The sequence below is a fragment of the Streptomyces coeruleorubidus genome (assembly GCF_008705135.1).
GTDB lineage: Bacteria > Actinomycetota > Actinomycetes > Streptomycetales > Streptomycetaceae > Streptomyces > Streptomyces coeruleofuscus.
The window spans coordinates 1-113360 of the sequence record NZ_CP023694.1 but is presented as its reverse complement, the minus strand read 5'-3'; the positions used below and the strand labels follow the sequence as shown (position 1 = coordinate 113360).

General features: G+C 70.0%; 107 protein-coding genes and 9 pseudogenes (1 of these 116 running past the window's edge). 56 read left to right on the top strand and 60 right to left on the bottom strand.

The features are described 5' to 3' along the window. Both CP976_RS00570 and CP976_RS00565 read left to right on the top strand, forming a co-directional pair. Positions 1–59, top strand: partial view of an MFS transporter gene (locus CP976_RS00570; RefSeq protein WP_150485155.1) — the end only. It extends 1339 nt beyond the left edge of the window; 59 of the gene's 1398 nt are visible here — the last part of the coding sequence; the start codon falls outside the window, past its left edge; its stop codon occupies positions 57–59. Next, complete coding sequence (locus CP976_RS00565) at positions 56–1366, top strand: FAD-dependent monooxygenase (protein ID WP_229876494.1); 1311 nt, start codon at positions 56–58, stop codon at positions 1364–1366. Before CP976_RS00570 ends, CP976_RS00565 begins: the two co-directional genes overlap by 4 nt. On the opposite strand, the gene CP976_RS00560 is transcribed toward CP976_RS00565, so the two are convergent. The 3 genes and pseudogenes from CP976_RS00560 to CP976_RS00550 form a co-directional block, all read right to left on the bottom strand. After that, on the bottom strand, positions 1302–1994 hold the full coding sequence (locus tag CP976_RS00560) for a response regulator transcription factor (RefSeq protein WP_150478489.1): 693 nt from the start codon (positions 1992–1994) through the stop codon (positions 1302–1304). The genes CP976_RS00565 and CP976_RS00560 overlap by 65 nt on opposite strands. Next, positions 1991–3319 (bottom strand): sensor histidine kinase, encoded by a 1329-nt coding sequence (locus CP976_RS00555; protein ID WP_150478488.1) that lies wholly within the window; start codon positions 3317–3319, stop codon positions 1991–1993. The genes CP976_RS00560 and CP976_RS00555 overlap by 4 nt, the downstream gene beginning before the upstream one ends. 7 nt (positions 3320–3326) lie before the next feature. Next, a pseudogene (locus CP976_RS00550) lies at positions 3327–3584 on the bottom strand (MMPL family transporter); the annotation flags it as partial. Between CP976_RS00550 and CP976_RS00545 the strand changes: the two are divergent. Both CP976_RS00545 and CP976_RS43210 read left to right on the top strand, forming a co-directional pair. Beyond that, the gene (locus CP976_RS00545; RefSeq protein WP_229876491.1) at positions 3565–3798 is read left to right on the top strand and encodes a GPP34 family phosphoprotein; all 234 of its coding nucleotides are present in this window, start codon (positions 3565–3567) and stop codon (positions 3796–3798) included. The pseudogene CP976_RS00550 and the gene CP976_RS00545 sit on opposite strands and share 20 nt — an antisense overlap. 624 nt (positions 3799–4422) lie before the next feature. Continuing rightward, positions 4423–5766, top strand: coding sequence for a C40 family peptidase (locus CP976_RS43210; RefSeq protein WP_229876489.1), 1344 nt, complete (start codon positions 4423–4425; stop codon positions 5764–5766). Positions 5767–5864: 98 nt separating this feature from the next. Here the strand turns inward: CP976_RS43210 and folE are convergent, their stop codons facing one another. Beyond that, positions 5865–6551 carry a GTP cyclohydrolase I FolE gene (gene folE, locus CP976_RS00535; protein WP_190147045.1) on the bottom strand — a complete coding sequence of 229 codons (687 nt, stop codon included), beginning with the start codon at positions 6549–6551 and terminating at the stop codon, positions 5865–5867. 535 nt (positions 6552–7086) lie between these two features. On the opposite strand from folE, the gene tal reads away from it, so the two are divergent. Beyond that, the gene (gene tal / locus CP976_RS00525; RefSeq protein WP_150478486.1) at positions 7087–8202 is read left to right on the top strand and encodes a transaldolase; all 1116 of its coding nucleotides are present in this window, start codon (positions 7087–7089) and stop codon (positions 8200–8202) included. A 322-nt stretch (positions 8203–8524) separates the two neighbouring features. Here the strand turns inward: tal and yicI are convergent, their stop codons facing one another. The 6 genes from yicI to CP976_RS00495 form a co-directional block, all read right to left on the bottom strand. After that, positions 8525–10894 carry an alpha-xylosidase gene (yicI, locus tag CP976_RS00520; protein WP_150478485.1) on the bottom strand — a complete coding sequence of 790 codons (2370 nt, stop codon included), beginning with the start codon at positions 10892–10894 and terminating at the stop codon, positions 8525–8527. Beyond that, complete coding sequence (locus CP976_RS00515) at positions 10891–12315, bottom strand: GH1 family beta-glucosidase (protein WP_150478484.1); 1425 nt, start codon at positions 12313–12315, stop codon at positions 10891–10893. Before CP976_RS00515 ends, yicI begins: the two co-directional genes overlap by 4 nt. A gap of 13 nt (positions 12316–12328) precedes the next feature. After that, positions 12329–13156, bottom strand: coding sequence for a carbohydrate ABC transporter permease (locus CP976_RS00510; RefSeq protein ID WP_150478483.1), 828 nt, complete (start codon positions 13154–13156; stop codon positions 12329–12331). Between the two features lie 3 nt (positions 13157–13159). After that, positions 13160–14122, bottom strand: a complete 963-nt coding sequence (locus tag CP976_RS00505; RefSeq protein WP_150478482.1) for a carbohydrate ABC transporter permease — start codon at positions 14120–14122, stop codon at positions 13160–13162. 10 nt (positions 14123–14132) lie between these two features. Further along, positions 14133–15386 carry a sugar ABC transporter substrate-binding protein gene (locus CP976_RS00500; RefSeq protein WP_150478481.1) on the bottom strand — a complete coding sequence of 418 codons (1254 nt, stop codon included), beginning with the start codon at positions 15384–15386 and terminating at the stop codon, positions 14133–14135. Between the two features lie 90 nt (positions 15387–15476). Beyond that, positions 15477–16538, bottom strand: a complete 1062-nt coding sequence (locus CP976_RS00495) for a LacI family DNA-binding transcriptional regulator (RefSeq protein ID WP_150478480.1) — start codon at positions 16536–16538, stop codon at positions 15477–15479. A gap of 281 nt (positions 16539–16819) precedes the next feature. Here CP976_RS00495 and CP976_RS00490 point away from each other — a divergent pair, with 281 nt between their 5' ends. Next, entirely contained in the window at positions 16820–17413 is a 594-nt protein-coding gene (locus tag CP976_RS00490; RefSeq protein WP_150478479.1) for an isochorismatase family protein, read from the top strand. Positions 17414–17616: 203 nt separating this feature from the next. Here CP976_RS00490 and CP976_RS00485 read toward each other — a convergent pair whose 3' ends face one another. Together CP976_RS00485 and CP976_RS00480 are read right to left on the bottom strand one after the other, a co-directional pair. Next, positions 17617–18039: a DUF350 domain-containing protein gene (locus CP976_RS00485; RefSeq protein ID WP_150478478.1), complete on the bottom strand. Its 423-nt coding sequence runs from the start codon at positions 18037–18039 to the stop codon at positions 17617–17619. A 359-nt stretch (positions 18040–18398) separates the two neighbouring features. Further along, positions 18399–19550, bottom strand: coding sequence for a S1 family peptidase (locus CP976_RS00480; protein ID WP_150478477.1), 1152 nt, complete (start codon positions 19548–19550; stop codon positions 18399–18401). Positions 19551–19806: 256 nt separating this feature from the next. On the opposite strand from CP976_RS00480, the gene CP976_RS00475 reads away from it, so the two are divergent. Continuing rightward, complete coding sequence (locus CP976_RS00475) at positions 19807–21978, top strand: FG-GAP repeat domain-containing protein (protein ID WP_150478476.1); 2172 nt, start codon at positions 19807–19809, stop codon at positions 21976–21978. 119 nt (positions 21979–22097) lie between these two features. On the opposite strand, the gene CP976_RS00470 is transcribed toward CP976_RS00475, so the two are convergent. Further along, positions 22098–22334, bottom strand: coding sequence for a hypothetical protein (locus CP976_RS00470; RefSeq protein WP_150478475.1), 237 nt, complete (start codon positions 22332–22334; stop codon positions 22098–22100). A 289-nt stretch (positions 22335–22623) separates the two neighbouring features. Next, the gene (locus CP976_RS00465; protein ID WP_150478474.1) at positions 22624–26199 is read right to left on the bottom strand and encodes an nSTAND1 domain-containing NTPase; all 3576 of its coding nucleotides are present in this window, start codon (positions 26197–26199) and stop codon (positions 22624–22626) included. A gap of 164 nt (positions 26200–26363) precedes the next feature. Between CP976_RS00465 and CP976_RS00460 the strand changes: the two genes are divergently transcribed. Further along, the gene (locus tag CP976_RS00460; RefSeq protein ID WP_150478473.1) at positions 26364–27428 is read left to right on the top strand and encodes a hypothetical protein; all 1065 of its coding nucleotides are present in this window, start codon (positions 26364–26366) and stop codon (positions 27426–27428) included. A 169-nt stretch (positions 27429–27597) separates the two neighbouring features. On the opposite strand, the gene CP976_RS00455 is transcribed toward CP976_RS00460, so the two are convergent. From CP976_RS00455 to CP976_RS00425, 7 genes and pseudogenes are all read right to left on the bottom strand, one after another. Continuing rightward, complete coding sequence (locus CP976_RS00455; protein ID WP_150478472.1) at positions 27598–28128, bottom strand: hypothetical protein; 531 nt, start codon at positions 28126–28128, stop codon at positions 27598–27600. Positions 28129–28582: 454 nt separating this feature from the next. Continuing rightward, entirely contained in the window at positions 28583–30736 is a 2154-nt protein-coding gene (locus CP976_RS00450; RefSeq protein ID WP_167537523.1) for an alpha-galactosidase, read from the bottom strand. Between the two features lie 195 nt (positions 30737–30931). Next, positions 30932–31653, bottom strand: a pseudogene (locus tag CP976_RS00445) (SDR family oxidoreductase); the annotation flags it as partial. Between the two features lie 64 nt (positions 31654–31717). Then, entirely contained in the window at positions 31718–32974 is a 1257-nt protein-coding gene (locus CP976_RS00440) for an MFS transporter (protein ID WP_150478471.1), read from the bottom strand. Between the two features lie 185 nt (positions 32975–33159). Beyond that, positions 33160–33510, bottom strand: coding sequence for a cyclophilin-like fold protein (locus CP976_RS00435; RefSeq protein WP_308430095.1), 351 nt, complete (start codon positions 33508–33510; stop codon positions 33160–33162). 207 nt (positions 33511–33717) lie between these two features. Beyond that, a pseudogene (locus CP976_RS00430) lies at positions 33718–33852 on the bottom strand (SDR family NAD(P)-dependent oxidoreductase); the annotation flags it as partial. Beyond that, a pseudogene (locus CP976_RS00425) lies at positions 33849–33986 on the bottom strand (IMP dehydrogenase); the annotation flags it as partial. The pseudogenes CP976_RS00425 and CP976_RS00430, both read right to left, overlap by 4 nt. Before the next feature lie 316 nt (positions 33987–34302). Between CP976_RS00425 and CP976_RS43430 the strand changes: the two are divergent. Further along, positions 34303–34443 (top strand): annotated as a pseudogene (locus CP976_RS43430) (transcriptional regulator); the annotation flags it as partial. A 102-nt stretch (positions 34444–34545) separates the two neighbouring features. Here CP976_RS43430 and CP976_RS00410 read toward each other — a convergent pair. From CP976_RS00410 to CP976_RS43420, 4 genes and pseudogenes are all read right to left on the bottom strand, one after another. Then, entirely contained in the window at positions 34546–35802 is a 1257-nt protein-coding gene (locus tag CP976_RS00410) for an MFS transporter (RefSeq protein WP_150478469.1), read from the bottom strand. A gap of 434 nt (positions 35803–36236) precedes the next feature. Beyond that, a pseudogene (locus CP976_RS43425) lies at positions 36237–37002 on the bottom strand (XdhC family protein); the annotation flags it as partial. Positions 37003–37253: 251 nt separating this feature from the next. After that, entirely contained in the window at positions 37254–37988 is a 735-nt protein-coding gene (locus CP976_RS00400; RefSeq protein ID WP_150478468.1) for an NADPH-dependent F420 reductase, read from the bottom strand. Positions 37989–38124: 136 nt separating this feature from the next. Beyond that, positions 38125–38427, bottom strand: a complete 303-nt coding sequence (locus tag CP976_RS43420; protein ID WP_229876512.1) for an SbtR family transcriptional regulator — start codon at positions 38425–38427, stop codon at positions 38125–38127. A 525-nt stretch (positions 38428–38952) separates the two neighbouring features. On the opposite strand from CP976_RS43420, the gene CP976_RS00390 reads away from it, so the two are divergent. Beyond that, positions 38953–39138, top strand: coding sequence for a hypothetical protein (locus tag CP976_RS00390; RefSeq protein WP_229876484.1), 186 nt, complete (start codon positions 38953–38955; stop codon positions 39136–39138). Between the two features lie 119 nt (positions 39139–39257). On the opposite strand, the gene CP976_RS00385 is transcribed toward CP976_RS00390, so the two are convergent. Continuing rightward, positions 39258–39830, bottom strand: a complete 573-nt coding sequence (locus tag CP976_RS00385) for a TetR/AcrR family transcriptional regulator (protein ID WP_229876482.1) — start codon at positions 39828–39830, stop codon at positions 39258–39260. Positions 39831–39955: 125 nt separating this feature from the next. On the opposite strand from CP976_RS00385, the pseudogene CP976_RS44590 reads away from it, so the two are divergent. Continuing rightward, positions 39956–40342, top strand: a pseudogene (locus CP976_RS44590) (alcohol dehydrogenase catalytic domain-containing protein); the annotation flags it as partial. Positions 40343–41027: 685 nt separating this feature from the next. Beyond that, positions 41028–42179: a dioxygenase family protein gene (locus tag CP976_RS00375; RefSeq protein WP_150478467.1), complete on the top strand. Its 1152-nt coding sequence runs from the start codon at positions 41028–41030 to the stop codon at positions 42177–42179. A gap of 664 nt (positions 42180–42843) precedes the next feature. On the opposite strand, the gene CP976_RS00365 is transcribed toward CP976_RS00375, so the two are convergent. Further along, positions 42844–43662, bottom strand: a complete 819-nt coding sequence (locus CP976_RS00365) for an oxidoreductase (RefSeq protein ID WP_150478466.1) — start codon at positions 43660–43662, stop codon at positions 42844–42846. A 181-nt stretch (positions 43663–43843) separates the two neighbouring features. Here CP976_RS00365 and CP976_RS00360 point away from each other — a divergent pair, with 181 nt between their 5' ends. Next, entirely contained in the window at positions 43844–44158 is a 315-nt protein-coding gene (locus CP976_RS00360) for a hypothetical protein (protein WP_150478465.1), read from the top strand. Positions 44159–44493: 335 nt separating this feature from the next. Here the strand turns inward: CP976_RS00360 and CP976_RS00355 are convergent, their stop codons facing one another. Further along, positions 44494–45363 (bottom strand): alpha/beta fold hydrolase, encoded by an 870-nt coding sequence (locus CP976_RS00355; protein ID WP_150478464.1) that lies wholly within the window; start codon positions 45361–45363, stop codon positions 44494–44496. A 308-nt stretch (positions 45364–45671) separates the two neighbouring features. Between CP976_RS00355 and CP976_RS00350 the strand changes: the two genes are divergently transcribed. Then, positions 45672–46427, top strand: a complete 756-nt coding sequence (locus CP976_RS00350) for a 2-phosphosulfolactate phosphatase (protein ID WP_150478463.1) — start codon at positions 45672–45674, stop codon at positions 46425–46427. Positions 46428–46527: 100 nt separating this feature from the next. On the opposite strand, the gene CP976_RS00345 is transcribed toward CP976_RS00350, so the two are convergent. Next, complete coding sequence (locus tag CP976_RS00345) at positions 46528–47556, bottom strand: DMT family transporter (RefSeq protein ID WP_150478462.1); 1029 nt, start codon at positions 47554–47556, stop codon at positions 46528–46530. A gap of 147 nt (positions 47557–47703) precedes the next feature. Between CP976_RS00345 and CP976_RS00340 the strand changes: the two genes are divergently transcribed. Beyond that, positions 47704–48156 carry an Lrp/AsnC family transcriptional regulator gene (locus CP976_RS00340; protein ID WP_150478461.1) on the top strand — a complete coding sequence of 151 codons (453 nt, stop codon included), beginning with the start codon at positions 47704–47706 and terminating at the stop codon, positions 48154–48156. 189 nt (positions 48157–48345) lie between these two features. Here the strand turns inward: CP976_RS00340 and CP976_RS43410 are convergent, their stop codons facing one another. Both CP976_RS43410 and CP976_RS00330 read right to left on the bottom strand, forming a co-directional pair. Beyond that, positions 48346–48555 (bottom strand): ATP-dependent DNA ligase, encoded by a 210-nt coding sequence (locus CP976_RS43410; protein ID WP_229876480.1) that lies wholly within the window; start codon positions 48553–48555, stop codon positions 48346–48348. A gap of 385 nt (positions 48556–48940) precedes the next feature. Continuing rightward, entirely contained in the window at positions 48941–49615 is a 675-nt protein-coding gene (locus tag CP976_RS00330; RefSeq protein ID WP_150478460.1) for a DUF3592 domain-containing protein, read from the bottom strand. A 121-nt stretch (positions 49616–49736) separates the two neighbouring features. Here CP976_RS00330 and CP976_RS00325 point away from each other — a divergent pair, with 121 nt between their 5' ends. The 15 genes and pseudogenes from CP976_RS00325 (at position 49737) to CP976_RS00260 (ending at position 62066) form a co-directional block, all read left to right on the top strand. Further along, positions 49737–50009 (top strand): hypothetical protein, encoded by a 273-nt coding sequence (locus tag CP976_RS00325; protein ID WP_150478459.1) that lies wholly within the window; start codon positions 49737–49739, stop codon positions 50007–50009. 74 nt (positions 50010–50083) lie between these two features. Next, the gene (locus tag CP976_RS43405; protein WP_229876478.1) at positions 50084–50197 is read left to right on the top strand and encodes a DUF6207 family protein; all 114 of its coding nucleotides are present in this window, start codon (positions 50084–50086) and stop codon (positions 50195–50197) included. 284 nt (positions 50198–50481) lie between these two features. Then, a complete protein-coding gene (locus tag CP976_RS00320; RefSeq protein ID WP_150485152.1) occupies positions 50482–51132 on the top strand; it encodes a uridine kinase family protein in 651 nt (216 codons plus the stop codon). 120 nt (positions 51133–51252) lie between these two features. Continuing rightward, a pseudogene (locus CP976_RS44585) lies at positions 51253–51333 on the top strand (DUF6336 family protein); the annotation flags it as partial. Positions 51334–51645: 312 nt separating this feature from the next. Beyond that, positions 51646–51831: a hypothetical protein gene (locus tag CP976_RS00315; protein WP_150478458.1), complete on the top strand. Its 186-nt coding sequence runs from the start codon at positions 51646–51648 to the stop codon at positions 51829–51831. Then, the gene (locus CP976_RS00310; protein WP_150478457.1) at positions 51828–52679 is read left to right on the top strand and encodes a hypothetical protein; all 852 of its coding nucleotides are present in this window, start codon (positions 51828–51830) and stop codon (positions 52677–52679) included. The genes CP976_RS00315 and CP976_RS00310 overlap by 4 nt, the downstream gene beginning before the upstream one ends. Further along, a complete protein-coding gene (locus CP976_RS00305) occupies positions 52676–53638 on the top strand; it encodes a DUF6895 family protein (RefSeq protein ID WP_150478456.1) in 963 nt (320 codons plus the stop codon). The genes CP976_RS00310 and CP976_RS00305 overlap by 4 nt, the downstream gene beginning before the upstream one ends. Beyond that, the gene (locus CP976_RS00300; protein WP_229876477.1) at positions 53635–54801 is read left to right on the top strand and encodes a serine hydrolase domain-containing protein; all 1167 of its coding nucleotides are present in this window, start codon (positions 53635–53637) and stop codon (positions 54799–54801) included. Before CP976_RS00305 ends, CP976_RS00300 begins: the two co-directional genes overlap by 4 nt. Before the next feature lie 304 nt (positions 54802–55105). Beyond that, positions 55106–56725, top strand: coding sequence for an RICIN domain-containing protein (locus tag CP976_RS00295; protein ID WP_150478455.1), 1620 nt, complete (start codon positions 55106–55108; stop codon positions 56723–56725). 114 nt (positions 56726–56839) lie between these two features. Beyond that, positions 56840–57235 carry a DUF6003 family protein gene (locus tag CP976_RS43400; RefSeq protein WP_150478454.1) on the top strand — a complete coding sequence of 132 codons (396 nt, stop codon included), beginning with the start codon at positions 56840–56842 and terminating at the stop codon, positions 57233–57235. A 33-nt stretch (positions 57236–57268) separates the two neighbouring features. Continuing rightward, complete coding sequence (locus CP976_RS00285) at positions 57269–57832, top strand: VanZ family protein (protein ID WP_229876475.1); 564 nt, start codon at positions 57269–57271, stop codon at positions 57830–57832. A gap of 1094 nt (positions 57833–58926) precedes the next feature. Beyond that, positions 58927–59454: a GNAT family N-acetyltransferase gene (locus CP976_RS00280; RefSeq protein ID WP_150478453.1), complete on the top strand. Its 528-nt coding sequence runs from the start codon at positions 58927–58929 to the stop codon at positions 59452–59454. Positions 59455–59855: 401 nt separating this feature from the next. Beyond that, positions 59856–60731 (top strand): flavin reductase family protein, encoded by an 876-nt coding sequence (locus CP976_RS44580; RefSeq protein ID WP_373304930.1) that lies wholly within the window; start codon positions 59856–59858, stop codon positions 60729–60731. 108 nt (positions 60732–60839) lie between these two features. Next, positions 60840–61028, top strand: coding sequence for a PNPOx family protein (locus CP976_RS00265; protein ID WP_150478452.1), 189 nt, complete (start codon positions 60840–60842; stop codon positions 61026–61028). Between the two features lie 9 nt (positions 61029–61037). Then, positions 61038–62066, top strand: coding sequence for an aldo/keto reductase family protein (locus tag CP976_RS00260; protein ID WP_150478451.1), 1029 nt, complete (start codon positions 61038–61040; stop codon positions 62064–62066). A gap of 662 nt (positions 62067–62728) precedes the next feature. Here the strand turns inward: CP976_RS00260 and ssuE are convergent. The 11 genes from ssuE to CP976_RS42725 all read right to left on the bottom strand — a co-directional run bounded on the left by ssuE (position 62729) and on the right by CP976_RS42725 (position 72513). Further along, on the bottom strand, positions 62729–63283 hold the full coding sequence (ssuE, locus tag CP976_RS00250; RefSeq protein WP_150478450.1) for an NADPH-dependent FMN reductase: 555 nt from the start codon (positions 63281–63283) through the stop codon (positions 62729–62731). 12 nt (positions 63284–63295) lie between these two features. Beyond that, positions 63296–64681, bottom strand: a complete 1386-nt coding sequence (locus CP976_RS00245) for an FAD-binding oxidoreductase (RefSeq protein ID WP_150478449.1) — start codon at positions 64679–64681, stop codon at positions 63296–63298. Next, positions 64678–65841 (bottom strand): acyl-CoA dehydrogenase family protein, encoded by a 1164-nt coding sequence (locus tag CP976_RS00240; protein WP_229876473.1) that lies wholly within the window; start codon positions 65839–65841, stop codon positions 64678–64680. The genes CP976_RS00245 and CP976_RS00240 overlap by 4 nt, the downstream gene beginning before the upstream one ends. Continuing rightward, entirely contained in the window at positions 65838–66836 is a 999-nt protein-coding gene (locus CP976_RS00235; RefSeq protein WP_150478448.1) for an ABC transporter substrate-binding protein, read from the bottom strand. The genes CP976_RS00240 and CP976_RS00235 overlap by 4 nt, the downstream gene beginning before the upstream one ends. Then, complete coding sequence (locus tag CP976_RS00230) at positions 66833–67936, bottom strand: LLM class flavin-dependent oxidoreductase (protein ID WP_150478447.1); 1104 nt, start codon at positions 67934–67936, stop codon at positions 66833–66835. The genes CP976_RS00235 and CP976_RS00230 overlap by 4 nt, the downstream gene beginning before the upstream one ends. Positions 67937–67944: 8 nt before the next feature. After that, entirely contained in the window at positions 67945–68934 is a 990-nt protein-coding gene (locus CP976_RS00225; RefSeq protein ID WP_150478446.1) for an ABC transporter substrate-binding protein, read from the bottom strand. After that, entirely contained in the window at positions 68931–69665 is a 735-nt protein-coding gene (locus CP976_RS00220; RefSeq protein WP_150478445.1) for an ABC transporter ATP-binding protein, read from the bottom strand. Before CP976_RS00220 ends, CP976_RS00225 begins: the two co-directional genes overlap by 4 nt. 5 nt (positions 69666–69670) lie before the next feature. Further along, complete coding sequence (locus CP976_RS00215) at positions 69671–70567, bottom strand: ABC transporter permease (RefSeq protein WP_150478444.1); 897 nt, start codon at positions 70565–70567, stop codon at positions 69671–69673. A 40-nt stretch (positions 70568–70607) separates the two neighbouring features. Continuing rightward, positions 70608–71459: a sulfurtransferase gene (locus CP976_RS00210; protein ID WP_150478443.1), complete on the bottom strand. Its 852-nt coding sequence runs from the start codon at positions 71457–71459 to the stop codon at positions 70608–70610. Next, on the bottom strand, positions 71456–72187 hold the full coding sequence (locus CP976_RS00205; protein WP_229876471.1) for an alpha/beta hydrolase: 732 nt from the start codon (positions 72185–72187) through the stop codon (positions 71456–71458). The genes CP976_RS00210 and CP976_RS00205 overlap by 4 nt, the downstream gene beginning before the upstream one ends. A 164-nt stretch (positions 72188–72351) precedes the next feature. Continuing rightward, entirely contained in the window at positions 72352–72513 is a 162-nt protein-coding gene (locus CP976_RS42725) for a hypothetical protein (RefSeq protein WP_167537243.1), read from the bottom strand. 96 nt (positions 72514–72609) lie between these two features. On the opposite strand from CP976_RS42725, the gene CP976_RS00200 reads away from it, so the two are divergent. Continuing rightward, entirely contained in the window at positions 72610–73491 is an 882-nt protein-coding gene (locus tag CP976_RS00200) for a LysR family transcriptional regulator (RefSeq protein WP_150478441.1), read from the top strand. A gap of 378 nt (positions 73492–73869) precedes the next feature. Next, positions 73870–74745, top strand: coding sequence for a glutathione S-transferase C-terminal domain-containing protein (locus CP976_RS00195; RefSeq protein WP_150478440.1), 876 nt, complete (start codon positions 73870–73872; stop codon positions 74743–74745). A 43-nt stretch (positions 74746–74788) separates the two neighbouring features. Here CP976_RS00195 and CP976_RS00190 read toward each other — a convergent pair whose 3' ends face one another. After that, entirely contained in the window at positions 74789–75532 is a 744-nt protein-coding gene (locus CP976_RS00190; protein WP_229876469.1) for an NADPH-dependent F420 reductase, read from the bottom strand. Positions 75533–75606: 74 nt separating this feature from the next. Here CP976_RS00190 and CP976_RS00185 point away from each other — a divergent pair, with 74 nt between their 5' ends. Next, entirely contained in the window at positions 75607–76002 is a 396-nt protein-coding gene (locus CP976_RS00185; RefSeq protein WP_150478439.1) for a winged helix-turn-helix transcriptional regulator, read from the top strand. Here CP976_RS00185 and CP976_RS43200 read toward each other — a convergent pair. Both CP976_RS43200 and CP976_RS00175 read right to left on the bottom strand, forming a co-directional pair. Beyond that, positions 75974–76450 (bottom strand): helix-turn-helix domain-containing protein, encoded by a 477-nt coding sequence (locus CP976_RS43200; protein ID WP_229876466.1) that lies wholly within the window; start codon positions 76448–76450, stop codon positions 75974–75976. The two genes, CP976_RS00185 and CP976_RS43200, sit on opposite strands and share 29 nt — an antisense overlap. Positions 76451–76688: 238 nt before the next feature. Next, positions 76689–77066, bottom strand: a complete 378-nt coding sequence (locus CP976_RS00175) for a MerR family DNA-binding transcriptional regulator (protein ID WP_150478438.1) — start codon at positions 77064–77066, stop codon at positions 76689–76691. Positions 77067–77142: 76 nt separating this feature from the next. Here CP976_RS00175 and CP976_RS00170 point away from each other — a divergent pair, with 76 nt between their 5' ends. Further along, positions 77143–77871 carry an SDR family oxidoreductase gene (locus CP976_RS00170; protein ID WP_150478437.1) on the top strand — a complete coding sequence of 243 codons (729 nt, stop codon included), beginning with the start codon at positions 77143–77145 and terminating at the stop codon, positions 77869–77871. Between the two features lie 97 nt (positions 77872–77968). Here CP976_RS00170 and CP976_RS00165 read toward each other — a convergent pair. The 3 genes and pseudogenes from CP976_RS00165 to CP976_RS00160 all read right to left on the bottom strand — a co-directional run. Beyond that, a pseudogene (locus tag CP976_RS00165) lies at positions 77969–78412 on the bottom strand (transposase); the annotation flags it as partial. A gap of 159 nt (positions 78413–78571) precedes the next feature. Beyond that, positions 78572–79009, bottom strand: a complete 438-nt coding sequence (locus CP976_RS42710; RefSeq protein ID WP_167537225.1) for a hypothetical protein — start codon at positions 79007–79009, stop codon at positions 78572–78574. A gap of 308 nt (positions 79010–79317) precedes the next feature. Then, positions 79318–80592, bottom strand: coding sequence for an ROK family transcriptional regulator (locus tag CP976_RS00160; RefSeq protein ID WP_150478436.1), 1275 nt, complete (start codon positions 80590–80592; stop codon positions 79318–79320). A 193-nt stretch (positions 80593–80785) separates the two neighbouring features. Here CP976_RS00160 and CP976_RS00155 point away from each other — a divergent pair, with 193 nt between their 5' ends. The 7 genes from CP976_RS00155 to CP976_RS00125 all read left to right on the top strand — a co-directional run bounded on the left by CP976_RS00155 (position 80786) and on the right by CP976_RS00125 (position 89631). Continuing rightward, positions 80786–82120: an ABC transporter substrate-binding protein gene (locus CP976_RS00155; RefSeq protein ID WP_150478435.1), complete on the top strand. Its 1335-nt coding sequence runs from the start codon at positions 80786–80788 to the stop codon at positions 82118–82120. 17 nt (positions 82121–82137) lie between these two features. Next, positions 82138–83088, top strand: coding sequence for a carbohydrate ABC transporter permease (locus CP976_RS00150; RefSeq protein ID WP_150478434.1), 951 nt, complete (start codon positions 82138–82140; stop codon positions 83086–83088). Next, positions 83085–83909: a carbohydrate ABC transporter permease gene (locus CP976_RS00145; RefSeq protein WP_150478433.1), complete on the top strand. Its 825-nt coding sequence runs from the start codon at positions 83085–83087 to the stop codon at positions 83907–83909. The genes CP976_RS00150 and CP976_RS00145 overlap by 4 nt, the downstream gene beginning before the upstream one ends. Before the next feature lie 14 nt (positions 83910–83923). Continuing rightward, complete coding sequence (locus tag CP976_RS00140; RefSeq protein ID WP_150478432.1) at positions 83924–84940, top strand: Gfo/Idh/MocA family protein; 1017 nt, start codon at positions 83924–83926, stop codon at positions 84938–84940. Beyond that, the gene (locus CP976_RS00135) at positions 84937–85989 is read left to right on the top strand and encodes a Gfo/Idh/MocA family protein (RefSeq protein WP_150478431.1); all 1053 of its coding nucleotides are present in this window, start codon (positions 84937–84939) and stop codon (positions 85987–85989) included. The genes CP976_RS00140 and CP976_RS00135 overlap by 4 nt, the downstream gene beginning before the upstream one ends. A gap of 276 nt (positions 85990–86265) precedes the next feature. Next, positions 86266–87852, top strand: coding sequence for an amidohydrolase family protein (locus tag CP976_RS00130; RefSeq protein WP_229876464.1), 1587 nt, complete (start codon positions 86266–86268; stop codon positions 87850–87852). 1173 nt (positions 87853–89025) lie between these two features. Then, entirely contained in the window at positions 89026–89631 is a 606-nt protein-coding gene (locus CP976_RS00125; protein WP_150478430.1) for a dihydrofolate reductase family protein, read from the top strand. A gap of 203 nt (positions 89632–89834) precedes the next feature. Here the strand turns inward: CP976_RS00125 and CP976_RS00120 are convergent, their stop codons facing one another. After that, a complete protein-coding gene (locus CP976_RS00120; protein ID WP_150478429.1) occupies positions 89835–90254 on the bottom strand; it encodes an ester cyclase in 420 nt (139 codons plus the stop codon). Positions 90255–90345: 91 nt separating this feature from the next. Here CP976_RS00120 and CP976_RS00115 point away from each other — a divergent pair, with 91 nt between their 5' ends. Together CP976_RS00115 and CP976_RS00110 are read left to right on the top strand one after the other, a co-directional pair. Then, positions 90346–90906: a PadR family transcriptional regulator gene (locus CP976_RS00115; protein ID WP_150478428.1), complete on the top strand. Its 561-nt coding sequence runs from the start codon at positions 90346–90348 to the stop codon at positions 90904–90906. 20 nt (positions 90907–90926) lie between these two features. After that, entirely contained in the window at positions 90927–91907 is a 981-nt protein-coding gene (locus CP976_RS00110) for an NADPH:quinone reductase (protein WP_150478427.1), read from the top strand. Positions 91908–91929: 22 nt separating this feature from the next. On the opposite strand, the gene CP976_RS00105 is transcribed toward CP976_RS00110, so the two are convergent. The 3 genes from CP976_RS00105 to CP976_RS00095 all read right to left on the bottom strand — a co-directional run bounded on the left by CP976_RS00105 (position 91930) and on the right by CP976_RS00095 (position 94725). Then, positions 91930–92409 (bottom strand): hypothetical protein, encoded by a 480-nt coding sequence (locus tag CP976_RS00105; RefSeq protein WP_150478426.1) that lies wholly within the window; start codon positions 92407–92409, stop codon positions 91930–91932. 528 nt (positions 92410–92937) lie between these two features. After that, entirely contained in the window at positions 92938–93093 is a 156-nt protein-coding gene (locus CP976_RS42705) for a DUF6131 family protein (RefSeq protein WP_167537242.1), read from the bottom strand. 369 nt (positions 93094–93462) lie between these two features. Next, positions 93463–94725, bottom strand: coding sequence for a TolB family protein (locus CP976_RS00095; protein ID WP_167537241.1), 1263 nt, complete (start codon positions 94723–94725; stop codon positions 93463–93465). A 405-nt stretch (positions 94726–95130) separates the two neighbouring features. On the opposite strand from CP976_RS00095, the gene CP976_RS00090 reads away from it, so the two are divergent. Further along, entirely contained in the window at positions 95131–95457 is a 327-nt protein-coding gene (locus CP976_RS00090) for a hypothetical protein (RefSeq protein ID WP_150478424.1), read from the top strand. 231 nt (positions 95458–95688) lie between these two features. Next, entirely contained in the window at positions 95689–96465 is a 777-nt protein-coding gene (locus CP976_RS00085; protein WP_150478423.1) for a hypothetical protein, read from the top strand. 418 nt (positions 96466–96883) lie between these two features. Here CP976_RS00085 and CP976_RS44430 read toward each other — a convergent pair whose 3' ends face one another. The 5 genes from CP976_RS44430 to CP976_RS00075 form a co-directional block, all read right to left on the bottom strand. Beyond that, on the bottom strand, positions 96884–97225 hold the full coding sequence (locus tag CP976_RS44430; protein WP_308430098.1) for a DNA ligase-like domain-containing protein: 342 nt from the start codon (positions 97223–97225) through the stop codon (positions 96884–96886). Between the two features lie 27 nt (positions 97226–97252). Then, entirely contained in the window at positions 97253–97408 is a 156-nt protein-coding gene (locus CP976_RS43390; RefSeq protein ID WP_167537240.1) for a DNA ligase-like domain-containing protein, read from the bottom strand. Between the two features lie 71 nt (positions 97409–97479). Next, entirely contained in the window at positions 97480–97644 is a 165-nt protein-coding gene (locus CP976_RS43385) for a DUF6207 family protein (RefSeq protein ID WP_229876510.1), read from the bottom strand. Positions 97645–97700: 56 nt separating this feature from the next. Further along, positions 97701–98819 (bottom strand): fatty acid desaturase family protein, encoded by a 1119-nt coding sequence (locus tag CP976_RS00080; protein ID WP_150478422.1) that lies wholly within the window; start codon positions 98817–98819, stop codon positions 97701–97703. A 7-nt stretch (positions 98820–98826) separates the two neighbouring features. After that, the gene (locus CP976_RS00075; protein WP_150478421.1) at positions 98827–99882 is read right to left on the bottom strand and encodes a ferredoxin reductase; all 1056 of its coding nucleotides are present in this window, start codon (positions 99880–99882) and stop codon (positions 98827–98829) included. Between the two features lie 86 nt (positions 99883–99968). Here CP976_RS00075 and CP976_RS00070 point away from each other — a divergent pair, with 86 nt between their 5' ends. The 8 genes from CP976_RS00070 (at position 99969) to CP976_RS00035 (ending at position 106829) form a co-directional block, all read left to right on the top strand. Next, entirely contained in the window at positions 99969–101108 is a 1140-nt protein-coding gene (locus CP976_RS00070) for a PucR family transcriptional regulator (RefSeq protein ID WP_150478420.1), read from the top strand. A 489-nt stretch (positions 101109–101597) separates the two neighbouring features. Then, a complete protein-coding gene (locus CP976_RS00065) occupies positions 101598–102209 on the top strand; it encodes a type 2 periplasmic-binding domain-containing protein (RefSeq protein WP_150478419.1) in 612 nt (203 codons plus the stop codon). A 1-nt stretch (position 102210) separates the two neighbouring features. Next, on the top strand, positions 102211–102936 hold the full coding sequence (locus CP976_RS00060; RefSeq protein ID WP_150478418.1) for a cupin domain-containing protein: 726 nt from the start codon (positions 102211–102213) through the stop codon (positions 102934–102936). Positions 102937–102941: 5 nt separating this feature from the next. Further along, on the top strand, positions 102942–103700 hold the full coding sequence (locus CP976_RS00055; protein WP_167537239.1) for an SDR family oxidoreductase: 759 nt from the start codon (positions 102942–102944) through the stop codon (positions 103698–103700). A 119-nt stretch (positions 103701–103819) separates the two neighbouring features. After that, entirely contained in the window at positions 103820–105031 is a 1212-nt protein-coding gene (locus CP976_RS00050; protein ID WP_229876455.1) for an MFS transporter, read from the top strand. Then, complete coding sequence (locus tag CP976_RS00045; protein ID WP_150478415.1) at positions 105028–106218, top strand: aminotransferase class I/II-fold pyridoxal phosphate-dependent enzyme; 1191 nt, start codon at positions 105028–105030, stop codon at positions 106216–106218. Before CP976_RS00050 ends, CP976_RS00045 begins: the two co-directional genes overlap by 4 nt. Positions 106219–106245: 27 nt before the next feature. Continuing rightward, positions 106246–106539 carry a chorismate mutase gene (locus CP976_RS00040; RefSeq protein ID WP_150485143.1) on the top strand — a complete coding sequence of 98 codons (294 nt, stop codon included), beginning with the start codon at positions 106246–106248 and terminating at the stop codon, positions 106537–106539. After that, positions 106536–106829: a Dabb family protein gene (locus CP976_RS00035; protein WP_150478414.1), complete on the top strand. Its 294-nt coding sequence runs from the start codon at positions 106536–106538 to the stop codon at positions 106827–106829. Before CP976_RS00040 ends, CP976_RS00035 begins: the two co-directional genes overlap by 4 nt. A 51-nt stretch (positions 106830–106880) precedes the next feature. Here CP976_RS00035 and CP976_RS00030 read toward each other — a convergent pair whose 3' ends face one another. Continuing rightward, positions 106881–107678, bottom strand: coding sequence for an IS630 family transposase (locus tag CP976_RS00030; protein WP_229876453.1), 798 nt, complete (start codon positions 107676–107678; stop codon positions 106881–106883). A 77-nt stretch (positions 107679–107755) separates the two neighbouring features. Further along, a complete protein-coding gene (locus CP976_RS42690) occupies positions 107756–107896 on the bottom strand; it encodes a hypothetical protein (RefSeq protein WP_167537238.1) in 141 nt (46 codons plus the stop codon). Positions 107897–108375: 479 nt separating this feature from the next. Between CP976_RS42690 and CP976_RS00025 the strand changes: the two genes are divergently transcribed. The 3 genes from CP976_RS00025 (at position 108376) to CP976_RS00010 (ending at position 112732) form a co-directional block, all read left to right on the top strand. Next, positions 108376–109797, top strand: coding sequence for a serine/threonine protein kinase (locus tag CP976_RS00025; protein ID WP_150478413.1), 1422 nt, complete (start codon positions 108376–108378; stop codon positions 109795–109797). Continuing rightward, positions 109794–110357, top strand: a complete 564-nt coding sequence (locus tag CP976_RS00020; RefSeq protein WP_150478412.1) for a hypothetical protein — start codon at positions 109794–109796, stop codon at positions 110355–110357. Before CP976_RS00025 ends, CP976_RS00020 begins: the two co-directional genes overlap by 4 nt. A gap of 1715 nt (positions 110358–112072) precedes the next feature. Beyond that, complete coding sequence (locus tag CP976_RS00010) at positions 112073–112732, top strand: hypothetical protein (RefSeq protein ID WP_150478411.1); 660 nt, start codon at positions 112073–112075, stop codon at positions 112730–112732. 75 nt (positions 112733–112807) lie between these two features. Here CP976_RS00010 and CP976_RS00005 read toward each other — a convergent pair whose 3' ends face one another. Further along, positions 112808–113065, bottom strand: a complete 258-nt coding sequence (locus CP976_RS00005; RefSeq protein WP_150478410.1) for a hypothetical protein — start codon at positions 113063–113065, stop codon at positions 112808–112810. Between the last annotated feature and the right edge of the window lie 295 nt (positions 113066–113360).

Genomic DNA, 113360 nt, shown 5'->3' with positions numbered 1-113360 from the left:
TCGTCGCCGCGTTGTCACTGCTCGTTGTCCGCATCACGAAAAAAGGAGCCCAGGCATGACACCGACCGGTCTGCCGATGGACGTGACTGCAACCGCGAAGCGCAGAGTTCTGATCTCCGGGGCCAGTATCTCCGGGCCCGCGCTGGCGTACTGGCTGCACCGGTCCGGATTCGCGGTCACAGTGGTCGAGAAGGCAGGCGCACTGCGCGACGGCGGCTACCCGATCGACGTCCGCGGGACCGCGACAGAGGTGGTCCGGCGGATGGGGATACTGCCGCAATTACAGGACGCGCATGTCGGCTTGCGTCGCTGCACTTTCCTCAACGCCGATGGCAGTGAAGTCGCCTCGCTCACCCCGAGTGCCGTTGCAGGCGGTGCCGAGGGACATGACCTCGAGGTGCGTCGGGGGGATCTGGCCGCGATCCTCTACGCGATGGTCCGCGACGACGTGGAATTCCTGTTCGGCGACTCCATCGACACCCTCGACCAGTCCGGACAAGGGGTCGACGTCACTTTCCGCAGTGGGCAACGGCGCACGTTCGACCTGGTAGTCGGCGCCGACGGTATGCACTCACATACCCGGGAGTCCCTGTTCGGCCCCGAAGCCCGGTTCCACCGCTATCTCGGCTACTGCTTCGCCATATTCACCATGCCGAACACCTTCGGGCTCACCCGCGAGGTCATGATGTGGAACACCCCGGGGAAAGCCGCGGCCCTCTACGCCGTCGGGGACAACGACAACGACGAGGTGCACGCCTTCCTGAACTTCCACCAACCACAACCGCCGTTCGACGCCCTGCGGAACCCTGACGCCCAGCGGGACCTGGTCGCCACGACCTTCGCAGGAGCGGGATGGGAGGTCCCTGGCATGGTCAACGCCATGCGCGACGCGGATGACCTGTTCTTCGACACGGCCGGTCAGATCCGCATGCCCCACTGGTCCAGCGGCCGCGTCGCGCTCGTCGGTGACGCCGCGTACGCACCCTCGTTCCTCACCGGACAAGGCTCAAGCCTCGCACTGGTCGGTGCCTACATGCTCGCCAACGCCCTGGCCGCGAACCGGGACCACACTGCGGCCTTCGCCGCCTACGATCGTGACGTTCGCGAGTTCGTGGCCATGAATCAGGCACTGGTCGACAACGGTGCGGCCACGCTCTTTCCCACCACGGCGCGGGCCCTGGAGCAACGCAACACCATGCTGCGTGATCTCGTCACCATGCCCTCAACGACAGCACGACCGGCCCACTCAGCCCTTGCGCTGCCCGAATTCGCAGGGCACCGAAGGGGCTCCCGGTACCGGGCTACGACAGGCGGTCCGTGCCGCCGTCGGGGGCTGCGTGGGCCAGGCCCGTCCGGTAGGCGATGACGACGAGCTGAGCCCGGTCGCGGGCCTCCAGTTTCGTCATGGCGCGCTGTACGTGGGCGCGGACGGTGAAGGGGCTGAGGAACATCCGCTCGGCGATCTCCTGGTTGGACAGGCCGGTCGCTACCAGGGCCACCATCTCGCGTTCGCGCGGGGTGAGCATGGCGAGTTGTTCGGCGTGGTGCGGCGGGGCGTCGTCCGGTGTGGCCAGGAAACGGGCGACCAAGGAGCGGGTCGCGGCGGGGGACAGCAGCGTGTCGCCGTCGGCGATCGTACGGACGGCGTCCGCCAGGTCCTCGGCCCCGATGCCCTTGCCGATGAAGCCGCCGGCCCCCGCGCGCAGCGCCTGAGCGACGTACTCGTCGGTCTCGTACGTGGTGAGGATCAGGATGCGGCTGGCGCGCAGCTCCGGGTCCGCGCAGATCTCCGACGTGGCGGTGAGACCGTCCACCTCGGGCATACGGATGTCCATGACCACCACGTCCGGGCGCAGCTCCCGGGTGAGTCTCACCGCCTCCCTGCCGTCGCCGGCCTCGCCGACCACGGTGATGTCGTCGGCGCTGTCGAGAAGCATGCGGAAGGCACCGCGCAGCAGGGCCTGATCGTCGGCGAGGAGCACCCTGAGCGTCACGCTGTCCCCCCGGGCTCTCCGTCGCCCGTCCGTCCGTCGCCTGGCACTCCGTCGGCCATCCGTCCCTCATCGGTGGTCGTCGCTCCGTCAGTGCTCCGTGCCGTGTCCTTGGCGGGCGGGAGGGGCAGCTGGGTGGAGACGAGGAAGCCGCCCTCCGGGCGCTTGCCCGCGGAGAGGTGTCCACCGACCGCGGTGGCACGTTCACGCATTCCGATCAGACCGTAACCGGGGGGACGGTCCGCCGCCGTGGACGCACTCGGTTCCGTGGACACGGGCGGTGCCGTACGAGCGCTCTCTCCGTCGTCGGCGATGGTGATGGTCACGCGATCGCGGTTCCAGGCGAGGTGCACCCGGGCGCTGCCGGTGCCGGCATGCTTGGTCACGTTGGTCAGGGCCTCCTGGACGATGCGGTAGGCGGTGAGGTCCACCCCCGGCGGCAGCGGCCTGGCCGTGCCCTCCTGGTGCACCGACACCACCAGGCCCGCGCGGCGGAAGGAATCGAGGAGCGCGGGAAGCCGGGACAGCCCGGGCGCCGGTTCGGCGGACGCGGGCGCGTCCCCGGCCTGACGCAGCAGACCGACCGTGGCCCGCAGGTCGTCGAGCGCGTCGGCGGTGGTCCCGACGAGTTCCTCGAGGCTCTTGCGGGTCTGCTCCGGGCGCGCGTCGAAGAGGTGGGCGGCGACCGTGGCCTGTGCGTTGGCCAGGGTGATCTGATGGGCCACCAGATCGTGCAGTTCCCGGGCGATGCGCAGCCGTTCCTCGGCCACTCTCCGGCGCGCCTCGCTGTCCCGGCTCTCCTCGGCCCGCCGGGCCCGCTCCTCCACGGCCGCCAGGTAGGCCCGTCGGTTGCGCACCGAGTGACCGAGTACGCCGGCCACGAGCGGGAACACCGCCACCACTCCCATCCTGCTCGCGTCCTTCCACGACAGGTCCCCGGACAACGGGATGGAGGCGACCAGCACCGCGGAAGTGAGCAACACCGCGCCCGCCGCGCGCCGTTCGGTGCGCGCGGCGAGCGAGTAGGAGTAAGCGGTGATCACGGCGGGGGCCACGATGAGCGGGGTGAGCAGGAGGCCCAAGGGCGGCACCAGCACGCCGACCGCGGTCGTGGCAGCCAGGGCGGCGAGGGGTGCCCGGTGCCGTACCGGCAGCACGGCACAGGACACCACGGCGATGACGTAGGCGGTGGCACGCGGCGCTGACAGGGTGTCGTCGACCTGCATCACCCCGCCGAGCAGACAGAACGCGAACGCCGTCGCGGTGATCGCCGCCTCCCGCCACCACGCGTCGCGTGATCGCGGCCCACCGCCCCCCGTCTTCGTCATGGCCGACTCAATCCCGGCCGACGGGGAGCCGCCGCACCGCTGCGTCCGGTCCGGTCGCGGAGGTCGGCACTCGCCTGCTCAGTGCCTCACCCTTGATGTCGATATTCGGCAGCACACGGTTCAGGATACGAGGCAGCCACCATGCCCGGTGGCCGAGCAGTGCCAGGACCGCGGGTGCGATCGCCATCCGGACCACGAAGGCGTCGAAGGCGACGGCGGCGGCCAGAGCGACGCCCAGCGTCTGGATGGTGGACGGTGCGGAGCCCGATGCCCGCACGGCGGCGCTGATCGGTCTGCTCTCCGCGAGCGGCACCCTGCCGAGTCTGCACCACATCCCCTGGTCGGGTGCGGTCCACCAGCGCGCGAAGCGGCTGGAGCAGGCGAGTTGGGGCGCCGAAGCGGTGAACACGGCGGTGACTCGCACCCTCGCGGCGGTCTCCGCGGGAGTCGCAGGCGCCGCGGCCGCCGTCACTGACTGAGCGGGCGCCGTAGGTCTCGAAACGGCCACGTCGGCTCCCCCTTCTGTGTGCCGGTGGGGCGCGGTGACGAGCGAAAACAGCAAGGCAGTTGGGGCGCCTATGGGCGGCAGGGGTCTTGGCGGTCCGTGCGGATCCTCCCCGGTGGCGGTTGTCGGAGTTCCCGCAAGAACCGTGTCACCAGCCGCAAACGGCGTGCTCAGCCCCCCTGACCTGGACGCTCGGGGCAGTTCTGCCTGTTGGTCGTCTCGGCAAGCGCCCGCCGCTCTTGGCGCTCGCTCGGTCGCCCATGATGTCCCCATCTGGTCCGAGGTCTGTACCTGTGAGATGGATTGCGTGGGGGCTGTGATTGAAGGGGGGGAAGATCACAGAAGCATATCGGTACTTTTCGGGCTTCGATCTTCACGAGAGGCTCACAAGTTGGCTAAGTTGACCACTACGTGCACAACTTCCGCCGACAGGCAGGTGGATTCGTGCACTCTCGGACGGAAGGAGCGCCCATTTCCATGGAGTCGGAACGAATCTCGCGCCCTGAAGTGACCGACTTCGCGGGCATGGCCAACTCCCTTGTCCCGGAGGCCTTCACTGTCGAGGCCCGTCTCTCGCGGTCTGGTGGTTCCCGCGTTGGTGAATGAGAGCGAGGGGCCGAGCCCTGACGAGGTCCGGCGGTGGATCGACAGCCTCTACGACCGGGCCGAGAGCGACACGGGTACCTTCAACGCGACCCGCGCCGCTGCGATCCCGCGCCAGCGGGGCGCGTCCGCCGGCAGCCGGTCCCAGCGGGACGCGGAGCCCACGGTCGGCACCCTTGCCCGGCAGTGGTTCGACGCCGCCCGTGCCAAGCTGGGTCCGACCATGTCGGCGTCGCAGCCGGACAGGAGGGTGCCGGTCCGTCCCGACCGCGCGCCCCAGGCAGCACGCCCCGTGCGCCCGGCGGAACCTCCCGCGGAACCCCGCGCTCTCGAAGCGCCCCCAGCACCCACCGGTGTTGCGCGGGAGCTGACCGGCGGATCAGCTCAGGCACCGACCGCTGGATTCCTCCCGGAGCTCTCCGGCCAGCGTGTCGCACCGGCTGCGGCAGGCGAGTCCCGGTGGGATGACGGCGCCTGGCGTTCCGGTGCACAACCGGTCCTCGGCGACGTGGCGGCGCGGCCGCTGTACGAGCCGGCATCAGCGCCCGCCCTGGAGTCCAGCCCCCTGCCCGGCCCGGAGTCCGCCGCGGCGCTGCCCACCGTCTCGCACCCCACCGCGGATACTCACCATGCGGATCTCCCAACAGGCGGGGTGGAGATGTACGGTGCCGGTCCGGCGACCGGTGCGATCGCACCGTATGCCACGGCTCTGTCAGCCGATCCCACCGCTCACTACACCTCCGGTCCACCGGCCGACGTGACCACCGCGACCTACGGCGCCGGTCTGCCGAGCATCCCTGCATCTGCCCTGGCGGCCCCTGTTGCGGAAGTGCCCGTGGAGCCGGTCGCCGCAGCCGCCCCCGCTGCACCGACAGGGGTTGCCGCCCCGACGGAACCGGTTACGGCAAGCGAGTCTCCCTCCACCTCCTTCACGCCCGGTGCCTACGGTGGATCCTGGCTGTCGCCGGAGGCCGGCTACAGCACGCAGGGCGAGCGGGTGGTCGCCTTCGCCCGAGCGCAGATCGGTCGTCCTTGCGTTTGGGGCGCGGTCGGGCCGGGATCGTACGACGCCCCCGGTCTCACCCAGGCCGCGTGGAAGGCTGCCGGCGTCATGCTGCCCCGGACCGCCCAGGCGCAGTGGGGAGCGGGAGTGCAGGTCTCGCTCGTTGACGTCCAGGTCGGAGACTTGGTCTTCTTCCACGACGACCTCGGCCATGTCGGCATCTGGAGCGGCGACGGCATGGTGATTCACGCTCCGGGGCCGGGAGCGTTCATCCGTGAGGAGTCGGTGTTCTTCGCCGGCGAGTCCACGATCAAGGGCGCGGTCCGCCCGGCTTGATGTCGGCAACCGACAGCTGACCAGGGCCCTCGACCAGCGCGAGTGAACTGGTCCGGCCACGGTGCCCCCGCGTGCAGGGGCCGGAACGCGGTGGGGGTTCAGGTGGGCATGCCGGTGAGGGAGAGGAATTCGGCGCGTGAGCGGGCGTCGTGGCGGAGTGTGCCGAGGAGGGTGGAGGTGAGGGTGCTGGAGCCGGTGGCCTGGACTCCGCGCAGGGTCATGCAGGTGTGTTCGGCTTCGATCACGACCCCGACGCCCTTGGGCTCCAGGTGGGTGTGCAGCCAGTCGGCGACCTGCTTGGTCAGACGTTCCTGGACCTGGGGGCGGAAGGCGAAGTGTTCGACGACCCGGGCCAGTTTGGACAGGCCGAGGATGCGGCTGCCGGGCAGGTAACCGACGTGTGCGGTGCCGATGACGGGCAGCATGTGGTGCTCGCACACCGAGCGGACGGGGATCCTGCGCGCCAGCACCAGCTCGTCGTAGCCCTCGTCGTTGGGGAAGGTCGTCAGGTCGAAGGGGCGCGGGCTGAACAGTTCGGCATAGGCGCGGGCCATGCGGCCGGGGGTGCCGTTCAGGCTCTCGGTGTCGGTTTGGATGCCGAGCGCTTCAAGGAACTGGGCGGCGGCGCGTTCGGCGCCGGGCAGGTCTATGCCGCCGGTGTCGTGGACGACGCGCAGCGGGGTGATGGACGGCATCGCGGTCTGGGGTCCGGGGATGCCGGCGAAGCGTGCGGGCATACCAGCCTTTTCCGGCGATGAGGCCGTGATCGGTGCGGTGGTGTCCATGACGTACTCCTCGTGAGACGTGAAACTGCGGGGGCGGGTAGCTGTGTGCCCAGCTCGTGGACCATTCGGTGCAGGATCGAACGGACCCTGCTTGCTGGGCGCTTGTAGAGCTTTTCGGGTCGGCCCGCTCCCGGATCGGTGCATCCGCTGCGTCGCTCGTAGGCGACGTCCAGCAGTGATTCGTCGGCCAACTGGTCCAGGTGGAAGGCAACGACGTGCTCGTGGAGCCTCCTGCGGGACGGCTCGTCCAAGGCGGCGACGGGGGAGACGCCGGTGCGGGGTGCTTCCTTCGGGTGGTCCACGGACACCAGTGTAAAACCAATAGGGATTGACTAAAGAAGGTTTCCGCGATTCTATTGTTAGTGAGGATTGTCTATAGAGGGATGGGTGTCATGCCTCCGCAGCGCTGCCACAGCATGCGGGAGTCTCACTGACGGCAGGCAGCGGCCACGGAAGGTGACGACACGGGTGGCATTCATCGCCTCACCCGCCTCGTCAGAGGGCATCGCCCGGGGCGGCGCTCGAGAGGAAGATCATGAGTGAGAACCTGGACCGGCTGGCCGCCGAAGGCGTAGCGGTCTGGCTGGACGATCTGAGCCGGGAGCGGCTCGCGAGCGGCCGGCTGACCGACCTGGTGGAGGAACAGCGGGTGGTCGGCATCACCAGCAACCCGACGATCTTCGCCAAGGCGATCCGCTCGGGTGCCCTCTACGACGAGCAGGTGAAGGGTCACGCCCGGCGCGGGGTTCGGGTCGAGGAAGCCATCAGGCTGCTGACGGCGTTCGACGTGCGCTGGGCCTGCGACGTACTGCGCCCGGTGTACGAGGCAAGTGACGGTGTCGACGGGCGAGTGTCGCTCGAGGTGGATCCGCGCGTCGCCCACGACACGGCGGCGACGGTCGCCGAGGCACGGGCCCTGTGGTGGTTGGTGGACCGCCCGAACATGTTCGTGAAGATCCCCGCCACGCAGAAAGGCCTGGAGGCGATCAGCACGGCGCTTGGCGAGGGCATCAGCATCAACGTGACCCTGATCTTCTCTCTGGACCGCTACGACCAGGTGCTCCGTGCCTTCCTGGACGGCATGGGCAGGGCGCATGCGGCGGGCCACGACCTGACGTCCATCGCATCGGTGGCCTCCTTCTTCGTCAGCCGGGTGGACACCGAGGTCGACAGCCGACTGGACAAGATCGGCACGCCGGAGGCACGGGACCTGCGCGGCCGGGCGGCAATCGCCAACGCACGCCTGGCCTACCAGCACTTCGAGCAGGCGTGCGCAGGGGACCGATGGAGAGCCCTGGCGGCGGCCGGGATGCGCCCGCAACGCCCGCTGTGGGCATCCACCGGGGTGAAAGACCCCGCGTACCGCGACACCCGCTACGTCGACGAACTGGTGGCTCCCGGGGTGGTCAACACCATGCCGGAACAGACCCTGCGCGCAGTCGCGGATCACGGCCGCATCCAGGGCGACACCATCCATGGCGCTTACGGGGAAGCCCAGCAGGTACTCGATGACCTGGCGGCTGTCGGAGTGTCCTATGAGGACGTGGTGCGTGTGCTGGAGGACGAGGGCATCCGCACGTTCAGGGCCTCCGGCAACGAACTCTTCGAGCAACTAGATGGCGAGCTTCACGCCAAGCGCGCCGCGGCCTGATGCAGCCGGTCGCCGACCGGACCGTCCCGGAGCAGTAGGCAATGCGGCACAGGAGAGGGCATGGCCGCGGTCACGGGATTCGCGATCGCCGGATCTGGCCTGGCCGGTGCGGAGCAGACCCTGGGGGCTTCAATGGCGCCCATTGTGCTGCTGCGCCAGGTGAACCAGCGACATGAAGTGACGCTCGCTGATGGCAGCCGCATCGGCCACGCGAGAGCTGCCCTTGACCGCCGACTCCTCACCGCGCCGCCTACCGGTGCCCGGAGGTATCGCAGTGATCGGCGCGGTGGGCATCCTGACTGTGTTGTCCGTGAGAACCGTGTCAGCTCCCGGTGAGTAGCGCCGTGAGGCGGGCCGTGCCCGCGGATACGGCGAGAAGAGTGCCGAGCGCGGTCCGCTCGGCCGACGCCGACGCCGACGCCGACGCCGACCCCGACGATCCGGTGTCGCCGGATTCCGCCTGCGCTCCGACCAGCAGCACCTGCCACGGCCCCGGTGCCCCCTGCGCGTCGACCGTGACCGTGTCGCCGTCGCGAGTCGTCCGAAAGACGGCCACCGAGCTGTCCCGGGCGCCCGGGGCCGGGATCCGTGTCACGACCGTCGCACCGTCGACGGGCGTGTGGACCCGTAGTGTCACCCCGTGCGCCCAGTCGTACTCCGCCGCGTCGTCGCTCACGCCGTACGGGATGACCGAGCCGGGCCGGGCGAGCAGGGGCAGGCTGTCGTAGCCGTACCGATCGCGCCGCCAGCCCGGCCCCTGGATCTGTTCGCCCGACAGCAGATGTGTCCAGGTGCCGTCCGGGACGTAGTAGTCGACGACGCCGTCGGCCGAGAACACGGGGGCGACGAGCAGGTCGTCGCCGAGCATGTACTGCCGGTCGAGGGTGTGACAGGCGGGGTCGTCGGGGAACTCCAGGACCATCGCCCGCATCATCGGCGTGCCGCGCTCGGCGGCCTGCTGTGCCGCACGGAACAGGTAGGGCATGAGCCGGTGCTTGAGGCGGGTGAAGTCGCGGGTGACCGCGACCGCCTCCTCGTCGTAGTCCCACGGCACCCGGTACGACTTGCTGCCGTGCAGCCGGCTGTGCGACGACAGCAGCCCGAACTGCACCCACCGCTTGAACACCTCGGGCGTCGGCGTGCCCTCGAAGCCGCCGATGTCATGGCTCCAGAAGCCGAACCCGGACAGGCCGAGGGACAACCCGCCGCGCAGCGACTCGGCCATCGCGCCGAAGTGCGACTCGCAGTCGCCGCCCCAGTGCACCGGGAACCGCTGTCCGCCCGCCGTCGCCGAGCGGGCGAAGAGCACGGCCTCACCGGCGCCCCGGGCCTCGCTCAGCACCTCGAAGACCGTCTCGTTGTAGAGCTGTGTGTAGTAGTTGTGCATGCGCTCCGGGTCGGAGCCGTCGTGCCAGACCACATCGGTCGGGATCCGCTCGCCGAAGTCGGTCTTGAAGCAGTCGACGCCCTGCGCGGTGAGCGCGCGCAGCTTGCCCGCGTACCACTGGCGTGCGTCCGGATCGGTGAAGTCGACCAGGGCCATGCCGGCCTGCCACAGGTCCCACTGCCACACATCGCCGTTGGCCTTGCGGACCAGATGGCCGTGCCGCTTGGCCTCCGCGAACAGCGCGGACTTCTGCGCGATGTACGGGTTGATCCACACCGACACGCGCAGGTCGTGCTCCTCCTTCAACCGGCGCAGCATGCCCTCCGGGTCCGGGAACACCTCCGGGTCCCAGGTGAAGTCGCACCACTGGTACTCGCGCATCCAGAAGCAGTCGAAGTGGAAGACGCCCAGCGGGATGTCGCGCTCGGCCATCCCGCGCACGAACCGGTTCACCGTCTCCTCGTCGTACGAGGTCGTGAACGACGTCGACAGCCACAGCCCGAACGACCAGGCCGGCGGCAGCGCCGGGCGGCCGGTCAGCGCCGTGTAGCGGTCCAGGACGTCCTTGGGCGTCGGACCGTACACGACGAAGTACTCCAGCGACTGGCCCTCGACGCTGAACTGCACCTGTCCGACGGCCTCCGAGTCGACCTCGTAGCTCACCTTGCCGGGGTGGTTCACGAAGACGCCGTAGCCACGGTTGGTGAGGTGGAAAGGGACGTTCTTGTACGCCTGCTCGCTCGCGGTGCCGCCGTCGGCCTGCCAGATGTCCACGCTCTGGCCGTTCTTCACGAACGGCGTGAACCGCTCACCGAGCCCGTACACCAACTCGCCCACATCGAGCGTGAGTTGCGCCAGCGAGTAGTGGCTGCCGTCGCCCTTGACAGCGAAGCCGGTGCCGCGCGCCTTCGCCGAGGTGAGGACGCGACCCTCCGCGGTGAAGTCCAGCCGCCACGGGGCCGCGGTGTCCACGCGCAAGGACAGCTTTCCGGCCGTGAGTTCCAGCAGCGAACACTCCCGGGTGACCCTTGCCGCGTGCCCGGGCCCGGTGCGCAGCGCGAACTCCGGGCCGCGCTCGGCAGCGCCCGCGTGGTGGGTGGAGCGGATGCCGATCACGCCCTCGGCGGGGGACCAGCACTCGACAGTCAGCAGCGGGCTGTTGAGGGTCTGGCCGCGGCGCGTGACGTGCCGCACGGGCGCGTAGAGCGTGAACCGGTCCTCGTCGACGCGGACGTCGGCGACCTCCGCGGCGTACGACGCCTGGACGCCTTCACGCATCATCCAGTAGCCGTCGGTGAACTTCATCGGAGGTCCTCACCAGGGGTGGTGCGGGCGCGGTGGGCGGCGATCAGCCGCTGGTACCAGCGGTAGCTGTCCTTGGGTGTGCGTGTCTGCGTGTCGTAGTCGACCCGGACGATGCCGAAGCGCTGGCCGTAGCCACGGGCCCACTCGAAGTTGTCCAGCAGCGACCACACGTAGTAGCCGCGCACGTCGACGCCCGCGCGCAGGGCGGCGGCGAGCGCGTCAAGATGGCTGTGGAGGTAGTCGACCCGTTCCACGTCGTGCACCCGGCCGTCGGCGTCGACGGTGTCCGCCTCCGCCGAGCCGTTCTCGGTGATCAGGAGCGGCGGCAGCCCGGGATAGCGCTCGGCCAAATCCACCAGCAGGTCCGTGAAGGTGTGCGGGACGACGGGCCAGCCCATGGTGGTGTGGCGGACGTCGTCGCGCCAGGTCTCCTCGGCCCGGACGTCGACCGCGGTGCGGGTGGCCGGGTCGGCGTCACGGTACGGGGCGTCGGAGACGGTGATCGGCCGGTAGTAGTTGATGCCGACGAAGTCGAGCGGTGCTCCGATGAGACCGAGGTCGCCGTCGAGGCGGTACGAGCCGTCGCCGCCGGGCAGCAGCTGGCCCCAGGTCTCGGCTTCGTGCTCCGGGTAGCGCCCGGCGAACAGCGGCTCGAACCACACGTCGTTGTGGAGCGTCTCGACCCGGCGTACGGCGGCCAGGTCGGCGGGGGAGTCCGTGGCCGGCAGCAGCCGGTCGGGGTTGAGCGTGATCCCGACCTCCCGTGCCCCCGCCGCGCGCAGGGCGTGCACGGCCAGCCCGTGGCCGACGAGCAGATGGTGGGCGGCGGCGAGCGCGCCGCGGCCCTCACGGGCGCCCGGGGCGTGGGCGCCCGCCGCGTAGCCGACGAAGGCGCTGCAGAAGGGTTCGTTTAGTGTGATCCAGCGATCCACCCGGTCGCCGAGCCGGGCGGCGACCACCCCGGCGTACTCGGCGAACCGCTCCGCCGTCTCGCGTACGCGCCAGCCGCCCCGGTCCTCCAGGGCCTGGGGGAGGTCCCAGTGGTAGAGGGTGGCGGCGGGGGAGATGCCGGAGGCCAGCAGCTCGTCGACGAGCCGGTCGTAGAAGTCGAGCCCGGCCGCGTTGACGGGGCCGGAGCCGGCCGGCTGGACACGCGGCCAGGCGACGGAGAAGCGGTAGCTGTCCACGCCCAGCTCGCGCAGCAGCGCGACGTCCTCGCGGTAGCGGTGATAGTGGTCGCAGGCGACGTCACCGGTGGCGCCGTCCGCGACGCGCCCGGGCTCGCGGCAGAAGGTGTCCCAGATGGACGGACCCCTGCCGTCCTCGTCGTACGCGCCCTCGATCTGGTAACTGGCCGTGGCGGCACCGAAGAAGAAGCCGGCGGGGAACTCGGGAAACTCGACGGACTCGGAGAAACTCACGGAAGGCACCTGCCTACTTGACCGACCCGCCGGTGATCCCGGCGGCGATGTACTTCTGGGCGACGACGAGCAGGATCGCGGCCGGTACGGCGGAGAGCACGGCGGTGGCCATGACCGCGCCCCAGTCGCTGACATGCGCGCCGACGAACTGGTAGATGCCGAGCGTGATGGGCTTGACGTCGTCCGTGGTGTTGAGGGTGAGCGCGAACATGAAGTCCGACCAGGCGAAGAGGAAGGTGAACAGTCCTGCCGTGATCAGGGCGTTGCGGCTCATGGGCAGCACGATCCGAACGAACGCGGTGAAGCGGTTCGCCCCGTCCACCATCGCGGCCTCGACGACCTCGCTCGGGATCGACACCATGAACGCCCGCAGCAGTACGACCGCGAACGGCAGACCGAGTGAGGCGTCCGCCAGGATCAGCCCCAGGTAGGAGTTGACAAGGTCGAGCTGCGCGTAGGCGCTGTAGAGGGCGTTGGCGATGACGATGCCCGGGACCATCTGCGTGATGAGCGTCGCGAAGACGATGCCCTGCCCGCCCCGGAGCCCGAACTGGGCGAGCCCGTACGCGGCGGGCGCGGCGAGCGCGAGGCAGACGACGACGGCGCCGAGTGCGACGACGAAGCTGGTGAGCAGCGAGCCGCCCTGGGTGCTGATCGCCGTGTCGAAGTTCTTCAGGGACGGTGAGAGGGGGAACCACTCGGTGGCGGCGATGCTCGACTCGGGCTGGAGGGCGGTGTTGAGCATCCAGTACACCGGGAAGAGCAGCACGGCGAGGATCAGCAGCGCGGCCGCGGTGTTCCACACCGAACGAACGCGCAGCAGGCTGGTCGGTCGTCTCATCAGTCACTTCCCCTTGCCGAAGTCGGCGCGGTTGGCCCGCAGGTACAGCACGGCGAAGACCGCGCTGATGAGGATCAGGACGTTGCCCACCACGGCGCCCTGGCCGAAGTCGAGCTGAAGGAAGGAGAGCTGGTACGTGACCGTGCCCAGCGTCTGGGTGGAGTCCGCGGGCCCGCCCGAGGTCAGCGCCAGGATCAGGTCGAGGATCTTCACCGTCGACATGAAGCCCAGCACGAGCACGACGGTGATCACCGGGCGCAGCATCGGCAGCGTGATGCTGCGGAACGTCCGCCAGGGGCCGGAGCCGTCGAGCGAGGCGGCCTCGTACAGGTCGCGCGGGATCTCCTGGAGACCGCCGTAGAGGATGACCATGTTGAACGGGATGCCGATCCAGATGTTGACCAGGATCGCCGACAGCAGGGCCACACCGGGGCTGCTCAGCCACGGCACACCGTCCTGCGGGGCCAGGCCGACCGCGTGGAGGGCGGTGTTCAGCATGCCGTGGTCCTGGTCGAGGATGCGCCGCCAGACGACGGCGGAGACGACCATGGGCACGAGCCACGGCAGCAGCAGGATGGCGCGCACGAAGCCGGAGAGCCGGAAGCGGCGGGAGAAGAACACGGCTAGGGCCAGGCCGAGGGTGAACTGGCCGAGCAGCGAGCCGACGGTGAACAGGGCCGTGTGCCACAGGGCGTCGGTGAACAGCTCATTGGCGAAGACGGCCCGCCAGTTGTCGAGGCCGTTGAACGGGGCCTCGCCGGTGAAGTACGTCTTCGGCGTGTAGTGCTGGAAGCTCATCACGATGTTGCGGACGAGCGGGTAGCCGAAGAAGAGCGCCATGTAGGCGAGCGCGGGAGCGACGAAGAGCCAGCGCAGCAGCCCGCGGCGCAGCGGAGCGCGGCCGGCGGCGGACTTCGTTTCGGCGGCGCCCGAGGCGGGTGCCGGGGAGGTGACGGTGGTGGTCATGGCCGGTTCCTCACTTCCCCGCCGAAGCCTGCTGCTGGGCCCGGTGCAGGGCCTGTTCGGGACTGGTCCGGCCCGTCAGCACGGACTGGAAGGCGCCCGCGAGCGCGTCGCCGACCACCGGCCAGCCGGTGCCGACCTTCGCGGTACGGGAGCGGGCGGTGGTGACGAGTTCGGCGAAGGCGGCGAGCTTCGGGTTCTGCTTCGCGTACGCCTGCGCGGCCGTGGCGCGGGTGGGCACGTTGTTGACCGATTCGCCCCACTGGAGTTGGTTCTTCTCGGAGTTGAGGCAGTTCAGGACCTTGCCGGCGTTCTTCTCGCGGGCCGGGTCCTCGTCGTTCTTCGGTACGGCCATGACGGTGCCGCCGATGGGAGGCACCGCCGGCTTGCCCGCCTCGGGCACCGGAATGCTCGCGACCGCCCAGTCCACCTTCTTCTGGGCGCTGAGGACCGGCACCTGCCACGGCCCGTTGATCATCATGGCGGCGCGGCCCGCGACGAACTGGTCGTTGACGTCCTGCTGGTTCCAGTTGACGACGGACCTGGAGGCGGAGCCGTCCGCGACCAGGTCCTTCCAGAGCTGCAGCGCGGCCTCGCCCTTGCCGTTGTCGATCCTGGCCTCGTCACCGCCGGCGGACCAGAAGAACGGAAGGAACTGGTAGACGCCGTCCGCGTTCGGGCTCGCGCTGAAAGCCATTCCGTAGTTGTCGCCCGCGGTCAGCTTCTTCGCGGCGGCCCGTAACTCCTTCCAGGTCGTGGGCGGGGTGACGCCCGCGTCCTTGAGGAGCTTGGTGTTGTAGATCAGCGCGAGGGAGTTGACGGAGCGGGCGATGCCGTACTGGGTGCCGTCGTACGAGCCGAGGGACTTCGCGCTCGCGGAGAGGCCGGAGGTGTCGACCCCGACGTCGTCGAGCGGCCGCAGGCCCTCGGTCTGCGCGAACTGGGGCAGTTCCGAGCCGTCGAGCTCCAGGATGTCGGTGAGCGAGTCGGACGACGCCATCCGAAGCGCCTTGGAGGCGATCTGGTCGGCGGGCACGCTGATCTGCTCGACCTTCAAGCCGAGCGGCTTGCCGCAGCGGTCGAAGAACCGCTGGTTCGCGGTGTGCTCGGCGGTGTCGGTCGCCGAGTTGAGCACGGTGACGGTGCCCGGGTCGGGCTCCGCGGCACAGCCGGTCAGCCCTGGCGCGACGAGGGCACAGGCAAGGGTGGCGGCGAGCGCGGGAACGCGTCCGCGTCTTGTTCTGATGCGTCCTGCTAAGAACGGCAAGGTTGATCCTCCGTTACATGTGCGGCTCTGGACATGCGGTGGTCCGGCGATGGAGCGTCGCCGGCCGTGCCGTACGGGCGGTCCGAGTGGTCAGCCGGGCGACGGCGGGGCGATGACGGGCCCGGCCATCCGCGGCTGGATCAGGTGGTGCGGCGCGCCGGAGAACATGCTCGAGGCAGGTGTCGCGACGGGCTCCCGCGAAGTCGGTGACCGGTCGGCGCGGCCGGGGCCGATCGCGTCGATGGCGAGCCGGGCCACGGCCGTGGACATCTCGGCGACGGGCAGATCGATCCGCGGCAGATGCCGGACGCCCAACTCGTCCGGAAGACTGCCCACGAGCACGACGGTCAGATCGTGGGGTACCCGCAACCCGGCCGCCGCCACCGCGTCCAGCAGGCGGGGGAGGAGGATCAGGTGCTGGACGACCAGCGCGGTCGGGACGGGCCGCGCGGCCAGCGCCTGGCTCAGCCGCCGCGCGAGGACGTCCGGGTCGCGGTGGGACGGGATCACGCGTACATCGGCTGCGGTCCCGACGGCCGCTCGCCGGGCGCCGTCGAGGCCGTGCAGGGCATAGCCGCGGCGTGCGGCGACCTCGTGCTCGGCCGACGAGAGGAAGAGGATCCGCCGGTGGCCGGCAGCGGCGGTCTCGCGCACGGCGAGGGCGACGGCGGCCTCCCAGTCGAGGTCGGTCCAGGGCAGCGCCGCGTGATCGTCGTGACCGAGCAGCGCCCCGGGGAAGCCCAGTTCGCGCAAGACCTCGACACGGGGGTCGCGGTCCTCGACCGCCATCAGCACCGCGGCGTCCGCGAGTCTGCTGCGGGCCACCCGGCGCAGGCCGCCGACGCCGTCGCTGTCCGTCATCAGCAGCACGTCGTACCCGTGCACACGGGCGGCGTCGGTGACGTCGATCGCGAACCGCCCGTCGATCGCCCGGTACGCCCCGGGCACGCGCGGCGCGGCCAGCGCGAGCACCCGGGTCCGTGCGCTGCGCAGCGTACGGGCACTCGCGCGCGGGTGGTACCCGAGCTCGTCGATCGCGGCCTGCACCGCGCGCCGGGTGTCCTCGGAAATCTTGCGCGATCCGCTCAGGACGTACGAGACGGTGCTCGGTGCGACGCCTGCCCGCTCGGCGACGTCCTTGATCGTCGTCATCCCCACCTCCACCCGGCCCGTCGTGGACCCGCCGGTTTCTTCGAATCAATCGAATCGATTCGACAAACGGGGTGACCTTAAGCACGACGGGTCGGGAAGGGCAATACCTTGAGCGGTACCTCCGGCTTGCGAACTGCACGGCATGGTCTTCAGCGGGTGCGAATCGTTCCTGCGGTGAAAATGCTCGTCCGTGTGGGTGAGCTCACCCGCTTATGTCTCCGGGGCTCCGTGAGGGCCGGTACAACGCGAGGGGTGTTCCGTCATCTTGAAGGGTGGTCATGGTGAGCCGAGGCTTGATCGTCGTGGATGTGCAGAACGACTTCTGTGAAGGAGGCAGTATCCCCGTGGCGGGTGGCGCGCGGATCGCGACCAAGATCGCCGAACTGGTGGAGCAGACCGCAGGCCGTGACTACCAGTACGTGGTCGCCACCCGCGACCACCACATCGACCCGGGAGGTCACTTCTCCGAGACCCCGGACTTCAAGGACAGCTTCCCCGTCCACTGCGTGGCAGGAAACGAAGGCAGCGAATTCCACCCCCACTTCGCCCCCGCCGTCATCGGCGGAAAGGTCGACGCCGTCTTCTACAAGGGGGCTCACAGCGCGTCCAAGAGCGGCTTCGAAGGAGCCGACGAAGCAGGAACCCCTCTCGCGGACTGGCTGCGCGCCCGCGGCGTCGAGGACGTCGACGTGGTGGGTATCGCCACGGACCACTGCGTGCGTGCCACCGCGCTGGATGCCGTGAAGGCCGGCTTCCGCGCACGGGTGCGCCTGGACTACTCGGTCGGAGTCGCCCCGGACACGACAGCCGCGGCTGTGGACGACTTCCACCAGGCAGGTATCGCCGTATCCGGCGAGGCACCCCTACCGCAGTAGTCCCCGCACAGGGACCGGGGTGAACTGTGGCCCGCCCTGCCGCCGAGCACGCGACAGGGCGGGCCATCTGCTCGGCGTATTCACGCCCCTCCATCCGCCACCAGCCTGCCTCATACGCATCTGAGGGACGGAGCACCCGCGACCGATGGAGCAGGGACTTCCACGGCTCGTGTGCCGGTGGGCCATCTCCCAGGGGCGGCGGTTCAGGCGATGGAGGCCGAGATGACGGCGGACACAGCGAGGTTGCAGGACGCCGTCACCCAGACCGCGGGATGAGGCTCTGCCTCGACCAGCGTCGCACCCAGGCGCCCCGGCGTGATCAGGTCCACCACCAGGAACGCCACGGCCATCATCACCAGCCCCAGCAGCCCGAATGCCGCGGTCGAGACCAGCCCCTTGCCGAAGTCCTCGTACGTCGTCCAGATGGACGTGAAGACGATGCCACCGATACCGAGCAGTGCCGAGCTGAGCACCATGGCGGCGTTGCGATTGCGCTGCTCCCAGATCTGTCGGCCGAGCTTTCCGGGCGTCAGCAGGTCGACCAGGACGATGCCGAGGACCAACAGGACCAGTCCCAGGCCGCCGTATGCGGTGGCCCGCCCGAGTCCGTTGACGATGTCGCTCATGGGGTTGCCGACTCCGAAGGGTAGAGATCGTGAGTGATCGCGGTCAAAGAGAGGCAAAATCTAGCGCATACGTCCCGCCTGCTGATCGGCCCCCCACATCCTCCTCCGCTTCCGGGACGTCGGAGCGGAACGCCGGTCGGGATGGAGAGACCCACTCAGTCCGCGCCGCTGTGCCCGTCGCCGGAGTCTGCGGTGTGAAGCTGGGCCTGCTCATGGTCGTTCACGTGGATGCCCGCGCTCAGCGGACAGCGGTGTGGCCCTGCCGTATCGAGCCGGTCAGGTCCGTGAAGGAGGCGAAGTTCGAGCGGACTCCGCCGGCAGTTCCGTGACGGAGTCCGCTCGGCCGTGCTGATGAGGGATCAGGTCGTGTGCAGTGTCAGCCCGTAGCGGTTGAGGATCTCGTTGACGGGCTGGTGCCAGGTCTGGCCGCCGCCGCTGCAGTTGCCCCAGCCGCCGGAGGTGACGCCTTGAGCCTGGTCGCCGCTGATGAACGAGCCCCCTGAGTCGCCGGGTTCGGCGCAGACGCTCGTCTTCGTCATCTGGTGGACGGCGCCCTGGCTGTAGTTCACCGTCTCGTTCTTCGCCAGCACGGTGCCGCAATGCCAGTGAGTGGTGGAGCCGGAACGGCAGACGGAGGCACCCACCGGGGCCTCGGCGGAGCCGCGGACGAGCTGGTCGGGAACCGTGCCCCAGCCGAGCACCACCGGTACGGTCCACCAGCCGCTGCCCACGTTCACCCAGGCGTAGTCGTCACCCGGGAACGACGACCCCTGGAAATTGCCGATGTAGGACCGGTCCCAGCCGTACACGGCCGCACTCGGCCGGCCGCAGTGCCCGGCGGTGACGAAGCCGCCGTGCACGGAGAAGCCGATGGAGCAGCGGACGTTGCCGGTGTAGTAGGGGTCACCGCCCACGGTGCCGGCGGCGAAGGTACGCGGTGCGGTGGGTATCTGGCGCACCGTCACGGGGCCCGCTTCGCGGGCTCGGGCGAGGAAGGCCCGGACATCGTTGTCGTCCCGGTGTGCGGCGACGATGTTGACGACGACCTTGTTGGCTTTCGGGTCCACGTGCCAACTGGCGACTCCAGTGGGCGCGGACAGCGCGTCGATGCTGTTTTTCGCTGCGTCGAGCTGCCGCGCGTCGTACCGCACGAGGCGTGCGGCCGCTCCGGTCGCGCGTACGGCGTCGGCCTGCGCGGCACGGGTGACGGCCACGGTGAGCCGGCCACTGTCGGCGTCGAACCAGGAGCCGCCGTAGGCCGAACCGGCCGCGCCACGCGCCTTGCGTTCGACGGCCGTCGCGGTCTTCTCAGCGGCCAGGCGCGCCTCGGCCTCGTTCCGCGTCAGCGCCAGGTCGCGCTGCATCGCGGAGAGGAGCTCGGGGGAGGCCGGTGCCTCGGTGGAGCGCGCGGGAGCATCCGCGGCGGAGGCGGGCAGGGCGCTCGCGGTCGCCCAGGTGCCGAGCAGGAGGAGTGCGGACAGTGCGGTGCGCAGTGTTGTGGTGCGTCTCAAGGGAGTGACCCTTCGTTGTTCCAACAGGGTGGGGGTGGAACAGCAGTGCTTGAGAGCGCTCTCGTGATGTGCGCGGCAGAGCCTAGCCCGTGACCGGGATAAAGGTCTACGCCAATTCCGGCCGCGGTTGCGGGGTGGCGCCAGAGGGAATTCCCCCACGCGGGGCGATCTTGGGTGATATACGCTGCGCCTGACTTGTTCGAACAGTTCGGCGAATCCATGCCAACCGATTCGTCCTGCCCGGGGGGGCATTCCCATGACTTCGCAGTCCGGCGCGGTGCTCGGCATCGCGCTCACTCCCGTCTTCGCTCTGGCGGCCGCCGACCCGGCCGCCGCCCACACCACCGCCACGGCCACTGGCACCGCCACAGCCACCGCCACCACCGCCACGGCCTCCGGAACCGCTGTGGCCGCTGTCGAGACGCGTGCGCCGGGCCCGTGGGGCACCCGCGCCCTCCACGCCCCGGCCCCCAACCCAGGTGAAGCCTCGGGCGGGTTGAGCGCCCTGGTGTCGGCCGGGGACGGCGCCCTCGTCTCCCTCACCCACGACGGGCGTTCCACCCGGATCCGGCCCGCCGGCAGCACCCGCTGGCTCACCCCGCAGACCTGGCCGGACGCCGGCGGATACAACACCGAGCTGGTCTCGCTCGGCGACGGCTCGGTGCGCCTGGCCTGGCGGGCCAAGCGCGCCGACGATCACGGCAACCACTGGCTGAAGGTCGCCACCCTCACGCCCGGCGCGACCGCCTTCTCCGAGCCCGAATACGTCGCGGCCGTCCCCGAGAAGGGCTACCACCACCTGGCGGCGGCCCCCGACGGCCACTTGGTCGCCGTGTGGTCGGTCTCCGGTGTCGTGAGGGCCGTCGAGAAGACCGGCCCGCAGGCCGCGTGGACCGCTCCGGCCGACCTCAACGAGCAGCCGCCGTCCGGCAGCCGCGACATCGCCAACATGGACCTCGCGGTCGCCAAGGACGGCACCGCCCTGCTGGTGTGGCAGTGGCAGGCGAGCAAGGCCGTCGTCGCCCTGGAGAAGGCCCCCGGCGTGTCCACCTGGACCGCGGTCCAGGGCTTCCCGGTCCCGGACAAGGATCTCGCGCGCCCGAAGGTGTTCGCCGACCCGCAGGGCGGCTTCGAAATCTTCTACGACGACCTCCCGCACCTCATGAACTCCCGCCGACCCGCCGGCGCCACGCAGTGGAGCACCCCGCAGTCCGCCGACAGCCATGGCAGCACGTACAGGATGACGGCGCCCGTCTACCTGCCCAACGGCGACCTCTTCGTGGCCGGCGGGGCCACCACCCCCTGGTACGCGGTGCGTTCGGCGGCCACCGGCCGCTGGCTGCCGTACTCGCAGCGCTTCTCCACCCACCAGAAGGTGCGACATGTCGCCGCGGCCGCCACCTCGGGCGGCACGGTCACGATGACGTGGCGGGAGGGCTACTCGTACGAGGAGTACACGATGGCCGCCGTCTTCAAGGGCGGCACCTGGTCCACCCCGCGGCGGCTGAGCGCGAAGAGCGCCCAGTTCACCGGGGCGCCGCAGTTGGCCGCCGACGCGCTCGGCCGGCCCGTCGTGCTGTGGGACGAGTACCTGCGGAGCGAGACGAACAGCACCGTCCTGGACGGCGTGTACCAGGCCACCACCACCGGCCGCGCGCTGCCCAAGTGGCGTGACTACACGGACGACGGCAAGGCCGACCTGTTCGGCCGGGGCAGCGCCGGGCTCAAGGTGTACGCGGGTGACGCGACGAAGCTGACCGCGGGGCAGCGCGCGAGCGGCTGGCCGACGGGCACGCTCGTACTGCCCTTCGGCGACCTCGACGGCGACCGCTGCAACGACGTGTTCGTCCGCTCCCCGAAGGGCGAGGCCCGCGTCCACCCGACGATGTGCGGCGGCGGGCTGCCCGACCAGCAGACGTTCTCCGTGAAGGTCTCCTCGGACTGGAGCGCGTACAACGCGGTCGTCTCGCCCGGCGACGTGACGGGCGACGGCAGGGCAGACCTGCTGACCCGGTCCGCCTCGACCGGGAAGCTGTACCTGTACGCGAACAACGGCGCGGGCGGCTTCAAGGCCCGAGCGCTCGCCGGATCCGGCTTCGGCGGCTACAAGAGGCTGATCGCCGCGGGCGACCTCAACGGCGACGGCAAGAACGACCTGCTGGCCATCGACGCGTCGAACGAGCTGTGGCGCTTCAACGGGACCGGCGCCGGCACCTTCAAGCCGCGGTCGCTGGTCTTCAAGGACTGGGGCACGTCCTACAAGGACGTGGTCGGCGGACTCGACCTGTCCGGCGACGGCCGGGCTGACCTGGTCTCACTCGACAAGGACGGTCGAGCCTGGCTGAACCGGGGCAACGGCAAGGGCGGTTTCGACAGCCGGTCGCAGGCCGGCAAGACCACGAACTGGTCGGACATCCGCATCTCCTGACGGCACGGATCCGGGGGCGGTCGGTGCCATTCGGCGGTCACCAACGGGACCGTCGGTACTCCAGCCGGCCCGCGGCGATCAAGAGTGTCACCGGGCTGCCGAACACTGCCCCGGCAGCATCACCCGCCCAGCGCGCACCAGCGGCCCGATGCCGGCCGCCTGGTCGAAACAGCCTGCTCGAACAGGACATTGCCTTGGAAGGTCGCCGAGTCGAACCGCGTGTCCGCCGCATCGTCGCTCCCGCTCCTCCTCGCCGCCGCCGTCTCCGTCGCCGCCGCGGTCCACTCGACATGCTGCCTCGGCATGCGAAGGCGCCCCTCGCGCTCGTAGAACTGCCTGGCGGCGGCGATGTTCATCGCCCACTTGCCGGCCTTTCAAGCCAGCCGAGCGTCGACCCTCCATCGGACGAATGCTGGTCGACTGCACGATCCAGCAGGTGCTCAATTGATCCGCACAGGGTAGAAACCGTCGAGTTTCCTGCGCGACAGATAGATCAACTCCCGTGTACGCGTTACGTTGGTCGAGCACAGCATCGGACGGAGGCCGTGCTCGTAACCCCAGAATCCTCGTACGAGATCATGTTCGGGGCATCGTTCGAGTTCGGACCCGCCCTCGCCCGTGACGCAGTCGGTCAGGGGCTGACGGCTATGAGGTTCGGCAAGAGATGGCTTCCAACACCTCTGCGCGGTTCACGTCGGGGATGAGGCGTTGCCACTCCCGCGGCTCCGGTGCCGAGGCGGTCTGGCAGGCACGGCTCTGGGCCCAGTCCGCCCTGAGTGTCCACCAGCGCGCAGATCCTGGTTCTCCGACAACGGCGATGCGGTCACCTGCCGGCGCGAAGTGCAAGGCCCGCACTGGGCCTTGGTGGGTGGTCAGAGCGAGTGTCCGTCTGTGGGTGCGGACATCCCAGAGTTCCAGGGTTCCGTCCTTGGTTCCGACGGCCAGTGTCCGGCCCTTGTCCCCGTATGCGAGCGCGGTGACCGGGGCGGAGAGGGCCGCGAACCGTTGCACGCCCCCGGTGCCGTCAAGACGGGCGAGCTCGACCACGCGGTCGGCGCCGATGGCGAGCGTGCGGTGGTCGGGACTGAAGGCGAGTGCCCAGACCGTCCCGGTCGCCTGCCAGGACCGCAGGAGGGCGGGACCGCCAGCGGTCATGGCCCATGCCCGGATCGTGTTGCTGTAACCGCCAGCGGCAAGCAGGGTGCCGCCCGGGCTCACGGCGACCCCGTATTGGTACCGATAGCCCTTGGGGTCCTTGGCCGGATCGAGCTCGTACGGTTTCCCGGGCCTGCGTTCCATGTCCCAGACCCGGAAAGCGCCGGCGTCCTCGCCTGCGGCGATGAGCTGTCCTTCGCGGGCCAGGCCGCGCACCGGCCCTGGTTCCATGTGCAGCGTGTGGCACCGGCCGTTGCTGCGGAAGGTGATGGCGTCGCCGTGGGCGACGGCCAGGCCGCTGGAGCCGTAGGCCGCTGCCTGTGGTAGCTGGCCGCCGGTCCCGCAGCCGTCGCTCAGCCAGCCCGTCGTGTCCCACAGGACCGAGGTATGGTCGCTTCCGCCGCTGGCCAGCAGGCCGTCACGGGAGAAGGACACCGAGTGGACGGATGCGGTGTGGCCGCCCAGTGAGACGAGCCGCCGACGGGCGTGCACGTCCCACAGGAGGACCTGCTCGTCCTCCCCGGCCGAGGCGAGCACCTTGCCGTCGGCCCGGAAGGCGAGCCGCCAGACCTCGCCGCTGTGTCCCTTCAGATCTCCTGCCGGCTGCCAGTCGGACGTGCGCCAGAGCCGGACGGTGCCATCCCGGCCCGCGGCGGCCAGCAGCGCGCCGTCTGGGCTGAAGTCGACGTCGAACACGTCCTCCGAGCCGGCATCGAGCTTGAGTGGGGCGCTGGTGAAACCATCGGCCGATCGCTTCCACACATGGATTTTTCCGTCCCAACCGGCGCCGGCCACGGTCTTGCCGTCGAGGTGAAGGGCCAGCCCGGCCAGCTTCGTGGTCGAGGCTGGGGAATCGGTCTCCTGCAGCCTGTCCACCAGCCGTAGCTGAACTCCAGCCCCGGCCACGGCCACGACCTTGCCGTCCCTGCTGAACTCCAGTGCGCCCAGAGCCGGGGTACCGGGGGGCGCGGCGACTGTGCGTGCCAGCTGTCGTCCGGACCGGACGTCCCACAGCCGCAGAGTGCCCTCTTCGTCGATTCCAGCGACCCGGTTGCCGTTCGGGCTCACGGCGACAGCGCGCAGCTTCTTCGGGAGATCGTCGATCAGGTGCAGCAGCTTGCGGTGGCGGACGTCCCAGACCAGCGCCCGTCCGCTGTTGTCGCTGCTGGCGAGGACGCGGCCGTCGTCGCTGAGGCCGGCCGACCACAGCATGTCCTGTTTCCGGGGATGGGACAGGCGCCCCACGAATCCCTGGGCCTGCGTGCTGAGCAGGGCCCCAAGTGACTGCGCGGTATGTTCGTGCTCGTACGCTGCCGTCGCGAGCAGGGCGGACAGCTCCGGTCGGGCGTGGGCTAGCCGTCGTGCCTCGCTGGACAGGAGTGCGGCCATCGCCCGGTGCTCCTGTTTCCCGGCCTCCTCGGCGTGCCGTTCGGCCTCGCCGGATTTCTGGACTGCGAGCAGCCCGCTCGTCAGCGCGATGACCAGGAACACGGCGAGCACTCCGACCAGCTGCCGCAGTCTGCGGTTGCGGCGGCGCTCCGCTGCGCGCTCGGTCTCCTCGTACGCCCGGCAGGCTCGCAGGAACTCACTCTCCACCGGACGCAGCACGGGGTGCGCGCCTGCCTGCTCATCCAGCCAGTCCGACACCGTGGCGAGACGAGCTCCGCGCAGCAGCAGGGAGGCGTCTCTGCCCTCCTCGTGCCAGGTGCGGGCCGCCTCCGCGAGTCGCTGCTGGAGCCTGAGCCGGGCACGGTCGCCGTCGATCCACTCGCACAGTCTCGGCCACGCCCACAGCAGGGCCTCGTGGCTGATCGTTACATGGTCGGCGTCGGCCGTCAGCAGACGGGCACTGGTGAAGGCTTCCACGACGGCGCGGACGTCCTCGGTCTGCGCGCCCGCCACGTCGGCCGCGGTCAGCTCGATCAATTCCTCCCGGCCGGCCCTGTGGCGTGTGGTGTCCGTACCGTCCCCGACCTGCACCAGGTTCAACAGCATCCTGCGCACGATGCCCTGTTGGTTCGGGGGCTGTTGTCCGTAGACACGCTCGGCCGTCGTGGCCACCGCGCCGTGCACGCCCCCGGTCCGTTCGTACCCCGCCACGGTGAGGGTGTCCTCGACCCGCTGCTGCCAGGTCACACGCAGGGCGTGGGACAGCAGGGGCAGCGCTCCGGCTTCGCACGTCCCTGTGCCGCCGACGGCCCCGAGATCACGCAGCAGCACCTCCATCAGGCCGGGCTCCAACGTGAGTCCCGCGGCAGCGGCCGGTTCGATGATCGCCTCCCGGAGGTCTTCGGGCCGCATCGGGCCAAGAGGCAGCGCGCGAGCCCGCAGCGCGGCGAGAAGCGGCGGATGGGGGAGACAGTGGCCGTAGAAGTCGGCCCGCAGACCGATGGCGACGGGCAGTCCGTCGGAGGCCCGCGCACACAGTTCTCCGATAAACCGGACGCGTTCGGCTTCGTCGAGGCAGAGGGCGAACAGCTCCTCGAACTGGTCGACGATCAGCAGGGCGTACGAGCCCAGTGGCAGCCGTTCCTCCTGCGAGCGCAGTTCCCCCAGGGGCAGTGCAGTGGGCGTCATGTACAGCACCGTCGGCGTACCCGGTTGCCGCTCGGGCAGCGCGCCACGGGCAACCGCTGCAGCCAGCCCTGCCCGCAGCAGCGACGACTTGCCGATGCCGGAGGGGCCGATCACCACCGCCGGGTGCCCGGCGCTACGAGGATCAGCCAGCAGCCCGAGCAGATCGGCGACTGCACGTTCCCGTCCGAAGAACCAGCGCGCGTCCTCCGTACCGAACGAGGTCAGCCCCGGATAAGGGCACTGGCCACTGCCCGGTCCAACCGCCAGCGCGAGCAAGGCACCCCCTGCGCCGAGCGCCTGGTCACATGCCCGCGCGAAAGCCTCGCTCGGCTGCTGCAACCCGCGTTCCAGGCGGCTCAGGTATCCCTTGCTCGTCTTCACCCTCTCTGCGAGTGCGGCCAGGGTCAGGCCCTGCCGTTGACGCAGTCGGCGCAACTCCGTACCGAACGTGACGTCACCGGGCGGGACACCGATGCCCTCGGATTCCACCGCACACCCCCTGGCCGACTGTGGTACGGCGAGCGCCCCGCCTCCGTCTCTTCTTCTACAACACGGAACTGCGAATTCTCCTTACGTGGCAGACCAATCACCGAAAGTGATGAATCGCAGGTCAGCGCGGTACGCTGATGCGCCTGCACAGGCATGGTCGACAGGTGATCAGAAAGCTGCATACGTTGTTGCTGCCGCTCGTGCTGGCACTCGCCGCCGTGGCGCCGGTAGAGGCCGCGCCCGCCGACCTGCCGGGCCAGAAGTCGAACTTCGTCGTCTCCACGGGATACCTCAAGGGCGCGTCCCCCAGGAACTGGGTACGGCTCGGCTGGTACCGGTTCGATGCCGCATCCGGTACGGTCTCGGCGCGCACCTACTTCTGGAACCAGCGGAAGCCGGCCAAGCGGGTCCCCTCGGGCACCACTCCGGGCGCCGACTGCGCTCCCGGCGAGAAGGCGACCCCTCCAGGGGTACGCAGGTGCCCAGTCATGACCGTCGAGGGATTCCACGACACCGCCTCCGAGAGGCGAGCAGGCGTTTACCGCCTGGCCACGGAGCAGATCGACGGCGAGCAGGTGCCGACCGTGTTGATCAAGTGGAACACGGCTACGCCTTGGTCGGAGAAATGGAAGGTGCGGGCGCAGCCGGGAATCACGCGCCTGGAGTTCGTGTACTCGACCAAGGCCACGTCGGGCTACGGATACGGCAGCAACGCTCCGCTCACCGAGCGCCGGGGGGCGAAAACGATCCGAGACCACAAGCAGCGGATCAATCTGGAGATGGACTCCTGGGCACACGGTAAGTTCGAGCGGAAGACGGGCCCGTTCCATCCGCGGCCGTTCCATGTATGCGGAGGCAGGGCCACGTATTGCATGACCTACCTGCAGCCGTCTGGCCCGTGCGGGAAGGGGTGCCAGCAGGGGACGACGGACACCTCCGTCCAGTACTACCTCACGCGGATCGGCGTGCACGACCGCCGCGATACCTACTGGCACTGGTGCACGTGCCTGGCTCCGACGGACCCCTCCGCCTGCTATCGGGGCAACTCACATGTGAAACCGATGCTGCAGGTCCTTGACGACTCCGGAGGCTTCCGGGGATGGGTCGGCGTAGAAGCGTCCTTCTCACCAGCCGGTAAGCGGAATGACGACATGCTGGCTGTCTTCAGCATGACGGACGTTGCAGGAGGCCGGGCAGCCACCGCTCCCAGAGCGGTGGCTGCCCGGTAACTGCGAGTCACTCGACGAACCAGCCGCCCGGCAGCGGAGTCGAATTCGCGGGCGCCTCGCGCCCGCGAAGCCAACCGGACGCGGTTGCCCCGTGAGCCCGCCGGCACGATCGCCTGAAGGACATCTGGGGGCCGCCGCGGAGGGCGGACCCCAGAGGCAGGGGGTGGTGTCAGAGCCGGACCGTCGTCCAGCCCCTCAGGGCGTTGTCGTAGTAGGCATTGGGGCGGGTGGACTTCCCGCTGGGCAGGTACCTGAACTCTGACGAGTACGCCTTGAAGGCTTCCACCGACCGGGTCAGGCAGTTGTCGCGCGTCACGGAGTAGGCACGGTAGGTGCTGAGGTTGAAGACCTTGACCGCATTCACCGCGTCGCCGTGTCGGGAGTACCGGCACCGCATCTTTTCGTAGCCGGCCCGCTTGCCCTTGAACGCGTTGACGACGGCGCGGTAGGTGCCGCTGGCGGACCAGCTGCCGGCCGCTGCGTGGTTGGGGTTCGCCCCGGGCTGTGCCCCGCGTCGGTCTTCGGTAGCCCCGCCTGCCCAGCGGTTGCGGACTGTGTCCTGAACCATCCAGCCGACGTGCCCCACCTTGGCGGCGAAGCTCGGGTCGATGACCAGACAGACCCGGGCCCTGGGCGCCGCGGCCCTGATCTCGCTGCTGTTCGTGGCCTGCGGTGCCGACGCTTCCGTCTGACCGGCCATGGCGCTGCCGCCGCCTACGACGAGCAGTGCCAGTGTTGCCGCACTTGTACTCAGAGTGGTGCGAAGGGCGCTGTGACGCATCCCGTTGTCTCCTCACATCCGTGGTGAGGCGGGCCGTGATGCCCGCCGCGACAGATGATTCGGCCGGCTGCTCCAAAGGCGGAAGGGGTTACCGGTTTCCTGCTGGAGCAAGAATCGGGAAACCCCTGTGAACTGGGGGTTCGACACGGCGCGCGCAAATGAGGATGGCTCGATGGGTGCGCTACGGGCAGAGGTGGTTCCGCCACCGCCGACAGCCCGCTGGACCCCACGAGCCCTGGCCCTGCGAATCCTGGTCCGAGACGGAGCTTCCTCTGGTGCGATTTGAATGGCACCTCGGCCACTGGGCGCGCTTCCGATGGACATGCTCGGCGGCGGCGGGCAGTCAGCCGGCTTCGAGCCAGATGGTGGAGGCTCAGCGGCGCGCGAGGTGGAGCAGGATGAGTTGTTCGGGGTGCAGGGTGGGGATCTGGATGCCGACGCGTTCCAGGACGTTGCCGGGCAGGGTGATGCCGTCCTTGGTGCACCATGCCGGGGTTCCGCGTTCCATGCCCGGGGCGTGGTCGGCCGGGGGCAGCGGGCGCAGGTGGTAGGTGGTGTTCGGGTCGAGGTAGGGCAGTCGTAGCGTGCCGGGATGGGCGGAGACGGACGTGGCCACGGCGGTCAACGCGAACACGGCTTCTGTCCGGTCGTGGGAGATGACGCCGTGCGCCCACAGGGCCGGGTCGGGATGGTCGAGTCGGACTACACGGCCGGTGTGCAGCAGGCCGCGGAGTTGTTTGTGGAGGGTGACCCAGCGGGCGAGTTCGGCGCGTTCGGTCTCGCTCGCGCGGGTGAGGTCCCATTCGACGCCGAGGTGGCCGAAGAGCGCGGTGCCGGCCCGGAAGGCGAGGCCGTGGGTGCGGCCGGTGGTGTGGGAGCGGGCGGCGCCGATGTGGGAGCCGACGAGTTCGGGCGGCAGGAGCAGACCGGTCCAGCGGTTGATGGACTGGCGTTCCGTGGCGTCGTTGCAGTCGCTGGCCCAGACGCGGTCGGTGCGCTCCAGGATGGCGAGGTCGACCCGTCCGCCGCCGCTGGAGCATGATTCGATCTCCAGGTCCGGGTGGCGTGCGCGCAGTTCGTCGAGCAGGGCGTAGACGGCGAGGGTCTGGGCGTGGACGGCGGGTTCGCCGCCCGGTGAGTGGCCGGCATCGACCAGTTCGCGGTTGTGGTCCCACTTGAGGTAGGCGATGTCGTACTCGGTGAGCAGGGCGTCGAGTCGCTCAAGGATGTACGTGTACGCCTCGGGGTGGGTGAGGTCCAGGACCTGCTGGAAGCGGCGGTCGGCGGGGGTGCGGCCGCCGGTGGCCAGGATCCACTCGGGGTGGGCGCGGGCCAGGTCGGAGTCGAGGTTGACCATTTCCGGTTCGACCCACAGGCCGAACTCCATCCCGAGCGCGCGGACGTGGTCGATGAGGGGGTGGAGACCGCGGGGCCAGACGGTCTGGTCGACGTACCAGTCGCCGAGCCCCGCCCGGTCGTCGCGGCGGTGGCGGAACCAGCCGTCGTCCAGGACGAAGCGTTCCACGCCGACCTCCGCGCCGAGGTCGGCGAGGTGGGTGAGCTTGTCGAGGTCGTGGTCGAAGTAGACGGCCTCCCAGGTGTTGAGCACCACCGGGCGGGGACGATGCGGATGTCCGGGACGCGCGCGCAGGTGGTCGTGGAAGCGGGCGGACAGACCGTCCAGGCCCTGGTCGCTGTGGGAGCCGTAGAGCCACGGACCGGTGTACTGCTCGCCGGGGCCGAGGATCACCTCGCCCGGAAGCAGCAGTTCACCGGCGGCGACGACCGGGCGACCGGTGGGAAGCCGCTCGGCCAGGATTCGGTGGTTGCCGCTCCAGGCGATGTGCAGGCCCCACACCTCACCGCCGCCGAAGCCGAAGCCCGGCGTGCCGGCCGCTAGGACCAGGGTGGCGTCGTGGCCGGTGCGCCCGCTGCGGGTCTCACGCAACCAGGTGCCGGCGTTGAACGGATGGCGCTGCGGGGCGCGTTCACGGCACCAGCGGCCGGTGAGGTCGAGCAGCTCGGTGGCAGCATCGGGTACCGGCAGCGCGAGCATCAACCCGTCGAGGTTGTACGGCCTTACCGTGTCGTCGTTGCGGACGGCGGCCCGCATCCGCACCAGCCCGGAGGGGGTGAGTCCGGCCTCCAGGACGAGACCGAGGCGGGCGTTGCGGTCGGTGGCCCGGATGCGCACCGAAGGGCCCTCGGCCTGCACCGAGTCGAGGGCAAACAGGGGTGACCAGTCAGCGCCTTGGCGGTGCCCGGTCAATGCCGGCTGCCCGGGCCATCCGGCGCCGTGCTCGGGCAGCAACGCGACCCGCGGCACGGCGTCGTCGAACCCCGGCATGTTCGGCATGGTGATGGCCCCGGCCAACTGCGACAGGGCTTCCTGGGTGAGGTCGCCGAGATCGGCGCCCCAGTGGAGCACCGCGGGCAGGCCGCTGCCCCGTGAGTCGATCACCAGGCTCACACCTGCTGCCCGGAGATGGATGAGTCTTTCGGCCGCGGCATCGGTGGGGGTCTTCATGGCACAGATCGTCCTCAGCGTGTCAGGGTCGGGATCAGGAGGTGGCGTGCGGCAGTTCGCGGGTGTGCGGGTCGTTGTACTGCTCGTCGGTGACCGGCTCGGCACAGGTGGTTTCCGTGCCGCCGTCGCCCTTGGTTTCCCACAGGGCGAGGTGCCCCATGAACCGGTCGGGGGCGGCTCCTCGTGGCGCCTTTCAAAGCCGGCCCCGGGCCTGCACAGCCACAGGACGGCCTGGGCGATCTCGTCGGCGGTTCCGAGGCGGTTGATGGGCTGGTTGGCTTCGGCCTCGGCGCGGTCGAGTTCGCCCTTTCGATCATGTCGCTGACCATGGCGGTGTCGACGATGCCGGGGCAGACGGCGTTGATGCGGATGCCCGACGCCGCGTAGTCGCGGGCGGCCGACCGGGTCAGGCCGATGACGCCGTGCTTGGCCGCGGCGTAGGCCGCCTGGCCTTTGAGGCCCTTGACGCCTGCGCCCGAGGAGGCGTTGACGATGGCGCCGGACTGCTGCTGTCGCATCAGGCGGATCTGGTGCTTCATACAGAGGAACGCGCCGGTGAGACTGACGTCGAGGACGCGGTCCCCTTCGTCCTTGGTGACATCGACGGCGGGTTTGACCGGTTGCTCGATCCCGGCGCTGTTGAAGGCGGCATCGAGGCGGCCGAATGCCCGTACGGTCTCGTCCAGGACTGCCTTCACTGCCGCCTCGTCGGTGACGTCACACGCCAGTGCCAGGGCCTGGCCGCCCTCTTCCCGGATGAGCCGTGCGGTCTCCTTGGGCCCTTCTGCGGACGGATCGGCGAGTGCGACGCGGGCGCCCGCGCGGGCGAAGGCGAGGGCCGTGGCACGGCCGATGCCGGATGCGGCTCCGGTCACGAAGGACGCCTTGCCGGTGAAGGCATCGTCGTTGACGCTCATGTTGGATCCTCTCGTTCGGTACGGCGAGGACACGGCGTCGGCTCGTGGCGGACGCCGGCCGGACTCAGTGATGCGACGGCGTCCGTGCGGGTTGGTCACTCGGCGCGTGGACCGGAGCGGTGCGCTGAGCCACGATGCGGCTCTTGCCGGAGGCGTCACGGACGGCGAGGGCGATGAGCGGGAGCAAGGTGAGGGTGGCGATGACCGTGCCGACCAAGGGCGGACCGGTCACGCCGAGGGAAGAGTCCAGGGCCGCACCCGCGATGAAGGATCCGCCGGCCACACCGACGTTGAAGGCGGAGGTGGTCAGCGCGGACGTGAGAGTCGGAGCGTCGCCGGCGAACCGCATGGCGAGCGCCGTGACGACCGGGTTCACCGCGAAACCGGTCAGACCCATGAAGAAGACCAGGACAGTGGCCGTGACCGCGTTGGTGGACAGCGGGATCATCAGGAACAGGACCAGGGCGGTGGCCGCGGCGGCGGTGATGGTGGTGCCCATCGGACGGCGCTCACCCAGACGGCCACCGGTGGCGGTCCCGCCCAGGGCGCCGACACCGAACGCGATGAGGACGAACGGCACGGCGCCCGCCGGGATGCCGGCGCGGTCGGTCAGCAGCGGTGTGACGTAGCTGTAGGTCGCCAGCACCCCGCCCATGATGAACACGGCGGCGCTCAGCGCCAGCCACAGCCGGCCCTGGCGCAGGGCGCCGAACTCGGCGCGCGGCGAGACGGTCGCGCGTTGTTCCCGGGTGGGGATGAAGCGGCCGACGAAGACGGCGGCGAGCGCGGAGAGGGCGGCCAGGGCCCAGAACGGGCCGCGCCAGCCGACGAACTGTCCGGCGAAGGAGCCGATGGGCACGCCGACGACGTTGGCCAGGGTCAGCCCACCGATCATGACGCCGGTCGCGCGGGTGGCCCTCTGTGGGCCCGAGGCGGCGGTGGCGACGACGAAACCGACGGACCAGAACGCTCCGGTGGCCAGCGCGGTGACGACGCGGGCGGCGAGGACGACGGTGAAGGAGGTGCTGAGGGCCGCCACCAAATGACCGAGGCTGAACACGGACAGGGCCAGGATCAGCGTCTGACGCTGGGGCAGGCGCAGGGTGGCCATCGCCATCGTCGGCGCCCCGATGATCATGCCGACGGCGAAGGCGGTGATCAGCAGCCCGGCCCGGGAGGTGCTCACACCGAGGCCGGTGGACAGCTCGGGCAGCAGTCCGGCGATGACGAACTCAGTGGTGCCCATCAGGAACGTACCTGCGGCGAGCACCCAGACGACGAAGGGGAGCTTGCCGGGGGTGGTCCCGGATGTGGAAGGCATACGTGTGGTCTCTCCTTGAACGGAAGGCAGGAAGCGGAATACGGGCAGGCCAGGGTGGGCAACGGGGAAGGCCGCCGGAGCGGACGGCAGTCACCTCTTTCACGGTTCCAAGCGGAAGAGGGACGAAGAGGGAGGAGGTTTCCCCTGGGGCGCCGGCCGGATGCTTGCGGTGGCTGCCGGCGGGGTCAGGGGGCGGGCTCGATGGTGATGTGTTCGGCGTTGGCGAGCCGTTCGGTGTCGCGGTCGTCGACGTGGCCGAGGATGATCAGGTCGGCGGAGGCGGAGTCGCCGTCGCGGTAGAACAGGGCCAGGTTGCCCCAGGGTGCGTAGTAGGCCAGATCGCCGGCCCTGGGTGCGGCCGGGTCCGGAGCGCCGGAGATGTCCAGCTTGCGCGGCGGGTAGGCGATCCGCTCCGTCTGGTGGAAGTCCTCCAGATCGAGGCTGAGCGGGAGCAGGGAGGCGAAGTCGCGGGCTACGGCGTTGTCGTTCAGCCTGGCGTCGACCGGTTGGCCGTCGATGGTGACCTGGATGTTCATGGCGGTGCTCCTGTCGGACGATGCAGTGGATGCAGGGCGTGTCGGCGTCTGTTGCCGTCCGGAAGAGGACGACGCCGAGGACGCGGAAGAGGCGGCGGTAGGCGAGTTGTCGGTGCAGGCGGTGACGGCAAGCAGCAGGGCCGCGGCTACGGCACCACGGGCCGCCAGGGCGGGACGGGCGGTCGGCATCACGGGGCGTCCAGGGATTCAGTCGGGCAAGGGCTCGGAGTAGTGACGGAAGCCGTAACGCTCGACGTGGATGTCGTACAAGCGCCGGGCCAGGGCGTCGGGGCTGCTGTGTTCGGCGTCGGGCCGGATGGCGCCCGGCACGATCAGCTGCGCGAGGGCCACAGGTCCGAGCCGCACACGCAGGTGGCGACCGTGCGGATGATCGCGTCGGTCGGCCGGCTGATCTTCGGGTCGTCCAGGGTCTCGAAGCGCACGTCGCCGGGGGCGTGAATGACTGCTCCGCGCATGATGGGGTGCTTTCCTTCGGTACGAGGGTCTGGAACGGCAACCTGGAATCCGGGACGGCTGCTCGAAAACGAGCCTCACACGCGAGGGCGGGCGCGAAAAGCGGACGAATCTATCCAGGGAGAGGAACATCCAGGGAGGAAAATCTCCCCCCTTCCCCGGGTGCGATCGATGCAATGCCGGGAAGCATGATCAGCGATGTCACCCTGAATGAACTCGGAGAATTCGTCAAGAAACGCCGCTCAAAGCCGAGCCCGCGCACGGTCGGACTTCCGCCGACCAGCAGGCCCCGCCGGGTCGAAGGACTGCGCCGCGACGACTCTCACCGCGAACACCGACCCCGACCAGCACCTGACCGTCTGGACCGCCGCCCCCGGCTCTCCCACCCACGAGCGGCTGCGCAGCCTCGCCTCCTGGGCCACCGAGCAGAACCTTTCCCCCTCTTCGTCCCTCCGCTGACCGGTGACGCGCTCACACCGACGGTAGCCCCGACGGGCTGTCCAGCACGCTCCGTTGCTCCGTGAGCGTGAGGTACAGCTCGCGCGTGGGACGAGCGCCGCGTCAGCCGATGTCGATGTCCTGAGTGCCGCACCCGATCGCCTGGTCTGAGGCTGTTCCTGGCTGAGGCGGGGGCGTATCGGAGCGGGTGGCTCGCATCAACGCGAGTGCGGTCAGCGGTACGAGGGTGAGGGCGGCCGCCATCGTGCCGACCAGCGGGGGCCCTGCCTGCCCCAGCGGTGAGGTCAGGGCGATGCCCGCCGTCCAGGAACCGGTGGCGATGCCCACGTTGGGCGCCGAGCCGCTGAGGCCGGAGACAAGGGTGGGCGCGGAACTGGAGAAGCGCAGGGCCAGTGCGCCGAGCACCGGTGTCGCGGCGAAGCCGGTCATCCCCATGAGCATCACCAGGACGACGGCCGCCACGGGACTCGGGGAGAGCAAGGTCAACAACACCAGCACCAGCGTGGTCGTGGCAGCTGAGGTGATGAGCGTGGCAAGGGGGCGACGGTCGCCCAGGCGCCCGCCGACCGTGGTGCCCAGCAGGGCGCCCAGGCCATATCCGGTCAGAACCATGGGCACGGCTCCATTGGGGAGGCCGGCACGCTCGGTGAGCAGGGGCGAGATGTAGGTGTACGTCGCCAGGACACCGCCCATCAGCAGCGTCATGGAACTCAGCGTCAGCCAGACCCGGACATCCCGCAGTGCGGCGAACTCGGCCCGGACTGAAGGCGCTTCGCGCCTCTCGTCGGCAGGGACGTACCGGCCGATGACCGCCGCCGCGCCTGCCGACAGCGCGGCCAGCACCCAGAACGGCCCGCGCCAGCCCGACAGCTGCCCGAGCCACGCGCCCAGAGGCACGCCGGCCACGTTGGCCACGGTCAGACCCCCCAGGAGCATGCCCAGGGCCCGTGACGTCGCTGCCGGGCCTGCCGCGGTCGTGGCCACGAGTGCGCCGACACACCAGAAGGTACCTGTGGCCAGTGCGGTCACCAGGCGGGCCACCAGGACGAGCGCGAAGGACGAGCTGAGCGCGGCGACCAGGTGGCCCAGAGCGAAGACGACGAGCGCGAGGATCAGCGTGGAGCGCCGGGGCAGGCGCAGCGTCGCGATAGCCATCGCCGGCGCGCCGACGATCATGCCTGCCGCAAACGCCGTGATCAGCAGGCCCGCGTGAGACACGCTGACATTCAGATCGTCGGCGATCTCGGGCAGCAGGCCCGCGATGACGAATTCGGTGGTGCCCATGAGGAATGTTCCGGCGGACAGCACCAGGACGACGAAGGGCAGTTTGTGGGGGCGGCCGTCGGTCGTGGGTGGCATTCGGTGGCATTCTCTTTTCAGGGCGAAGTGCGACCGCTGCGGGGTGAGTACGCCGTAGAGCATCGCACCGCACAGGCGTTCTGTGAGGGGGAGGATTTCCTCCCTGCCTTGTGGTGGATCGGCGAGTGATATTTATCTTCAACAGCTGCCGCTTCACCGATGACGAACTCACTTGTCCTGGACAAGACGTTGGCAGGCGGCGCGCTGGCTGCCGCAGGTGTTGGAGGGGCCACAGACCAGCGGCACCGCCTGCGTCCTGGGCCGTGCCCTACCGCTGCGCCTATGAAATCGCCGCCTCCACAGGCCGTACGTTCCCGTAGCGCCCTGTCGGCCGTCGGCCGGGATCCGCCGCTTCTTCCCGCAGGCGGCCGTGGTCGGACTTCATTGAGGGAAGCGGCCGGTGGATCGGTCCGGTGGCCCGGGACAGGGGTGCTCAGCAGGCGGAGGCGTTCGTCGTGGGTGCGCCTGGAACCCATGGCGCCGACATGGCCCACCGGCAAGTCGAGGGCGAGTTGCAGCAGCGGGTTGTCGAACTTGGCGTCGTGGTGCGAAGACGGGGCGGGCATCGCACACGGTGACCCGGTAGCCGAGGAAGTGGCCGGCCTGGATGAGTGCGGCGGCGAAGTCGACGGCACCGAAGATCAGCATGCGGGGGCGGGACGCGTGGACGTGGACGAGGACGGTCAGCGGTTCGGGGCAGCCGTCCCCGTTCCCACCGACCGTGACACGGCTCGTACGTCCGGCCCGCATCCGGGCCCGCGCCTCCGCGGCCACCAGCTTGCCCGTCGGACCGCCGTCCAGGCTGCCGTAGGTGACGCCGCCGTCGGCGAGGGCGCTCAGGGCGGAGCCGATGAGGTCGGGGCCGGCCGCGCCCTGGGCCACGGCAGCGGGCCGGCCGTCCACGATGTCGGCGAGGGCGGAGGCGACGTGCGAATTGACCGCAGGTTCGATGCGTTGCACGAGGACGTCGAGTTCACCGCCGCAGGTCAGTCCTACGGCGAAGGCGTCGTCGTCGGAGTACCCGAACCAGGCCCGCTGCGGGGCGCCCCGATCGTTAAGCACCTGTCGGCACAGTCCGTAGACAGCGCCCTCGACGCAGCCGCCGGAGATGCTGCCGACCGCGTTGCCGTCGGCGTCCACCGTGACCGACGTACCGACCGGCAGGGGTGCGCTGCCGGTGACGTCGACGACGGTGACCAGGGCGAAGGGGCGCCGTGAGGGCTACAGATCCAACGCCACACCACCCGGTCACGACCGGATGCAGCGGTGCGCAGCAAACAGGTCGTACCTGGTGAGGGACCACACCAGGTGCCCTGCGGGGCCCCGGCGAGCATTCCGACGACAAACGCAGGAAGGTCCAGCCGGTGTGAACATTCCACTCACACGGGCGGCGCTGGCGGAGACCACGGTTGCGTCTCACGGGGTTGGACGCGGTGGCAGCGCACGGTATGTCAGCGGTGGAGGGAGCGGTTGAGCTCGACGAGCTGCTCCCGCGTGGGCGTGGAGGTGTACTCGAAGTAGCGCTCCGTCATGCGGTCCCGGTTGCGCGGGGCCTCGTCCCGGTCGGCCGAGTGAAGGGCATTCTCCAGGTCTTGCAGGCCCAGTTCGGTGCAGTAGGCGGGCGTCATCGGCTGCTGGCGCCAGGAGTCGGCCAGAGTGCCGGCGTCGAAGGGGTCGAAGCCTGTTTCGTCCACCAGGCGCATGCCCACACGCCGCGCCTCCTCGGAATCGGCCGCGACCGGCAGCGCGATGCGGCCGGGGGTGCCCGCCGGAGCGTCCTTGGCCTGGAGCGTTTGTGACAGCACGGCGTTCCACGCCTTGACCACGGGCCGCCCCAGCTGCTCGGTTACCCACAGGCTTTCCACCTGGCCGTTGTCCACCGCTTCGATGGCGCCGTCCCGGTGGGGCATGTAGTTGGAGGTGTCGATGACTACGGTCTGGCCGGGTACGGAGGCGAACAGCGGCGCCACCGCCGGGATCCGCCCGAACGGGATGGACAGAACGATGACGTCCTTGCCCTGGACGGCGTCGGCCGCGGTCACCGCGTGCGCCCCGAATTCCAGGGCCTCGGCATCGATCGTCTCGGGTCCCCGGGAGTTGGCCACCGCAACGTCGTGTCCTCCGGCGCTGAGCCTGCGCGCCAGCGTCGTTCCGATCGGCCCCGTGCCGATAACGCCAATTAGCATGATTCGTCCCTCTCGAGGTTGCGCCACCCCCTTGAAGGGGTGGCCAAGGTGTGATGGATAACTGCGCGCGGGCATGCGACACCGCGGGAATGACCGACAGCGCTGGCGTCCGGCTGTAAGGAGAGCGGCCGGTGGCCTACTCCTCGTCGTCCTGTTCTCGGTAACCGCTCTCGATGAGAGCGTGCAGACGGCCGAGTGGTTCTTCGTCAGTGGCGCCGGTGCCGCTGATCCAGGCAACAGAGACAGCCGCGAGCAACAGGTCGTACCCCTTCACGGACTGCCGTGCGTGGCCCGCACGTTGTGCGGCCCGCAGGCACTCGTCGGTGGTGGCGATGAGGTCATCGCAGGGAAGGGTGAGCGGGTTGTCCGGCTCTCGCGCCCTGGCTGCGGCCATGAGCGGTTCCGGCAGCCCGCTGAAGGCGCTGAAGTACTCCTCCATCGCCCGCGGCCACTGCCGCAGTGCCTCGGAGGCATCGCCGAGCCGCGCGATCTCCGCCCGGCGGCGACCAGCTCCTCGGAGCGCCTCTGCAGCACGGCCGCCGGCAGTGCCTCCCGGGTGGGGAAGTGCGCCGGTACAGCGTGGCGGGCCCGACACCCGCCTCCTTGGCCACCGCCTCCGGCGAGGCGCCGACGCCCTCCTTCAGGAAGTGCCGCTGCGCCGCTTCCAGGAGAGCCGCACGATTGCGCTGGACGTCCGCACGGGGCTTACGCCCCTGCTGTCCCTTATCGCCCATACGCCCGCCTGTCTCCTACGTTCCGCCGGCCACAAAAAACGGAGGCTGACTCCGTATGAGTTCCAGAGTAAAACGGAGGCAGCATCCGGTCAACTCGTGACGGCTGCTGGACCAAGCGGGAGCCCCGTGAGCTGCCCGCGAGGCACCCTGCTGTTCACCACCGGCGCAGGCTCCATCGACCCCGTGCTGCCGGTCGGCACGTCAACGCCGCCGCAGCCCTGCGCAACTGGGTGATCAACCTTCATAAGGAACTGGACGGCACCGGCGTTCAGGCCGCACACGTCGGCATCGGCGTGTCGATCGGCATGTCGGACGGCCCCGGGTTCCCCGCGGCAAAGCCCGAGGAGATCTCCCCCGTCCACTGGGAGTTGCACACCACCCGCCGCGGCCAGGCCGAGGTCGTCTTCAGCCGATGACGCCTACCGGCCACCCGGCCACCCGGCCGTTCGCCCCTCGAACCCGATCGTGCCGCGACGTGCTCCGTCGCGGCACTATCGCTGGGGTGGGCGTCGTGCCTTCAGAGTCTTCGCCGCGTTCACGGCGCGTGCGGCCGGAGGTCAGGACGTGCGGGGTCGGCTGAGGCGGACCATCGCCCTGTACAGGGCGATGGGCGGAGGTGCGTCGGGCAGCGGGGGAGCGGGGTGTCGGGGACGGCGTAGGAGCGGGGCATGTGGGCGACGAGGCGCTGCCAGGTGTCGGGGGCGGCGTCACCGGCGGCGTTGATCACGCCCGCGCTGGCCATGAGCAGGACGACGAGGTCCTGGCTGGTGAAGTCCTCGCGCAGGTGACCAGTGGCCTTCGCACGGTCGATGAGGCCGAGGAAGCCCTTGTGCGCCTCGGTGCGCCGGGCTTCCAGGGTCTTGGCGGCGGGGAAGGTCATGGTCAGCACGTCGGCGAAACCACGGTCGGCGGCCTGCATGGCGCACACGGCGTGGATGCAGCCGGTGAAGCCGTGCCAAGGGTCAGGGTCGGCGAGTGCCTGCGTGGCGGCCGTGGCGTAGGCGTCCATGCGGTCGGCGAAGACGGCGTTGATCAGGTCGTCGCGGGTGGCGAAGCGGCGGGAGAGGGTGGCCTTGCCGACGCCTGCTTGGCGGGCGACGGCGGCCATGGAGACGCCGGGCCCTTCGGTGGCGGGTGACGGCCAGGACGCGGTCGCGATTGCGCTCGGCGTCGGAGCGCAGCCCCGTTCCGGGTTGCTCGTCCGGGGTTTGGTCAGGTGCTGCGGTGTCAGTCATGAGGGTCGATCTATCGAAGTGGAACAGGCGGTCCACTTGTGTTGTACGCTGGGCGGAGCGAAGCGGGAAGGCCGTTCCAATTTCCTGGTGGGTGTATGTGATGCGTGCTGTCGTACTGAATGAGATCCCCTCCGCCCCGGCCGTCGCCGAGGTCGCTGCTCCTCACCTGGAGGCGGGCGAGGTGCTGGTGAAGGTGGCCGCTTCGTCAGTGAACGGCTTCGACGCCGCGACGGCGGCCGGCTGGCTGCAGGGGATGATGGAGCACCGGTACCCGCTGGTGGTCGGCAAGGACTTCGCGGGCACCGTGGAGGCGCTCGGTGAGGGCGTGGAGGGCTTCGCCGTCGGGGACGCGGTCTTCGGGGTGGTCATGAAGCCGTTCCTGGGCAGCGGGTCGCTGGCCGAGTACGTGACCGTGTCGGCTGCCCGCGGTCTCGCCCGGATTCCCGAGGGCCTGGGCGTGCAGGACGCCGGCGCGCTGGGTCTTGCCGGGACCGCGGCCTTCGACAGCCTGGTCGCCCTGGATGTGGCCGGCGGCGAGACGGTGCTGGTCTCCGGCGCCACCGGCGGGGTCGGCGCGTTGGACGTACAGCTGGCCGTGGCCCGGGGCGCCCGGGTGATCGCCACCGCCCGCCCCGGTGCGGAAGCCGACTTCGTCACCGGCCTGACCGATGCCGACGTCCAGGTCGTGGACTTCACCGGCGACCTCGCCGCGCAGGTCCGCGCGCTCGCCCCTGAGGGTGTGGATGCGGTTGTGCACCTGGCCGGGGACGGCGCGGCGCTGGCGGGCATGCTGCGGCCGGGCGGGCGGATCGCCTCCACCCTCGGCCTGTCGAAGGACGCCGTCGCGGGCAAGGACGTCACCGTCCACTCGATCATGGCCGACCCGGCCGCCCGCACTCTGGACGCGCTGGCCGGGCCGCCTCCGGCGCGCTGCGCGTACCGGTCACCGCGACCTACCCGCTGGCTCAGGCCCCCGAAGCGTTCGCCGCCTTCGGCGCCGGGGCGCTCGGCAAGCTCGCCGTCGCCACCTCCTGACACCCCGTACCTGTACGCAAGAGAAGAGATCGATCATGCCTGCTCTCGCCATCGTCGGTGCCGGCCCCGGCAAACAAGCCCTCATGCGCCTGCGCGACGAGGAAGGGCTGACCTTCGACGACCTCAAGGCCGCTGCCGACCTGCTCCAGCGCGTTCAGACGGCCACCGGCGCACCCCTCGCGCTGGTCGCCATGCCGCTGTACAGCGAGCTCTTCCAGGGCGGACAGGACGGTTACACCCCCAGCGACGACGTCGAGAGCCCCACCTACTTCCCCGGCTCCCAACGCATGGACAACCCCGGCATCCTGCCGATGCGCGAGGACGAACCCGGCACCCCGCTGATCGCCTCCGGCCGCATCCTGGACGGCCACGGCCAGCCGCTCGCCGGCGCCAAGCTGGAGATCTACCACGCGGCCGACAACGGCAACTACTCTGGCCTGTACGACGATGGCGTCCCCAAGAGCAACCTGCGCGGTCACCTGTTCACCGACGCTGACGGACGCTACGCCTTCACCACCATCAGCCCCGTCGCCTACATCGACCCCGTCACCGCAGCGGTCGAGGGAGTTGCCGAGGCGGCCGCGGCCATCGGGCGCAGCAGCTACCGCCCGGCGCACATCCACTACGAGGTCCACCACCCGGACCTGATCCGACCCTGGCGGGGTGAGGTCTACTTCACCGGGGACCCCGTGATCCCCGTCGACTTCGTCGGACCGAACATCGCAGACCGCCACCGTGAAGAAGAGGCCGGCATGACTCTCGAGGACGCCGCGGCCTGGGCGCTGACCCGGCTCAACACAGCCTTCTTCCACCACTACGACCGCCGCGAGTACGACGCGGTACTCGATCTGTTCGCCCCCGACGCCCGGTACGAGGTGCACGGCCGCACGCTGCGCGGTCACGCCGAGATCCTGGGCGTCCTCAACGCCCGCTCCGGCCCCGAGCAGACCATCCGCCACCTGGTGGCCGGCCAGCACTTCCACACCATCACCGACACCACCGCACAGGGGGCCATCACCCTGATGGCCTACAGCGGACCGACCCCCGCTGGTGAAGGCCCCGCCCTCTACCCGGCCGCGACCGCCGGACACATCGTGGAACTGACCGACCACTATCGCGCTGAGCGCGGGCGCTGGAAGATCGCAAAGCGTTCCGTTGACATGATCCTCGCCCCGGCCACCGACTGACCGCTCCTCACTGTGTCGTCGGCGGGGGACGCCTCACGCATCCCCCGCCGACGACCTACCAGCGCGGACGGCCTCGCCTCACCCCCGGCGACCGCGGTCCGTGGCGACGGGCTCCAGGGCATGCCGTTGGGCAGGACGTTTCCGTCTGCAGGCCGATGTCCTTCGGTGCTGATGCCGCCCATCTCGCCACCGGCACCAGGTGCGGGAAACCGCGCGGGAATGCTTCCTGGGGACCGAACTCGAAGGGGCCGCCCAGGGCGTCACCCACCGCTGAGCCGACGACCGCAGCAGCGGCCAGCTGAATCCGTTTCATTCGCGCACGTCATCTGTGCCGCGCCGACGGCAGCGCGGCCTGTTTCCTTCTTCGGCTCCCCGAACCATCGGCAGCGAACGCGTGTCGTCTACGGAGGGTGCGCCGCCTGAGACATCTTGGGTCTGAGACACCCGTACAGGTCACATAACGCCGTCCAGCGCGGTCGCGTCCGGCAGCGGCACGGCCCTGGTGTCAATCTCCGGAAACGCCGGAAGCATGTCGGTGCCGCGCCTGGAGCGCAGCACCACCCGGCCCGCGTCCACGGAGAGCAGGGCCCTGGATGCGCTGGAGCCCCAACCGGCGGCGCACAGAGCCTCCACCGATCCCGGAGCTGTTCACAGTCTGCAATTCTCAGCCGGCGAGCTTGTTGGTCTTGCGGACCTGTCCGTCGAAGACCGCGGCGGGAAGGATACGGTGCGCCGCGTTGAGGAGCCGGGCGCTCCGGCCGGCGGCGTACCGCACCTTCGGCTTGGAGTCGGTGGCGGCCGCGACGATCACCTTCGCGACGGTGGCGGGGTCGTCGCCGTCCTCGTTGACCGCCAACGCCAGCTGGTCGGCGATGCGCCGCTGCTCCGCGTAGATTTGCATGGGCATGTCGGGCTCGACGGTGTTCGCCTCGAACGAGGATTTGGTACCGCCCGGCTGGACGATAAGGGCCCGGACCCCGTGTTCGCGGATCTCGTGGTCCAGGGACTCGGTGTACCCCTCGAGCGCGTGCTTGGACGCCGAGTAGGTGGCCATGTAGGGCGCGGGGAGGAACCCGAGGACGGACGAGATGTTGATGATGCGCCCGCTTCCCTGAGCGCGCATGTGCGGGAGAACGGCCTTCGTCATGCGCATCACACCGAAAACATTGATGTCGAAGAGGCGCTGGGCCTGTGCGACAGAGTTCTCCTCGGCGGCGCCCGAGGAGCCGATGCCCGCGTTGTTGACCAGGACGTCGATCCGCCCGAACCGCTCGATCACCTGCTCGACCGCGGCAGCGACCGAATCTTCGCTGCCCACGTCGAGGGCGAGGAACGTCACGCCGTCGCGACGGTCGGCTCCCGACGTCTTCCGGCTCGTTCCCACCGTCTCGAAACCCGCTGCGGCGAGCGCGAGGGCTGCCGCCTTTCCGATACCGGTGGACGCGCCTGTCACGAGTGCCACCGGTCGGGTTGTTGTAGTCATTGTGACCTCCAGAGCCATTAGATTATGATCGTAATACTAAATGTGAGGGCGGGAGGTTGGCAAGTGGTCTTCGGTAGTGAGAGCAAGAGTTGCGGGGGGAAGTGCAAGCGGGGAGCGGTGGATCATCGAGGTGGCCGGGTGCCGCTCCAAGAGGTGCGGCATTGGCGGCCGGCGGATCTCCATGCGCATGGCACCCGCGGGGCTGACCGCCGGGCCTTCGGCCGGGGATGAGGAGACCGGCTGGGCCTACGCCAAGCTCAGCTCCAGCATCACCGACGTGCTCCTCGAAGCCCCCATCGCTCCGCTCCACCGCGTCTTCGCCGATCCGGACGACGTCGCCGACGTGGCCGACGGGCTGGTGCACCACTGGCACACGCCGCACGGCGAGACGGCGCAGAGTGGGATAGGCACCCGAGATGCGGACCGCGTGCGATGCCTTCCACCACTACCGCGTGCCGACCGGCCGGAGCTACTTCTTGTCGACCCAGGGCCGTAGGGTCGCACTCGTCAGCCGCGCGCCTTCCCCCGCACGTTCGACTGGAACAGGAGCATCAGGTGCCGCGGCGGGCGGTTCGCGCGCGGCAGGTCGGGCCGGGCGCCGGCGGGGACGAAAGCCTGCTGAAGCCCTTCCAATCGCGGCCTGGCCAAGGCGCGGCTACAGCATCAGCTCACCGCCACCGCTATGAACTTCCACCGCCTCAACGCCTGGGGGACCGGCACTCCAGGGCCTGCACCCGCACTTCCCATCTGGCGGCCCTGCGGCCGGCTGGGTAAAGCTCGTGCACTGAGCACTCGCCTACGTTCTTCCGCGGGAGGCAGCCCAGAAGTGACTTACTCATGCCGCCCGGCGAAGAATCCCGCGAGGGAAGACGCGAGCGCTTCTGGGGCCTCTTCGGCGACGTGGTGTCCGGAGTCGATGCCGTGGCCGCGTACGTCCGGTGCCCACTGCCGCCAGATCTTCAACGGGTCGCCGTACAGCTCCTCGATGTCGTCCCGGAGCGACCAGAGGATCAGTGCCGGGCACTGGATCCGTGTCCCGGCGGCGCGGTCGTCCTCCTCGTGCCGCCGGTCGATGGTGAGGCCGGCCCGGTAGTCCTCCAGCATCGCCCGCACCACGTCGGGGTTTCTCGTGGCCGAACGCCACTCCTCGTAATTCTCCTGCCCCATGTTCTGGGGATCGCCGCGGTACCAGCTGTCCGGATCGGCGTTGATGACCCGCTCGGGGATGTCCGGCTGGGCGAAGAAGAACCAGTGCCACCACTGCGTGGCGAACTCGGTCGTGATGCGGGACAGGTGCTCGGTGAGGGGCAGACAGTCGATCAGCGCCACCCGCGAGACCGCGTCGGGATGATCGAGCGCGAGACGCAGCGCGACATAGCCTCCACGGTCATGTCCGGCGAGTGCGAACCGGGCATGGCCAAGGGAGCGCATCACCGTGACCACGTCACCGGCGACGGCCCGCTTGGAGTATCCCGAGTGGTCCGCGGTAGGCGCCGGGCCTCTGGAACGGCCGTACCCCCGCAGATCGGGACAGACCACGGAGAAACCGCGCCGGATAAGGAGCGGGGCGACGCGATGCCAGGTCGCAGATGTCCGGGGGTGGCCGTGCAGCAGCACGACCGGCGGCCCTTCCCCGCCGTAGCGAACGAAAACCGATGCTTCATCGACCTGAACCCGCTTGGTCTCAAAGCCCTCGAACAAGGCCCGAACCTCCCGCCCTCGTCGGTACACCGTCCACGGCACCTGTCGGCCCAGAACACGCCCTCACTCGCGCACGAGGGCCACCGGGCCAACAGGCTGCGCAAGCTGCCCCTTCGCCGATGAGTGCTGGACCGACACAGTCTTCCTCTTGCCCCGCGGGTGCCGTGGACACAACTGCCTGATTCGCCAACCGTGTCTTCCGGCTGACCGGCAGCGACTCCTACCGCCTCGCCCACACCAACGCCGGCCAGCAAGCCACCGCAAACTCCTGACCACACCCGGGCCTTGCGCTGGCATGATCATTGGTCATGGACGACTGGTATCTGCAGACAGGCCACGGGATTCGATTCGAGTGGGGCCCCACGGGCGCGGATCGGCTGGCAGCGGATGCCGCCTGCATCGTGGTCGTCGATGTGTTGTCGTTTACTACCTCGGTGACGGTCGCGGTGGAGTCCGGGACACGAGTCTTCCCCTATCGCTGGCGTGATGCGACTGCTTCCGCCTTCGCCGATCAAAAGGGCGCAGCCCTGGCAGTCGGACGCCGGATGGCCACCGCGTCATCACCCTGGTCGCTGTCTCCTGCGGCACTGCGACGCGCCCCCTTCACCCCCAGCCTCGTCCTTCCCTCACCCAACGGCTCCGCCATCGCCGCCTCTGCCGGCGAGTCACCTGTGGTCGCCGGGGCTCTCCGCAACGCGACGGCCGTGGGGCACTGGCTCGTCCGCCAGGGCTACGGGACCGCCGACCGGCCCGTCGCGGTGATTGCCTCGGGCGAGCGCTGGCCCGACGGGAGTCTGCGGCCAGCCATGGAAGACCTGCTCGGCGCGGGAGCCATCATCGCGGCACTGGACGAACGGCTCTGCGGCATGCTCTCGCCGGAAGCCGCGGTGGCAGCGGCCAGCTTCCAAGCGACGCCCGACGTCAGTGCCGCAGTGGCCGCCAGTTCATCCGGGCGGGAGCTCATCGGCGGGGGATTTGCCGAGGACGTCGCTGTCGCCACCGAACTGGACGCCTGCACCGCGGTTCCCGTCCTCATCGAAGGGGCATTCACCGTCGCTCAATGACAACGGATCGCTCGGCCTGACACCACACGGAACCTCAGCAGGCTTGGAGGGTGGGGCCAACAGACGCGGTCGAAGCCAACGTTGCGGCCGCTTCTAGCGGCTATCGAGCCCCGTCGATCACTCCACGCGCGGTCGGTACAGCCGCTTCGGGCTCGTCCGGCACGGGCCCCGCCTCTGTCGTAGTCCGAGCGGTCGCAGTCCCGGAAGGCTCGCTTCCCGTTGTGCCCGGATTCGCCGTGGCCTCCTGTCCCCGCTCGATCATGCCCAGCGCCACCCCGACGATGATGATCACGCCGCCCGTCACCTGGGCGAGCCGGATCGACTCCCCGTTGATCACGACGGCGCCGATGACGCCGAAGACCGGTACCAGGTTGAGGATGTTGACCGCGACGCTCGACGCCATCCTGCGCAGGCCGTAGTTGTAGAGCAGGAAGCCGCCGACCGAGCACGCCACGGCCAGGTAGACCAGCAGTGATGAGGCGGTCGCGCCCGGCATCCGCCAGTCGTCGGCCTCCAGCAGGGACGCGAGCAGGAAGCCGGCCGCGCCCGCCAGGGTCTGGTAGTAGGTGACGCTCGCGGCGTCCTGGCCGGCGCTCGCGCGCTTGCCGAGCACGTTGTAGCCGGCCCAGGCCAGCCCGCCGAGCAGCAGCAGGATGTCGCCCAGCCAGCGCGAACTGCCGCCGACCTCGGCCCCGTTGCGTACGACGAGGAAGGCGCCGACGGTGGCCAGCAGCACGCCCGTCACACGCGGCAGCGGCATCCGGGTGCGGAAGACGACCAGCTCCACCAGCATCGTCATCAGCGGGTACGTGGCCACGATCAGCGACGCGTCGGATGCCGTGGACAGGTCGACGCCGACGTTCTCCAGGATGAAGTACACGGTGATGCCGAGGAACCCGCTCAGGTAGAGCTGTCGCCGCTGCCGGGGGTCCGGGCGGGCCGGGCGGTGCCTGCTCAGCCGTACCATCACGCCCAGGAGTAACGCCGCGAGGGTGAACCTGATGGCGCCGATACTGAGCGGGCCGACATCCTCCAGCACTTGCTTGGTCACCGCGTACGAACTGCTCCAGAACAGCGCGGCCGCCATGACCGCACACACCGCCCACACCGTGGGTCCTCGTTTGCCCATAGCAAGTCGCCCCTCTCTGCTACCTACTGCCGCCCACCGCGCTGTGCCCGAACAAACATCGGTCAACTAGGCTGGAGGTTAACAAGATCATCGAAGGTGATGCGGAGAGTCCGAATTACCTTCGGAATCCGGCGGGGTGAGGCAAGCGTGGACGAACTAGATTCGGCGTTGGTGCGGATGCTCCAGGAGGACGGTCGGCGCACCAACCGGGACATGGCCCAGGAACTCGGTATCGCCCCGTCCACGTGTCTGGAGCGAATCCGGTCGCTGCGCAGGAGCGGCGTCCTGACGGGATTTCACGCGGAGGCAGACCTCGCGGCGATCGGCCGCGGGTTGCAGGCGGTGATCGCCGTACGGGTCCGCCCGCCGACACGTGCTGTGATCGAGGCCTTCCAGACCTTCTTGGAGGGGATGCCCGAGGTCATCTCGATCTTCGTCCTCACCGGGAACGACGACTTCCTCGTGCACGTCGCCGTCCGGGACACCGACCATCTGCACGCAGTGGTCCTGGAGAAGCTGGCGAAGCGCCCGGAACTCGCCGACGTACGGACGTCGGTGGTTTATGGGCACATGCGCAAGAAGGTCATCGGTCCGGCGTGACTCCGGCGCGGCCCCCGCTCGCGGCGGGCCACCGGGCCCGCGGTGCGGTCTCCTTGGCCGCCACAACCAGCAGGTCGTTCGCCTCAGGGCGGCTCACCGTGTCCGGGCCCGTGGCCGACGGGCACAGCGCCACGGGGCCGACAACCTTCGCGCGGCGAACAGCGACTCCCGACGGGCCCGGCGTCGCCGCTAGGGCCAGAGGGTCGTGTCCGTCCCGGACAACCGGAGCAGGTCGAAGACCACGAAGTGGACCGGCCACTCGGTAGCCGCCCGTGCCGCCCCGGCACCACGCCGGGCAAGCCGGTCCTGCAACCGCTCGAAAGCGAGCCGCCCCTCCTCCCACATGACCAGCTCGCCATCCAGTGCGGTCGCGTCCGGCAGCTGGGCTGCGTCGGCCACCACCTCCTGAAACGCCCGTCCCAGCTCGGTGCCGCGCCTTGACCGCAGCACCACCTACCCCGCGTCGACGGAGACCAGAGCCCGGAACCCGTCCCACTTAGGTTCTGCGGCCCAGCCGGGCCGCAGACCGGGATCGGGCACGGGGGAGCTGAGCATCGGCTCCGGCAGCGTCCGTGTCACGCACCACGCCTTCCACGCTGGTCGGTCGCCGTTCGAGTGCGCTGACCCAAGCGACTTCCTCAGCCGGGCGGGGCTGTCTTCCAGCTCGAACGCACCCCGTTGAGGCGGACGAGCCGGCCAACACACCAGCCGATACGCACCCCGGATTGCAGCCACCCACGATCCGCCTTGCCGCCCACCGCCATGTCCAGGGAGTGTCCCCCGTCTACTTTTCCTCCCGGCTCACCCGTACGCAGCCCCACGTGCCTGTCACGACGATCAGCGCTGCCAGGCCGCCGATGATCCCTTTGTATGCGCCGGGGTCCAGATCCACTTCCGTGTCCTCGAACGGACCAGCTGCTCCCTTGGGGTCGTAAAGCACGCGAAGTCTGTCCCCTGGCTCCACCCTTTCCGGGTCGCAGCCGTCCGTCATCTGAGGTGAGATCTCCCGGCCGTCGCGGGTGCGGAGCGTGCACTTGTCGGTCTTGCCGTTGTCGACGTCGACCACGACGGCCTCGGTCCACCGGCCCCGTTTCTCCAGGCCCCGCTCTTCGCCGGCCTCTCGGGTGATGACCGCCAGCACGACTGTGGCGGTGAGGGCAACGGTGAGCGCCCCGATGGCCACTTTCGGCGGCTTCTTATGAGTGAGGTGGCGGAGCAAGAGGGCCGGTACCAGGACGAGCGCCAGGGGTATCGCCAGCGCGGAGGTGATGAAGGCCGGGCCGCGCAGGAAGCCCGGCAGGGGCACCACCGGAGCGAACCACATCAGGGCCACCGAGGCCGCTACGCACGCGCTGTTGAACAGGAACCAGCGAATCGGACCCGTATGGGGTGGGCGTCGGGGAGGGGCGTTCTCGGCCGGCCGGGCCGCTCGGTCGGCTCCTGCCGCGAGCCCGCGCATGTCCCTGTCCGTTGCCATTCGCTCCCTCTCCGTCTGCATCGGCCTGCCGACGGATGAGCGTACGGGGCACCAGGGTCGCCTGGGCGCCCGCGCTGTCAGTGGCGGCTGCAAGGCTGAACGGATGGACAGCGACGATGAGCAGCTGCTGCGCGGCCGGATCTACGGAGCCGACCACGAACACCCGGGCCCCAAGCCGGGACGGCGCTACGCCGAACTGGTGGGCGGGCCGCTGGACGGATTGCTGCTCGATATCACCGGCTGGAGGCCGGAGGAGATCGACGACGGTGTCTCCCTCCCGACTGAGCTCGGCCAGTTCGGGCCTGGGGGCCGGGCGCTGTACGACCCACGCCCCGGAGATCCGTCCCTCTGGGACTGGGGCGGCGACAGCCCCTGACGGCCCGAAACTCAGGCGGGTGAAGGCACGGCAGCGGCGGAACTCTCCCCGGGGGCCCGGCCGTAGTGCCGTACATGGACCCGATCAACGAGACGCACGTCAGCAGGCCTGGCCTGGTCGTCGTCGACGTGGCGGCCGCCGGCCACGCTACCGCGCTCGCCTTCCAGCAGCTGCTCGCCAAACGGTGAGCGAACGGCGACAGCGGAGCACACGAGTTCGGGAGCCACCTGGGACGCACCTGCATGATCAAAGTCAGTGAGAAGTGACGTTCACTCAGTGACCTCTTTTCGACCTGCCTGATCGCTTGGGGTTCCCCCAGTCCGCGGCCGATACCGGGGCTGGCGAAACGGATCGAGTGTCGCCGCCCGACTCCGACGTGGCCGCTCGACCATGACCTCGATAAGGTCAGTCGACCGGTGGACCGTCCGGGCAGGCCGGAAGCGTGTCCTCACCTCCGGAGACAGGTTTGTCGATGCGTCTGCATCCAGGCGAGACCGAAGCCGTTGGCTGGCGGGTGGTGACCGTGCTCGACGCCGTCCGGCAGCTGCGCGATGCATCACCCGACGTCACCGGACGTCCGAGGGTGATCGCGATCGACGGCAGGGGCGGCGCCGGCAAGACGACCCTGGCCGAGCGGCTACGCAAGGTGGTGCCCAACTCCGCCATCATGCACACCGACGACATCGCCTGGAACCACGCCTGCTTCGACTGGGGTGCCGTGCTCGTCGAGAACATCCTGCAACCCCTGCATCGAGGTGAGGCGGTGCAATTCCGCCCTGATGCCTGGATCACCCACGATCGGCCCGGATCGATCACCATCCCCGCCGGTGCCGACTTCGTCTGGGTCGAGGGCACCGGCGTCATTCGCGCAGAGCTTGCCCCGTGGTTGGACGCCTCGGTGTGGATGCAGGGCGATCTCGATGAGCAAGAGCGCTTGTTGGTCGCCCGCGACGGTGACTCCCCGGAGCAGCTGGAGCACGTGGCGAACTGGCTGCTGGAGGAACTGCCGTTCACGTTGCGAGAACAGCCGTGGTCCCGAGCCACTGCGATCGTCGCCGGCCCTCCGAAGATCGACCACGACCCGGACACCGAGTTGGTCATCGCCCCACCGACCAGCCCTTAGCTCGGCCGACTCAGTTCCCCGCATGGCTCCCATCGGGAGAAGCACGTCTCACGCTCCCAGCGCTCCTATCCGCGCTTCGCGGCCGACCCGGGACGTCCGCTCGTCACTGTCTTCTGGTGGACCTGCGGGGGAGACATCCGGCGCTGCCGCGACTGGCACACCGTCACGGGTCAGGCCCGGCCCTTGTTGGTCGCCGCCCCGGTCCTGCCGCGACAGACGACGGGCGAAGAACGGCCGCACGAGATTCGATTACGGCCCCGCGGCCAGTTCCCTCTTCCCGGGCAAGAGCCGGCATGGCGGTTCGTCGTCTGTGGTGAGAGTCAGAGGGGTTCGGTGCGTGGACTGGGCGAGCATGCCCGAGTCGCACACATCTGCGAACACTCACCCACACGGTCGGGTGAATTGTGTGTTTTTTCCACTCACTCGGGTGGTGCAGGGCTGACCCCTCGTGTGGGCCGGTGCGGCCCGGCAACAGTGCAGGTACGAAGCGGCTTTTCTCTCCGAGGAGTTGTCATGCTGACCGAAGTTCTGTCGCCCGACACAATGACGCTGGATGCGGAGGTCCTGGAGGACCTGCTGACGCATCCCGAGGCGCCGGTGAGCGCCGCCCCGTCTCCCGGCCCGGAGGCAGGGATCCCAGTTCTGGTTCTCGCGCTGGCTCTCGCGCCGAAGGAGCCGAAGGAGTCTCGGCGTCGATGATCACTCATCGGTCCCGGGCGGTTCACAGCGCCTCGGTGGAGGTGCTGGCACGGCGGGTCCGTGAGGGGCTCGGCGGTGCGGGCAGTGGGACCCCCGTGGCCGACCATCTGCGGGCGGCCGCCGAAGGGGGCGGTTCGACCGCGGCCGGGCATGCGGGCGCCCGTGAAGGGGCGCCCGGCCCGGTGGTCGCGGCAGGCGCCGTGCGCCTGTTGTCCGCCGATGTAGTGGCGGGGCACCTGCTGGCCGGGCGGCCGCTGCCGGCGCCGGAGTCGCAGGCCGTCCGCCTCGCTCTTTCGGCGCTGCCGCCCGCACCACGCGCGTCCGTGGCAGTGCTGCACGGCGGTGAGGGGGCGTGGCTGCGGGCCTGGACGGACTGGGGTCTGGTCACGGCCTTGGCCGGGGCGGATGCCACGCAACCGCCGGTGCCCGCGCCGGTGCCGCCCGGCCCGCCGGTCTGCGAGGACCGGCTGCCTCGCCGTCACCGGACCGGCGGCGCTGCCGAAGGCGGGAGTGTGAGGGAGGGCTGGGTGGCGTGGTCGCTGCGTATGGGGCAGTTGGCGTCACTGGCCCTGCCTCATCTGGATGGTCCGGTCCACGATGCCGCCCGCGGTGGCGTCCTGGGTCTGGCGCGGGGGGCGACCCGCGCGCTGCTCAGGGGTGACTTCGCCACGGCGGCGCGCTTGAACCGCTGGCTGGCCTGGCTGGCCGCCGACGGCAGCACGCTCCCGGTGGACGCGGGCGTGCTCGGCGCGGAGATCGCGCTGCGCGGGGGCGGTGAACGGTGCCTGCTGGACGTGGCGATCGCCAACCGGATGCTGGAGGGGGAGCGGGCGTGGACCCGGAAATGACCACAGTGGCCGGCATCGCGCAGGACATGGCCGCCCGGGCCCTGACGTGGCTGCACGCCAACCGCCGCCGGGGTGCACTGGGTGACGGCGGGATCGCAGGGGACCCGGATGCCTACAAGGCGCTGACCGAGACGGCGCTGGCCGCCTGCCTGGTCCTGCGTGACGGCGCCGCAGGCAGCCGTGAGGCCGCCCTGGCCCGCAACCTGCTCGACTTCTGCTGGGACCAGTTGCAGGAAGGCGCACTGCTCTACGACCGCCTTCTGCGCCACCCCCTCCTCACCGACGCCCTGGAGGGGTACGCCCACTTCGCGCGTGCCGGCTACCGCCACCCGGGAGTGGAACGGCTCATCCCCCACCTCGCCGCCACGGGCATCGTCACGCTCGTCGAACATGTGCCCAACCGGCGCCTCGCCGTGGCCAACGCCCTGCGCATCACCGGCCACGGTCAAGCCCTGGAGGCGGCCCAGTGGGAGACGCTGGCGCGAGCCACCTGGCTGGGCAGCACCCCAGCGCCCTGGCACATCGACTGGATGACGGGCTATCACCTCACCCACACCGTCTTCCATCTCACCGACTGGGGGGCCCGGCCCGACGGCCTGCCCGAGGACGTGGCCGCCCATCTCACCCGCTGGCTGCCGGTGTGGATCGACATCTGGACCGAGACCTGCCAGTTCGACCTGGTCGGCGAACTCCTCCTGGTCGACAGCTGCCTGCTCCACCCGCACGCTGATCCGGCCGACTGGCAGTGCCTGGCCCAACGCCAGCACCCCGACGGCCTGATGCCCCGCGACGGGAACCCCGTCGACGACGATCCCGTCATTCGCTTCCAGGAGCACCAGCACACCACGATCGTGGCCGCCGTCGCCGGCACCGTCGCCCTCACCCGTGCTCTGGACCGCGCCGGTGACGGATCCGGCACCGGCCTTCTGGCCCCCGCGCACGGGGACCGCCCGCAGTGACCCCCACCCCGGCCCATCCCGGCGCCGACGGCCTGCCCGTACCTGCGGGCCCCACACCTCGCCTCCCGCACCTGGCAGAAGACGACGCGCAGCGCCGGCACCACGGCGAAGCCGGGCCCATCCTCGACTCGGCCGGTGTGCGACAGGCGGTGACGTCGCTGCTGTCGGCCGCGCCCGGCGCCAGCACCGTCGTCGGTCTGCACCGCGCCGGACACCGGGCGCTGATCGCGCGCGGCCGCACCACCACCCACCACGACGCAGCCCCCTCCACACCGGCCACGCGGTTCGAGATCGGGTCCCTGACCAAGCCGTTCACCGCCCTGCTCCTGGCCGAACAAGCCGCCAGCGGCGTGCTGGAGCTGAACGACCCGCTCTGCCGCCACCTGCCCGCACACGTGCTCCTGCCCCCGGGTGGACATGCGATCACCCTCACCCACCTGGCCACCCACACCTCCGGCCTGCCCCGCCTGCCCCCCGGCCTGCTGCGCCAAGCCCTTCCGGCACTGTTCACCAACCCCTACGCCGGCTTCACCACCGACCACGTATTGCGCGCACTGGCCCGCACCCGCCTGCACGCCCCTCCCGGCACCCGCGTGCGCTACTCCAACTTCGGCGTGGGCCTGCTGGGCCACGCACTCCTAGACGCGGCCGGCGCCACCGACTACGCCGCACTCCTCCACGACCGGGTACTCGCCCCGCTGGGCCTGCACGACATCGACTGCGAGCCGACACCCCCCGCCGGGACCACGCAGGCCACCGGCTACTGGCACCGCCGACCGAGGCCCCCCTTCCACGTCCCGGGCCTGCCGGCCGCCGGTGCTCTGCGCGCCAGCGCCCGCGACCTGCTCACCCTCACCGAAGCCCTCCTCGACCCCCGCACGACCAGCGTGCCCCCCACGCTGCGGACCGCGCTCAGGGAGGTCCGCCGCCCCCGCCTGCGGCTCCGGGACAACCGGGGGATGGCGTTGGTCTGGAACATCCGCACCCGCCCCGACGGGACCAGCCTCTATCACCACGCTGGCGCCACCCGCGGCTGCACCGCCTTCGCCGGCTTCAACCTCCAACACGGCACAGCCCTGGTAGCTCTGGCGAACACCGCACCCGCCCTGGGCAACGCCTTCATCCAGGCCGCCTACACCGCCCTGATCGCCCTCCAGCCTTGACACCGAGCCCCCTGCTGGCGCCGGCTGGGGCGGTGGCATGAGACCGGTGTCTTCGACCGGTTGCATCGCCTCTGCTCGGCGAGCTGCACGACGGCAGCAGGCTTGGGGCGCCTAACACCCCGGCGACCGCAGACAGTCGTCCCGCAGGGAAGGGCCTCTGTGTCATCGAGACCCTTTGCCGCCGGCTCATGGGTTACCCACAGAAACCCTTTCCCCATGACCTCTCTTGCTCCACTATGAGCCGTCATACCCGCCGGTAGGTCAGGTCTGCGCGCGGGTCGCAAGGTTGCGAGGAGGCGGCGGGATGGCTCGTGCCGACGACGACAGGGATCGTGGCGGTGCGGAGCCCGGTCACGGGATCCACGAGGGCGCGTCCGACGCGCGGCTTACCGAGCTGCTGCGCGCTGATACGGTCACGGCGTATCCGGCGCTCCAGGAACTGCGCGCTCGTCATCATCCGCACGTCCTCGCCTACGCCAGGCTGTGCACTCCCAATGAGTCCACGGCACGACAGCTGGCGGCCCAGGCGTTCATGCTGGCGGCCCGTCAGACCGCCCGCGGGATCGACTCGGGACTGCCCTGGCGCCACCAACTCCTCCTGCTGGTCGCCCGGTCGGCCGGGTCCTGGGCAGGGGACGGGCGGGCGGCCGCCCTGGACGCGGGGCTGTTGCTCGTCCTGAACACGGCCGGCCCCTCCGGCCCCCTGCCCTCCATGCTCACGGCGTTTCAGTCCCTGCCTTCCCGTACTCAGGGCCTGATCTGGTACGGGATCGTGGAGCGGGAGCCCACGGAAAACACGGCCGCCCTCCTCGGCCTGACCCGGGAGGACGTCACCTACGGCACAGACGCGGCGCTGCAGCAGCTGGCCCGTGCCTGCCTGCGCACCCGCCTCACCGCCTCCGAGGACCCGGACTGCCCCGACTTCGGCCGCCTCATCGAGGAGTCCATACGGCCTGACAGCCCCCGCGACAGCTCCGATCTGCACGCCCATATGGCGCGCTGCCCGCACTGCACGACGGCCTACGAGGAGCTGTCAGCCCTGCGGGACGCACCGCGCGCGGCGCTGGCGGAGGGGCTGCTGCCGTGGGGCGGCACGGCGTACGCGGCGGGTGACCCGGGCGAGCGGGCGGCCGGTGGCACCGCCGTGTGGCGGAGCGGGTCCGGCCCTGCCGGGTCCGGGCGGGATCTGGAGGAGGGGGAAGGGACACCGGATCGCCGGCGCACCGTGCTGGTGTCGGCAGTGCTGGGGGTGGCCTTGCTGCCGGTGGCGGTGTTCCTGATGGCGCAGGGCGGATCGCCGTCGCACGACCCGGTGGGCTCGGATAACGCTCGGGTGAGTGCGCCGCCGGTGGCGGTGACGGTGACGGCCACTGTGTCGGCGACGCCGTCGCCGGCCTCGCCCTCGCCCTCGCCGCCGCCCTCGCCGTCGCGGACCTCGAAGTCGCCCTCCCCGACGAGGAGTCCGTCACCGACGAAGACGGCGAGCCCGAAGCCGCCGCCCTCCTCCACGCGCCCGCTCTCCGGCTCGTTCGCGCAGGTTGTGAACGTCGCGTCTGGCCTGTGCCTGGACGTGAGCGGCGCTTTCTCCAACGGGACCGATGTGATCACGGCCCCCTGCTCCTCATCACGCACCCAGCGCTGGCGCGTCGACGACGACCGCAGGGTGCTCCAGTCGGCCGCCGATCCCGACTTCTGCCTGGACAGCCGGGGAGCGACGCACCGGGGCGTCGGGATCTGGGGTTGCGACTCGGTGGACGGCCGCAACGGCCGGAACCTGATGTTCGTGGTGGACGAGGACGGGCTGATCCGCCCCGCCATCGCCTTCGGTACGGCCGTCACGCCGGACGGCGGCGCCGGGGACGGGCTGTCGCTGGAGTCGGCGGGTGCAGGCACCGAGCAGCGGTGGCGGGCGGGGGCCGCTTGATCAGACCTCACGCACGTTGCGCTGCTGGGCCAGCCCGGTCGGCAGGTCGTTTGGACGTGATCTGGGGCAGCGAGGAGTAGCAGGTCCGCGCGGGCGCCGGGGGTGAGACGGCCGATGTCGTCTCGGCGCAGAACCGCCGCGCTGCTCGGCTTCCGGGACGCCACCGAGGACTGGGAAGTCCTGGTGCAGCGCGCGGCCACCACGGGGATTCCCGCACCGCGCATCGTGCAGCTCACGGGTCTGGATCCTCTGGACGTCACGCGAGCCCTCGCCGAGAACCCCTGGCACCTTTCGGTTTTGTCGATGCAGTCGCCGCCGGGGACGCGGCGGATGTGCCCGCCGCTCGCCGCAGCTGTCACCAGGTCGCAGCGCTCGTCACACTCGCGGAGGTGGGCCGGCGAGGCACTGCTGCGCCGCTTTCTCAGTCAACTGCCGCCGGGGCACGCCGACGTCTTCGCCGTACGGATTCGTGTGCACCGCCGAGTGCGTGCCGTTTCTCTTCGAGGGTAACGGAACGGCAACCAACCCTGACTGGGGGCCGTGATGGCGCGCACAGTTCTGTACGACAAAGCCGCGAAGAAGGCAGAGGGCCGGGCCGGCCCTGGCAAGCCCGTTCTCTCCTGGTGGGGGCGTGCTGTGGTCATGCTGGTGGCCTTTGCGGCGACGGTGGCTTTCGCGGTGTTGCTGGCCCGGCTGACTTTGGAACCGTCTCCTGCCTCCGAGTCGTTGACGCACAGTAATCTGCGCCCTGGGGACTCCATACGCAGCTACCTCGCGCAGCCTGCCTTCCGTGACACGGCCAAGCAGCTCGGCGGCAACATCGTGCTGGGCATCCCGTTCGGCGTGCTGTTGCCGGTGCTGGTTCCCAGAGCCCGCGGGCTGCTGCGCCTGACAGCACTCACGGCGCTGGTGATGCTGCTGGTCGAACTCGTCCAAGGTGCCCTGATCACCGGGCGGGCCTTCGACATCGATGATGTCCTGCTCAACACGTCGGGTGCCTTGCTGGGCTACCTGCTGATCGGTCGTCGGCTCGGCCGCACGGTGCACCCCAGGCGGCGCCACTGGTGGCAGCGCTTCACCAAACGGCCGGGCACTGGCGCCGGCTGAGGCCCCGGCCGGCAGGGGAGTGAGCCACCTGTCACGACGCATCCGGCCGGAGTGCCGGTCCGAGCACTGACGGCCCGAGCAGAACAGCGCCATGTCCATCGCCGTAGGCCCGGGCCTTCTTCCTGCGCGAAGGAGATGAGTCCGAGCTGTACGCCCCGGCGTGGGCAGGCCCTATGGCCGGGGTGCCACGTCCACGACCTCCAGCGACCCCGAGCAGGAGACGCGGGCGTCCCGAACAGCTCGGTCCGCTCGGTCGGGTCATGCCGCCACGGAATACCTTTGCCAGTCAGCGGCTCCGTCGCGGCGTAGCAGGACGAAGTTGGCGCCAAGAGGCGGGCGAGGGGTCACGTCGCTGCGGGGTCACGGGGTAGCTTGCCGGCATGTCCGACGTGATGCGGAGGCGCAGGCGCGGCTGGGTGACGGCGAGCCGTCCGAGGAGCAGGTGCGGCATGCGGTGCTGGCGTTCCGCGTCGGCGGTGCGCGGGCGACGATGGCCGCGGGTGGAGGCGCCATCTTGGGGGCGGCGGTCGGCTCGGGCCCGTCGCCGGTGCCGCTGAGGCTGCCGCAGCGGTTCGTCGTGGCGTTGTCCACACATCGGTTGCTGCTGTTCGGCGTGGGCGGATTCTGTCGTCGGAGGGGTGGCCAGAGTGTTGCGGGTCGGCGTTGAGTTCACCGATGGCGACATGTTGAGCTGGGAGTCTCCTCGCTTTCAGATCGCCGACGGCCGGGTGCTGCTGACGGAACTGCGGGAACGGGTAGACGGCTGAGGTCGTCGCCGAGCGGTGAAGGCAGTCGATCTCACCGGCCGCCACCAGCACGGTGATCTACTCCATCGCTAGCCTCGCCGTTTCGGTCGAGATGAGGCCGGAAGCCGGGAGGAAATGCGAAAGTGCCTTCTGAGCTGGGGACGATCGATGAACCTTGTCGAGGAGTTCTGTCGGTCCGAGCGGAAGGCACGTTCTGCGTGCAGGGGATCGAAAACACGAGCTGCGCGATCGACTCGATCCTCCGGCGGGCGTAGGGTGTTCGGCGGCGCGGGCACCCTTGCATAGGCTGGACGTCTTATTCGACGCACCGCGAGGATCAGCCCGCCCATGCGCAGCAGCACTAGGATTCGCCTGATCGAGCCCACCGACGCCGCCCCGATATCCGCGCATCGGGTGCGGGACTTCGAGGCTTTCCGGCCGTGGGAACCGGCCCAGCCGGCCGACTTCTTCACCCCGGAGGGCCAGGCGGAGCGGATCGACAAGCTGCTGGCCGGATACCGAGCCGGCACGGTCTGGCCGGGCGTGGTACTCGCCGACGACCAGGTGATCGGGCAGGTCACCGTCGGAGGCATCCTGCCGCAGCCGCACCTGCGCCGCGCCTCCGTCGGATACTGGATCGCCAGCGTCGCCCAGAACCAAGGGCACGCCGGGCACGCCGTCGGGCTTGTACTTCGGGTGATGACGGACGAACTCGGGTTGCACCGCGCCGAGGCGTCCACGAATCTGGAGAATCTGCCGTCGCAGCGGGTGCTGCGCCGCAACGGGTTCAGCCCGTACGGCGTCGCGCACTCCTCGATCTTTCTCAACGGGAGCTGGCGGGACGGGCTGCTGTGGGAGCGGATCCTCGGCGAATGATCTCGTCGTTTCGGTTGAGATGAGGCCGTAAGCGGGGAGGAAATACGAAAGTGCCTTCTGAGCTAGGGCGATGAACCTTGTCGAGGGGGTCTGTCCGTCCAAGCGGAAGGCACTTTCAGCGCGCGCAGGGTATCCGTTCTCGTCCCAATCTCCACGTCTCCACTGACGGTTCGGGGGTGGTGGGCCCGCGGGCGCACGTTTGCTGGCGGATCTTGCCGATGCCACCGGTCTGACTCGACGGCGGTGAGGCGATAGCGGATCTGGCCGTGCTGCGGGACCAAGGCGAGGTATTCGGACCGGTCGTCTCCACGCCCACCGCCTGGCGGTTGCTCGCCGACACCGGCGGGGCAGCACTCGCCTCGCTGCGAGCGGCCCGTGCCTCAGCCCGGGAAGTCGCCTGGATGCAGGCCGCCGAAACCGGCGGCCGCGCCCACTTGCAAAGGCGGCTTCGGCTTTCATCCGCTGCTCTGCTTCCTCGCGAAAAACGGGCGAGGCCATGTCTGGCCGACTGCGACTCGGCAACTCCGGAGCCAACACCGCCGCCGATCACATCGCGGTGCTGGACGATGCCCCCGCACAGATCCCCGACGCTCGCCGGTACGGCACCCAGATCCTGGTCCGCGCCGACAGCGCCGGATCCGCGAAGGCCTTCCTCACGCATATCCGGGCCTTGCGCGAGCAGCAAATTGAACCTGCGGTTCTCGGTCGGATACGCGGTCACCGAGCAAGGCCGTGGTGCGATCCGCTCACTGCCCGAAACTCTCTGGCATCCCGCCTTGGACCAGAACGGGACACTGCGAGACGGTGCCGAGGTCGCCGAACTGACCGGCATGGTCGACTTTGCCGGTTACCCGGTCGGCACCCGCATCACCGTGCGGCGCGAACGACCGCACCCCGGGCGCCCAACTGTCCCTGTTCGACCACGACGAGGGCCTGCGGCACCAGGTATTCCTTACTCGGCGACCTGGTCCTGGAGACACGAACCGGGCGGTCGAGCTGGTCCTTCGGCCCTTCACGTCCTGAAACGAGCACGCGTGGTCTCGGCCAATAAGTTTTGGACCGTGCTCGCACGGTTTCCCAGCGGGGTCACTCTCGGCACGGCACGAGGAGACCGCGGAGGCGCTCGCGGACTCACCGCGAGCGCCTTCTGTTCTGTGTCCTGGGACCCACCGCTCGTTCTGGCCGGTGTGGCACGGTCGGCGCGGACGCTGACCGCCATCCAGGAGGCGGGGCGCTTCGAAATCAGCCATCTTGGCGACCACATCGCGCGGTGGTAAGCCTGTTCGCTACAAAGGGGACCGACAAGTTCAACGGGGAATGGACGGTGCTGGTGCCGCACGTTTCCCCAGTGCTGCCGGACGCGCTGTTTGCCATGGAATGTCATCGTGCACCGGACAGTCCCGGTCGGTGACCACGAGGTGGTCACCGGGGCGGTCGAGATGGTCCGCATCGGCGAAGGAGTACCGCTGGTGCATCACGACAGGACCATGCGTCTCCTCGCCGACTGTCACCCTGGCGGCGCCTTGGTGCCGGTCGACGCGGCTGCGGCGCGCCACCATGAGGAGAGAGGCTAGACAAGGTCAATGGAACATCGTCAGCTCGGTCGCAGCGGCCTGATGGTCAGCGAGGTCACGTACGGCAACTGGCTCACCCACGGCGAGCTGACCGACCGCGAGCAGGCTTTGTCCTGTATTCGGACGGCACTCGACGCGGGGATCACCGCGTTCGACACCGCCGACGTGTACGCGCAAGGGGCCGCGGAGGAGCTGCTCGGAGACGGCCTGCAAGGCGTCAGGCGCTCCTCCCTGGTGATCATGAGCAAGGTGTGCCTGCCGACCGGGGACGGCCCGAACGACCGCGGACTGTCCCGCAAGCACATCATGGAGTCCTGCGAGGCCTCCCTGCGCCGGCTGCGGACCGACTACATCGACGTCTACCAGGCCCACCGCTTCGACGAGCGGACGCCCGTCGAGGAAACACTGGTCGCCTTCGACGACCTGGTGCGGCAGGGAAAGGTCCTCTACCTCGGTGTCTCGGAGTGGACCGCCCCGCAGATCGAATCGGCCCTCACCATGGCGGGCGAGCTCGGGTTGCGCAGCCGGATCGTGTCCAACCAGCCGCAGTACAGCATGCTGTGGCGGATCATCGAGCCGGAGATCGTCCCGCTCTGTCTGCGTGAGGGCATCGGTCAGCTGGCCTTCCAGCCTCTCGCGCAGGGCGTGCTCACCGGCAAGTACGGGCCCGGACAGGACTGGCCCGAGGACTCACGGGCGAACGCCGGTGGCCGGGCGCCCAGCTTCATCAACCGGGTCCTCGGCCGGGAGCTGCTCAGCGGTGTCGAGAGTCTGCGCCCGATCGCCGCGGCGTCCGGTCTCTCACTCGCTCAGCTTGCCATCGCCTGGGTGCTGAGCAGGCCGGGAGTCACCTCCGTCGTCGTGGGCGCCACCAGGCCCGAGCAGGTCAAAGAGAACGCGACGGGGGCGGGCAAGCCCCTCGATGAGGACGTACTCGGGCGGATCGACGAGGCTTTGGGCGATCTCATTGACCGCGATCCGGCGAAGACGGCCCAGATGATGGCGGTGAAACCGGCCTGGGCCAGGTCGCGAACCTGACCCACGCGGACGTGTGATGCCCGGTCGGATGGGCGAAGGCCCTCCGACCGGGCAGCTCTGTTTGTCCTGCGCCGCGCCGGCCGCCTGGGCATCACCGTGGACGACCAGGCGCCCGGGCGGGACAGCGCGGCGTCGGTACCCGTGGCGGGTGGCCCTGGGCGAAGGCCACCCAAGCGGCGCGGGCTCGGTCCAGGCTTCCGGGGCATCCGTACGGACCGCTGAAGGTGCTCGTCAGGAGCGCGTGTTGATGTACCGCACACCCGGGCCCCACTTCTCCATGGCCGGCGCCATGCACCACTGGCACAGCGGGCAGCCGCCGAGGCCGTACTCACTTGTGGGTCTTGCGCTGGCATGTGGCGCACGGCCGACCTGGGCGCCCGGGCAGGTCAGGGCGGAGGGGTCGGGCTCGGAGACCGCGGCACGGGAGTCGTCATCGCCCACGACTTCTGGGCGCACACCAGGAGGCTGCCGCCCACCGTGAGCCGGGTTCAAGGGAAAGAGCCCACGATGACCCACGTGATCACCGACGACGAACTCGCCGTCTCCGCCCGCTCGGTGCGAAGGTCGCCTCCACCAAGGACACCCTCGACATCACCGCCCGCATCCTCGAGGTCACCGGCGCCCGGTCCACCGTGAGCGATACGGCCCGCGTCGGCCATCGTTCACGCCGCCGCCCGCAGCGGCCGGCGTTCGCTGAGGGCGGTGGAGAACTGGTCGGTGACCTGGTCCAGTGCCTCCCTCGTACCCGGCTCGACGCTGATGCCGCCGTCCTGCCGCACTTCGATGTCCTTGTGCAGGACGAACCAGCCGGGGGTGATGTGGGCGGCGCCCAGTGAGCTCAGCACCGGGCGCAGGGCGTAGTCGATGGCCAGGACGTGGGCGGTGCTGCCGCCGGTGGCCAGCGGCAGGACGGTCTTGCCCGCCAGTGCGTACTGCGGGAGCAGGTCCAGCAGCGACTTCAGCAGGCCTGAGTAGGCGGCCTTGTAGACGGGGGTGCCGATCACGACGCCGTCCGCCCGCTCGAACAGGGCGGTGGCCTCGATGATCGCCGGATGACCGAAGTCGGCGCGCAGCAGAGCCTCGGGCGGGAGGGAGCGGACGTCCAGAGGGATCACCTCGTGCCCCTGGTCCGTGAGCCGGGCGTCCAGGTGACGCAGGAGACGGGCGGTGCGGGAGGTGGCGGACGGGCTGCCGGAAACGGAGAGAACGGTGGCCATGGAGAATCTCCTTCAGAGGGCTTTGCCTGGGTTGAGGATGTGATGCGGGTCGAAGGCCGCCTTGATGCGTTGCTGCAACGCGTGCTGCTCCGGGCCGAGTTCGTCCACGAGCCACCGCCGCTTGAGGGTGCCCACGCCGTGCTCCCCGGTGAGGGTGCCGCCCAGGCGGAGCGCGGCGGTGAAGATGTCGCCCGCCGCCTGCCACGCCGCGTCAGGGATACCGGGCGTGTCGGGGTCGAGGACGAGAATGGGATGGAGGTTGCCGTCCGCGGCATGGGCCAAGGTGAAGATCCGTACGTCGTGGCGCTCGGCGATGGCGGTGATCTCCCGTGCCACGGTGGCCAATTGGGCCCTTGGCACCGCGATGTCCTCGATCAGCACCCGCCCCAGCCGCTCCAGGGCGGGCAGAGCGAGCCTGCGGGCCGTGAGCAGCCGGTCCGCCTCCGCTGGGTCGTCGGTCGTCTCGACCGACGTCGCGCGCCCGCGCAGCACCTGCGCTCCCAGCTCCGCCTCGGTCCCGGCCGCGCGTCCGTCGCACTGCAGAAGCAGCAGCGCACCGCCACGTGAGCGCAGGTCCGTGCCCTGCGCGTCGTCCACGGCAGCCAGCACCGGTCCGTCCAGCAGCTCGGCCATGGAAGGCTCCAGCCGGGCGGCGGTCAGCGCCGACACGGCCTCGGCCCCTTCGGCGAAGGTGTCGAAGTAGGCGGCGACGGTGGCTGTCGTCTCCGGCACCGGCCGCAGTCGCAGCGTGGCCGCGGTGATCACGCCCAGGGTGCCCTCGGAGCCGGTGAGCAGGGCCGTCAGGTCGTAGCCGGTGACTCCCTTGACGGTGCGCCGGCCGGTCCGCATCGGTGTGCCGTCCGCGAGGACCACGTCGAGGCCCAGCACCGCGTCCCGGGTCACCCCGTACTTGGCGCAGCGCAGCCCGCCCGCGTTGGTGGCGATGTTGCCGCCCACGGTGGAGATCGCCGCACTCGCCGGGTCGGGGGCGTAGCGCAGCCCGAACTCACCCGCCGCGCGATCCAGTTCGGCGGTGACGACGCCCGGTTCGACGACGGCGATCTGGTCGTGCGGGTCCAGGTCGAGGATGCGGTTCATCCGCGACAGGTCCAGAACGACCGTGCCCGTGCCGGCGTTCGCGCCGCCGGACAGTCCGGTCCCGGCCCCGCGCGGCACCACCGGCACCCGCAGCGCGTGCGCATGCCGCAGTGTCGTCCGCACCTGCTCGGCGTTCACCGCGTGCACGACGGCCCACGGCTCACCGTCCGGGCGGCTGCCGGAGCGGTCGGCGGCGTACGGGGCGGTGGCCTCGGGGCCGGTGCTGAGGGCGTCTCCCGGCAGGTCACGGCTCAGGGCGGTCAACAGGGCCTCGACGGTGCGGCGCTGGGTGACGGTCATCGGGTGCCCTCCAGCACGCGGCTGCCGACGGCGAGCAGCGCGACGTCCTCCTGCGGGGCGTGCACCGGCGCGCACTGGACGTCGCGGAAGTGACGCTCCAGCGGGTTGTCGCGGCTCAGCCCCGGGTTGCCCAGCAGCCGTACCGCCAGCCCGACCGCATCGACGGAGTGCCGGTCGGCCAGGACCCGGGCGCCCAGGGCCAGTTCGGGGGTGTACGTCTCGTCGGCCGCGTCCACGCGCTCGGCGCCGCCGAACACCAACTGTTCGGCGGAGTCCAGCCGCAGGGCGATCTCGCCGGCGGCCCGCCGGAAGCGTTCCGTACGGGCGACCGGGTGGCCGAGGTTGGCGGGGATCCGTTCGTGTGCGAAGCGGTGGAAGTACCGCTGGGCCGCGCGGGCCACACCCAGGTAGAGGGCGGCGAGCGGGAGATGGAGGGCAGCGGCTGCCCGGTTGTCCTGCTCGGCGCCCGGGCCGTGTGCGGCGATGTCGACCAGGTTCCCGGCGGGGATCTCGACCTCGTGCAGTGCGATGTCGTGGCTCCCGCTGGCCCGCAGACCCAGGTGGTTCCAGCGGTGGGTGATCTCGATGCCGGGGGAGGCGCCGGGGACGGCGAACGTGCCGACCCGCGGTGTGGGTTCGTCCGTGGTGGCCCACACGAGCAGCCAGTCGAGCCCCTCGACGCCGGTGGCGAACCGCTTGCGGCCGGTGAGGGTCCAGCCGGTCGCCGTGCGCCGGGCCACCGTCGCGGGCAGCCCGCCGCGCGCCGGTGAGCCCAGCTCGGGCTCCACCCGAACATGGTTGAGCAGCACCGGCCGCCCGGACGCGGCTGCCACTATCCGCCCGTACAACTCCTCGGGCCAGTGCGGCCGTACGGCCTGGCGGTGGTGGATCGTCAGGCTCATCGCCGCGATGAGCGCGACCGAGGGATCTCCTTCGCCCAGTGCGTGCAGGATGCGCGCGGTGGCGGCGACCCCGAGGCCCGGACCGCCGTAGCGCTCGCTGACGGTGGCGGTCAGCAGCCCTGCCTCGTGCGCGGCGCGGATGCCGTCGGAGGGAAAGGCGCCCGTGCGGTCGTACGTGGCAGCCGTGGCGGCGAGGCGGTCCGCCACCGAGGTGAGGTCAGCGAGATCGGGGACGGGCGGCCGGAGCGCGGTGGTCATGAGGAAAGTGCCTTCCGCAGCGGGGAGTTGAGACGGTCGGTCCAGAACGCGGAGACCGTCAGCGGCTGCTTCAGCGCGCCGAGACCCCGGAAGGCGTCGGCGACCTCCTGCTGGGACGCGGTGGCCTGCGCGGTCACCGCCCGCACCTCGGTCTTCCGCTGTGCCTCGCCCTCCTCGAACTCCTCCAGCGCCTGCTCCACCGGCTGGTGCGTGGCGGTGGCGACGACCTTCGCGTACTCCTGCTCGTGCCCGTCGCGGACGTACGTGTACGCCTTGTCGATACGGCCGAGCAGATCGGCCAGCGCCTCGCGCTCGGCCGCGCTGCCGAGCGTGTCGTCGGAGGCGGACCACAGGAAGTTGCCCGAGAGGATGTCCTTGCCGGAGCCGATGGTGCGGGCGCCCTGCTGACGGGCCGTGATGATCGCGTTGCCGTATCCGGCGAAGGCGTCGATCGAGCCGCCGTTCAGCGCGGCCAGCGCCTTGTCGGGTTCCAGCGGGGCGGCGGTGATGTCGTCCCAGCCGAGTCCGGCCTGCTTGAGCAGCTCGTAGAGGAAGTAGTGGGCGGTGGTGTTCTTGACGTAGCCCACCTTCTTGCCCTTGAGCTGCGCGATCGAGGTGATGTCCGAGCCCTTGGGGGCGATGACCTCCTGGTTGAGCGTGGTGCCGCGCTGCACGGCGACGACCTTGAAGTTGGGCCTGCCGTCGGCGGCGGCGAACACCGGCGGGATCTCGCTGGAGCTCGCCACGTCGAGAGCCCCGGCCCGGACCGCCTCCAGCTGCTTGTCGCCACCCTGGAAGAGACTCCACCGCACCTGGTACGGCGTGTCGTCGAGGTGGGCGAGCTTCAGCAGGGCCTCCTCGCGCTTCCAGCCCGTCGCGCCCACGCGCAGCGTGACGGTGTCGCCGCCGTCCTCCGCGCCCGCGGGGCCACCGCAGGCGCTGAGGACCACGACGAGGAGCCCGGCGAGTGCGAGAGCGCCCCCGGCCCGCCTCACGCGGCCGCTCCCGAGGCGGCGCGGTGTGCCAGCTCCTGGCGGACCAGCGGGAGGACGTGACGGGCGTAGTCGATCGCGTCGTTGAGCGGGTCGTAGCCGCGGACGGACAGCAGCTCGCAGCCGATGTCGACGTAGTCGAGCAGTGCCTTGGCGACCGTCTCGGGTGAGCCGACGAGCGCGGTGGAGGCGCCGGCGGCGTTGGTGGCGGAGGCGGGCGCGGTCCACAGGCAGCGGTCGTGGACCTCGCCGCGTTCGGCGACGGCCAGCAGCCGCTGCGAGCCGACGTTGGCGGGGGTGCCCTGGCCGAGCGCCGGGTAGTGGCGTTGCTTGGCGCGCTCGGCGTGGTTGGTCTTGATCGAGCCGAGGATGCGGTGCGCCTTTTCCCAGGCCAGTTCGTCGGTGGGCGCGATGATCGGGCGGAACGACACCCAGATCCGGGGGCGGGGCCGGCCGGCGGCGTCCGCGTGGGCGTTGACCGCGGCGATCTGCTCGGCGGTCTCCTTCAGCGGCTCGCCCCACAGCCCGAAGATGTCGCCCTGCTGCCCGCCCACCCGGTAGGCGTCCTGCGAGGAGCCGCCCACCGAGATCGGGATCGTGCCGTGGTACGGGGTGACGTCGGAGCGGAAGCCCTCGAAGCGGTAGTACGCGCCCTCGTGCGAGAGTGGCCCGTCGGCCGCCCACACGTCCCGCAGGATCCGGATGTACTCGTCCGAACGCGCGTACCGCTCGCTCTTGCTCAGGTAGTCGCCCTCGCGGCGCTGCTCCTCGTCGCTTCCGCCGGAGATGATGTGGACCACCAGGCGCCCCTTGCTGATCCGGTCCAGGGTCGCCAGGGCACGGGCCGCGTGGGTCGGGAAGATCACGCCGGGGCGGTGGGCGAGGACGGGTTTGATGCGCTCGGTGTGGTGGGCCACGAACTGGGCCAGCTGAAGTGCGTCGGGGGAGGCGGAGTGGTAGGTGACGAGGGTGTAGTCGAAGCCGCCGTCGTCCAGGGCGCGGGCGTAGCGGCGGGCGTAGTCGACGTCGATGCCCGTGCCCGCGGTGGGGTCGCCCTCGGTGGCGGGGTTGGGATGGACGGCGCTGATGAACTCGACCGGCATGGCGGGGCTCACTCCTTGACGAGGCTGGTGTCGACGTGGTCGGCGACGGTCGGGTTGGGGTTGAGGACGCCGATGCCGTGCATGGTGTCGCCGACCTTCTGCACGGCCTGGACGACCTGCGGACTCACCGGCTCCAGCTCGCTGTTGGCCTGGCTCACCAGGGCCTTCGCGATCTCGGGGGAGGCACCGCTGGTCTGCTGGATGGCCTTGGCGTAGTCGCCCGGATGTTCCCGCGACCAGGCGAGAGCCTTGTCCAGGCGGCGAAGGTAGTCGGAGATGGCGGCCTTCTTGCCCTGGTCGGCCAGTGCCTTCTCGGAGGCGCCGATGAAGCCGTAGCCGCTCACGCGACCGTCGGCGCCGTTGACGAGGAGCCGGCCGCCCTGCTGCTCGGCGACGGACTTGTAGACCCCGAAGGTGGCCCACGCCTCGATCTTGCCCGAGGTGAACGCGGCCTGCGCGTCGGTCGGTAGCAGATACTGGACCTTGACGTCGTCGTAGCTCAGCCCCGCCTGCTGAAGCGCGTGCGCGAGCAGGTACTCGGCGATGGACCCCTTCGCCGAGGAGACCACGACCTTCTTGCCCTTGAGGTCCTTCACGCTCCTCACCGACGAGTCGTCACGGACCACGATCCCGGTGTGCGTGCCGTCGTTGTGCAGGGCGCCCACCGCCTTGACCGGCACACGCCCGGAAAGGGCCTGGAGCGTGGGGAGGTCGGCGGCGTACGAGGTGTCCGCGGCACCCGCCTGCACGGCCTGGAAGAGCGGGGCCGCGCCCTCGAACTCGGCCCACTTCACGTCGTACGACGTGCCTTCGAGGGCGCCGGAGGCGTTGAGCAGGGTCTGCAGGTTCTTCGCCTGGTCGCCGATGGTGAGGGTCACCCGCGACGAGGAGTCACCGGACGCGGCCTCGCTGTTCCCGCCGCAGGCCGCGGTGGCGAGGAGCGCGGTGAGGGCGAGTGCGGAGCTCAGCGCACGGCTGATGCGGTTGACGGGGTTCATGCGGGTGCCTCTTCCAGGGGATGCGCCGAGGCGTCGTGGACGCCCAGGCGGTGCAGCAGTTCGCCGCGGAGTCGTACGAAGTCGGGGGAGCCGAGGTCGCGCGGCCGCTCCAGGCCGACTTCGGCCTCGTACGCGATCCGCCCGTCGTCCATCACCAGGACCCGGTCGGCCAGCAGCAGCGCCTCCTCCACGTCGTGGGTGACCAGCAGCACCGAGCAGCCGTGCCGCTGCCAGAGATCCGCTACCAGCCGCTGTGCCTTGCCTCGGGTGAGGGCGTCCAGGGCGCCGAACGGCTCGTCGAGGAGAAGCAGTTCGGGTTCGCGCACCAGAGCGCGGGCCAGGGAGACGCGCTGGGCCTGGCCGCCGGACAGGGTCTTGGGCCAGCGGCCGGCGTACTCCTCGATGCCCACCTCGGCCAGATACCGCTCGGCGAGTGCCCGGTCCGGGGACCCGGGCAGGCCGAGCACGACGTTGCGCCAAACCCGCAGCCAGGGCATCAGCCGCGGCGACTGGAAGGCCACCGACCGGCGCTCCGGCACGCTCACCTCGCCCTCGGTCTCGTCGTCGAGCCCGGCGAGGATCTTCAGCAGCGTCGACTTGCCGCAGCCGCTGTGGCCGAGCAGCGCGACGAACTCGCCCCGGCGCAGGGTGAGATCCAGCCCGTCGATGACCGTCTTGTCGTCGAAGGCCCGGGTCAGCCCGCGGACCTTCACGTTCGCCGTCTCCGTCATGTCGGTCACGCTCCTTCGCCGTCGAACGAGGCACGCCAGGCCAGCAGCCGTCGCGACAGCAGCCGTACGGCGAAGTCGCACAGCAGGCCGAGGACCGCGTAGACGGCCAGGCACAGGACGATGACGTCGGTCTGGAAGTACTGCTGGGCATTGCTCATCAGGTAGCCGATGCCGGCGTCCGCGTTGACCTGCTCGGCGAAGACCAGGGCGAGCCAGGCGGTGGACAGCGCGTACCGCAGACCCACCAGCGCTCCGGGCAGTGCGGACGGCAGGATCACGTACCGGATGAGACCGATGCGGCCGAGCCCCGCCATCCGTCCCGCTTCGATGAGCTGGGCGTCGGCGGAGCGGATTCCGCCGTAGATGTTGAAGTACAGCGGGTACGTCACACCGAGGGCGACCAGAGCGATCTTCGGGGTCTCGTCGATGCCGAACCAGACGATGAACAGCGGGATCAGGCCCACCCAGGGGATGGCCCGGAACATGCCCATCGACGCGTCGATCACGTCCTCGCCCAGCCGGAACAGTCCCGCCGTGAGCGACAGGGCGAGGGCGACGGCCGCACCGATGAGGAACCCGATCGCGGCGCGGCGGCCGGACGCGGCGATCGCCTGCGGCAGTTCACCGGTCCCGGTCAGATCGACGGCCCGCTGGACGACGTCGACGGGGGAGGCGAGGACGGACTCGGGCAGCACACCGGTGGTGCTTCCCAGGAACCACACCACCAGCAGCCCGAGGGGCCCGGCGGCACGGCGCACACCGCGCGGCACGCGGAGGGCGGGGCGCCGGCGTGGGCGTGCAGGGGGGTCGCTCTTCGTGGGGGTCGGGGCCGGTGGCGTCGGCCGTGCCGGTGCGTGCGTCGGCGGAGACGTTCCGGAGACGGCGGTGTTCGGGGAGGGCATGGGCGGCCTCTCGGGGAGGAGTCGGGAGAGTGTCGGGGATTCAGTACGGCTGTTCGCCCAGCACGGCCGGGCGGCCGGGGTCGGCGGACCAGGCGGACCAGGAGCCGGGGTACAGCGCGGCGGGGATGCCGGCGTGGGCGAGCGCCGCGATCTGGTGGGCGGCCGTGACGCCGGAGCCGCAGTAGACCCCCACCTCGGTCGCGTCGTCGGCACCCAGCGCCGTGAACCGCACGGCGAGTTCCTCCACGTCGCGGAAAGTCCCGTCGGGATCGAGGTTGTCGCCCGTGGGGGCGGACAGCGCACCGGGGATGTGCCCGGCACGCGGATCGACCGGTTCGCTCTCGCCCCGGTACCGCTCGGCGGCGCGGGCGTCCAGCAGCACACCGTCACGGGCGAGTTCGGCCGCCGCGTCCGCGTCCAGCACGGGCAACCGCCCCGGGCTGAGCACGATGTCGCCCGGCGCGGGAGCCTCGGACTCGCCGGTCTCCGTGGGGAGTCCGGCCGCGCGCCAGGCGCCCAGCGCCCCGTCGAGCAGAGTCACCCGCTCGACTCCCGCCCAGCGCAGCAGCCACCAGGCGCGGGCGGCGGCGGTGTTGCCGTTGTCGTCGTAGACGACCACCGGGCGGCCCGTGGTGAGGCCCCAGCGACGCGCCGCCGCCTGGAGGTCCGCTGGGTCGGGGAGGGGATGGCGACCGCCCTCGGGCGTGGGCGGGGCGGCCAGTTCGGTGTCGAGGTCCACATAGACGGCGCCCGGGATGTGCTCCTTGAGGTAGTGCTCGCGGCCGTGCGGGTCGCCGAGCCGCCACCGCACGTCGAGGACGACGGGGCTCGGATCACCGCTGTGCAGCAGGGAGCGCAGCTCGGCCACGCCGGTCAGCACCGGGGCGGTCATACGAGGTCCTCCCGTACGGCGATGGGCGCGAGGCCCGGGGAGAGCCGCAGCCGCTCCAGGAACAGCACGATCGTGGCGGCGGCCGTGCGGTGGGTGACGTCGTTGAGGGCGTCGTGCCGGGTCCCGGCCAGGCTCACCAGCTCCACACCGGGCAGTGCGCGGTAGGTGAGGCCGGCCGCCGGGAGCGGGCTGACCGTGTCGTCGGCGCCGTGCAGGGCGAGGACGGGGACGGAGATGCCCTCCAGGGTGGGCAGGTCGGCAGCGGCCGTGTCCGTGAGCGCACCGCGCCGGAACGCGTCGTCGGAGGCGAGCCTGCCCCGGTGCGTGGGGCAGGCGGTGCGCTGGTCGAGTTCGGCCTCCCAGTCGGGCGTCGCCGCGAGGGCGCGCGGCGCGGTGGGCAGCCCGGCAAGGATCAGCGCGTCCAGGCCCGGTGTGCCCCGCGCCGCGAGCCACGCCGCGTACAGGGCCCCGGTGTCGGAGCCGGCCAGTACCCGGGGGCCGGGCAGTGTCTCGTCGCGCAGCAGTTTGGCGGCCTGGTCGGTGACCGTCTCCGGCGCGGGGGAGGGGTCGGGCAAGGCGCGGACGCGGTAGCCGTCGGCGGCGATGCGGCTGCCGAACCGCTCGTACACGCCGCCGTGTTCACCGCGGCCGGGCAGGAGGACGAGGGTGCCGCGCGGCGCGATCCCCTCTGGTTCGTCCCAGGCGTGGACAGGCTGAGGAGAGCTCATGGTGACTCGATTCATCGGAGGGCTCAGGGGGAGGGCGGGGCGCACCTGTGCCGTGGGCGGGGGAGAGCGTGACGCGTACCTGCGTCGAGGGGCCGCACAGCCACCTGGCGTGCGGGATCAGCCGGGCCGGTTCCGGCTCAACGGAGCGTCGAAGCGTGCGCGGATCAGCGACAGCGCATGGTGACGGCGCGGCCGAGGTCGACCACCCGCCGCCGCGTCAGCCAGGTGCCCGCACCGCAGCACACCGCCGACCCGACGGCCGACGGCCGGGGTCCGGTGCTGTGGGGGCGCGGCCCGCAGGCCGACGCGTTGGCTGTACGCGGCATGCGCCCAGCATGCAGGAGGCGAAAGCCGTACGTCCAACGACGATTCGCCATCAAAACCGATCACGATCCCTGATCAATGGGTGCTAGCCTGCGCCCATGCGACCGGTCCTGGACATCGTGGCACTGCGCAGCCTGATCGCCGTAGCCGACTACGGCGGCTTCCACCGCGCCGCCGGCGTGCTCGCCCTCAGCCAGTCCGCGGTCAGCCAGCACGTACGGCGGCTGGAGAAGACGCTGGGCCTTCCCGTCGTCGAACGCGACGGCCGCAAGACCCGGTTCACCGCGCGCGGTGCCCAGCTCCTGGAGGAGGCGCGGCTGATCGTGGGAGCGCACGACGCGGCCGTACGCAGGCTGCTGGGTGAGGGTGACCCTGGAACCGCCACCGTCGTCGTCGGCGCCACCGAGCACGGCGCCGACCAGATCCTCCCGGTGCTCACCGAGGCCGTACGGGAGGTGCGTCCGGGTGCCGAGGTCCGCGTGCGGATCGACCGCTCGGCACGACTGACGGACGCGGTCGACCGCGGCGAACTCGACCTCGCCGTCTACGTCACCGAGGCGACCGCAGCGGCGGGCGACCCCGTGGGCGGACTGCCGCTGCGCTGGTACGCCGCCCCTGGCTGGACGCCGCCCGTCGCTCCCGCCCCGCTGCCGCTGGTCGCCGTCAACGAACCGTGCGTCATACGCCGCCGCGCCCTCACCGCGCTGGCCGCCCACCGCACACCGGCCACCGTCGTCGCCGAGGCCGGATATCTCGCGGGCGTCCTGGACGCGGCCCGCGCGGGACTGGGCACTGCGCTGCTCGCCGTTCCAGGCGGCCAGCACCCCGAGGGACTGATCCCGGTCCAGGGCTTGCCCGCCGTGTCCCCGGTGCGGCTCAGCGCGCGACCCCGGCACGGCGCTGACCCCTCCGTGACCGGCGCCGCCGTCGAGGCGGTCCGCGCGCTGCTCGCCGCCCGCGAGACCGGCCGCGCGGCCTGACCGCACCGGAGCCCGGGTCCTCTCACGTGGTGAGACGCCGTGGTGTCGGACGAACGGCCCTCTTGACGCGGTGTGGACGCGGCCTGACACTCACTACAGGAATCCTAGTGAACTGGTAGGGAAGATGGGCTGTGTCGCACTGAATCTCGGCAGTGACGCCGTCCGTGTCGCCGTCCGGCCGCTGCCCTTGCTGACGTCCCGCCGCCACATCGATCTCGTGCGTGTGTGCAGTGCGGCAAGTCCCCTGCGCGACGGCGGGCCAGTCCCCGCTCACGCCTGACCATCCGCACAAGTACCGCATCCCGGCCGCGCCGGAGCTGCCGCGTGCCGTCGCCATCGCCGCCGTAGGCCCACGAACGAGCATTTCCAGGGAGACGCATGTCCGCGACACCCTCGACAGCCGTGCCGTCCTTCCGGAGCAGGATCGGCTCTGACGCGCGCAGCGGTTACTACGCCGCGCCGCGCCGCTACCGGCTCCATCTCGCCCTCTCCTGTCCGCACTGCCTGCGGATCGCCGTGACGCACGGCCTGCTCGGTCTCGGCGACACGCTCCCGGTGACGCTGCTGCCTGCCGTGCCCGACGCACCCGGTGGCGGACACCGGGCACTGGGCCCGCTGTACGAGGCCAGTTCGCACCAGCACCCGGGTCCGGCCGTGGCGCCGGTGCTCAGCGACGGCTGGACCGGGCGGATCGTGAGCACGCACGCCCCGGACATCCTGCGGGACCTGACCCGGTGGTTCGGCGGTACTGGTCCTGATCTCCACCCGCGTGGTGCCGAGGAGGCGATCGAGGGCGTAACCCGGCTCTGTGAACAGGGCATCACCGCGACCGCCCAGCGCGCCGGGCAGTCCGGTGGCGACCCGGCGGCACGCGACACCGCGCTGGCCACCCTGCTGCGCGCCCTGGACATGCTGGAGTGGCGGCTCGCCGCCCAGGAGCACGTCCTGGGCGGCGAACTCACCCTCGCAGACGTGCATGTGTGGGTGACGCTGGTACAGCTGGACACCGTCCACCGCTACCACCTGGACGCCGCTGCCGTGCACCGCATCACCGGCCACCCCCGGCTGTGGGCGTACGCACGACGGCTGGCGGCGCATCCCGCCTTCGGCTCCCGCCTCGACCTGGACGGCATCGCCCGCAGGCACCACGCCCACTGCCGGGGCAGCGAGGCCGCCGGCGCGGCGGTACAGATCGTGGACTGGGCGGCGTACGCGAGACGGGAGGCGTCGGAGCCGGCGTGGCAGCCCCGCTGACCGGGGAGCGGGGCGGACGACCGGTCTCCGGCGGTGACAGTGGTCAGCCGGCGGCCGACCAGTCCGCTCGGGCGGTGACGAGCCGGCTGTGCGCTGCGCGCAGCTCGTCCGGCCCACGGCCGGCCGGGGTCCCGGCCTGGTGGCTCGGTCCGGCCGCGTATGCCAGCGGAGGTGCGATCGCTTGCGCATCCGCTCCCTCGCCGACCCACAGGGCGATGAAGAGCGCGGCGGTCGCTTCCAGGAGTCCCGCACGGTCGAGACCGCCGCCGGTCACGGGGTCGCAGCCCACGTCCTGCACCAACTCGCGTACACGCGCGAGGGCCGTCTCGTCGTCCCCGCAGACCGGAACGGCCAGTGGTCGCCCATCGAAGACAGGCGGCCGCATGCGCCACACATCCTCGTGGCAGAGGTTGAAAGCCCTGACCACGTGGGCTCCTGGTGCCGCCGCGGCCAGTTGCTGCGCGGCTGAGGGGCTTCCTTCCGTCAGCAGCCGGAAGCCCGGCCCGACCGGGTTGGAGCAGTCGAGCAGCACCTTGTCCACCAGGGCCGCGTGCAGGTCCCGCACCACGTCTGCTCCCGCCGCGAAGGGGAGCGCGGCCAACACCACCTGACCGGACTCGGCCGCCGTGCGCAGACTGGCGGGCTTCGCGCTGCCTCCGATGCGCGTCGCGAGCCGCTCCGCCTTGTGTGCGTCCCGTCCCCCGATCATCACCTCGTGCCCGGCCCGCACCCAGTGGGTGGCGAGCGCGTCGGCCATGTTGCCCGTGCCCAATACACCGATTCTCATCACGTGGTCCCTCTCCGTGCCTGCTTCGACCGTTTACCCCAACGCTAGAAGGCCGTTCGGGCACCATTTGGTACGTGACGACCGACGCCTACCTCGCCGACTGCCGCGCCCGCCTCGCCTTCGACCTGCTCTCCAACACCTGGAACGCCGTGGTGCTCTGGGCACTGCGCGACGGACCCAGGCGCCCGGTCGAATTACGGGAGCGGATCGGGGGCATCAGCTCCAAGGTCCTCACCGAGACTCTGCGTCGGCTGCAGTTCAACGGACTGGTCGACCGGCAGGCGGACCCCGACGCACTATCTCGGGTCGAGTACCAACTCACCGCTCTGGGCCGGACCTTGCTGGCGCCCATCGACGCCGTCGGCGCATGGGCCTTCGAGTACGGCGATGAGGTCATGGCCGCCCAGGAAGCAGCATGCACTCCCGAACCGCGCGGTCCCCTCAACCAACTTGGCGGGCTGGACGGGTGAACAGCGGCTTCACACCGAGATCCCAGACAATGTGGCGGTACTTGTCATGGTCGTAGCCGCGGTCGCCCAGCACCATGTCCGGGCGTCGCCGGGGTCGGCCCTCTCGGAGATCATTTCGTCGAAGGTTCTCATTGTTAAGACTCGCGTACCCGTTGAAACTAGTCATGCCGCGTCGGCCTGAAGTCGTTCCGGCGTCGCGCCGAACTCGCGTACGGTGCCGGGAGGTGCCTATGGACGCGGTGAAGTCGCGGGTGAAGTGTGCTCGGTCGGCGTAGCCGAGTTCGGCAGCGAGAGCGGACCAGTCCTGCGGTTCCGCGGCCGCGCGTGCGGCGGCCTCCTGAATGCGGGCTCGCCGGATCACCCACTTGGGTCCGATGCCGACGTACTCGGCGAACATTCTCTGCAGTTGGCGCGCGCTCATGTCGGCGAACGCGGCGAGTTGGGACACCCGTAGAACAGCAAGGCCGGTGCTGATCGCTTCGACCAGCCTGGCACGGCCCCCGAGGCAGCCTCCCACATGGCTAGACCGCGATGTGCCGATCTGGTGTCAGTGGGTTGGCGTCAGTGACGGCAGGTCAGGCCTGGGTCGTTTTCGCTCCCACAACAGTTCCCCCCTCAACGACTCCTCATCGCCCCAACCAAGACAGCGAGGTTAGATCGCTGATGAGACGTCTCGCCGACCACGCCTACGGGTGCGTGTCCGTGATCGCGATGACCTCGTCGAGGTGGTCCAGGGCGGCCTGCAGGTCGTCGATCTTGGCCTGGATGCGCTCGCGCTCGGCTCGCAGCATGGTTCGTTGCTCGGCGTCGGTGTGCCCGGAGTCCCAGCACGGCAGGAGTTCGGCGATCCTTCGGCTGGTGAGGCCGGCGGCGAACATCTCCTGGAAGAAGCGGACCAAGGGGATGGCGTCCTGCCGGTACAGGCGCTGGCCGGACGGGCTGCGCTCCGCGATGAGCAGCCCTTGCTGCTCGTAGTAGCGCACGGCGCGCACCGAGACGCCGGCACCTCGTGCCACCTCGCCGATGCGGATCAACCGCTCGGCTGCGGCCACTGTGACAGTCATGGTGATTCCTCTCCCCCCTGGCCCTGACGACCAGCGCTTGCCTCTGACGCTAGCGTCAGGTTTTAGCGTACCGGCCATGGATATCAACAACTCCGTCGCCCTTGTCACCGGAGCCAACCGCGGCCTGGGCCGCGCCTTCGCCCAGCGCCTGCTCGAACGGGGCGCCCGCAAGGTCTACGCGACGGCCCGCCGACCGGAGACCGTGGACCTGCCCGGGGTCGAGGTGCTGCCCCTCGACATCGCCGATCCCGCATCCGTGAGGGCCGCCGCCGAGGCCGCCCCGGATGTCTCGCTACTCATCAACAACGCGGGAATCAGTACGGGGACCGACCTGGTGACCGGTTCGCTGGACGCGGTGCGGCACGAGCTGGAGACCAACATGTTCGGCCACCTGGGAATGATCCGGGAGTTCGCGCCGGCGCTCGCCAGGAACGGCGGGGGCGCGATCGTCAACGTTCTCTCAGCCATGTCGTGGTTCGGGGGCAAGGGCGCCAATGCCTACCACCTGACCAAGGCCGCCGCCTGGGCCATGACCAACGGCGTCCGCCTGGAGCTCGCCGAGCAGGGCACGCTCGTCACAGCGGTACACCTCGGCCTCGCCGACACCGACATGGCGGCGGGCTGGCCCGTGGACAAGATCGCTCCGACGGACCTGGCCGACGCGGCGCTCGACGGTGTTGAGGCGGGCTCCACCGAGGTCCTCGCCGACCAGTGGAGTCGGGACGTCAAGTCCCGTCTGGCGCTGACCCCGGAAGAGCTCAACGCCGCAATGGACCGCGCCCTGGCGGCGCTGATGGCAGCCTGAGGGGCCCTCGGGCCGCACGGGACTTCGGTCGGCTGCTTCTCCATCGGCCCCTCGAACTCCTCTACTTGAGGTTGAACTCGTGGTGTCGTGTCGCTGATCAGGCGGGTCCGATGGTCAGGCCGGTCTCGGCGAGGCAGCCGCCTATGAGGTGACTGCGGTACTGGATGAGGCGTAAGCCGCGTCGGATGCGCTGGTCAAGGTGTTCGGGGGTACTGAGGGCGACGTTGGAGAGCCATCCGCGTCGCAGGAGAGACCAGATGCCTTCGACGGGGTTGAGGTCGGGTGCGTAGGGCGGCAGGTAGTAGATGGTCAGCCACTCCCGGGCTGCCGCCCACTGCCGCAGGTCGGCGGCTTTGTGGACGTTGAGGTTGTCCCAGACCAGGACGATCGGGTCGCCGAACTGCTGGTGGGCGGCGATCAGCAGGTCCCGGTAGTCGCGCAAGGAGAAGCTCTTGCGCCCGTCGCGTCGGCCGTCGTCTCTGCGTGGCCGGTAGATCAGCCTAGAGCGGTGGCCGGGTTTGTAGCAGGTCAGTGCGGCAATGAGCGGTGTGCATCGTGAAGTCGCAGGTCGCGGGTCTGGTGTGAATGACGAGTGGGGTACTCGCGCCGGTCGGCGGCCGATGACCTTGGTGTAGATCATTGGGTATTCCGGTTCCGGTGGGATGCCTGGTTCGGCTGCGCTCGCGAGTTGCCCCCCGGCCTACGATCCATCGGCAGGTCGGCACGCCACGAGACCGCGGGAGGACCCGGGATGCAGGACCGGCAATGGATCACCGCTCGCCGGAGCGAACTGGACGCCCTCGCCGATGAGTTGACCAAGCAGCTTCAGGAGGTCCAGGTCGAGTGAAACGAACTGGCGGTCGCCCGACCGCATCAGGCGCAGGCCCAGCCAGCCGACTCGTGCCCCTGCGAAGATCGCAATCGTCGGGGTGAGGTCGCCGTTCTGGTAGGTGATCAGCAAGGCGTCGTAGTTGGTGAAGAACGCCAAGAGCGTTGCGTAGAGCACCGCGATGACCGCGCACGCTCTTTCCAGCAGGCGCAATGCGCGTCGGTCTCCACTCATGCCGTCCATCCCGTGGCACCTGGTCCCCGGCGCCAGCTCGGTCAGGCCGGCCTCGTCGCGCAGCAGCTCACGCACGGCCGCGTAGTGCCGCTGCCAGACCGTCGGCCTGCGGCCTCTTGGTTTGGGGTCGGTAGTGGTGAGAGTGGGTGTCGGTGGTCGGGTGGTGTGCTGTGTCGATGCTGGTCAGCGGGGTGTTGGGGCAGGACCGGCACTGTCATGAGGTGAGAGGTTGGGGATGGCTATTGCTGTCGTGGGGCTTCATCACGCGGAGGACCGTATCCAGGCGTAGTCATGTGCGGCCACCGAAGTCAGGCACGACCGTGTGGCCCGCCACCACTGACAAGGGCCCGTGCAGGCTTTGCGCGGGTACGGAGGTCCTGTCCTCACCGTCGCCCAGACGCGAACCCTGGGGAGTTGAGGCTGGTCGGACGGGTCCGGAGCACGACCTCGACCGATGACAGCGCGAAACGCACTGCGCCGGTGAGGACGGCGTCGTCGCCCAGGGCGGAAAGGTGCCAGCGCGGCGGGTCCACGAGCAGGCCGTCGGCGTGGTCCTGGGCCGCGGTCAGCAGGGTCTTCGCCGCGGGAAGCAGGGCGGGGTCGGGGAAGAGCCCGGTGCCGAGGACGACCAGGGCCGGGTCGAGGGCGAGAAAGACCGGGGCCAGGCCCTCGGCCAGCCGTCGCCCGTACGCCTCGACGGTGGCGACCGCGTCGGGGTCGGCCGCGGCCGCGTCACGGATGGTGCCGGCGGGCAGCGGATCCAGGCCGGGGCGGTCGGCCGGGCCGCCACCGGAGAAGCGGATGAAGCCGATCTCGCCGGCCGCGCCGTGGTGCCCGCGCAGCAGGCGGCCACCGGTGATGACGCCGGAGCCGAGGCGTTCGCCGAGCAGGACGAAGACCATCTCCCCGGCTGCGGGGTCGGCCCCCGTCCTTTCGGCCGTTCCCTCGGCCGTCGCCCCGACCCCGCGCCACTGTTCGCCGAGCGCGGCCAGGTTGGCGTCGTTCTCGACGGCCACCGGACAGCCGAGAAGGTCGCGGAGGACGCCCGCGATGTCCACCTCGGTCCACGTGTGAAGGTTGTCCGCCTGGCGGACGCGGGTGTTGTTCCGGTCGACCAGACCGGGGGTGCCGAGCGCGGCCGCCCACACCCGGGAAACGTGCACGTCCGCCCGGTCCAGGGCGGCCCGGATCGCCGAGGTCACCACCCGCGCGCGGGCCGGGCCCGGGACGTCGGCGCGGACCGCGCGGCGCTCGACGGCGACCGGTTCGCCGTCGAGGTCGGCCAGGCAGGCGGTGACGGACCGCGGCCGCACGTCGACGCCGACGACGAACCCCGCATGGGGCTGGAAGCGGAAACGGCGGGCCGGGCGGCCGGGGGAGCGCTGGCCCCGGGCGGACGGAGCGGAGGCGACATCGATCAGGCCGCGGGCGACGAGTTCCTCCACGATCGCCTCAACGGTCGGGCGGGACAGGCTGGTTGCTCCGACCAGCTCGGACAGCCGGGGGTGTGGGTCGGCAGAGCGGACGACGGCGAGCACGGCCGCCGCATTCGTGGCACGCAGGTCGGCCACACCCACGACCGAGGGGGCCGCCGTCGGCGGACCCGGCTCCATGGCACCGCTGAGCGGCCAGAGGGCGTCCGGCTCCGATCTGGTCAATGGTCGACCTCCTGCTGTCGGCAACAGCCTTCACTCTGCTCTTGACGCGCCATGGCCTGAACTCGATTATGAAACGCAACTGCTTTATTAAAACACTCGGCGCCCGCACCTGGCCACACCTGCCCGCGCCGCCCGCACCTCCATGGCACTCGCCCGCGCAGCACTCCCTCTCCCGCCGTTCCAGGAGCCCGCCATGAGTCACGTTCCCGCTCCGCCGTCCAGACGCTCGTTCCTCGCTGCCGCCGCAGGCTCCTCCCTGCTCGTCGCGTGCGGCAGCTCCCTCACCCCCGGCGCCGAGTCCACCGATGCGGCCAGCGCGTCTCCCGTCTCCACGGCCGTACCCACCGGCAAGATCACTCTGGTGGTCGCCGACGCGGACGACACCACCATGACCCCCGGCCTGCTCGCGGCGTTCCGGGAGAAGTACCCCAACGTCACCTTCAAGCGTCAATACACCGGTTGGGACGACTACCTCAAGAGCATCAACACCACGATGTCGGCCGACTCCGCCCCCGACATAGCCCAGTTCGTCTCCGGCATGAACAACCTGGTCAAGGGACGCCTGCTGCTCGACGTCGGCGGCTACGGCAAGGCGTACGGCTGGTCGCGCAGGTTCCCCGGCCTGGACCAGATCACCTTCAGCGCCGACGGCAGGACGGCCGGCACCGGTGCCCTGTACGGCGTGCCCGGCGGGCTGTCGTTCGAGGGCGTCTACTGCAACAAGGCCAAGGTGCGGAAACTGGGCCTGGCCGTGCCGCCGGCCACGCTGGCCGAGTTGGAGGCCCTGTTCGCCAAGGCCAAGGCCGCCGGGGAGACCGCGCTCGTCGCGGGCAACCTCGACGGCGGCCTCAACCACCCGTTCAACGTGCTGCTGTCGGTCCATCTGAAGCCGGAGGACCGCGAGGCGTGGGCGTTCGGCCGCAAGGGCGCCAAGATCACCGGGCCCGAGGCTGTGACGGCGGCGACGACCCTCAAACGCTGGGTCGACCAGGGCTACGTCACCCCCAAGGTCAACGGCACCAGCGACAACGACGCCACCGCCGCGTTCGCCAGGGGCGAGGGCGTCTTCCGGATCAGCGGCAACTGGGCCGCCGCCGCGGTCGACAAGGGCCTCGGCGAGGACGCCGGGCTGTTCAACATGCCGCCGATCACCAAGGGCGGCCCCCTGCGCACCACCGGAGCCGGTGTCTACTACTGCGTCTCCAGCAAGTCGAAGAACGCGGCCGCCGCAGCAGCCTTCCTCGACTTCTGCGCCACCCGACAGGCCTCCGCCGTCACCGCCAAGGCCGGCTTCATGGCACCCGACGCCGGCGCGATGCCGCAGCAGAGCGGCCTCCTCGGGGACGTACGGACCGGCTGGCAGGGAATCGTGAAGGACTCCGGGCTCCAGCCGTTCATCCAGAACGCCTCCACCCCCACGATGCCCGACACCCTCACCACACAGCTCCAGTTGCTCGCCGGCGGCAAGGCCGGCGTCGAGAAGTTCCTCGCTGCCCTCCAAGCCGACTTCGACCAGTTCCACTCCTGATCAGGGCGGCCCGCGACATGGCGACAACCACCACGCCCCGACGGGCAGCGCGCCCCGTCCGCAAGGACACCGGCCCGCCGCCCCACTCGCCGAGCACGACCCGCAGGCGCCGCCGCGCCGTGGCGTTGCTGTACGTCCTGCCGGCGCTGCTGCCGTACACCCTGTTCGCGGTCCTCCCGGCCCTGCACACCGCCTACCTGTCGCTGTTCGACTGGGACGGGGTGACCCTGCCGTCTTTCATCGGCCTCGACAACTACCGCCGTGTGGCCACCGATCCACAACTGCGGGCGGCGGCCTGGCACGCCGGGGCGCTCATCGTCTTCTTTTCCGTCCTGCCCATTGCCATCGGCCTGGTGTCGGCGGCCCTGGTCGCCCGCCGGTCGGGCCGCCGCGGCACCTCCCTGATCCGTACGCTGCTCTTCCTTCCGCAGGTCGTCCCACTGGTCGCGGTCGCCGTCATATGGCGCTGGGTGTACGCCGAGAACGGCACCCTCAACCAGGCCCTGCGCGCGATCGGCCTCGGCCGGCTGACCGACTCGTGGCTGGGCAGCTTCACGTGGGCGCTGCCGGCCGTCGGGCTCGTCGGAACCTGGGTGGTGGCCGGGCTGTGCATGGTGCTGTTCCTGTCCGGGACACAGCGCATCGACCAGGAGATCTACGAGGCCGCACGCATGGACGGGGCCGGCCCGGTCCGCGAGTTCTGGTCGATCACCGTCCCCCTGCTGCGGCCGGAGATGGCGGTCGCCCTGTCGATCACCGTGATCGCCGCCCTGTCCAGCTTCGACCTGATCTACATCACCACCGGTGGCGGCCCCGGAAACAGCACCGTGGTGCCCGGCATCCTCATCTACCGGCTGGCCTTCGGCGGCGGTGCCGTGGGCCTGGCCAGCGCGTTGGCGGTGGTCCTGACACTGGTCATCTCGGTGGCCGTCGTCCTCATCAACCATCTGGCCAGGGAGCGTTCATGACAGTGCGTCAGCGACGTGACGTCGCCGCGCCCGTCGTACTGACGGTCTTCGTGGCCGCCGTACTCGTCCCGTTCCTCTCCCTGCTCCTGGCATCCCTCCAGCCCGCGGGGACACCGCTGACCGGGCTGGCCCGGCCGGACGGCATCCACCTGGAGAACTTCGTCCACGCCTGGTCCGCCGCGGGGTTCGGCCCGCTGCTGCGCTCCAGCGCCGTGATCGCGCTCGCCGTCGTCCCCGCGGCCGTGGTGTGCGCCACCCTGGCCGGGTACGCGCTGGCCACCATGGACGTCCCCGGCGGCGGGAAGCTCTACGGCTACCTCCTGCTGGGGCTGTCCATCCCGACCGAGGTCACCGTCATCCCGCTCTACTACGACCTGCGAGCCCTCGGCCTCACCAACACGGTGCCGGGGCTGGCCCTCGCCGAGATCGCCGCCTTCATGCCGTTCGGCGTGTTCTGGATGCGGGCCCACTTCGCCACCGTGCCGCGCAGCCTCATCGAGGCCGCCCGGCTGGACGGGGCCTCCTCCTGGACGACGCTGTGGCGCGTGCTCATGCCCAGCTCCCGCCCGGCCGTGACCACCCTCGGCGTCCTGTACTTCGTGTGGAGCTGGAACCAGTTCCTGCTCCCGCTGATCTTGATCCAGGACCCGGCGAAACGCACCGCCCCGGCCGGACTGGGCTTCTTCACCGGCCAGTACAACGTCGACGTCCCCCTGCTCGCCGCGGCCACGCTGATCGTGATCGCCCCGGTCGTCCTCGTCTACCTGTTCTTCCAGCGGCACTTCATCAACGGCGTGCTCAGCGGCGCCCTCAAGGGCTAGGAGACCCCAACCCGATGGCACAACTCGACGTCGCGCTGATCGGCGCGGGCGGCATAGCGCGGGCCCACCTGCCGGCCTGGACCACGCTCGGCGCCCGCGTACGCGTCTACGCCCCCGACGGACAGGCCCCCACCCTCGCAAGCGAGTTCGGCCAGGCCGCGGTCGCCTCCCGCGAGGAGGCGATGGACGGAGCGGACGTCGTCGACGTCTGCACCCCCACCGACACCCACCGCGAGATCACCCTGGCCGCCGTGGCCGCCGGGGCACACGTCCTGTGCGAGAAGCCGCTGGCACTGAGGGCCGCCGACGCCGAGGAGATGGCCGCCGCGGCAGCCGCCGCCGGGGTCCGGCTCTACCCGGGGCACGTCGTGCGCTTCTTCCCCGCCTACGCCCGGCTGCACCCCCTGATCACCGGCGGCGGACTCGGCCGGGTCGCGGTGGCCCGGTTCACCCGCACCGGCCGCTACCCGACATGGAGCAGCTGGTTCGCCGACCCCACGCGATCCGGGGGGATCCTGGTCGACCAGATGATCCACGACATGGACATCGCCCGCTGGCTGTTCGGTGAGGTCGTACGCGTCCACGCCCACCAGAGCGGCCACCTCACCGCCCCGGCACCCGAGGGCGCGGTCGCCACCGGGACCGCGGTGCTCACCCACGCCACGGGCGTCATCAGCCAGATCGTGGGGGTGTGGGCGCCGCCGGCCACACCGTTCCGCACGACCTTCCACATCGCCGGCACCGGCGGAACGGTACGGCACGACTCGCTCGCCTCGCCCGGCCTCAGGATCGTCGGCACGGTGGGCACGGGGGCGGCGGACGGCATCCCGGCGGGCGACTTCGGCGAGTCGCCGTACACCACCCAGATACGGGAACTCGCCGACGCATTCGCCGGCGGGCCCGAGCCACGGGTGGGCGCGGCCGACGGTGTCGCGGCCGTCCGTATCGCCGCGGCCGCCGCCGATTCGGCCAGGACCGGGCGAGCGGTCGAGCTCCTCCCGCCACTCGCACCCGAAGGAGCAGCCGCATGAGGATCGCCGTACTGTCCTTCGCCCACGTCCACGCCCCGACCTACATCGAGCTGCTGCGCGGCCGCGACGACGTGGAACTGCTCACCGCCGACCCCGACGCCCCGCCGGACGATCCGGACCGGGGAGCGGCGCTGGCCGAGCGGCTGGGCGTGCCGTATCTCGCCGGCTGGGACGAGGTGTTCGCGCTGCGGCCCGACGCGGTCATCGTGACCAGTGAGAACTCCCGGCACGGGCACCTGGTCGAGCGGTCCGCGGCGGTCGGCGCGCACGTGCTGTGCGAGAAGCCGCTCGCCACCACGGAGACGGACGCCCGGGCGATGATCGACGCGTGCGCCCGCGCCGGAGTCGGCCTCATGACCGCCTACCCGGTCCGGTTCGGCGCGGCCTTTGCCGCCCTGCACCGCGCGGTGGAGGACGGCTCGCTCGGCCCACTCGTCAGTGTCCACGCCTCCAACAACGGCTGGAACCCCGCCGCGTCCCGGCCGTGGTTCGGTGACCCGGAGCTGGCGGGCGGCGGCGCGGTGATGGACCACACCGTGCACATCGCCGACCTGATGGACGTGCTGCTCGGCGGGGAACAGGCCGTGGAGGTCTACGCCCAGGCCAACGACGTCCTGGGTCCGGACGTCGGTGCCGGGGTCGAGACGGCGGGGCTCGTCACCGTCCGCTACCCGGGCGGTGTCGTCGCTGCCATCGACTGCAGCTGGAGCCAGCCGAAGGACCACCCGACCTGGGGCGGCCTGGCCCTGACCTGCGTGGCCGAGAAGGGGATCGTCGAGTTCGACGCCTTCCCCCGGCTGCTCGGCGGCTTCGACTCCACCGCCGCCCGCCCCCGCTGGGAACCAGGCGGTGACGACCTCGACGCGGCCATGCTGGAGGAATTCCTCGACGCCGCCCGCACCGGCCGCCGCCCCCGACCGGACGGCGAGGCCGGACTGCGGAGCCTGCGGATCGTTCTGGCGGCCTACGCGTCACTGCGGAGCGGCCAGCCTGTTCCCCTGCCCGACAAGAGGGAGGACAATCCCGGACGGATCCACCCGTCTGAGTGACCTGGTGCGATGTGTCGGCCTCGCGTCGGTGAGAGTGTGGCAGTGCTTCTGGGGGTCGTACTCAGGGTGCTGCGCCGGCTCCGCCTGAAGCTGGCCACGGCTGTATCGCATCCGCACGACGCCGGGCTCGTCGGCCCCGCAGTGGAGGCCCCCGGTGGCCCCAGCAACACCCTCATACACACCGTCTGGCCGCACTGTCCTATCGCCCTGTGTCCGCCAGAGTCGTGGGGGTCGGCGGACACGGCCGACGGAGTCACAAGCAGGAGGGGAAACAGCATGTCCGAAGCAACAGTTGGGGCACATCGCGGCCTGGACCGACGAGGGTTCCTGGCCGGGGCCGCCGTCGTGACGGGTACGGCACTGACGAGCACGGCGCCCGCCGGCACGGCACGCGCGGCCGCGACGAGGGCCGGAAACGGCGCCGACACCGGCCCGTTGGCGCTCACCCACGTCACCGTGATCGACGGATCGGGAGCACCCCCGGCCCCCGGCATGACGGTCGTCGTCGAGGGTGGCCGCATCACCGGCCTCGCCCCGAGCGCACGCACCCGGCTTCACCCGGACACCCGCACGGTCGACCTGACCGGCAAGTACCTGATCCCGGGACTGATCGAGGCGCACACCCACAGCGACGGCCCGGAGACAGTGATCCCGGCGCTGTACGCCCTCGCCGGCGTCACCACGGTCCGGGAGATGCGGGGCCAGCCGGTCCACCACGAGTGGCGCGAGAAGATCCGCAGCGGTGCACTGCTCGGCCCCCGCTGGGTGGTCGGCAGCCCCATCGTCGACGGCGCGCCCTCACTGTGGGCGGCCGACGTGGGCCCGACCATCGAGGTGCGCGACGCGGCCGAGGCCCGGCGCGCCGTACGGCGGGTCAAGCGCGAGGGCGCGGACTTCGTCAAGGTGTACTCCCGCCTGTCCCGCGAGGCGTACTTCGCTATCGCGGACGAGGCCCGGCGCCAGGGCATCCCTCACCTCGGGCACTGCCCCGACACCGTACGGATCGCGGAGGCGAGCGCCACCGGCCACCGCACCATCGAACACCTGCACGCGCTGCTCCTGGCCACCTCACGGCACGAGAAAGAGATACGGCGACGCCTGGCCGCCGTACGGATCGACCCGCGCGACCCCAGCAGCCTGTCCCGCTACCACAGCTGGTTCCAGCAGGTTCATCCCCTCGAATGGCGGGCGGTGCAGGGCTACGACCGGGACCGGGCGGACGCCCTCTTCCGGAGTCTGGCGGCTGACGGGACAGCTGTCGTCCCCACGCTCAGCGTGCACCGCACGCTGGAGCTGCCCGACGACGTTCCGTCCCGGGTCGAGGAGTGGAAGTACCTGCCCGCCTGGCAGGTGGAGAGCTGGCCGGACCAGCTGGCGGCCCTGACCGGTGGGCGCACCCCCGAGCAGGACCGGCAGATCCGCCGGATCTTCGCGCACCGGCTCCGGCTGGTGAGCGAGCTGCACGGCGCGGGTGTGCGGCTGGCGGCGGGCACCGACACCGGCACGGGATACCTCGTCCCGGGCTTCGCCCTCCACGACGAGCTGGCGCTGCTCGTGGCGGCCGGCCTCACCCCGGCTGAGGCCCTGCGCGCGGCCACGCGGGACGCGGCCCGCACCCTCGGCCTGCCCGCCGTCGGCACCGTGGCCCGCGGACAGGCCGCCGATCTACTCGTCCTCGACGCCGACCCGCTGCGTGACATCCGCAACACCCGCCGCATCCACGGCGTGGTCGTCGACGGCAGGTGGATCCCGCCGGAGGAACGCCGCCGACTGCTCGCGGCGGTGGAAGAGGCCGCCGCACAGACCCCGCCGCCCCGTGAGGGGGCGACCATGACGGGCTGCGGCTGCGGCGGACACCCCTGACAGCCCTCCGGCGGCGGCCTCGCCGACAAGTGGTGCCAGCCGCAGCTCAGAGACGCGCTGCTGCGGCGCCTGTCCGTCGGGGTGCCCTAATACAGCCGGCCGAGATCCGAAGGCGTCCGGGGCGCTGGTGACCCTGCTCAATAGCCGGAACATCGGGGAAGGACGATGAGTCCCGTCTGCATGACGACCCTGCCCTCGCCCGACGTCACTGTGCGCTCAACACAGCACGCCGGGCGCGTGCTTCACCAATTGCCCGATCCCCGCATCCTGAGGCCCACACCTGCGACTCCCGCCACAGGTGGTGCAGATCCCGCACCGGCTGCGCGAACGGATCCCCCTGGGGGCCGGGCAACGGCCCCCGTCGGTGCGCAGCTTGGCCAGCCGGCGCCTCGTCTGCTTGATCCGCACCCCAGGCGCGATCTCCCGGCCATGCCCAGGCAGACACTGGCCAACTCGGGCGACCGACCTCAACGGGACAAGGTCAGAACCAGCGGCTGGACTGGGCACGCTGATGGCGCTCTTTGAAATTGGCCGCCCCCTGCTCATGGGTGTCCCCACACCTGCTCGCGATTCCCCAGCTGTGGAATGACCTCCTGGGGCAGGGGCCCGTTTGTCCTCGGCCAATGATTAGGTCTGGTTAGCGATCCGGCGGCCGAGCTGTTCGAGGAACTCCTGCAAGCTGGACACGGTGACCTCGAAGTCGTCAAACCAGGAGGCCGTGGTGGACTTCCAGACTTGTCCGCTGGCTCCGATCGCGAACAGATGACCCCCGCCGTCGCTGGCGAAGACCAGCGCGATCGGTTCGCCGTCGATCGGAGCAGGGCCGTACTCACGGAAGTGCTCCGCCGCCGTCGCAGGTGAGTGGATGAAGTACCCGCTGTCGACGTCGGGCAGCGAAGCCGATCACCCAGTAGAGGGTGGTGGGCCGTTCGCGGGTGGGGCTGAGCTGGGGCTTTGACGGAACGCAAAGCGCCGTTCTCCATCGCGTGGAGATCATTATCCGACTGCGTGCATAGCGCAATCATGTGGGCCTCCGGCCCTCCGAATCAGTGCCGCTCCGTCGACCTGATCGGCTGCAGCGTCATGGGATTTCTCGCTACTCCACAGCGCGGCCGATGAGTTTGTGGCTCCCGGCCGGTCCAAGCTCGTGACACCCTAGGAAAGGACACCGCCATGTCGGAGCTTCTTGTCGACTTCATCACCTCCCTCGACGGCCACGCATCGGGAGAGGGATGGCCCGGGTTCTGGGGCCTCGAGGGCCCGGAGTACCTCGCATGGCTCGGCGAGCAGCCCAAGGCCACCTACCTGATGGGAGCGAACACCTACCGCCTGATGTCGGGCTTCGCCGCAGGCGAGGTCCCGAATGGCCAAGAAGATTTCAGGCCCGAAGAAGAGGCGTCCGTCGACGAGCTCACGCAAGCGTCCAAGGTGGTGTTCTCCTCCTCACTCGAGGAGCCACTGACGTGGTCCAACTCCACACTCGTCCGCGACGACGCCGTCGAGGCGGTCCGCGCCATGAAGTCGAGTGGCTCGGGGCTCCTCAGCACCATCGGCAGCCTCAGCCTGTGCCGGTCCTTGCTACGAGCCGGACTCGTCGACCGCTTCCGGGTCGTGATGTTCCCGGTGATCACCGGGGCCACGGGCGAAGAACGCATCTACGACGGCTATCCGGACGTTGCCCTCGAGATGATCGACCACCGCACGTTCGACGGCCGCATCCAGCTGGTCGAGTACAAGCCCCGCGTGCTCGAGCACCCGCCGCTCGGCGTCCCCGCGTGACGTCACCCCGTCCGCCGGTCTGGACGGCCGCAAGGCCGGCGCCGGCGGGCGCGGAGCCGTCCGGAACTGCCCGCACTGCGATCAGCCCGTCACCATCGTCGCCCTGCTGGCCACCCCGGAAGCGGCCCGTCCCACTGGTCCTCGGTAGCGCTGGCCACGGTGATCGGCACGGTGACCTTTTCTGTATGCGCTCCCTGCCTGCTTCATGGTGCCGGTACGGCACCGATCTGCTGCATGACTCCAAGGAGGTCGGGCTGACCTCGTTCGCCGACAATCCGGCCGTCGGCCAGGTAGTAGAAGTTCATGGCCTGTACCGAGACCCTGTTGCCGCTTGCGGGGATGCCGAAGAACTCACCGGCGTGCGTGCCGCGCATCGTGAACCGTGCAGCCACCGTGTCGCCTTCCCCGATCATCTCCTCCAGGGTCCACTGCACGTCCGGGAATCCACTGCGCATCATGCCGATGACCTCGATGTAGCCCTCGGGACCTCGAAGCGGCTCCGGATGACTCGGTGCGTGGAACACCGCGTCGGGAGAGATGACCTCGCGGCCAAGATCCTCATCGGCTGTGTTGATGAACTCGACGAAGCGGTTCATCACTGACTTCACGGCTTCGAGCGGCATGTTTCTCTCCTCATGGCGGTGGCATTCCGACTCAAGGTAACATCGATTCGATGTGTACATCGTTTCGATGTGATGGTGGGATGCTGAGGGCATGCTGGAACTAGCGATACTGGGCTTCCTGGCCGGGGGTGCTCTGCCCGGGCACGAGCTGCGCCGACGGGTTTCGCAGCTGACTGGCTACACGCGGCCGGTCAGCGACGGCAGTCTGTATCCGGCGATCAACCGTCTCACCAAGGCGGGCCTGCTGGAGCGGCGCGCCGACCCGGGTGCGGGCCCAGCGCGGTACGTACTGAGCCTGACCGGCGCCGGGCGCACCGAATTGCTGAAGCGGCTGCGCAAGCCGGCCGACCACGAGATCACCGACTTCACCCGCTTCTTCACTGTCCTGGCGTTCCTCTCGCACCTGCCCGAGGTGTCCGAGCAGCACGCGGTGCTGCGCAGACGGCTTGAGTTCCTGGAGGAGCCGGCGAGCTTCTTCTACGACGGTGACAGGCCGCTGCGGGCCGAGGAGGTGGCCGACCCCTACCGGCGCGGCATGCTGCTCACCGCCCGTGCCATCAGCAGCGCCGAACGCGCCTGGCTACACGCTGTTCTGGACGGTGACGAGCCCACCAAGAGCACTTCCTTTCCGCTCGACGAACCCGCGAGCTGACCGGCCCTGGAGGTACGTCCATGCTTGCATCCTGGTACGACGAACAAGGCCCTGCCGCCGATGTCCTGCACGTCGGCGAACTACCCGACCCCACCGCCGGCCCCGGCGAGGTCCGCGTCCGCGTCACCGTTTCGGGCGTCAACCCCGGCGACACCAAGAAGCGGCGCGGCTGGCTCGGCTCCTCGATGCCCTACCCGCGGGTGATCCCGCACAGCGATGCCGCCGGAGTCATCGACGCGGTGGGCGACGGAGTCGACGCCCACCGCGTGGGACAGCGGGTATGGGTGTACGGCGCCCAGTCCTACCGCCCCTTCGGCACCGCAGCCCAGTACACCGTCGTGCCTGCGGATCTGGCCGTTCCGCTCCCCGACCACCTCAGCGACGAACTCGGCGCCGGCCTGGGCATCCCTGGGATCACTGCCCACCGCACCGTGTTCAGCGACGGCCCCGTCGATGGACAGCTCGTGCTCGTGCATGGGGTGCTCGGCGGCGTCGGCTCCCTGGCCGCGCAGCTCGCCCGGTGGGGCGGCGCGACGGTGATCGGGACCGTGCGCCATGGCAGCGACCTGAACCGCCTCGACCCCGCCGTGGTCTCCCACGCCGTGGCGCTCGACGGGGACGACCCCGCCGCCGCGATCCGCGCGCATGCTCCCGACGGCGTGCACCGAATCATCGAGGTGGCCCTGTCCGATAATGCGGACCTGGACAACCTCGTCGCCGCGAACGGCGCGGTGATCGCCGCCTACGCCACCCGGGACGACCGACCCCGACTTCCATTTTGGCCCATGCTGTTCAACAACGTCACGGTGCGCATGTTCGGCAGCGACGACTTCGCCGAAACGGCGAAACGGCAGGCGGCCCGCGACCTCACCGCCGCAGCCGCGGTCGGCATGCTGACCGTCGCCATCGGCGACCTGTACCCGCTGGAGAAGATCGCCCAAGCCCAAGACCGTGTTGATACCGGCGGCCGAGGTCGCGTCCTGGTGACCATTCCCAACTGAACTGTGCCGGCACGAGGGCTGATCACTCGGGCCGCAGGAGTGGGGTGCCGTTCCGGCCGGCGATGTCGCGGAAGGTCGGGATGCCTAGCTCCACAACGGTGTTTCGGCGGACTTGTTGGGCGTCCAACTGGGCGAACTTGTCCTGGGCTCCGGCAAGACTGACCTCAAGCCCTTCCAGCTCGCCCAGCCAGCCCTCGCATTCGGCTTCGATGATGCGGGCCAGGAGGTTGTCGCGGACCTCGACCAGGCGGCCGCGGTGGTCGGGCTCGGGACGGAGCATCGAGCAGCGGACGCAGGCGTGTTCGTGGATGCACGAGGTACCGAACGCGCGAGCGCAGATGCCGACGGAGAGCTTGCGGCGCTCGAAGTGCCCAAGGAAGGCATCCCACTCCTCCGCGGTGGGGGTGTGGTATTCCTCGCTGGGGCGCAGCGAGCGGCGGCGGGCGATGAACGCGCGGTGGGCTTCGATGGCTTCGGCCGGGTAGATCGCGTTGTAGCCCATGGTGGTGTTGATGTCGGCGTGTCCGGAGATGACCTGGGCGATGTGGGGTGGCAGCCCCTGCGGATCGCGTCGGTGATGAAGATCCGCCGGAAGTCGTGCGGGTCGAAGTCCAGGGGGAGTCCGCTGGCGTCGGTCAGGCCGGTCGCTTCCAGGACGTCGTTGAGACATGCGCGCAGGAACTCGCCTCCCGTGCGGCGCGGGACGCACCGAGCCAGGAACTGCTCAAGGCCGTCGAGGAGGATCGCCCTTCCCCCGACTTCACAGGCGACTACGGCACCGGCACCCACATCCAGCGCTCGAAGGAGCACGGCGCCCTCGTCTACGGGGGCCCGGGGCATAGGCCGCTCGGACCACCAAGGCCGGCCATCGAACCCGTGCAATCCGGCGCCGACTGTCCCAGCGATGTCGCCACAGGCGCGGCGATCTGTCTGGCCAGTTCCTGGCTTACCCGGCACGCCCCGCACCCGATCCTGCGCCGCTGGACCAGCGACGCGGGGACGTCGGTTCGGTGTCGGGTATGGAGGCAGGTCACCAGTAGTGTCGGCGGCCGGCGACTGCGTGTCCCACGGATCCCATGATCCACAGGATGGCGCCGATGACCGCGAGGATGATCCCGATCGTCCACAGGATCGATATGCCGGTAACGAAGCCGACAACCAGCAGAATGATGCCGAGCAGGAGCATGATCGCCTCCGTTGCACAGTAGTGCTGGTTTCACTGTGGACCTCGCCACGGCATTAGGGAAGCCCTGGCCTCTTCTGAGCTCGCTGCGTGGTGTGACACCCCCAGCTCCTACGCATCCAGCGCGGCTGCGGTTGGTATCGAGCCTGGGGGTCGGCCTGCGACGGCCGGAGTACGGCGGCCAGTTTCTGGGCGCGAGTGTGCACAGCCGCGTCGCCGGGCTCTTCGCTACGTCCAGGCGTGTTCCAGATCGAGCACGGTACGCCGGCTTCCTCGTTGTTCGTCACACGATCATGGTGCCGAACGAGCCCTCCGGGGACGAGCTTCCATACGGCCAAACTCCAAGGTTCGGCCGGACCTTGAAGAACAAGCTCAGCGCAGCCGTCGCACATAGGCGTCCGCTTTCGGGCTGCGCGGGCCCGGCGCCAGGTTGTCTGCCGTGGAGGAGAAGGCCACCGTCCGAGCCCGGGCGTCGAGCGGCCGGTCCCCGGTGTCGGCCTGGACCGGGGTGCCGGCCGCGTCGGTGATCGCCACTCTGGTGCGGCCGTTGCGCAGGTCGCGCAGGTACCAGGTGCCAGGGTCCGACGTGCCCGCGAACGCCTGGAAGAGCAGGTACCGGCCGTTGCGGCTCAGCGCCCCGTCGGCGGTCGACAGGGCGGGGTCGGGCGCCTCGACGATGCGCAGGGCGTCGGTGCGCAGGTCGCGGACGAAGACGTTGGAACCGTCGCCGTTGGTGTCCTCGGGGCCGAGGTCGGTGGACGTCGAGGTGAAGGAGGCGTAGCGGCCGTTGCCGCTGATGCCGGCCTGGGACGCCCTGCCGTTGCCACGGGCGCCGTCGGGCGTGGTGTGCAGCGACCGGTGGGTCCCGGTGAGCGGGTCGGCCACCTTGACGTCGGAGGCCGGATTGTCGTACGGCCAGTAGCTGCTGTTCGTGTACACCATGACGCTGCCGTCGTCGCTGAGCAGCGGCCTGGTGGCCCGGTGCAGGGTGAACGGGTGCTTCGTCAGCTCCCCGGTGCGCATGTCGCGTACGGCGACCGACGCGCCCGGCCGGGGGACCGTCTCGCTCACGGCGAACGCGACATACCGACCGTCGGCGCTGACGGACGCGTGCAGCGCCCGCGTCAGGTAATTGCCGAGGTCGTTGCCGACGTACCTCACTTCCCCGGTCCGCAGGTCGCGCCAGTAGACCGACTGCTTGTCGTGGACTTCGCCCGGAATCAGGTCGGTCGAGGCCGACACGAAGACCACGTACCGTCCGTTCGCGCTGATGGCTCCCTCGGTGCCGCCGAGCCCGGACTGGCCTCCGGCGGCGTCGGTGCTGACACGCTGGGTGCGGCCGGTCCTCAAGTCCCGCAAGAAGACGTCCGGGGCGCCGTTCGTGTCATCGGGGACCAGGTTGGAGGCCGACGACGTGAAGACCGCGTAGCGGCCGTCGGCGCTGAGCGACGGGGCGTCCGACGCGCCGTCGGCGCCCTGGCTGAGGCGGACGGTGTGCCGGGCGCCCGGCTTCTTCCCGTGGTGCTCGCGGTGCGGGTCGTGCGGTGCCGCCTGTGCCCCCGTTGGCGCCAGCAGCGCCGCCGCGCACACGCAGGCGGTGACGGCCACGGCTGTGGCTCCGAGTCTGCTTCGCATGGATGTGTTCCCCCTTGACTCGTGCGGACGTGGACACCGCCGGGGGCTCGGCATGCCCGGCGCGCCAGGCATCGGCGGCGGCCGTCAGCGTCGACCGGGCGGTCACCGGACGTCGCGGCGGCAGGCGGCGCGCCTCCGATAAAACCCCAACTGCCGCCCCAGGACAATCCGATGAATGTGGTACAACCAGGCGGCGAGATCAGCGGTCCGTACGCGTGCTCAGTCCCGGCAGACTGCACGAGGACTGAGAAGCCGCGCAGTCGGCCATGCAGTGACGGGTGGCCGACCACGGCCCGGGACGTACCGACCATGGCCCTGATCATTGCAGGAGCCGCGCCGGGGCCCGCCACGAGGAAGGCGTACTCGCTCTGTCAGCAGACGAGGCCACGGCCCCTGAGTAGCCTTGTGCACCATGGTGTTGCTTGTGATCATCGCCACTATCAGCTTGGGCACGTTCGTCTGGCTCACGTTGATGGGGGCCGTGATGAGCCATGCGTTGGCCTCGTCAGCTTCCTGCTGTACCTCGTTGGAGCCGGAATCATCTTCGCTATCGGCTACTTCACCGTCCGCCAGGTTTTCGACCTGTCTGAGCAGCGGAGCCTGGTCGTCGGCGCGGCGCTCCCGGTGGTCTATGGAGCCAGTCGCCTCATCTGGCTGAAGTTGGGGCTGCCCACGCCGCACAGCGACTACGACCGCTGGCGCAGACAGGACCACCGGGACTACTGGAGCTGACGGGCACCGAACCGGGCGGCTCCCCGCAGCCCGTCCCGGTCGGTGAGTCCGCCAGGCCCGAACGGTGACGGCGACTTCCACGCCGGGGACCCCGCCAACCAGGCCCCGCGCCTGCCCTGGCCCGGCGAGAACGTCTGTGCCAGCCTGGAGTCGTTTCACCCGAAGAATGCCGACCACCCTCGCTCGGGTCATGGACCAGGCACTGGCCGACATGGGGTACAAGGGAAGTTAGTGGCAGCTGACGAGACGGGCAGCGCGGTGGTCACGAGGCGGGCGAACCGTCTCGTGACCACCGGCTGCCTGACCATCCTGATCGCGCTGATCACCGTTCTCGGCGTCCTCGTCTCCTGGTTGTGGTATCGCCACTGGCACGACGGGAACGTCAACGGTGAGCGCAGGGACAGGGCGTTCGCATCGATCCTGAAGCAGGCCCGTGCCACGGCGGACGACACGGCCCGCGCACTCGACACGAGCGGCGCCACCGGCACCGACGCCCTCATCGGCGTGATCTGGCGGCACACAGAAGCTCCCGTGATCGCCTATGACGCGTCCCGTCGCGAGTTCACCGCCACGGCCGCGAGATCCACCCGGTACGACCAAGAGGTTGTGCTCCCCGGTGGCGGGTCCGTACAAGTGACCCGGTGTTTCGTCGTCACCTACACCCACCGCCCCGGTCAGGCGTGGACGTCGCGGGTTTCCGAGCGGGACGACGACGTGTGTCGTCCGGGCACCGCGATCGGCGGTCTGGTACGCCTCGCGCGGACGCGCATCTCCAGCATGTATGCCGAGGACCTGACGCGAGCCGGAGTGCAGAAGGCCCTGGATCCCACGGGACGGCTGCGTTCCTACGACGTCAAGAGCGCGGTGCGCAGGGCAGACACGGTGACCGTCTCCATCCTGCTCTCCAGCCCGGGCACAACGGTCGGTCAGTGCTACCGCTTCACCCGGCACGTCCCCGGCGGCGCCGGCCAGGGCTCCGCCACAGCGGTTCCGGTTTCTTCGTGCTGACCCTGCGGCCCTGACACCTGAACAACGAGGCGGGAGCGCGCCCCGGCGAGACTCTGAGCGCGGTCCCGCTCGCCGTACCGGCGATTCGGTTGTTTCCTTGACCGCCTTTCTCCACCTCGCCGCCGACTGGGGGAAGGGGCACTGGCCGCCCCGGGAGCCCGGCGACGCAGCCTGTTTCTCCACCGCCCGCTGGGAGGCGCCGAACAGGAACTGGTCAACGCTGTTCCGCATCCCGCATCCCGCATCCCGCATCGCGGTCAGCGGCCAGCCGCTCACCAGCACCAGCTACCACCCGGACGATGCCGGTGAAGCGCACCCGGTGCAGTGCCGCGGCCGACGTACTGCAGGCGGCCCGCCGGGCCGTAGCGGCCCAGCAGCAGCGTGCGGGGCGCGGTACGCGGCCCGGTGACCGCGCCGATCACGGCTTCAGTGGTGACCCGCACCTTGTACTTCCGCCACGACCGCACGCCCCGCGAGAGGAATCCACCAGCCGCTTGAAGCACAGCCCCTCCACCCCGGCCGCCGTCCACGCAAGCCACTCCTGTGCCAGGGCCGGGGCGGTCGTCGACGGGCACAGCACCCATGGCGCCGTCAGGCCGTGGTCCACGAACAGCTCTTCCAACGCCGCACGGCGTCGCGCGTACGGCCAGACAGTCAGATCGCCGCCTCGCTGGACCAGGTCGAAGGCCACGAAGTGCGCCGGCCACTCCCGCGCCGCCTGAGCGGCAGCTGCCCCGCGCCGGGCGAGCCGCTGCTGCAGCCGCTCGAACGCCAGCTTGTCCCGCTCTCACAGCACCAGCTCGCCGTCGATTCCGGTGTCCGCCGGCAGCTGCGCCAGGGCCGCCGCCCGGATCTCGGGGAACGAGGCCGTCATGTCCGTGCCGCGCCGTGAGCGCAGCAGCACCCGCCCGCCCGCGCACGGCGAGCTGAGCACGGTAGCCATCCCATTTCGCCTCACCCGCCTACCCCGCAGCAGCGCAGGGGCGGGCAGACCGAGTGCGCGCACGCACCCAACTACCAACCCGACCACGGCAGGTCAGCGCACCACAACACCTCGCCGCGCGCTGTGCGCTGAGCTCCTGGATGGCGCACGTCCAGGCAGCGCAGGCGGACACTGAGCTGCCCCGGATCCCGTGTCGTACGGTCCGACGTCGCGGTCGCCCACCGTCCGCAACGGATGTCACCGAACCCGGCAGTGCCGCCGGTACGGCCGAAAGATTAACCGATACCGGGAATCAGGCCGCGACGAGCTCCTGCTCGCGGTCCGGCGCCTTGACCTTGGGCTTCTTGTTCGGCAGCGAGAGCCGGAAGACCTTGCGCCACGCGGAGAACACCTGCTTGGGCAGCGGCCCGGTGACGTACTCCAGCTCGTACTTCTCGAACAGCGCGCGCACCTTCACCGCGACCTCGGCGTACCGGTTGCTCGGCAGGTCCGGGAACAGGTGGTGCTCGATCTGGTGCGACAGGTTGCCGGTCATGAAGTGCATGGCCTTGCTGCCGCTGATGTTCGCCGAGCCCATCATCTGGCGCAGGTACCACTGGCCGCGCGTCTCGCCCTTGATCGACCGGCGCTCGAAGACCTGTACGCCCTCGGGGAAGTGCCCGCACATGATCACCGAGTGGGTCCAGATGTTGCGGACCAGGTTCGCAGTGAACGTGGCGGCGAGCGTGGGGAGGAACGACGGGCCCGACAGCAGCGGATGGATCACGTAGTCCTTGAGCACCTGCTTGCGGATCTTGCGGCCGACGGCCTTGGCCCGCGCGCGGAACTCCGGGTTCTTGCGGCGGCGCTTGTTCAGGTTCTTGCCGAGCTCCAGGTCGTACGCTGCGATGCCGTACTCGAAGAAGCAGGCGTTGAGGAAGTTCCACAGCGGCTGGCCGAGGTGGAACGGGTGCCACTTCTGGTCCTCGTCGACGCGCATGATGCCGTAGCCGAGGTCGTTGTCCTTGCCGATCACGTTGGTGTACGTGTGGTGCAGCTCGTTGTGCGAGTGCTTCCACTGGTCGGCCGGCGAGACGTGATCCCATTCCCAGGTGGTGGAGTGAATCTTCGGGTCCCGCATCCAGTCCCACTGGCCGTGCAGGATGTTGTGGCCGATCTCCATGTTGTCCATGATCTTTGCGACGGACAGACCGGCGGTGCCGAGCAGCCACGCGGGCGGGAAGATCGAGAACAGCAGCACGCCTCTGCTGACCAGCTCGAGCTTGCGCTGCGCCGAGATGACCTTACGGATGTAGGCGGCGTCTTTCTCGCCGCGGTCGGCGATCACCTCGTCGCGGATCGCGTCCAGCTCGCGGCCGAGCTCCTCGATCTGTTCCGCGGTCAGATGGGCGGTGGGGTCGATGGCGGTCAAGGTGCTCCTACCGTTCGATGTCGCAGGGGCCCGCCGCGGCGGACACGCAGGTCTGGATGAGGACGCCGGGCTCGGCCTCGGTGATCTCGCCGGTGCGCAGGTCGCGGACGGCGCCCGCCTTGAGCGGCGTGACGCAGCCGAAGCAGATGCCCATGCGGCACCCGGAGGGCATGAGCACGCCGGCCTCCTCGCCGATGTCCAGCAACGGTGTGGCGCCGTCCGCGTCGACGGTCTTGCCGGTGGCGCTGAATGTGACCTCGCCGCCGTCGCCGGTGACGACGGTGCTGGGGCGGAAGCGTTCGGTGTGCAGGCGCTCTTGGACGCCGTGCCCGGCCCAGTGCTCTTCGGCGGCGTCGAGCAGGCCCGCGGGCCCGCAGGCCCAGGTCTCGCGCTCGGCCCAGTCGGGCACGAGTTCGTCGAGACGGGCGACGTCGAGCATGCCGTCTGTGTCGGTGTGCACCTCGGTGAGCCGCAGTTTCTTGTGCGCGACCAGGTCGTGCAGTTCGTTGCGGAAGATCACGTCTTGCGGCTGTGGCGCGCAGTGGACCATGACGACGTCGTCGAACTCGGTGTCGCGCAGCATGCCCATCACGGGCGTGATGCCGCTGCCGGCCGTCAGGTAGAGCACCTTGGCGGGCTTTGCCTGTGGCAGCACGAAGTCACCGGTCGGCTGGTCGAGCTGGATCAGCGTGCCCGGTTTCGCCCTGCGGACCAGGTGGTTGCTGACCTTGCCGTCCGGGATCGCCTTCACGGTGATCGTGACGCGGCCGTCCTGGCGGTTTGTCGGGGAGGTGAGGGAGTAGGCACGCCACAGGCGCACCCCGTCGACGTCGACCCCGATCCGCACGTACTGACCGGCTGTGTGGCCGCGCCAGCCCCGTCCCGGCCTGATCACGATGGTCGCGGCGTCATTCGTCTCGGGGTGCACGGCCTCGATGCGCCCACGCAGGTCAGCGCCCGCACGCAGCGGGCTGACCAGGTCGAGGTAGTCCGACGGCAGCAGGGGCGTCGTGACCATCTCGAGCAGTTTCCACGCCCTGCTGCGCAGGGCAGTACTCGTCATGACTCCAGCTTGCTGCGCCTCAAGGCGTAAAGTCCTGACCGCAGGACGTGAATCTGGTCGGCTGAATTGTCTGCAGGGAACAAAACGTGAGCCATGCAATCCGGAGGGCCAGCGAACTGGCCCTGGATGAGACGACGGTCACCGCACTTCGGGCCGCGCTGAAGACCACCGCCGACGAGGTCGTCCAGGCGATCATCGACGAGGTCCCTTCCTACGCCAACGCCCTTTCGGGCAGCATGGGCGGAACCATCCGCCGAGCCGTCCGCACCGCACTGGGGCACTACCTGGACCTCGCGAGCGGGAACGCCACAGGCGGCGACGCCGGTGACGCAGCCTACGAGCTGGGCCGCGGCGAGGTGCGCGACGGTCGCTCGATGGACGCCCTGCTCAGCGCATACCGCGTCGGCGCCCGCGTGGCCTGGCGATGCCTGGCAGCGGGTGCCGTACCCGCAGGTCTGCCCGCCGCCGAGGTCGCCAAGTTCGCCGAGCTGACCTTCGCCTACATCGACGAGCTCTCCGCCGCGAGCGCCGCGGGCCACGCCGACGAACTGGCCGCCCGGGGCAGGGCCCACGAGCGCCACCTGGAACACCTGGCCCGCGACCTCCTCGCCGGCGCGAGCCCGGACGTGCTGCTGGCCTCTGCTCAACGAGCCGGGTGGCAGCCTCCGGTTTCGCTGACCGCGGTCCTGCTGCCCGCCGACCAGGCCCGGCCTGCCTACCGCGCGCTCGACCCGAGCACCCTCGTCCTCGACGATCTGCCGGATGCCACCGGTGTGCTGCTCGTCCCCGATGCCGACCGATCACATCTCTTGCGGCAGCTGACCGACCGCACCGCCGTGGTCGGCCCGGCCCGGCCATGGACTCGTGCGTTCGCCTCGTACGCACGAGCCGTACGCGCGCGCTCCCTCTCCTCTGACATCCGCGACACCGAGGACCACCTGCCCGAGCTGGTGCTGAGCGCCGACGCGGACGCGTTCGCAGACCTGCGTGCCCGAGCCCTGGCACCGTTGCGGACCTTGCCTGTCGCGACCGCACAGCGACTGGAGGAGACGTTGCGGGCGTGGCTGCTGCACCAGGGCAGGCGGAACGAGGTGGCGGCGGCGTTGTTCGTCCATCCTCAGACAGTCCGGTACCGGATGTCGCAGCTGCGGGAGCTGTTTCCGGATCTCGCCTCGCCACACCGGGTCCTTGAACTGACGCTGGCGGTCGGTCTTCGGGTCAGCTGACGCGTACTTCGACCGTCCACAACCGCGTCCGCGAGCGGTCCAGGAATCGTGCCTCGTTCTCGGTGCCATCAGTGTGGGATACCCGGACAGGTGCCTTCACCGAGGCGCTGTAGATCGCTGGAAAGCGACTGCCAACCCGGAGCTTTCTGAGGTCCCTCTTTGGTCAACCACACATCTCGTGCCGGTCTGTGCGTCTGGTGAAAAACGGCGCGGATACACAGTACCGCCGACGGCGGTGAGTACCCGTGTGGTTCGGGGGCAAACAACCTAACTGTGCGTTTGTGTTGCGCAACCGGAGGCGCCAGGTCAGTGAAGTGAGATGGGTGCCTGTCACGTTGGGTGACAGGCGCGGCGGCAGGGGGGTGGGTGGCCGGAAAGAAGCGACGGCTTTTGACGGTCTCAGGAAGTAGACGGTTACCGTGTTGAACATCTGGTTGGGCACCGGCGATGTGAGCTGCGACTTCCCGTCGCCTGAAGGGGGAGTGGAGTATGGAAATACTCCGGATTCCGGATGTCGAAAGGCAAGAGCTGATCGCACGCATTCCCGACGACGAATCAGGTTCCTTACAACTGGGGACGCTGGGGCCAGCCGGGACCAGCAGTGAGTACGTGGCCCAGATGATGTCGCACTGTGTCGCGGACGGCGCGCGATTACGGATCGTTCTGGAGGACACGTACGAGCGATGCGTGGACGCGCTCACAGAAGGCCGGGTCGATCTGGTCCTGGTTGCGCACGCTTATCCCGGCATCAACGCCTTCTACATGCACCCCGGGTTGGAACCGGCGATCGTCTTCCGTGGGAGCACCCCGGAGTACGGCCTGGCCATCCGGGACGACTTCGTCTTCCGCGAGGAACTGCTCGAGAGTGAAACCGTCGTTTCGCACCCCGCGCCCATTCCGCTGGTGCGCTACCACCTCGGCCGGCCCCTGCAGATGGCCACCGCCGACTCCACGAGCCAGGCGGCCTGTGATGTGGCCGACGGCCGGTACAACGTCGCCATCACGAACGAGGAGGCGGCCCGGCAGCACCACCTGAAGTTCGTCTACAAGTTCTCGCGGATTCCGATGACATGGACTGTCTTCGCGAGGAGGAAGGACTGACATGACCACCCACGTACAGGAACGACGCTACTTCCCCGCCGCCGACGTGGCTCTCCACGATGACGGGGTGCGGGTGGAGTCCTACTGGCGCGACGACACGGAGGTGAGGGTTTCCGTCTTACCGCCCGGCGCCCGTGTCCCGGGCCGACCCATCGGGCAGGCGCAGGTCGCGATGGTCGTACAGGGCCGGATCTCCACGACGGTCGGGGAGGTCACCCGGCTGATGGAACCCGAGCGTCACGTCTGCGTGGCCCCTCCGGGCGTCAGCTTCTCGGCTGTGAACCCCACCGAGTCCGAAGCCGTCTTACTGGAGCTCCGACGCAGCAAGCCGGGCGAGATCTATCCCGCGCCGAGCGACTACTTCCTCGAGCCCTTCGAATCGCGCAAGTTCGTCGGGATGGACGTCACCTTCTTCGTCGCCGACTGGATCGAGCTGATGATCGCGGACATCCCGGGCGGCGGCGAGATGCCCTATCACCGGCATTCCCACGAACAGATAGGGGTGTGCCTGGAAGGGCGCTACGACATGACGGTCGAGGAATCCAGCCACGAGCTGCGGTTCGGCGGCACGTACTTCTGTGCGAGCCAGGAGGGACACGGCGCCGTGAATCCTCACGCCGACGTGGCGCGCTCGGTCAACATTTTCATCCCGCCTCGCTACCATCGGGTTCCCGGACAGAAAACCAGGCGGAAAAACGAACAGGACACCGATCGGGAAACCCAGTGACACGTGTGGCGCTCGTTCTGGGGGCCAGCCAGGGCATCGGGCGGGCCACCGCGTTGCACCTGAACGCGAAAGGATATGTGACGGTCCTGTGTGCCCGCAGTCGCACGGCGCTGGAGGAGGTCGTCGAGGAGGCGGGCGCCGAAAAGACGGCCCACGTGATTTCCGGTGACGTCACCGAGCCGTCCTTCTGCGAGGAACTGGCGGGCGAGGTGGACCGTCGGTTCGGCAGGATCGACGTGCTCGTCAACAATGCGCCCGGCCCGTCACCAGGATCCCTCGACGACATCAGAGCCGACGACGTGAGGGCCGCGATGCAGCAGAAATTGGTGCCGTATCTGGCAACCGTCAAAACCGCTGCGCCGGTCATGATCCGAAACGGCTTCGGGCGGATCGTCAACATCGTCGGCAACGCCGGGAAGGAGCCCGCCCACGGCCTGTTCCTCTCCGGTCTGGTCAACGCGGCCGTCGCCAATGCCAGCAAGTATCTGGCGAGCTGGTACGCACCGCACGCCGTTACGGTGAACTGCGTCCACCCCGGCACCGTCCGGACGCGGCGGTACGACCGGGCCATGGACCACCTGGTCCGGACCGCTGGTATCCCGCGGGCGGACGCGGAGGACCGGATGAGACAGCCGATCCCCATGGACCGCCCCGGCGAGGCACACGAGGTCGCCGCCGTCATCGGGTTCCTGGCTTCGGACGAGGCGTCCTACCTGACCGGGCAGCAGATCTCGGTCGACGGCGGGCAGTTGACGTGCCTGTGAGAGCGGACCCGATCCGCTGAACAGCCGCATCGGCGTGGGAAGGGCTTGCTGGAGTGTCGCACCAACAAGGCAGCGGAGGGAACCCGCCCGGCTTCCCCCTGCTGACGGTCTCAGGACTGATGGCGGGAATCTTTGCGGTCGGCTCGGAGGAACTGGTCGTCTCACCGCTGCTGATGCGCATGGCCACGTCGTTCGACACGACGGTCGGCGTCATGGCGCTGTCAGTGAGTGTCTACGGTGCCGCGACGGCGGTCGGCGCGCTGCTCTTCGCGCCCCTCGGCGACCGGGTGTCGCGCCGGCTCAGCCTGGCGATCGGGATGGCGGTGTTCATCCTGGGCACGGTGCTCTGCGCGTTTGCCACGGGGACGGGCGTGTTCTTCGCGGGCAGGGCGCTGGCCGGCCTGGCGGCGGGTGCTTTCGTGCCCACTGCCTACGCCTTCGTCGGTGACCAGATCCCCTACGAGCACCGCGCCAAGGCCATGGGCATCCTTGTGTCGAGCTGGTCGCTCGCGCTGGTGCTGGGCGTGCCGATAGGGGCCTTCGTCGGGCAGTGGGCGGGCTGGCGGTGGACCTTCGGCCTGTTGTCACTGCTTGGTGTCCTCGTCCTGTCGGTGATGCCCCGTATGGGCGGCGGTCGGCGGCCCGGCACCGGAGGTCACACCGTGCCGGAGGAGAGCCCCGAGCCGTCGGTGGGATGGGCCCGGTCGGTGACCCGGGCCTTCCTGGCGCCGAGAGTGCCGGCGTACGTGCTGGCAACGTTCCTGGTGATGCTCGGCTGGTACGGCTTGTACACGTTTCTCGGCACCGCCCTGGAGTACCGGTACGGCTCCAGCAGCTCCCTGACCGGCGTCATGATCCTTCTCTACGGACTGGGGTTCGCCTCGAGCTTCGTCACGGGCAGGTTCGCCGACCAGTGGGGCAAGGAGCGCGTCCTGACCTTCTCGCTGGCGGGGCTGGTGCCGGCGCTGGTGGGTGTGCCGCTGCTCATCCACTGGACGGCACCACTGGCGGTGTGCCTCTTCGGCTGGGGCATTCTGCAGAGTCTGGTCGTCACCCTGCTCAGCACGCTGCTCAGCGAAAGCTCACAGCGCCACCGAGGAACCATCCTGGCCTTCTACAGCCTCGCGACCAATGTCGCAGTGGCCGCGGGGGCCGCCGCGCTCGCCCCCTTGTTCACGGCGCACGGCTTCCTCGCCGTGGGGTGCGCCTGCGCCGGCATCACAGCCGTCGCCGCCGGCCTGAGCGGTTGGGCGTCCAACGCGGCAACAAGCAGCCCCGAGCCTGCGGCGGTGTCCCGGGCGAAGGGAGGAAGCGAAGGGGAGGACACGTGAGGACCAAGTGGGCAAACCGGCTCCGAAGCCTGCCGAGGAGTTCGTTCGCGACGACCGGAGCCAGGGTCGACGACCTGGTCAGATCGGGCGAGGACGTCATCAACCTGTGCCAGGGCAATCCCGACCTGCCCACGCCACAGCACATTGTCGAGGCGCTCCGCACGGAAGTGCTCGACCCCGTCACCCACCGCTACCCGGCCTTCTCCGGGCTGCTCGAACTCAAGGACGCCATCAGCGCCTGGTACGCGACGCGGCACGGCGTGCGGTTGGATCCGGAGACCGAGGTGGCGATCCTGTTCGGCGCGAAGGCCGGCCTCGTCGAGATCAGCCAGTGCATCCTCAACCCAGGCGACGTGTGCCTGATGCCCGATCCCGCCTTCCCCGACTACTGGGCGGGCGTGCTCCTCGCCCAGGCCCGCATGCATCCCCTCCCACTCCTGCGGGAAAACGGCTTCCTGCCCGACTACGCCGCCCTCGACCCGGCCACGTGCGAACGGGCCAAGCTGATGTTCCTCAACTATCCCAACAATCCGACCTCGGTAACGGTCCCACACGGGTTCTACGAAGACACCGTCCGCTTCGCCGCCGAGCACGGCGTGATCGTGGCATCCGACTTCGCCTACGGGGCGTTGGACATCGGCGGGCAGACCCCCGTCTCCTTTCTGGAGACGGCCGGCGCCAAGGATGTGGGCGTCGAGTTCATCTCCCTGTCGAAGACCTACAACATGGCCGGCTGGCGGATCGGTGCCGTGGTCGGACACCGAGACGTCATCGCCGCGATCAATCTCCTCCAGGAGCACTACTACGTCTCGCTCCCCCCGTTCATCCAGCGGGCGGCGGTCGCGGCCCTGACCGGACCCCAGGACAGTGTCCGGCGCCTGGTGAAGACGTACGAACGGCGCCGGAACGTTTTCCTGGACGGACTCCAAGGCTCCGAATGGTCCGTCGACCCACCCCGCTCGATCTTCGCCTGGTTGCCGGTACCACCCGGCAGCGGGGGATCCGTCGCCTTCGCCGACGAGCTGCTGTCCCGCGCCCACCTGGCGGTGGCACCCGGCCGCTGGTTCGGCGAGCACGGCGAAGGATACGTCCGCGTGAGCCTGCTCGCCCCGGAGGAACGGCTCCGCGAGGCGGCCCGGCGACTGACCGACTTCCCGGCCTGTACACCCATGACACCGAGCAAGTGAACCGAAAGGAGCCCCATCGTGACCGAGATGGTCGACAGCACCTCCCGCATCCGACAGGAGCGCGACGCGATCGATGCGCTCGACGCACACATCATCGAACTGCTCACCCAGCGCGCCCGGGTGTCCTCGGGCATCCAGAAGCTCCGCACCGATGCCGGTGGCCCGCGCACGGTGTTCACCCGGGAGATGGAGATTCTCGCCCGCTACCGCGACGGCCTCGGCGAGTGCGGGACACAGATCGCGATGAGCGTCCTCAAACTGTGCCGGGGCGCCGGCACGTTACAGCCCGCCGCCGCGCAATCTGGAGGGGCCGCGTCGTGATACGGCACGTCGTCCTGTTCAAGTTCAAATCCGGGGTGGACTGGGCCGACCCGCGGGCCATGGGAGCGGAACGCACCGCCGCCCAGGTGGGAGGCGAGGTGCCGGACCTGCGCGAATGGCGCTACGGGCGCAACGTGTCCACCCGGGACATCGCCTACGACTTCCTGGTCGAAGGACTCCTGGACGACATGGAGGCGGTCGACCGCTATCTCGTCCACCCCTTCCACCAGCAGGCGATCCGCCAGTGGAAGGAAATCAGCGACTGGGTCGTGGTCGACGTCGAGGAGTGAGGTCCCTCTCCGCGCTCGCACCACAGCGTCTGGCCGGCTCCAAACCTATGACTACGTCGCTTCGCTCCGGTCACTCCAAGAGAGTGCCTGACGGGTTGTCACCTGCGGATGCAGGGAGGCGCCAATGCGCTCACCGGCACCGCGGGCGGCTGGGAGCACCCAGCAGCCGACGCCGGCGATGCCGTCGTCGCAGTCCATACCGCCCAGCGCGATCCAGCCAAGCGCCTCGCCGCCGTCACGGGTGATCGTCCAGTGGCCGCCCTTCCTGCGTTCCCAGTCCTGGTGAGCCGGTTCGGAGATGCGTGAGCAGTAGCGGCAGATGCGGTCGAGGATCTGATCGGCGGTCTTGGTCCATGTGAAGGGCCTGGCCTGGTCGTTCCAGACCTTGATCCGGTCCTCGAGTGCGGACTTGAGGTCGTCCAGTGAGCAGAACACTCCTCGCTCCAGGCAGCGCCGTTCCAGCTCGGCGAACCACCGCTCGACCTGGTTGATCCACGACGAGTAGGTGGGGGTGAAGTGCAGGTGGAAGCGGGGATGCGCGAGCAGCCACGTGTGCACCACCGGCGCCTTGTGGGCGGAGAGGTTGTCGCAGATCACGTGGACCGCCAGGCCGGGCTCGGTCTGGCGGTCGATCTCGTCGAGGAAGTCCCGGAAGTCCACGGCGCGGTGCTGTGCGGACAGCTTCGCGATCACCTTGCCCGTCGCGGTGCCCAGGGCGGCGAACAGATCGACCGTGCCGTGCCGGACGTAGTCGAAGCTGCGCCGCTCGGGCACTGCGGGCAGCATCGGCAGCGCCGGTGCGGTCCGTTCCAGAGCCTGGATCTGCGGCTTCTCGTCCACCGCGAACATCGACGACATTCGTCGCCTGAGGGGGCTCTTCGGCGCCGCGTCTCCTGGCCCTCGGCTTTCGCCAACTGTCGCACCTTCTACTGGTAGGTGTCGTGGTAGCGGGAGGGGTCCCACGGGCCGCTGAGAGGGTCGATCAGCTCGAGCGCCACGTCCAGCTCCTTACCCTTGCCCGTGCGGCCCGCCCGCCTCGCCTTGCTGGACGACCCCGGTAGTGACATCGCCGGGCGCATCCCTGTGTAGCGCCTGCCAGGGAACCTGGTGGCGGTCAGGGGATAGCGGCGGCGGGCACGTCGGCCGGAGCGACGTACTCCGTCCATCTGACTGCCGTGTGGAAGTGAGAGGCCCGTGTCGCTCAGCCGCCACTTCACAGCGTCATCGCCAGCCCGGACGACGTCGCCGCTGTGGCGTTGAGGCTGGTGTGTCACTTCTATGCCGGATTACGGCACGAGGTTGGCATCAGTGGCGGTGTGTCAGATTGGTGTTCATCCACCTGCGCGAACCGCACCACGGTCCTCCGTGGGCCGCGTCCTCGCCCGTAGCGCTGTCCCACCCGGTGCTCGCCGTCCGGCCCGACGGTCGGTCAGGCGGGCCACCACCCATTGTTGTGCAAGCGGCGGATGGACGGGTACCTGCGTTCGGCGGCCCGTCGACGACGGGCGTCCGAGCGGTGCGAGTGCGCGGAGTGGGGAGATCGAAGGTGGGATTGCGCGAGGTGCGGGGCGTCCGGGCCTTTCAAGGCTGCACCCGGGTTCTGGCGGGCCGCTACCGTCTGGATGCGCTGATCGGTTCGGGTGGCGCCGCTGACGTACACCGCGGATTCGACCTGCGGCTGCGGCGGCCGGTTGCTGTGAAGGTCTTCCGCGCCGGTACCGGCTTCGACACGGAGGATGCTTTCCGCAGCGAGGCTGTGATCCTGGCGCGCTTGCAGCATCCGGGACTGGTGACCGCCTTCGACGCCGGGCACCATGACGGCGATGCCTTCCTGGTCATGCAGCTGATCGACGGGCCCACCCTGAAATCTCGCATCGCCGAGGCTCCCCTGTCGTGCGAGGCTGCTGCAGCGCTCGGCGCGGCATTGGCCGATGCCCTGGCTCACGCCCACGAGGCGGGGATCGTCCACCGGGATGTCAAACCGTCCAACATCCTCCTGGACTCCTCCGGCTATCCCCATTTGACGGACTTCGGCATTTCCCGGCTGCTGGATGCGACCACCCGCACTGCCACAGGCACCCTGACCGGCACGGCGGCCTATCTCTCTCCTGAACAGGTCTTGGGCCGCTCCGTCGGCCGGCCCGCTGACATCTATGCCCTCGGCTTGGTCCTCCTCGAGAGCCTCACCGGTCGACTTGAGTACGACGGCGGTCCCCTCGAGTCCGCCATAGCGCGCCTGCACCGCCGGCCGGCCCTCCCGGACTTCCTGTCCGACGGTTTTGCCACCCTCCTGCGGGACATGACGAGTCTGGAAGAACAAGATCGCCCCACGGCGCGCCACTGCGCTCAAGTCCTGACCCGTCTCGCCGGAACGAACACGGCAAACCCTGCCGTGCCCGGTGCCCGGCCCGCGCTCAGCGTCACACCGCCCGCAGCCGAGGACCAGGCCGACACCACACACCGGAGCTCGTCCCCCGCCGCGAAAGCGCCCTGGAGTCCGAGCGCCTCAACAGGTCTCCATGAGGAAGGGAGTCGGTCCGGGACCGTCCGCGGCCGCCTCCGAACGCGTGGGGCGGCAGCTGCCCTCGCCGCGCTCGTCGCCGCAGGCCTGATCGTCACCGACGGCCTCTCACATCCCGACGCCGCAGACAAGGCAGGGCCAGAAGCGGCCCCATCCGCCCCTGATCAGGCCGCCCCTTCCATCCCTTCGGACACCCCGGCTCACAACGATGACGCGCCCTCCGCATCGGCCGCCCCGCCCGCGCACGGCCCCTCCGCGCCCGCTCAGCCCATGAGCGAGCCACTCCCAACACGCACACGGCCCGCCACCCACCCCGCCTCGACGCCCAACACTTCTGAGCAGGCAACGCCCGTCACAGCAGGGAAGAGCAGGGCGAAGGCTCCGACCGGACCGCCGGGTCAAGCGCGGAAGAACCAGATGGGCAAGAAGGCACCACTCGCCAAGTGAGGAGCAGGAAGCGCCGAGATGGCGGTCGTACCAGCATCCACCTCCTCGCCGAAACCCGCCGACACCTCGCCCTGGTCCAACCCGGCCGCCGCCGCGAACCCGGCCTGGACAACCGGATCGTGAACGAAGCGCTCGCCGCGCACTGCACCGACATCACCGAGGCCCGCACCGAGCGCGGCGAGGAACCCGGCTACCGCTTCTACATCGCACGCTGGGCACCCGCCGGCCCGCCGCCATCCCGGACACCGGCCGCCGCGCCATGCTGGGACCGGAAGCCGGCCGCCGACCCGGCCGCGCCTTTCCTGCCGATGGAGCCGGGGGAGTGGGTCCCGCGCGTGCCGCTGCGCCACGACCGCGCCGTCATCGCCACACGCGTCCTCACCGGCCGGCTACGCACCGCGCGCCGCACCGGCCGCCCCCTCTGTACGGCCCGGCCGCGCACCAACCGACCGCGCCGCACAAGCGGCTGCTCCTCTTCGCCCAGGAACAGCCGCCCACGGCGGCGCGCCCGGCGGCCGACCTCGCGGCCCTGCGCACCGACCTGGAGGCCCTGGAGCTGACCGCCGACCAGATCCGCCGGTCAGGCACGGCGCCACCGTCGGAGACGAGGCGCGCCGACGGGTGCGCAAGCCTGCGCACCCGAACCCGGAGCCTGCGCACCAGGACCCGGGTGGCGTGCCGCGCGCGCACCAACCAGACGAGCAGAGGACGCACCGCCCGCACCAGCCCCGCACCGGCCAGGGCCCCGGCGCGCCCGGATGATCGGTCGCGTGGCCCAGGAGAAACGCACGTTGGTCCAGGGGTTTTGCAGCCCAGTTATGCAGGCGCCGGGGTTGTCACGAGTCTGAGGAAGGGGGCTGCACCACCGGTCAAGGGGCGACTGACAGCCTGCATCCGAGCATTCGTTACGTCTGCGTGAGTGCCCCGTACCACGTACTCACGATACGACCGGAGCCTTGGGTGTGGTGCAGTCGATGTGCCCCTCCGTATCGCCGAGTAAGAGAGTGCTGCTGAATCCACCACCCTGTCAGTGAGTCTGCGGCACGATGACTCGATGACAGACGGTTGGGGGACGGTCACTGCATCTGTGGTGACCATCATTGGAACGATCGTGGTGGGCGTCCTTGCGTACCGAGCCGGACGTGCCCAAGTGAGTGATCAAGCACGAGTGGAACACGGTCAGTGGCTGCGCGGTCAACGCCAGGACGCGTACGTGACGTTCCTGACAGCGTGGGATCAAGTCGTGAAGTCGCTCAAAGACGAGGTGAAGGCCATTGGGGAGAGCCAGCAGGCGACATCAACCACCGAACGTGAACGCCTTATGGAGGCTGCTGGAGAACGTGTTCTGTATGCCCCCGCACCAGTCCGCGGACCAGCGGAGCAGGTGCTGCTGCTCGGCCCAGACAACGTTGCTGACGCCGCAGGCCGCATGGTGGATCACCTCGATGGAATGCAAACCGCAGCCTTGAACCGAATCCTAGGTGCGTCCGAACCGACGTCGACGGCGTTCCACGGGGCTCAGCAGGTGGCACTGAGGCATCGACGGGAGTTTCTTACCCTAGTGAGGGCTGTGCTGCGTACTCCGCCGGCTCCGCACTAGAGGACAACTGGATCGGCTGTTCAAGATGCGCCAACTGCCGATCTCGGACGGCTGAAGTGTGAGACTCGCGTACGCGCTCGAGGCGTATCCGTGAGCCAGGTGCCGATGCGCGCAAGGTTGATGCTGGCTGCGATGAACCGATGCTGCAGGTGTGTCAATTGGCCGGCCGCGCCCGCACCGCCCCGGCCTGTGGGAGACGAGGTGACCGCACGCGCACAGCCCCGGCGCCAACACAGTGCACGGCCTACGGATCCGCAGGGCTTACCCCAGGTACGACTGGCGCACCGCCCCGGACGGGCTGGCCACGCGCCGCCAACTGCGTGCCCAGCAACTGCGCCCCGGGCAAGAGCCGTCGCGATCCTGCGCTGCAAGGCCCGCGCGACTTTCCCGCAGCGCGCCTGCACCCGGCTGGGGTACCTGTACCGCATCGACCTCGCCCTGCCCGTACGGCCGACGACGCTCGCCAAGGAGGCCGCGCTTGACAAAGCCATGGCCGCGCGCCAGGTGCGCACCGTTACCGGGATACGCCGCGCGCGTCCGCTCCAGGTGCTCGGTGCGCATCGTCTTCAGGTGTCGATGGTGTCTTCGCCTTCCTGCTGAAGGACGTTCTCGGTGAACCGGATCACTTGCCGCCACGAGGATCGCCGTCAGTATCAGGTCGATACTCTGACCGGCATGAGTGACGGTATCGCGTGGATAGGCGAACACCACCACACCTCTCCATCGGCCGTGCCCGGCATGCTCGGCGGCATCTCGCTGACTCTGGCCCGAGGCGTGGAGACGGACGAGTTCCTCATCAACTTGGGCGCCGACCTCGACGAGTTGGCCGCGCGCACCCCGTGCAGGGAGCTGCGCGCACCGGCCGGGCAGCCGGGCCAGCCCTCCCCGCAGTTCAACCGCGCCATGTACGGCACGTGCGGTGAGTGGACGTACGTGCTGGAGGAGTGGGGGATGGCAACCTGGGCGACCGGCTACCAGGGCAAGGTCGAGTCGATGCTTCCCTGCGAGGGCGAGGAGATCCTCTGCCTGACCGCCAACCGTTTCAGCCCCCCGGCCGTGATCATCCATGCGCCCGAGGCCTGCGCGTTCCGGGCTGACTTCGGCACCGACACCGGGCAGGGCTCGGCCCTCGATGCCGCCCTCAGCGCCGCGGGCGCGGTGTTCCCGTCGATGCCTGAGGCCAGTGAGGCCGAAGTCGTCGCGTACTTCGAGGAGTATGGCGAGCGCCTGTCCGAGCTGGTGTTCGATGCCGTGGGTGCCTACACGGGGGTGGCCATCGACCAGGAGGTCGTGAAGGCCGGTGACCTTCCCGGCGTCCTCATCGCCCCGGCCTGACCGTCTGCCGCGCACATGAGACCGGCCCCCACCCTGATCGCAGGGTGGGGGCCACTGCCTTTGTGGCCAAGGGTGTTACTTCGCGGCCAGCTTGCAGATCACCGGCTGACCGCCACCGATGCCGTACTTGCACGTGCCGCCGTCATCCATCCGCGTGTCCAGCCAGTACGCATCCTTGTCCATGATCCGCATGTCCCGCATGAACGTCGCGAAGTGGTTGCCCATGGATTCCTGGTTGTGCATGCCGGAGATAGCCGACCGGCCGCACACCTCGCTGAACGTGGGGTCGGTGCCGTTCAGAGAGAACAGGTGGACCATGCTGCCGTGCTTCATGGCGTAGGTGCCAATACACGCCGCACCCGTGGGCGTGCTCCCGCCCGGGAGCAGGGCGGGTTCAGGCCGCCCTCAGCGGACGACATGCCGCCGCTGTTGTAGGAGGAGGCGAACGCGAACTCGTCACAGTTCAGCGCGTCGGCCGCGTCCACCAGGGCGGAGGCGTCCCCGTTAGCCGCGGCCCACCCGGTGGAGCAGACCCGGTTACGGCTACGGGTGTTCTGCGCACTGCCGCCCACGTAGTACAGGGGCTTTTGATCTGTGAGTGGGTGGTGGGGTTTCGGTGGGTGGGGCC

What these genes read in the sequence shown, in the direction of transcription:
- CP976_RS00155 (WP_150478435.1), top strand. Translation starts at nt 80,786, where the DNA reads ATGAGTCACGTTCCCGCTCCGCCGTCCAGACGCTCGTTCCTCGCTGCC.
- CP976_RS00135 (WP_150478431.1), top strand. Translation starts at nt 84,937, where the DNA reads ATGAGGATCGCCGTACTGTCCTTCGCCCACGTCCACGCCCCGACCTAC.
- CP976_RS42705 (WP_167537242.1), bottom strand. Translation starts at nt 93,093, where the DNA reads ATGCTCCTGCTCGGCATCATTCTGCTGGTTGTCGGCTTCGTTACCGGC.
- CP976_RS00050 (WP_229876455.1), top strand. Translation starts at nt 103,820, where the DNA reads ATGGCGGGAATCTTTGCGGTCGGCTCGGAGGAACTGGTCGTCTCACCG.
- CP976_RS00095 (WP_167537241.1), bottom strand. Translation starts at nt 94,725, where the DNA reads ATGCGAAGCAGACTCGGAGCCACAGCCGTGGCCGTCACCGCCTGCGTG.
- CP976_RS00305 (WP_150478456.1), top strand. Translation starts at nt 52,676, where the DNA reads ATGACCACAGTGGCCGGCATCGCGCAGGACATGGCCGCCCGGGCCCTG.
- CP976_RS43390 (WP_167537240.1), bottom strand. Translation starts at nt 97,408, where the DNA reads ATGGCTACCGTGCTCAGCTCGCCGTGCGCGGGCGGGCGGGTGCTGCTG.
- CP976_RS00245 (WP_150478449.1), bottom strand. Translation starts at nt 64,681, where the DNA reads ATGACCGTCACCCAGCGCCGCACCGTCGAGGCCCTGTTGACCGCCCTG.
- CP976_RS00205 (WP_229876471.1), bottom strand. Translation starts at nt 72,187, where the DNA reads ATGAGCTCTCCTCAGCCTGTCCACGCCTGGGACGAACCAGAGGGGATC.
- CP976_RS00320 (WP_150485152.1), top strand. Translation starts at nt 50,482, where the DNA reads ATGCGTCTGCATCCAGGCGAGACCGAAGCCGTTGGCTGGCGGGTGGTG.
- CP976_RS00545 (WP_229876491.1), top strand. Translation starts at nt 3,565, where the DNA reads ATGGTGGACGGTGCGGAGCCCGATGCCCGCACGGCGGCGCTGATCGGT.
- CP976_RS00280 (WP_150478453.1), top strand. Translation starts at nt 58,927, where the DNA reads ATGCGCAGCAGCACTAGGATTCGCCTGATCGAGCCCACCGACGCCGCC.
- CP976_RS00440 (WP_150478471.1), bottom strand. Translation starts at nt 32,974, where the DNA reads ATGCCTTCCACATCCGGGACCACCCCCGGCAAGCTCCCCTTCGTCGTC.
- CP976_RS00210 (WP_150478443.1), bottom strand. Translation starts at nt 71,459, where the DNA reads ATGACCGCCCCGGTGCTGACCGGCGTGGCCGAGCTGCGCTCCCTGCTG.
- CP976_RS00365 (WP_150478466.1), bottom strand. Translation starts at nt 43,662, where the DNA reads ATGACTACAACAACCCGACCGGTGGCACTCGTGACAGGCGCGTCCACC.
- CP976_RS00105 (WP_150478426.1), bottom strand. Translation starts at nt 92,409, where the DNA reads ATGGGCTACAACGCGATCTACCCGGCCGAAGCCATCGAAGCCCACCGC.
- ssuE (WP_150478450.1), bottom strand. Translation starts at nt 63,283, where the DNA reads ATGGCCACCGTTCTCTCCGTTTCCGGCAGCCCGTCCGCCACCTCCCGC.
- CP976_RS00230 (WP_150478447.1), bottom strand. Translation starts at nt 67,936, where the DNA reads ATGCCGGTCGAGTTCATCAGCGCCGTCCATCCCAACCCCGCCACCGAG.
- CP976_RS00315 (WP_150478458.1), top strand. Translation starts at nt 51,646, where the DNA reads ATGCTGACCGAAGTTCTGTCGCCCGACACAATGACGCTGGATGCGGAG.
- CP976_RS00125 (WP_150478430.1), top strand. Translation starts at nt 89,026, where the DNA reads ATGTCGGAGCTTCTTGTCGACTTCATCACCTCCCTCGACGGCCACGCA.
- CP976_RS43405 (WP_229876478.1), top strand. Translation starts at nt 50,084, where the DNA reads ATGGACCCGATCAACGAGACGCACGTCAGCAGGCCTGGCCTGGTCGTC.
- CP976_RS00260 (WP_150478451.1), top strand. Translation starts at nt 61,038, where the DNA reads ATGGAACATCGTCAGCTCGGTCGCAGCGGCCTGATGGTCAGCGAGGTC.
- CP976_RS00435 (WP_308430095.1), bottom strand. Translation starts at nt 33,510, where the DNA reads ATGAACATCCAGGTCACCATCGACGGCCAACCGGTCGACGCCAGGCTG.
- CP976_RS00330 (WP_150478460.1), bottom strand. Translation starts at nt 49,615, where the DNA reads ATGCGCGGGCTCGCGGCAGGAGCCGACCGAGCGGCCCGGCCGGCCGAG.
- CP976_RS00495 (WP_150478480.1), bottom strand. Translation starts at nt 16,538, where the DNA reads ATGACGACGATCAAGGACGTCGCCGAGCGGGCAGGCGTCGCACCGAGC.
- CP976_RS00065 (WP_150478419.1), top strand. Translation starts at nt 101,598, where the DNA reads ATGGAAATACTCCGGATTCCGGATGTCGAAAGGCAAGAGCTGATCGCA.
- CP976_RS42690 (WP_167537238.1), bottom strand. Translation starts at nt 107,896, where the DNA reads ATGTCACTACCGGGGTCGTCCAGCAAGGCGAGGCGGGCGGGCCGCACG.
- CP976_RS00145 (WP_150478433.1), top strand. Translation starts at nt 83,085, where the DNA reads ATGACAGTGCGTCAGCGACGTGACGTCGCCGCGCCCGTCGTACTGACG.
- CP976_RS00150 (WP_150478434.1), top strand. Translation starts at nt 82,138, where the DNA reads ATGGCGACAACCACCACGCCCCGACGGGCAGCGCGCCCCGTCCGCAAG.
- CP976_RS00195 (WP_150478440.1), top strand. Translation starts at nt 73,870, where the DNA reads ATGTCCGCGACACCCTCGACAGCCGTGCCGTCCTTCCGGAGCAGGATC.
- CP976_RS00360 (WP_150478465.1), top strand. Translation starts at nt 43,844, where the DNA reads ATGCGCATGGCACCCGCGGGGCTGACCGCCGGGCCTTCGGCCGGGGAT.
- CP976_RS00110 (WP_150478427.1), top strand. Translation starts at nt 90,927, where the DNA reads ATGCTTGCATCCTGGTACGACGAACAAGGCCCTGCCGCCGATGTCCTG.
- CP976_RS00060 (WP_150478418.1), top strand. Translation starts at nt 102,211, where the DNA reads ATGACCACCCACGTACAGGAACGACGCTACTTCCCCGCCGCCGACGTG.
- CP976_RS00190 (WP_229876469.1), bottom strand. Translation starts at nt 75,532, where the DNA reads ATGAGAATCGGTGTATTGGGCACGGGCAACATGGCCGACGCGCTCGCC.
- CP976_RS43400 (WP_150478454.1), top strand. Translation starts at nt 56,840, where the DNA reads ATGTCGTCTCGGCGCAGAACCGCCGCGCTGCTCGGCTTCCGGGACGCC.
- CP976_RS00140 (WP_150478432.1), top strand. Translation starts at nt 83,924, where the DNA reads ATGGCACAACTCGACGTCGCGCTGATCGGCGCGGGCGGCATAGCGCGG.
- CP976_RS00310 (WP_150478457.1), top strand. Translation starts at nt 51,828, where the DNA reads ATGATCACTCATCGGTCCCGGGCGGTTCACAGCGCCTCGGTGGAGGTG.
- tal (WP_150478486.1), top strand. Translation starts at nt 7,087, where the DNA reads ATGAGTGAGAACCTGGACCGGCTGGCCGCCGAAGGCGTAGCGGTCTGG.
- CP976_RS00040 (WP_150485143.1), top strand. Translation starts at nt 106,246, where the DNA reads ATGGTCGACAGCACCTCCCGCATCCGACAGGAGCGCGACGCGATCGAT.
- CP976_RS00375 (WP_150478467.1), top strand. Translation starts at nt 41,028, where the DNA reads ATGCCTGCTCTCGCCATCGTCGGTGCCGGCCCCGGCAAACAAGCCCTC.
- CP976_RS00350 (WP_150478463.1), top strand. Translation starts at nt 45,672, where the DNA reads ATGGACGACTGGTATCTGCAGACAGGCCACGGGATTCGATTCGAGTGG.
- CP976_RS00005 (WP_150478410.1), bottom strand. Translation starts at nt 113,065, where the DNA reads ATGAAGCACGGCAGCATGGTCCACCTGTTCTCTCTGAACGGCACCGAC.
- CP976_RS00010 (WP_150478411.1), top strand. Translation starts at nt 112,073, where the DNA reads ATGAGTGACGGTATCGCGTGGATAGGCGAACACCACCACACCTCTCCA.
- CP976_RS00345 (WP_150478462.1), bottom strand. Translation starts at nt 47,556, where the DNA reads ATGGGCAAACGAGGACCCACGGTGTGGGCGGTGTGTGCGGTCATGGCG.
- CP976_RS43420 (WP_229876512.1), bottom strand. Translation starts at nt 38,427, where the DNA reads ATGGAGGAGTACTTCAGCGCCTTCAGCGGGCTGCCGGAACCGCTCATG.
- CP976_RS00130 (WP_229876464.1), top strand. Translation starts at nt 86,266, where the DNA reads ATGTCCGAAGCAACAGTTGGGGCACATCGCGGCCTGGACCGACGAGGG.
- CP976_RS00410 (WP_150478469.1), bottom strand. Translation starts at nt 35,802, where the DNA reads ATGCCACCCACGACCGACGGCCGCCCCCACAAACTGCCCTTCGTCGTC.
- CP976_RS00475 (WP_150478476.1), top strand. Translation starts at nt 19,807, where the DNA reads ATGACTTCGCAGTCCGGCGCGGTGCTCGGCATCGCGCTCACTCCCGTC.
- CP976_RS00505 (WP_150478482.1), bottom strand. Translation starts at nt 14,122, where the DNA reads ATGACCACCACCGTCACCTCCCCGGCACCCGCCTCGGGCGCCGCCGAA.
- CP976_RS00225 (WP_150478446.1), bottom strand. Translation starts at nt 68,934, where the DNA reads ATGAACCCCGTCAACCGCATCAGCCGTGCGCTGAGCTCCGCACTCGCC.
- CP976_RS00175 (WP_150478438.1), bottom strand. Translation starts at nt 77,066, where the DNA reads ATGACTGTCACAGTGGCCGCAGCCGAGCGGTTGATCCGCATCGGCGAG.
- CP976_RS00455 (WP_150478472.1), bottom strand. Translation starts at nt 28,128, where the DNA reads ATGGCCGGTCAGACGGAAGCGTCGGCACCGCAGGCCACGAACAGCAGC.
- CP976_RS00400 (WP_150478468.1), bottom strand. Translation starts at nt 37,988, where the DNA reads ATGCTAATTGGCGTTATCGGCACGGGGCCGATCGGAACGACGCTGGCG.
- CP976_RS00325 (WP_150478459.1), top strand. Translation starts at nt 49,737, where the DNA reads ATGGACAGCGACGATGAGCAGCTGCTGCGCGGCCGGATCTACGGAGCC.
- CP976_RS44580 (WP_373304930.1), top strand. Translation starts at nt 59,856, where the DNA reads ATGCAGGCCGCCGAAACCGGCGGCCGCGCCCACTTGCAAAGGCGGCTT.
- CP976_RS00510 (WP_150478483.1), bottom strand. Translation starts at nt 13,156, where the DNA reads ATGAGACGACCGACCAGCCTGCTGCGCGTTCGTTCGGTGTGGAACACC.
- CP976_RS00115 (WP_150478428.1), top strand. Translation starts at nt 90,346, where the DNA reads ATGCTGGAACTAGCGATACTGGGCTTCCTGGCCGGGGGTGCTCTGCCC.
- yicI (WP_150478485.1), bottom strand. Translation starts at nt 10,894, where the DNA reads ATGAAGTTCACCGACGGCTACTGGATGATGCGTGAAGGCGTCCAGGCG.
- CP976_RS00120 (WP_150478429.1), bottom strand. Translation starts at nt 90,254, where the DNA reads ATGCCGCTCGAAGCCGTGAAGTCAGTGATGAACCGCTTCGTCGAGTTC.
- CP976_RS00285 (WP_229876475.1), top strand. Translation starts at nt 57,269, where the DNA reads ATGGCGCGCACAGTTCTGTACGACAAAGCCGCGAAGAAGGCAGAGGGC.
- CP976_RS00075 (WP_150478421.1), bottom strand. Translation starts at nt 99,882, where the DNA reads ATGACGAGTACTGCCCTGCGCAGCAGGGCGTGGAAACTGCTCGAGATG.
- CP976_RS00470 (WP_150478475.1), bottom strand. Translation starts at nt 22,334, where the DNA reads ATGAACATCGCCGCCGCCAGGCAGTTCTACGAGCGCGAGGGGCGCCTT.
- CP976_RS00385 (WP_229876482.1), bottom strand. Translation starts at nt 39,830, where the DNA reads ATGGCCGCCGTCGCCCGCCAAGCAGGCGTCGGCAAGGCCACCCTCTCC.
- CP976_RS00215 (WP_150478444.1), bottom strand. Translation starts at nt 70,567, where the DNA reads ATGCCCTCCCCGAACACCGCCGTCTCCGGAACGTCTCCGCCGACGCAC.
- CP976_RS42725 (WP_167537243.1), bottom strand. Translation starts at nt 72,513, where the DNA reads ATGCCGCGTACAGCCAACGCGTCGGCCTGCGGGCCGCGCCCCCACAGC.
- CP976_RS00295 (WP_150478455.1), top strand. Translation starts at nt 55,106, where the DNA reads ATGGCTCGTGCCGACGACGACAGGGATCGTGGCGGTGCGGAGCCCGGT.
- CP976_RS00220 (WP_150478445.1), bottom strand. Translation starts at nt 69,665, where the DNA reads ATGACGGAGACGGCGAACGTGAAGGTCCGCGGGCTGACCCGGGCCTTC.
- folE (WP_190147045.1), bottom strand. Translation starts at nt 6,551, where the DNA reads ATGGACACCACCGCACCGATCACGGCCTCATCGCCGGAAAAGGCTGGT.
- CP976_RS00555 (WP_150478488.1), bottom strand. Translation starts at nt 3,319, where the DNA reads ATGACGAAGACGGGGGGCGGTGGGCCGCGATCACGCGACGCGTGGTGG.
- CP976_RS00450 (WP_167537523.1), bottom strand. Translation starts at nt 30,736, where the DNA reads ATGAAGACCCCCACCGATGCCGCGGCCGAAAGACTCATCCATCTCCGG.
- CP976_RS00170 (WP_150478437.1), top strand. Translation starts at nt 77,143, where the DNA reads ATGGATATCAACAACTCCGTCGCCCTTGTCACCGGAGCCAACCGCGGC.
- CP976_RS00200 (WP_150478441.1), top strand. Translation starts at nt 72,610, where the DNA reads ATGCGACCGGTCCTGGACATCGTGGCACTGCGCAGCCTGATCGCCGTA.
- CP976_RS00030 (WP_229876453.1), bottom strand. Translation starts at nt 107,678, where the DNA reads ATGTTCGCGGTGGACGAGAAGCCGCAGATCCAGGCTCTGGAACGGACC.
- CP976_RS00240 (WP_229876473.1), bottom strand. Translation starts at nt 65,841, where the DNA reads ATGACCACCGCGCTCCGGCCGCCCGTCCCCGATCTCGCTGACCTCACC.
- CP976_RS00565 (WP_229876494.1), top strand. Translation starts at nt 56, where the DNA reads ATGACACCGACCGGTCTGCCGATGGACGTGACTGCAACCGCGAAGCGC.
- CP976_RS00485 (WP_150478478.1), bottom strand. Translation starts at nt 18,039, where the DNA reads ATGAGCGACATCGTCAACGGACTCGGGCGGGCCACCGCATACGGCGGC.